The organism is Antarctobacter albus (assembly GCF_900101505.1).
Classification (GTDB): Bacteria; Pseudomonadota; Alphaproteobacteria; order Rhodobacterales; family Rhodobacteraceae; genus Antarctobacter; species Antarctobacter albus.
Genome location: NZ_FMZI01000007.1, coordinates 113,436 through 228,035 on the forward strand (window position 1 = coordinate 113,436; position 114,600 = coordinate 228,035).

The following is a 114,600-nucleotide window of genomic DNA, read 5'->3' on the forward strand; positions in this document are numbered from 1 at the left end:
GAGAGCCTGCGCGCGATCAAACCCGCAGGCGCCTTGCTGGCGCCGCTTGGGCGGGCCTCGGACAAGGCGGCTGTCGAGAGGTTCTGCAAGGCCGTGCCTTCGGTTCTTTTTGACAGTCATATCAGTGGGATGGGTGAGGCGTTTGTGGGGCATGACAACATCCAGGCCACCAAGCTGATCTGCGAATACCTCTGTCGCACGGGCCAACCCCCGGCGTTTTTCGAAATGCGCACGCCGACCAACCCGAACGCCTATCGCCGCCGCAACGCCTATTGCGAAGCGATGGAGCGCATGGGCCACCCCGTTCACCTGTTGCAGGCCGAAGGGGGCGGCTGGGACTTCGAGAAGATCGGGCTGGAAGGCGGCACGAAAGTCATCGAGGAGCACAGCCTGCCGACCGACACGATCCTGTGTTCGAACGACCGCCTGGCCATCGGTTTCCTGGCGGCAGCCTATCAGAAAGGGCTGCGAGTCGGGCTGGGCGCCGGCGCCGCCCTGCGGGTTGCCGGGCATGACGACCACCCGTTCTCGCGCTATACCTGCCCGCCGCTGACCACGGTTTCGCAGGACTACACTGCAATCGCAGAACGCAGTGTCGAGCGCCTGTTCAGCCTTGTCGAAAGCGGGGAACGTGCTGAAAACCGCGATGAAATCTTTTTCGAAGGAAAATTGGTGATGCGGCAGTCAGCCTAGAATTTTCTGCGTCGCGGCAATTTTAAATTTTACCCCCGTAAAGTTTTTGATTGACTCGCCTGGAGGTCTTGCGCAGTCTCTGACCGTGCAACGAGCACTCCAAGGGAGGAAATTGGATGACTTTGAAAGGCGCATTCTTTGCGGCTTCTGCACTTGTATCGGTGAGTGCGAGCGCGCTTTCCGCCGAGGTCCTGACCATCGCCACGGTGAACAACGGCGACATGATCCGGATGCAGAAGCTGACCGACGACTTTACCGCCAAGACCGGCCACGAGGTGAACTGGGTCACGCTGGAGGAGAACGTGCTGCGGCAGCGCGTGACCACCGACATCACCACCAAGGGCGGTGCCTTCGACATCATGACCATCGGCATGTACGAAACGCCGATCTGGGCCGCCAACGGCTGGCTGGTGCCGCTGGACGACCTGTCGGCGGACTACGACGCCGACGACATCCTGCCAGCGATGCGCGGCGGCCTGAGCCATGACGGCACGCTTTATGCGGCGCCGTTCTACGGCGAAAGCTCGATGATCATGTACCGGACAGACCTGTTCGAGGCCGCAGGGCTGGAAATGCCCGAGGCGCCGACCTGGGATTTCGTCGCCGACGCGGCCCGGAAGATCACCGACAGGGAAAACGAGATCTACGGTATCTGCCTGCGCGGCAAGGCCGGCTGGGGCGAGAACATGGCCTTCCTGACGGCCACCGCCAACTCCTTTGGTGCGCGTTGGTTCGACGAGAACTGGACCCCGCAGTTCGACAGTGCCGCCTGGGAAGAGACGCTGACCTTCTACCTGGACCTGATGAATGACGCGGGCCCTCCGGGCGCCTCGACCAACGGGTTCAACGAGAACCTGTCGCTGTTCCAGCAGGGCAAGTGCGGCATGTGGATCGACGCCACCGTGGCGGCCTCTTTCGTGACCAACCCCGACGATTCCACCGTGGCCGACAAGGTCGGTTTCGCGCTGGCGCCGGACACCGGCAAGGGCAAGCGCGGCAACTGGCTCTGGGCCTGGGCGCTGGGCATCCCGGCGGGCACCCAGAAAGAGGACGCCGCCAAGGAGTTCATCGAGTGGGCGACCTCGAAGGCCTATATCGAGTTGGTCGCGGCGAACGAGGGCTGGGCCAACGTGCCGCCGGGTGCGCGCACCTCGCTCTACCAGAACGAGACCTACCTGTCCGAGGCGCCTTTTGCCGAAATGACGCTGAAGTCGATCAACTCGGCTGACCCGCTGAACCCGACCGTGGACCCGGTTCCCTATGTCGGCGTGCAGTTCGTGGCGATCCCGGAATTCGCGGGCTTTGCCACCGATGTGGGCCAGGAATTCTCGGCCGCGCTGGCCGGGCAGCAGACCGCGCAGCAGGCCCTTGCCAAGGCGCAGGCGCTGGTCGTCGACGCAATGGAAGCCGCAGGATACTGAGGCCTCCTCCCAGGCCGGAGGGCGGGGGCAACCGCCCTCCGGTTCCTGAATTTCCAACAGACATGAACACGGCGGCCCCGCAGCCGCCAAGGGAGGAGACGCGTCATGGCGACCCAGCATTCGCGATCCGCAGCCCGTCTTATGATGGCCCCCGCGGTTTTCCTGCTTCTGGTCTGGATGCTTGTTCCGCTGTCCATGACCCTCTGGTTTTCCTTCCGCAAGTACCTGCCGCTGCGCGGCGGGGACCTGGGGTGGGCAGGCTTCGACAACTACGTCCGTTTCGTGACCTCCAGTGCCTTCTGGCCCAGCGTGATGACGACGTTGCTGATCGTCGGCGGCGTGCTGGTCGTGACGGTGGTTCTGGGCGTGCTGCTGGCGATCCTCCTGGATCAGCCGATGTGGGGGCAGGGGGTGGTGCGCATCCTTGTCATCGCGCCCTTCTTCGTGATGCCCACCGTGTCGGCGCTGGTCTGGAAGAACATGTTCATGGACCCGGTGAACGGCCTCTTCGCGCATCTATGGAAGTTCTTCGGGGCCGAGCCGATTTCCTGGCTGTCAGAGGCGTCGATGCAGTCGCTGATCATGATCGTCAGCTGGCAATGGCTGCCCTTTGCGACGTTGATCCTTCTGACGGCGATCCAGTCGCTGGACAGCGAACAACTGGAAGCCGCCGAGATGGACGGCGCCCCGCCGCTGGCACGTTTCTTCCACATCATCCTGCCGCACCTGAGCCGGGCCATCACCGTGGTGATCCTGATCCAGACGATCTTCCTGCTGTCGATCTTTGCCGAGATCTTCGTCACCACCCAGGGTTCGTTCGGGACCAAGACGCTGACCTACCTGATCTTCCAGCGCGTGCTGGAAAGCCAGAACGTCGGACTGGGGTCCGCGGGCGGGGTCTATGCGATCATCCTGGCCAATATCGTCGCGCTGTTCCTGATGCGCATCGTCGGGAAGAACCTCGATGCCTGACCTTCATCTCCGCCGCGCCCCGGGCTTGACCCGGGGCCCCATCCCAACCGCAGAGGTTCCGGGGCAAGCCCGGAACGGGAGGCTCTGAACATGGCACGCGCCGTCACGACACAACGCAAGGCGATCAACACCACGCTGGCCTGGGCCGTCGGTCTGCTGATCTTCTTTCCGATCCTCTGGACCATCCTGACCAGCTTCAAGACAGAGGCCCAGGCCATCAGCGATCCGCCGGTCTTCCTGTTCTTCGACTGGACGCTGGAAAACTACGCGGTGGTGCAGGAACGGTCGGACTACATGCGCTTCCTGTGGAACTCGGTGATCATCGCCGGTGGGTCCACGATCCTCGGCACGATCATCGCCATTCCCGCCGCCTGGTCGATGGCCTTCGTACCGTCGCGCCGGACCAAGGACATCCTGCTGTGGATGCTGTCCACCAAGATGCTGCCCGCGGTCGGCGTGCTGTACCCGATCTACCTGCTCTTCATCAAGCTGGGCTGGCTGGACTCGCGGATCGGGCTGGTCATCGTGCTGATGCTCATCAACCTGCCGATCATCGTCTGGATGCTTTACACCTACTTCCGCGAAATTCCCGGAGAAATCCTGGAAGCGGCGCGGATGGACGGCGCCAGCCTGCGTGAGGAAATCCTCTACGTGCTGACCCCGATGGCGGTGCCGGGCATCGCCTCGACCATCCTGCTCAACATCATCCTGGCGTGGAACGAGGCCTTCTGGACGCTCAATCTGACCGCCGCCAAGGCGGCCCCGCTGACCGCGTTCATCGCCAGCTATTCCAGCCCCGAAGGGCTGTTCTACGCGAAACTTTCGGCGGCGTCGGTCATGGCCATCGCGCCGATCCTGATCATGGGCTGGTTCAGCCAGAAACAACTCGTCCGCGGCCTGACCTTCGGCGCGGTGAAATAAGGGGGAGAGACCCGTGGGACGTATTCAACTCAAGCAGGTCAAGAAGTCCTTTGGCGACGTGACCGTGATCCCGCCCTTGGACCTGACCATCGAGGACGGAGAGTTCACCGTCTTCGTCGGCCCCTCGGGCTGCGGCAAGTCCACATTGCTGCGGCTGATCGCAGGGCTGGAGGACACCACCGACGGCGTGATCGAGATCGACGGCAAGGATGCCACAGCGCTGCCGCCGGCCAAGCGCAGCCTGGCGATGGTGTTCCAGTCCTATGCGCTCTACCCTCACATGTCGGTGCGCAAGAACATTGCCTTCCCGATGAAGATGGCGGGCATGGACAAGGCCGAGCAGGAGCGCCGCATCGCCTCTGCCGCGAAAGCCCTGAACCTGACCGACTACCTGGACCGCCGTCCGGGCCAGCTGTCCGGCGGCCAGCGCCAGCGTGTCGCCATCGGGCGGGCCATCGTGCGGGAACCGGCGGCCTTCCTCTTCGACGAGCCGCTGTCCAACCTCGACGCTGCCCTGCGCGTGGGGATGCGGATGGAAATCAGCGAACTGCACAAGAAGCTGGACACGACGATGATCTACGTCACCCACGACCAGGTCGAGGCGATGACGATGGCCGACAAGATCGTGGTCCTGCAGGCGGGCGTGATCGAGCAGGTGGGCAGCCCTCTGGAGCTGTACCGCAGCCCCCGCAACAAGTTCGTCGCTGGTTTCATCGGCTCACCCAAGATGAATTTCATCGAAGGCCCCGAGGCGGCCAAGCACGACGCGCAGACCATCGGCATCCGTCCCGAACATATCGAGGTCTCGACCTCCGAGGGGTTGTGGCAGGGCAAGGTTGGCGTGGCCGAACACCTGGGGTCCGACACTTTCATCCATGTCCACGGCGTACCGGGCTGTGACCCGATGACCGTCCGCGTGGGGGGTGAAATCCCGGTGCATCACGGCGACACGGTCTTTCTGAACCCGAACCTGGATCACCTGCACCGCTTTGATGCCGAGGGGCTGCGCATCCAATGACACGGCTGACGGGAAAGGTGGCGCTGGTCACCGGCGGCGCGCGCGGCATAGGCCGCGCGATCTGCCAGGCCTATGCGCGCGAGGGGGCGCGGGTCGCCGTGGCCGACCTGATGGCAGACGAGGCCCGCGATTGTGCCGCGACGCTGGCCGACACTGGCATGGCGCTGGGCATGGACGTGACTGACCCTGCCTCCATCGCCAAGGGGGTTGCACAGGTCGAGGCCGAATGGGGCGGGATCGACGTGCTGGTGAACAACGCCGGTATCTTCAACATGGCCTCGATCGACCGGATCACCCCAGAGGACTATCGCCGCCAGTTCGCCGTCAATGTCGGCGGCACGCTCTTTGCGATTCAGGCCGTTGTGCCGGGGATGAAGGCACGCGGTGGCGGGGCGATCATCAACTTTTCCTCGCAGGCCGGACGCCGCGGAGAGCCGAACATCGCCGTCTACTGTGCCACCAAGGCGGCGGTGATCTCGGTCACGCAGTCGCTGGCGCTGGAACTGGCCGGGAGCGGCATCCGGGTCAACGCCATCGCGCCCGGCGTCATCGACACCCCCATGTGGGAGGTCGTCGACGGGCTGTTCGCCGAATACGAGAACAAGCCCAGGGGCCAGAAGAAACGCGAAGTGGGCGAGGCGGTGCCGCTGGGCCATATGGGCACACCCGAAGAGGTGGCCGACCCCTGCGTCTTCCTGGCCTCAGACGAGGCCCGCTACATCACCGCGCAATGCCTGAATGTCGATGGCGGGAACTGGATGAGCTGATGACCGGGAGCCTTGTCAAACTGAGCAATGCGGCACTGGTGGACTTGCCTGGGGGCGTGTCCGCGCCCACCTACGACCGTGACGCGCTGACGCCCGGGATCGTGCATATCGGTCTGGGCAACTTTCACCGGGCGCACCAGGCCTGGTATCTGCACCGGTTGATGCAACAGGGCCTGGCGCAAGACTGGGCCATCGTAGGGGCGGGTGTCCGCCCCTACGATGAGGCGCAGCGGTTGAAGATGGCAGAGCAGGATTACCTGACCACGCTGATCGAACTGGACCCCAAGGGGACATCGGCCGAGGTGGTCGGCTCGATGATCGACTATGTGCCCATCGTCGAGGGCAACGGCCCCCTGATCGAGCGCATGGCCGATCCGGCGATCCGGATTGTCGCGCTGACCGTTACCGAAGGCGGGTACTACCTGGATCCGGCGACAAAGGCCTTTGATCCTGCGCACCCCGACATGCGCTATGACGCCGCCAACCTGGATGCGCCGCGCACCGCCTTTGGCGCCATGATTGCCGCATTGAGGCGCCGTCGCGACAGCGGCGCCGGTCCGTTCACTTGCCAGAGCTGCGACAATCTCCCCGGCAACGGGACCAAGCTGGAGGAGGTCATCCTGGGCCTTGCCCGCCTCGCGGATCCGGCGCTGGCCGACTGGATCGCAGCGGAATGCAGCTTTCCCAACTCGATGGTGGATTGCATCGTCCCGGCGACCGGCCCGCGCGAACTGGCGCTGGTGCGGGATTTCGGCATCGACGACGCCGTGCCCGTCACCCATGAGAATTTCCGCCAATGGGTGATCGAGGATCGCTTTTGCGCCGGGCGCCCGCCCTGGGAAGAGGTGGGGGCGACCATTTCGGACGATGTGCACGCCTATGAGGCGATGAAACTGCGCATCCTGAACGGTGGCCACCAGGTGATTGCCGATCCGGCCGAGATCCTGGGGATCGAGACGATCCACGACACGATGGCCCACCCGCTGATCCGGGGCCTGTTCCGCAAGGTAGCGTTGGAGGAAATGGCGCCGCATGTGCATCCGGTTCCGGGAATGACGCCAGAGGCCTATGTCGACCTGATCGATACGCGGTTTTCCAACCCGAAGATCGCCGACACCGTGCGCCGCGTGGCCTTTGATGGCTCGTCGCGTCATACCGGCGCGGTCCTGCCGGTGATCCGCGACGCGGTGGCGGCAGGAACACCGCTGGCCGGGCTGGCCCTGTCGCAGGCGCTTTGGGCCAGGATGTGTGCCGGCACCCGCGAGGACGGGTCGGAGATCGTGCCCAACGATCCGGTTTGGGGCGACCTGGTGCAGGCGGCGCGCGCCGCGAAAGACAGGCCGCAGGCCTGGCTGGACCAGCGACAGTTCTATGGCGCGCTGGCAGATGACGCGGGTTTCGCGGCGGCTTTTGCCGAGGCACTGGCCCGGGTCTGGGCCGAAGGAACAGAGGCAGCGATCCGCGCCTACCTGGACTGATGGCGCAGTGTAGTTCTTGATTTTTGAATTGAAATCAAGGTGGTAAGGCGAGGTTTGGTGATGCCTCATCTCATGAGACCTGGTGCCTGTGCGCCGGGTTTCCTCGTTTTCGGCACCTTTGTCCTACCCCTTGCTTCAACAACATTTCGGGTTTCAGACAAATTATAGGCAAGCAAGAAGAGGGTTTTAGCCTTCTGTTCATCCGCAGCGGTGAGGTTGGCGGCGCACCTGAAGCGGTGGCGCAGACCGATACCAAGGCCTGCATCCGTCAGAACGACGTCAGCAAAGCCGATCGCGGCAAATGAAACCGGCGCCAAAATGCGCTTTCGAACAGCAAGGGCAAGAATATGTCTAGCATCCTGACGAACAATGGCGCGATGGTCGCGCTGCAAACCCTCAAATCCATCAACTCCAACCTTCTGGACACGCAGTCGGAAATCTCGACGGGCAAGCGTGTCGCGACCTCCAAGGACAACTCGGCTGTCTGGGCCATCTCCAAGGTGATGGAAGCGGACGTAAAGGGCTTCAAGGGGATTTCCGACAGCCTCAACCTGGGCCAGTCCACCGTCGCCGTCGCACGCCAGGCGGCGGAAACGACGACTGAACTGCTGACCGAGATCAAGGCCCGCATCGTCGCCGCGCAAGAGGAAAACGTCGACCGCGACAAGATCCAGGCGGACATCGACGCCCTGCGCAACCAGATCGTCGGCGTCGTCGGCGCGGCGCAGTTCAACGGTCTGAACCTGCTGTCGAACACGGACACCACCGCAGGCACCGGGTCGGTCAACATCCTGGCCTCGCTGGATCGGTCGGGCACCGGCGTGACCGCATCGGACATCACGGTGCAGAAACAGGACCTTGGGCTTGGCGCGGCCTCGATCGACGTGGCCTCGGCCGCGGCAACTGCGGCGGCCTCTGACGTTCTGTCGGGTGCGGCCAACACCTCTGCCGTTGCCCTGACCGGCAACGCGACACAGCCGACCACCGCCGCGGTCGTCGGTCAGACCGCGGGTGCGGGCACTGCGACCGTGGCCGCCGGAACCGGCTTCTCGATCGAAATCACGGGCGGCGCGGCGGGTCTGGCGACGTTCAACACCACGGCCACCGCCGGCGCGCAGGAAATCACCTATGTCGCCCGTGACGGCGATACCGAGGCGGATGTCACGGCCGGACTTGTCGCAGCTTTCAACAAGTATGTGGCAGACAATTCCGACATCACCGATGGCCTCGGCATCGCGGCTGCGGTGAACGCCACAAACGCGAACCAGATCGACTTTACCGGTGCCAACAACGCTGGCGACAACTTCTCGGTCCAGGTCCGCAGCTATGACCTGGGCGACGCGACCATCGGTGGCCGTCTCGAGGCCTTGGCGGATATCGACGTGACAACGCAGGAAGGCGCCGATGCCGCCCTGCTGGAGGTCGAGACACTGATCCAGATCGCCATCGACTCGGCATCGGCCTTTGGTTCGGCCCAGGGCCGGATCGAGACCCAGGCGGATTTCGTCTCGCAGCTGACCGATGCGCTGAAATCCGGCATCGGTGCGCTGGTCGATGCCGACATGGAAGAGGCTTCGGCCCGCCTGCAGGCGCTCCAGGTCCAGCAACAGCTGGGTGTCCAGGCGCTGTCGATTGCCAACCAGGCGCCGCAGTCGCTGCTGTCGCTGTTCCAGGGCTGACCCGCCCCTGAGGCCCTTGGGGGCCGCAAAGGCCTTGCTCTCGAAGGGGCGGCGCATCTGCGCCGCCCCTTTGCCGTTTTCGGATGAGCGCAAAAGGTTGCCCAATTTTTGGGCATCATGCCGGGTTGGCGGGCATCCGGGGGCGCCCGCGCTTGCCCTGCGCCGCGCCAGTGGTGAAAAGACCTCATGTCGGATCGGATCACCATCGTCGTCGTCGAGGAAGACCGCGAGCGCGCGATCTCGATCGTCGATGCGCTGCGCGCCTCGGGCCCTTATGACGTGCATGTCATAGGCAATGCGTCCAGCCTGGCGCGCCGGATCGGCGCTCTGGCCCCCGATGTCGTGCTGATCGACATCGACAACCCGACCCGTGACATGCTTGAGGAACTGACGTTGGCCTCCGGCCCGCTGGAACGTCCTGTTGCCATGTTCGTCTCGGGAGCCGCAAGCGGTCTGGCGCGAGAGGCGGTCGAGGCGGGCCTGTCGGCCTATGTCGTCGACGGGATGCAGCCGGATCGGCTCAAACCTGTTCTCGACGCCGCCATCGCCCGGTTCCAGATGATGCGCCAGATGCGCCGGGAACTGGCCGAGACCCGCCGTGCGCTGGAGGAACGCAAGGTTATCGACCGCGCAAAGGGGCTGCTGATGAAGGCCCGCGGCATCGAAGAGGAAGAGGCCTATGCCCTGTTGCGCAAGGCCGCGATGGACCAGGGGCGCCGCGTGGCCGACGTGGCCGAGGCTCTGGTCACGGCATCGGGGCTCTTGTCATGAAGATGGTCAGGCTGCCCACGGCATTTGTGCCGCTGGTTGACGCGGCACCACTGATCGTGGCCGAGGAGATGGGGTTTGCCCGCGAAGAAGGAATCGCGCTGGATCTGATCGCGGCGCCCTCGTGGTCGTCGGTGCGCGACATGCTGGCCTTTGGCCGCGTGGATGCGGCGCAGTTGCTGTCCCCTGTGCCCGTCGCGATGGCTCTGGGGCTGGGCGGGGTGACACAGCCGGTGTCGGCGGTCTCTGTCCTGTCGGTCAATGGCAACGTGATCGGCGTCAGCCGCGCGCTGGAGGATCGGTTGCGCGCCTCGGGGTACGGGTTCGATTTCCATGATGCGGCAGGCGCGGCCCGCGCCCTTGTCGCCGTTGCGGATCGGCCGCTTGTCTTCGGCGTGCCTTTCCCCTTCTCCATGCACGTCGAACTGCTGCACTACTGGCTGGAGTCCTCCGGCCTCGCCGAAAAGGGGTTTGAGGTGCGCACCGTGCCGCCGCCGCTCATGGTGCGCGCCCTCGCCGAGGGGGACGTGGATGCCTTTTGCGTGGGCGAGCCCTGGGGGTCGGCTGCGGTCGAGGCCGGGGCCGGGGCGCTCTTGCTGCCGGGCAAGGCGGTCTGGTCCTTTGCGCCGGAAAAGGTGCTGGCCGTGCGCACCGACTGGGCCGAGACAGAACCTCACCTGCTGGGCAAGCTGATGCGCGCGGTCTGGCGGGCGGGGCGCTGGCTGGATGCGCCGGGGCACCGCACCTCGGCGGCAGAGATCCTGGCTCAGAAACCCTATCTCGACCTGCCGTCCGAGGTGGTCGATCGCGCCCTTTCCGGGCGGCTGACGATTTCGAGCCATGCCGAACAGCGCCTTGTCGATGGTTTCGTCGCCTTCCACGAAGGGGCTGCGAATTTTCCCTGGCGCAGCCAAGCCAAGTGGATCGCGCATCGGCTTGCCGGGCGCCTGGGGCTGGACGAGGCCCAGGCGCGCGCGCGGGCGGCAGAGGTCTTTCGCAGCGATATCTACCGCGCACAGATGGCTTCCACGGGGGCCGATCTGCCCGGTGCGTCCGAGAAACTCGAAGGCGCGATTCGCGAGGAAACCGCCGTCGCTTCGCGGAAAGGTGGTCTGATGCTGCCGCCAGATGCGTTCTTTGATGGGCGCGTTTTTGACCCTGACCGCATATGATGCACAATTATGCGGCAGTGCAGCGTGCCAGTTCGGGTGATTTCCGAATCTGGCGCCGCAGTGCAGCAGAAAAACGTTGCCGCGCCCCGGATCGCTGACGCAGGATAAACCCATCGACGTGCAATGGCGTACGTCGCGCGAAATACCTCCCATAGACCGGGATCATCCGAGCAACGCCGCTCACTCTTTGTCTGTCACCGGACAAAGCGTGTTTGCGGCATTTTGTCTTGCCCGGCGTTTCGTGAAGGACCCGGGCCCCTGGAAAAGGAACCGACCTCATGAAGTCTTTCCTCCTCGGCCTCGCGGCCACCACCGCCCTTGTCAGCCCCGCGCTGGCGCAGATGCTCGAGCTTGAAAAGGACGAGCTGACCTTCGGCTTCATAAAGCTGACCGACATGGCGCCGCTCGCCGTGGCCTATGAACAGGGCTATTTCCTCGACGAGGGTCTTTTCGTCACGCTGGAGGCGCAGGCCAACTGGAAGGTGCTGCTGGACGGCGTGATCGGCGGGCAACTGGATGGCGCGCACATGCTGGCCGGTCAGCCGTTGGCGGCGACCATCGGCTTCGGCACCGAGGCGCATATCATCACCCCGTTCTCGATGGACCTGAACGGAAACGGCATCACCGTCTCGAACGAGATCTGGGACCAGATGAAGCCGAACATTCCCCACGAGGACGGCAAGCCCGTCCACCCGATTTCCGCCGAGGCGCTGGCGCCGGTGGTCGAAAAGTACAAGGCTGAAGGCAAGCCCTTCAACATGGGCATGGTCTTCCCGGTTTCGACACACAACTACGAGCTGCGCTACTGGCTGGCTGCGGGCGGCCTGCACCCTGGCTACTACAGCCCCGAAAACATCACCGGCCAGATCGGCGCTGACGTCCTGCTGTCAGTGACGCCGCCACCGCAGATGCCTGCCACGTTGGAGGCCGGCACAATCTACGGCTACTGCGTCGGTGAGCCGTGGAACCAGCAGGCGGTGTTCAAGGGCATCGGCGTGCCGGTCATCACCGACTACGAGCTGTGGAAGAACAACCCCGAAAAGGTATTCGGCATCACCGCCGAGTTCGCCGAGGAATACCCCAACACCACGCTGGCCGTGACCAAGGCGCTGATCCGTGCCGCCATGTGGCTGGACGAGAACGACAACGCCAACCGTCCCGACGCGGTCGAGATCCTGTCGCGGCCCGAATACGTCGGCGCCGATTATGACGTGATCGCCAACTCGATGACCGGCACCTTCGAATACGAGAAGGGCGACAAGCGCGACGTTCCGGACTTCAACGTCTTTTTCCGCTACAACGCCACCTATCCTTTCTACTCGGACGCGGTCTGGTACCTGACCCAGATGCGCCGCTGGGGTCAGATCGCCGAAGCGAAGCCGGACAGCTGGTACGACGAGGTCGCGCGGTCGGTCTATCGTCCGGACATCTACCTGGAAGCCGCGCGCATTCTGGTCGACGAGGGGCTGGCGAACGAGGCGGATTTCCCTTGGGACAGCGATGGTTACAAGGCGCCGACCCCGGCCGCCGACATCATCGACGGCATCCCCTACGACGGCCGCACGCCCAATGCCTATCTCGACAGCCTGCCCATCGGTCTGAAGGACGGCCAGACCGTCGTCGGAACCGAGGTCAAGGGCTGACGCCCGGGCTTCGGACCTAGCCCGGGGCGCGTCTTTCACTCCCTGTTACGCGCGCTCCGGGCGCAGACCCCCACTCCCTCCCTCCGATCGAGGACCGCAAGACATGACCACCGTCGACCCGAATTTCTCCGACAGCGCCGCCAGAGAGGCCCGGCGCGCCCGCCTCTTCACCCGCATCAACGCCGCCGACAAATGGTTCCAGGTGCTGGGGCTGAGCTGGGTCACGCCCGCGCTCAAGGCTGCCGCAGGCGACAACCCCAGGGCGCAGATGAAGGACCTTTGGCGCCTTCTGGGGGTCCCCTTGCTGGCCATAGCCGGGTTCCTGCTGCTCTGGGGCACACTGGCGCCGCAGGTACAGACCTCGCTGGGCGCCGTGCCCGGCCCGGCGGCGGTCTGGGAGGAGGCCGTGAACCTGCACGCCGATGCCGGGGCCAAGGCCGCCAAGCGCGAAAAGTTCGAGGCCATGGTGGCCAAGCGCAACCAGAAGTTCATCGACGCGGGCCAACCGGAAAAGGTCAAGGACATCGCCTATACCGGCGCGCCCAGCTACTACGAACAGATCTGGACCTCGATCAAGACGGTCTTCTTCGGCTTTTTCGTCGGCACGGTCGTGGCCATTCCGCTGGGCATCATGGCGGGGCTTTCGCCCACCGCAAATGCCGCGCTGAACCCGCTGATCCAGATCTTCAAACCGGTCTCTCCGCTGGCTTGGCTGCCCATCGTCACGATGATCGTCTCGGCGGTCTACGTCACCAATGACGGGCTCTTTGCCAAATCCTTCCTGATCTCGGCGATTACCGTCACACTCTGTTCGATCTGGCCGACGATCATCAACACCGCGCTGGGCGTGGCCTCGATCGACAAGGACCTGGTGAACGTCTCCAAGGTCCTGAAGATGAACACATACACCAAGGTTACCAAGCTGGTGCTGCCCTCGGCGCTGCCGCTGATCTTCACCGGACTGCGGCTAAGCCTCGGCGTCGGCTGGATGGTCCTGATCGCGGCAGAGATGCTGGCGCAGAACCCCGGCCTGGGCAAATTCGTCTGGGACGAGTTCCAGAACGGCTCCAGCCAGTCGCTGGCCAAGATCATGGTCGCCGTCTTCACCATCGGCATCATCGGCTTCCTGCTGGATCGCGTGATGTTCGCGCTGCAGTCCCTCTTCACCTTCTCGAACCAGCGGTGAACGACATGGCAGTGATCGATTTCAACAATGTCTCCAAGAGTTTCGGCGAGGGCACCCATGTCACGCCGGTGCTCAAGGACATCGACCTCAAGGTGCAGGACGGCGAGTTCCTGGTGATCCTGGGCTTTTCCGGCACCGGCAAGACCACGCTCATCAACCTGATGGCCGGGCTGGAAATGCCCACGCAGGGCAGCGTTTCCTTTCAGGGCAAACCCATCAAGGGACCGGGCCGTGAACGCGGGGTGATCTTTCAGAACTACTCGCTGATGCCCTGGCTGACGGTCGAAGGCAATGTACGGCTGGCGGTGGACACGGTTTTCCCGGGAATGCCGCGTGCCGAAAAGGCCGCCAAGGTTGCCCACTACGTCCAGATGGTCGGCCTCAGCCATGCCGCCACGCGCCGCCCGGCGGAATTGTCGGGGGGCATGCGTCAGCGGGTGAACGTGGCCCGCGCGCTGGCCATGTCGCCCGAGGTGCTGTTGCTGGACGAGCCGCTGTCGGCGCTCGACGCGCTGACCCGGGCCAACCTCGCCGAGGAGATCGAGAAGATCTGGGAGGCGGACAAGAAGACCTGCGTGCTGATTACCAATGACGTGGATGAGGCGATCCTGCTGGCCGACCGCATCATCGCGCTGAACCCGGATGGCACGCTGAGCGAAGAGTTCAAGGTCGACATCGCCCGCCCGCGTGACCGCTCTGCCATGAACCACGACGAAGGGTTCAAGGCACTGCGCGCGCAGGTGACGCAATACCTGATGGACGTGGGCATCGAAGCGAAATCCGAAGGCAGCAAGGTGCTGCCGGACGTGACCCCGATCCACGGCGTGCCGCAGGCGGTCAAGGACGCGCAGCAGGGGCTGATCGACGAACGCTTCCTCGATTTCAGCCAATTGCACAAGGTCTACGCCACACCCAAGGGCCCGCTGACCGTGGTCGAGGATTTCAACCTGAAAATGGACCGGGGCGAGTTCATCTCGCTGATCGGCCATTCCGGGTGCGGCAAGTCCACTGTGCTGACGATGGCCGCCGGTCTGAACGAGATTTCCAAGGGCACGATCAAGCTGGACGGGCGCCATGTCGAGGGCGCCGACCCGGAGCGGGCCGTTGTCTTCCAGTCGCCCTCACTGTTTCCCTGGCTGACGGCGCGCGAAAACTGCGCCGTGGGCGTGGACAAGGTCTATCCCAAGGCCAGCCGCGCCGAACGTCAGGACGTGGTGGAATACTACCTTGAACGGGTCGGCCTGGCCGATGCGATGGACAAATCGGCCAGCGAGCTTTCGAACGGCATGAAACAGCGGGTCGGCATCGCGCGGGCCTTTGCGCTCTCGCCCAAGCTGCTGCTGCTGGATGAACCTTTCGGGATGCTCGACAGCCTGACGCGCTGGGAGTTGCAGGAAGTGCTGATGGAGGTCTGGGACCGGACCAAGGTCACCGCGATCTGCGTCACCCATGACGTCGACGAGGCGATCCTGCTGGCCGACCGGGTGGTGATGATGACCAACGGGCCGCAGGCCACGATCGGCAAGATCGTCGACGTCGACCTGCCGCGACCGCGTACCCGCAAGGCGCTGCTGGAACACCCCGACTACTACGATTACCGCGCCCAGGTGCTCGATTTCCTCGAGGAATACGAACACGGCGCCAAACCCAAGCCCAAGGCCCAAGCGCCGCGGGCCATCGCGGCGGAGTAATCCCCATGAAACAGAAACTTGTCGTCATCGGCGCTGGCATGGCCTCTGGCCGAGTGCTGGAACACCTGCGAGAGCAGGCCCCGGACCAATATGACATCACGCTGTTCAACGCCGAACCGCGTGGCAACTACAACCGCATCATGCTCTCGCCCGTGCTGTCCGGCGAAAAGACCTACGAGGAAATCGTCACCCATGACGACGACTGGTATGCGCAGAACGAGATCACTTGCCGCTTTGGCGAGCATGTGGTGGGCATTGACCGCGACAGCAGGACGGTCACGGGCCAGAACGGCGCGGTCAGCTATGACAAGCTGCTGATCGCCACGGGCTCAGCCCCCTTCATCATCCCGGTGCCGGGCAAGGATCTGCCCGGCGTGATCGCCTATCGCGACCTCGACGATACCAACGCGATGGTCGAGGCCTCGGCCAAGGGCGGCAAGGCCGTGGTGATCGGCGGCGGCCTCCTGGGGCTGGAGGCGGCGGCCGGGCTGGCCCTGCGCGGCATGCAGGTCACCGTGTTGCACCTGATGGGCCACCTGATGGAACGCCAGCTGGACGAGGCAGCGGGCTACCTGCTGAAAAAAGACCTGGAGGACCGCGGCATCACGGTGATGACCAAGGCCGCGACCAAGGCGATCCTGGGTGAGGATCGCGTCGAGGCCGTGCTGCTGGAGGACGGCACCGTACTGGACGCCGATCTTGTGGTCATGGCCGTGGGCATCCGCCCGGAAACCCGGCTGGCCACCGATGCCCATCTGGAGGTGGCGCGGGGGATCGAGGTCAACGCACAGATGATGACCTCGGACCCGGACGTGCTGGCCGTGGGCGAATGTGTCGAACTTGACGGGCAGTTGTTTGGCCTCGTCGCGCCGCTTTATGACCAGGCCAAGGTGGTCGCGGCAACCCTGATCGGGGAAGAGGCGGCCTTCGTGCCCAAGGAGCTTTCGACCAAGTTGAAGGTCACGGGCTGCGACCTCTTCAGCGCAGGCGACTTCGCCGAGGGGGAGGGGCGTGAGGACGTGATCTTCCGTGACCCGTCGCGCGGCGTCTACAAGCGGCTGGTGATCGAGGGCGACAGGCTGGTCGGCGCGGTGATGTACGGCGACACCGCCGACAGCAACTGGTTCTTCGGCCTGATCAAGGACGGCACCGACATCTCGGACATGCGCGAGACGCTGATCTTTGGCCCCGCCTATCAGGGAGGCGGTCAAGCGGACCCTCTCTCAGCCGTTGCAGCCTTGCCGCCTGAGGCAGAGATCTGCGGGTGCAACGGCATATGCAAGGGTCAGATCGTCCAGGCCATCGAAGGTGGTGCCACCGATCTCGGCGCGGTCAAGGCCACGACCAAGGCCAGCGCCTCCTGCGGGACCTGTACCGGGCTGGTGGAACAACTGTTGCAGGTGACGCTTGGCGACGGGTTCGAGATGCCCACGGCCCAGCCGGTCTGCGGCTGTACCGATCTCAGCCATGAGGACGTGCGTCGCCTGATCAAGAGCCAGGAGCTGAAATCGCAAGAGGCCGTCTGGCAAGAACTGGGTTGGAAGACGGTCAACGGTTGTCACACCTGCCGCCCGGCGGTGAACTTCTACCTGCTGGCGGACTGGCCGCTGGACTATACAGACGACCCGCAAAGCCGCTTCGTCAACGAGCGCAACCACGCAAACATCCAGAAGGACGGCACCTATAGCGTGATGCCGCGCATGTGGGGTGGCATGACCACGCCGCAGGAACTGGTGGCCATCGCCCAGGCGGCCGAGAAATACGGCGCCACGGTCAAGGTGACAGGTGGCCAGCGGATCGACCTGCTGGGCGTGCGCAAGGAAGACCTGCCCGCGATTTGGGCCGATCTGAACAGGGCCGGCATGGTCTCGGGTCACGCCTATACCAAGGGGCTGCGCACGGTGAAGACTTGCGTCGGTTCGGATTGGTGCCGTTTCGGCACGCAGGATTCCACCGGCCTGGGCATCAAGCTGGAAAAGCGGCTTTGGGGGTCCTGGACACCGCACAAGGTCAAGCTGGGTGTTTCGGGCTGTCCGCGCAACTGCGCCGAGGCCACCTGCAAGGACATCGGCATCGTCTGTGTCGACTCTGGCTACCAGATCGGGGTTGGCGGCGCCGCGGGCATGGACGTCAAGGAGGTCGAACGCCTCGTGGACGTCGCCACCGAGGAAGAGGCGATCGAATGGACCGTCGCCTTTGTCCAGCTTTACCGCGAGAACGGCAAGTATCTCGACCGGGCTTACAAATGGCTCGCCAAGGTCGGGCTGGACTGGGTGCAGGAGGTGCTGACCGACCCTGCGGAACGCGCGGCGCTGGTTGACCGTTTCGACCTCTCGCAAAGCGTCTACCAGACCGATCCCTGGGCCGAACGGGCCCGCCCGGACGTGGCGCAAGGCTTTCAGCCGCTGGCCGATTTCACACTGGAGGCAGCAGAATGAACTGGACCGACATTGGTGCCGTCACGGATGTTCCCCTGCGCGGTGCGCGCCTGGTGAAGACCCAGGCGGGTTGCATCGCGGTGTTCCGCACTGCCGAGGACGAGGTCTTTGCCGCCTCGAACGCCTGCCCGCACAAGCAGGGGCCATTGTCCGAGGGCATCGTGCACGGGCAGAAAGTCACCTGTCCCCTGCATAACTGGGTGTTCGACCTGAACACAGGCGAGGCGCAGGGGGCCGACGAGGGGCGCATCGCGGTCTACCCCGTGCGGATCGAGGCGGGGCGCATCCTGCTGGAGATCAGCGCGCTCCAGAACCGGAGCGCGGCGTGATGGCGGGGGCAGGGCGGAAAACTGTCCGGTCCACCTGCCCCTATTGCGGGGTGGGCTGCGGCGTCTTGCTGACCCCGCAGCCGGACGGAGGTCTGGACGTGCGCGGCGACCCGGACCACCCGGCCAATTTCGGGCGCCTGTGTTCCAAGGGCTCTGCGCTGGGCGAGACGGTCGGGACGGGCCACCGCCTTCTGACGCCGCGGATTGGCGGGCGGGAGGTCAGCTGGGACAGCGCCCTCGACACGGTGGCCGAACGCTTTGCCTCCACCATTGCCGAACACGGGCCGGACAGCGTTGCCTTCTACGTCTCCGGGCAATTGCTGACCGAGGACTACTACGTGGCCAACAAGCTGATGAAAGGTTTCATCGGTTCGGCCAACATCGACACGAACTCTCGTCTTTGCATGGCCTCGACAGTGGCGGGGCACAAGCGCGCCTTCGGCACAGATACGGTCCCCGGCACCTACGAGGACATCGAGGACGCGGACCTGGTGGTCCTTGTCGGCTCGAACCTGGCCTGGTGTCATCCGGTCCTGTACCAGCGTGTTCTTGCGGCGCGAAAGGCGCGCGGCACGCGGATTATCGTCGTGGACCCGCGCCGCACCGCCAGTTGCGACGGCGCCGACATGCACCTGGCGCTGGAGCCGGGATCGGACGTCGCCCTGTTCAACCGGCTCTTGGCGGAAATCGACGCGCGTGGCGCGGTCGACGCGGATTTCCTGGGCAACACCACGGGATTTGACGCCGCGCTGGAACAGGCCCGCGCCGAGGATGGCGCCGCCACCGGCCTGAGCGATGCGCAGATCGCCGCCTTTTGCCATCAGTGGATTGGCACCGAAAAGACCGTCACCATCTTCAGCCAGGGCGTGAACCAGTCCAGCTCTGGCTCGGATAAGGTCAACGCGATCCTCAACTGTCACCTCGCCACGGGCCGCATCGGCAAGCCCGGCTGCGGGCCTCTGTCGGTCACCGGCCAGCCCAACGCGATGGGCGGGCGCGAGGTCGGGGGGCTGGCGAACATGCTGGCTTGTCACCTCGACCTCGAAAAAGCCGATCACCGCGCCGCTGTGCGGGATTTCTGGGCGGCGCCCACTGTTCCCGATGCACCCGGTCTCAAGGCCGTCGACATGTTCAACGCCGTGGGCGAGGGGCGCATCAAGGCGCTCTGGATCATCCACACCAATCCCGCGGTGTCCATGCCCGATGCCGACCGTGTGCGCGACGCCATCACGGGGTGCGATTTCACAGTCGTCAGCGACATCACCGCCGAGACCGATACCGCGCGGCTGGCCGATGTGCTGCTTCCCGCCAGCGCCTGGGCGGAAAAGGACGGCACCGTTACCAATTCCGACCGCACGATCAGCCGCCAGCGCGCAGCCTTGCCAGCGCTCGGGAGCGCACGCCCCGACTGGGAAATCCTCGCCGAGGTTGGCCGTCGCATGGGCTGGCAGGGAGCCTTCGACTACCAGTCCCCGGCAGAGATCTTTCGCGAATACGCCGCACTTTCGGGCATCGCAGGGTCCTTTGGCCGCGATTTCGATATTTCTGGCCTTGTGGGCGAGGACTACGACGCGTTGCAGCCCACCCGCTGGCCGGTCAGTGCAAGGAGCGAAGGCGGGCGTTTCTTTTCCGATGGCCGGTTCTTTCATGCCGACCAGAAGGCCCGCCTGGTCCCGGTGTCATGGCGTCCGCCGGTCGCGAAGACCGCCCCGCGCTACCCGTTCCGCCTCAACACTGGGCGCACACGCGACCAGTGGCACACTATGACGCGGACGGCGCTTTCGGCACGGCTCTCGGCGCATCTGGCAGAGCCCTTCCTGGAAATCCATCCCGCCGATGCCTTCGCCAAGGGCATCGGGTCGGCCGACCTTGTTCGGGTCGACAGCCCGCAGGGCAGTGCCATCCTGCGCGCTCGCATCACCGATGCCGTTCGTCCCGGGCAGGTCTTTGCGCCTATGCACTGGACCGGCGAGACCGCACCCTCGGCGCGGATCGACGCGCTGGTGGCGGCGGTGACCGACCCCGTCTCGGGCCAGCCGGAAAGCAAGGCCAGCGTGGTCAATGTCACGCGGCTCAACGCGGCATGGTACGGTTTCGCGGTGTCCGCCCGGCCGATGACGCCAAAGGCCGCCTATTGGGCGCGCAGCGTCACCCGTTCGGGCCAGCGTGCCGAGCTTGCCGGGCTGGACACGCCGCAGGATTGGGAGGCCGAAGCGCGCGCGCTGTTCGATCTGCCGACAGCCGAACTGACCTCGGTCACGGGGCCGGGGCTGGGGAATGCACGTCTGGCCTTTCGGGAAAACGGGCAACTGGTCGCGGCTCTGTTCGTGTCGCCCACGCCCATCGCCGTGATGCGCGACTACCTGGCCACGCTGCCGGATCAGCCGGACCAGAGCCTGCTCTCGGGCCGGTCGCCCGCCGATGTTCCGGACCCGGGGCCGATCCTCTGTTCCTGTTTCGGGGTTGGCGTAAACACGATCCTGAGCGCCATCGAGGCCGACGGGTTGCTGAGCGTCGAGGCCATCGGCGTGGCCTTGCAAGCGGGCACGAACTGCGGCTCCTGCCGGCCGGAACTGGCCGACCTCCTCGCCTCCGTCCAGCAGAAGGAGGCCGCGGAATGAGCCTGGCCGCCCATGTGCGCACGCTGGGCCGTGGCCCGGGCCGGGCGCGTTCCCTGACAAGGGACGAGGCCGCCGAGGCCATGTCGCTGATGCTGGAAGGCGCCGCGCCCGAGGCGGTCGGTGCGCTTTTGATGCTGCTGAGGATGAAGGGCGAGACGTCCGAGGAAATCGCAGGGTTCGCCCGCGCTGCGCAGGCCCCGCTGGCCGACTGGCCCTGCGCCGATCTGGACTGGCCGTGTTACGCCGCCGGTCGCAGCCGTGGTCTGCCCTGGTTTCTCCTGGCCGCAAGACTGGTCGCGGCCAGCGGCCAGCGTGTTCTCTTGCACGGCTGGAACGGGCCGGATCAGGCGATCCGCGACGGGCTTGTTGCCTTGGGTATCCCGCAGGTCCGCAGCCCGGCGCAGGCCGCCCGGGCGCTGAAGGCGGGCAACATCGCCTATGTGCCGCTGGAAGACGCGCATCCCGCGCTGTTCCAGCTGCTCGACCTGCGCCGGACCCTTGGCCTGCGCTCCTGCATCAACACGGTTTGCCGGATGCTGAACCCGGGTCGCGCATCCGCCAGCGTGCAAGGGGTCTTTCATCCCTCTTACCGGCTGTTGCAGGCCGACGCGGCGCAGCGCCTGGGCTGGCGCAACCTGACCGTCATAAAGGGCGGCGGGGGCGAATTCGAACGCCATCCGGGCATGGAGATCGCCGGTTTCGGCCTGCGAGAAGGCGCAGCATGGCAAGGCAGTTTTCCGGCCCTGACAGGGGATCACCGCCGCCTGTCGGATCTGACCCTGTCCGCCGAGGCGCTCACCGTGCTTTGGGACAGTGACGAGGGCCCCGAGTTCGCCCGCCAGATCGTCCTTGGCACCGCCGAGCTGGCCTTTGCCACGCTGGACCTGGCCCCCGACCTCTCTGCGCTGTGGCAGGCGCGCCCCGTTCTGCAGACCGCCTGACAGGAGACCCGCCATGAAAAGCTTTCCCATGTTCATCCGTACAACGGGCCGGTGCGTCACCATCGTCGGCGGCGGCGAGCAGGCGGCGCAGAAGGCGCGGCTGATCCTCAAGACCGACGCCCAGATCTTTCTGGTCGCGCCTGAACTTGAACCGGAATTGCAGGCGCTGGTTGCCAAGGGCCGCGCCCGTCACCAGCATCGCCTGACCCCCGAGGTGTTCGCGGATGCCGCGATGGGTTTCATCGCCACGGGTTGCCCGGCGCTTGACGCCTCGGCTCATGCGCTGGCCAGGGCCATGCGCTGCCCGGTCAACGTGGTTGACCGCCCCGACCTTTGCGACCTGACCACGCCCGCGCTGGTCGATCGCGATCCGGTCGTCATCGCCATCGGCAGCGAAGGCACCGCCCCGGTCCTGACCCGTGAGATCAAGACCCGCCTCGAAGAAATGCTGTCCCCCTCATTGGGAGGGCTGGCGGCCCTGGCCGGGCGGCTGCGCCCGATGGTCAATGCCCGGGTGCCGCGCAGCCAACGCCGCGCCTTCTGGGCCTGGGTCTTCAAGGGGGCGCCCCGCGCGACATGGGCCCGGGGCGGCGAACGCGAGGCCGCGCAGGCCATCAAGTCCGCCATAGCATCGGGCGGCGCACCCAATGAGGCGGGGCACGGCCATGTCGCCCTTGTCGGCGCCGGGCCGGGGGCGCGTGACCTGCTGACGTTGCGTGCGGTGGAACGGCTGCAAGAGGCCGACGTGATCTTTTACGACCGGCTGGTCGACCCCGAGGTGCTGGAACTGGCGCGGCGCGACGCGGAACGGGTGTTTGTCGGAAAACACGTCGGCGCGCATAGCTGGCCGCAGGATCGCATCAATGCTGTGATCCTGGCCGCCGCGCGTCAGGGCAAGCGGGTGGTGCGGCTGAAATCCGGTGATCCCGGGGTCTTTGGCCGCGCGGGCGAGGAAATCGCCGTATTGCGCGCCGCAGGTATTGCGGTGGAGCTGGTTCCGGGCATCACGGCGGCCTCTGCCGCGGCGGCCGCACTGGGCGAGCCTCTGACTGAACGGGGCATTTCGGACACGCTGATCCTGACCACGGGCATGTCGCGCGAAGGCGCCGCGCTGCCGGACAGCACGCGGCACGCGGCGCCGGGAACCACCTCGGCCTTTTACATGTCGGTGCGGCAGGCGGCCCGCATCCGCGATGACCTGATGGCGCGCGGGATGCCGCCTCAGGCCCCTGTGCGCGTCGCGATCGAGGTATCCAAACCCGGCGAGCACCTATTGACTTGCCCCCTGGTCTCGCTGGAAGAAAGTCTGCAGGAGGTCGGATGCAAGGGATGTGCGGTGATCCTTGTCACCTGGCCCGAGGCGGCGGTGCCTGCCGTTCCGGCGGCAGAGACATGTGCTGCCTGACCCTGTATCAGTCCCGGCGTTCCAGCCCGGAACGGCACTCTGCGATCACTTCCAGCACCCGTTCCGTGCGGCCCAGGTCCTCGGCAAGGGCCAGCGCCAGCTTGGCCAGAAAGACCTCGCCCTGGTCCGGTCCAACGTCGTCGATTGCCACAGCCATCGCCTCGTAGACGCGTTCCAGCTCTGCCTGGGTCATGCGGTTTCCTCCTCGCTGATCGCCATGCGGCCCAAGGCCCCGGCTAGTTTCTTCGCCGTGGCGCCGTGCCAGCGCGCCGCGACATGCAGATCGGGGCGCACCAGGTATGCGCTTCCCTGCACGGCGCCATAGGCCCGGGCCACCGGGCCATCGGCCGGCAGGCGCAGGACAGACAGGCCCGGCGGCACGTCTAAACCCGGGTCGCCGAAGGCCAGCAGGGTCAGGCCCTTGCCCAGCCGCTCGCTCAGGAAACCATCCTCCAGCGCCACGTCCCGGATCATCGCGCCCGGGATCGGCCCGGCGTCAAAGCCCGGATCGTCCGGCGTGGTTGCCGGGCTGTCGGCATAGGTATGCGGCGTCATCTGGCGCGGATTGGCAAGGTGCCCGGCGCTCTCTCGGCTCAGCGCCAGTGACAGCGCCGCATCCCGCATCACCCGCCAGCCATGCGTGGGCGGTGTCATGAACCGCGTGCTCTTGGTGGCATTGGCAAAGACATCCAGCGTCGCCCCGCGCCGCTCGGGCGTGTAGCTGTCCAGCAGGCTCTCACCGGCGGCCCGGTTCAGGACAGCGGCCAGTTTCCAGCCGATGTTGTGCCCGTCCGCGATGCCGTTGTTCAACCCGCGCACGCCGAAGATCGGCACGATATGAGCACTGTCCCCGGCAAAGAACACGTGGCCCTGCCGGTAGTCGTCCAAAAGCAGGGTGTTGGCGGAATAAACGCTCCACCACTCAAGGTCGTAGCCGCCATCGTGGCCGATCTCGGCCAGCACCCCTTCGACCGAGGCGCGCACGTTCTCTTCGCGCATGGCCTCCTCGTTGGTCTCGTCCTCGCGCAACTGGTAGTCGATGCGCCAGATGTTATCGGGCTGGCGGTGGATCAGCACCGTGCCGCCCGGCCGGCAGGCCGGATCGAACAGCGCACGGCGGATGGTGGGATAGTCATGCGCCATCTTCACGTCGGCGATGACGTAGCGGCCCTCGTAGTTCTCTCCCTTCAGGCGCAGCCTGCACATTCCGCGCATCGCGCTGCGCGCGCCGTCGGCGGCGATCACCCAGCGCGCGGGCAGGGCATAGCTGCCGTTCGGATCCTCGACCGTCAGCACCGCGCCCTCCGGGACCTGTTCCAGCCCCGTCACCCGGCTTTGCCAGCGTGTCTCGATCAGGGGGGAGGCGGCGACCGCCTTCCACAGGAAGGACTCGATGTATTGCTGTTGAAGGTTGTACATCGGGCGGAACTTTTCGTCCGCGCTGTCAGGCATGTCGAATTCCAGGATCTGTCGCCCGCGATAGAAGGACCGCCCCTTCGTCCAGCCAAGCGATTTTTCCAGGAAGGGCGCCGCGATGCCCAACTGGTCAAGGATGTGATAGCTGGACCGCGAGATGCAGATGGCCCGGCTGCCGTCGTTGAAGGTGTCCTTGGCGTCCAGCAGGACGCTGCGCACCCCGTGCTGGGCCAGCGTCAGCGCGGCGATCATGCCGACCGGCCCGGCCCCAACCACGGCGACCGGTGCCCGTGGCTCGACCTCCGGTCGCGCCGGCGGGTCGAAATGCGGGTAGTCGAAGTAAAGCGAATCCAGCTCGCCGCGTCCACTGGGGCGCATGTCCCGTCCTCCTCGTCTTGTCCTGTGGGATGTGTACCAGAGCGCGCCGGTGGATTATGTCCTGCAAAATGAAGGACAAGCCGACACCGGGGATGGATGACCTGCTGGCCGGGATCGACACCTGCCTTGCGCTGGCCGGGCGGGATGCCTGGGCAGATGCCTTTGTCCCCAGCGTGGCCGCCACGGGGGCGGCGCAGGTCATGGTGTTTTCCTACCGTGCGGACAGCGCCGCCTGCCTGCTGTCGCGCAACTTTCGCAGCGCGGCCCTGGGGCCGCGCCTGGCCGAGGACTATCTTGGAGGGTGGTTTCGGCAGGATCCGCTGTTTCATCGTGCTCTGGCATTGGAAACCGGCACGCTGGAGGTGGTCGAAAGTGGGGCCGTCATCGGCGGGATGACCGGCGAGTATCGCGCGCGGTTCTATGACCGTCCGGGACTGGATGGAAAGACGGCCGTTCTGGTGCGTGGGCCTGCGCTATGCCTTGCGGTGAACTTCTATTGGCCAGAGGCCGGGGATGGCGGAGCAGAGACAGCCATACGCGTCCTGGCGAGGCTTGCACTCTTGCATTTCGAGGCCCGCGCCGAATGCGGCTATCCCGCCCCGCTGGCCGTCCTGTCCGAGCGCGAGCGGGACGTCTGCCTTGGTATCCTGTCGGGAAAGAAGGCCGAGGTAATCGCCGGGGAGCTTGGCGTCGCCGTGTCGACCATCGCGACCTATCGGACCAGGGCCTATGAGAAACTGGGCATCTCTTCGCGCGGGTCGCTGTTCGCGCTGTGTCGGGCCTGAACGCAAAAAGGGGAGCGCGGCGCGCTCCCCTTTCGGATCGACGGACCCGGTGTCTCACTTCTTCAGGTTGGTCCAGATCTGGTCGTAGACCTCTTGCGTTTGCTGGTCGCAAACCTCGATGAACACGCCCTTGCCGGCGTCGGCCGGCGGATTGGACTCCGGTTGTTTGGCCAGTTCCGGGTCCAGGAAAGGCCCCACGCCATCGACACCGGCGACGTAGCGCGCATAGTTGGTCACCGCGGCGATGTTCTCGGGCTCCAGCAGGAAATCCATGAACTTCAATGCGTTCTCACGGTTGGGCGCATCCTTGAGCAGCACCACGTTGTCCATCCAGACGATGTAGCCCTGTTTCGGGAAGGCGTATTCGATGTTCGCGCCTTCCTGCCGGGCCTTGGCGGCGAAGCCGTCGTAGATCTGCCCGACAGAGGCATCGCCCGAGACCAGCACCTCTTTGGCGGTGTCCGAGTTGAACGAGGCCCAGTGCTGTTTTGCCTCCTGCAGCATGGCGTTCAGCGCCTTGAGCTGTTCGCGGTCGGTGGAACACTGCGGGATGCCCATGTGCAGCGCGGCCATCGCCATGACCTCGCCCTGGCTGTCCAGCATGTTGATCTTGCCCGAAAGCGCGGCGGGCGGGTTGAACAGGATGTCGGTGCTGTCGATGGGGCCATCGAAATCGTCCCGGTTCACGGCAAAGCTGGTCGAACCCCACTGGTAGGGGATCGAATGCGCGCGGCCCGGATCAAAGGAGGGATCGGCCCATTCCGGCTGGATGTTGCCCTTGTTGGCCAGCTCCCCCTCTTCGATGGTGTCCAGCAGGCCCTCACCGGCCATGATCTGCACCATGTAGTCGCCGGGAACGGCCACGTCATAAGTGCCGATGGCGCCCGCCTTGAGCGAGGCCAGCAGCGCCTCGTTGCTGTCGTAGGTGTCCATGACCACCTCGACGTCGTGTTCTTCTGCGAACTTGTCCAGCAGGTCCTGCGGGATGTATTCGAACCAGTGATAGATGACGAGCTTGCCCTCGGCCGAGGCCATGCCTGCGGTCAGGGCCAGTGCGGCGGCTGTGGTGACGAGTTTTTTCATGTGTTTTCCCCTCTGTTGGATCAGGTCTTCCGGTCCTTGCGGCTGATCAGCCATGATAGTGTCACCATGACCACCGAGACGCCAAGCAGCATCGTGGAAATGGCCATGATGTTGGGCTTGATGCCCTGTTTGACCGCGCCGAAGATCGCCGTCGGCAGGGTTTCGACGCCCGCGCCCTTGACGAAATTGGTGATGATGAAATCGTCCAGCGAGACGATGAAGGCCAGGATGAAGCCCGAGACGATGCCCGGCGCCATCAGCGGCAGCAGCACGCGGGTAAAGGCCTGTCGCCTGGTGGCGTAAAGATCCATCGCGGCCTGTTCATAAGTCGCCTCGATCCCCTGCATCCGGGCCGAGATCGGCAGGTAGGCAAAGGGGATGCAGAAGGCGATATGCGCCAGGAGGATCGTCAGCAACCCGCGGTCGAAACCGATGGCGTTGAAAAAGATCAGCGTGGCGACGGCGGTTACGATCTCAGGCACCATCAGCGGCAGGGAGATCAGGCCGAAGGACAGGGTGCGCAGCCGGAACTTGCCGCCGCGCAGGATGGCGGTGGCCGAAAGCGTGGCGATGGTGGTGGCGACCGTGGCGGCGATCAGCGCGATGACGAAACTGTTGCGCGCCGCAGATTTGAACTTGGCGCTTTCCGGGCCGGTGAAGACATCGGCGTACCAGCGCAGCGACAGCCCTTCCCAGTTGGTGATCGAAGGAGAGGCATTGAAGCTGTAGACCATGACCACGATGAGCGGGGAATAGAGGATCACCAGGCAAAGGAGCGTGATCGCGCGAAAGCCGGGGTAGACACGCAGGTCGTATTTTCCCTTTGCCATGATCAGCCCTCCGCCTTGGCTTGCTGGCGGGCAAAGATCAGCAGGATGATCAGAACCATCGTCAGCAGGATCATCGAGGCCGCCGCGCCGAAAGGCCAGTTGCCCGCGTTGCCCTTGAACTGTTCCTCGATCAGAGAGCCGATCATGAAGTTCCTTGCCCCGCCCAGCAGGTCGGGCGCCAGGAAGGACCCCAGCGAGGGCACGAAGACCAGGATGCAGCCCGCCACGATCCCCGGTTTGACCGAGGGCAGGAGGATACGGCGCAGCACCGTCCAGCGCGGGGCGTAGAGGTCCGAGGCCGCCTCGGAGAGAGCGAAGTTGTAGCGCTCGACAGCGGCATAGATCGGCAGCACCATGAAGGGCAGGTAGGAGTAGAACAGGCCCAGTTGCACCGCGAAGTTGGTGTTCACGATGGCCAGCGGTTCGCTCAGCAGCCCGGTGCCGGTCAGGAAATCGTTGAGCGGCCCCTCGTCGCGCAAAAGGAACTTCATCGAGACAGTGCGGATCAGCAGGTTGACCCAGTAGGGGATCGTCACGAGGAAAACCCAGAGCGTGCGCTGGCGTGGGGGGCGCGTGGCGATGAAATAGGCGGTCGGGAACCCGATCGCGAGGCTCAGCAGGGTCGCCGCCCCTGCCTGCCAGATCGAGCGCCAGAAGATCTGGATATAGGTCCATTCGATGGAACAGGGTTCATCCCCGAACAGGCCGCGATTGCAGAAGAACTGGTCATAGGCGCCCAGGCTGAATTCCCAGATCACGCCGCCGCGGAATTCCTTGGTCAGGAAGGAATAGACCAGCATGATCGCCACCGGGGCCAGCACCAGGATGCCCAGCGTCACCCAGGCCGGCAGCAGCAGCCATGTGCGCGCCTCTGCATAGGTGTCGCTGGTCGAGGATCCGCCCGTTGCCGCACCGCCCGCCATCAGTCCACCAGGAGGCGCGCGGCCCCCCGCTCCATGTTGACGAAAACCTCTGTGCCGGGCTCGAAGACGCGGGACGTGCCCCGGCTGGAGTTGGAGGCGCGCACCCGGAACTCGGGCCCGTCGTCGAGGTCGAGGATGGTCGAGATGTCGGTGCCGATGAAGATGTTTTCCCGCACGCGGGCCTTCAGGCTTTCGCTTTCGGTGGGGGCGGACGACAGGAACAGCCGTTCGGGGCGCAGCGACATGTGCACCCTGGCGCCCGCGCCGATCCCGTCCACGGCATCGCAGGTCAGCCGGTGGCCGCCGCCCAGGTGACAGGCCGCGCGGCCCGCGTCGATCTGGTCCACCGTGACTTCCAGCAGGTTGGTCTCGCCGATGAAATCCGCCACGAACATGTTGCGGGGGCGTTCATAGATCTCGCGCGCATCGCCCAATTGCTGCACCTCGCCCGCCGACATGACGGCGACGCGGTCGGACATGGTCAGCGCCTCTTCCTGGTCGTGGGTGACAAAGATGAAGGTGATTCCGGTTTCCTTTTGCAGGTGCTTCAGCTCGATCTGCATGGCCTTGCGCAGCTTGAGGTCCAGCGCGCTCAGCGGTTCGTCCAGCAGCAGCACCTTGGGCCGTGGCGCCAGCGCGCGGGCCAGGGCGACGCGCTGTTGCTGGCCGCCGGACAGCTGCGATGGCTTGCGGGCCGAGAATTGCGACAGCTGCACCATTTCCAGAACCTCGCCGGCGCGCTTGCGGGCCTCTGACTTGCTCTTGCCCAGCATCTCCAGCCCGAAGCCCACGTTGTCGAGAACGGTCATGTGGGGGAACAGCGCGTAGTTCTGGAACACGGTGTTGATCGGGCGCTTGTGCGGCGGCAGGCCCTCGATCTCTTCGCCGAAAAGAAAGATGCCGCCTTCGGTCACGTCCTCGAACCCGGCGATCATCCGCAGAAGCGTGGTCTTGCCACAGCCCGAGGGGCCGAGCAGCGTAAAGAATTCATTGTCCGAAATCGTCAGTGACACCTGTTTGAGTGCCGTGAAGGTGCCGTAACGCTTGACGGCGTTTCGCACCTCGATCGCGTCGTTTGTCTTTCTGGTCACGCCTGTCCCGCCCAAGTGTCCGTTTCCCTGCGGCAGAGCATAGGGATATGCACCCGGATGCCAGAAGAAACGACTGCCTCAGCGCGCCTTAGCTTCAGCCTAATCGGCCAGGAAACAGCGGATTTTGCGTTGTTTTCCCAAGGTGTCGAGGGGGGCGCCCAAAAGATGGGCGCACCCGGGTAAAATCCGGGCGAACTGTAAATTCGAGGATCAGCGCAGCTCGTCCAGCAGCGCGTCCATCATCGAGTCGCAGGCCGTCAGCTGGCCGCGTTCCAGGTATTCGTCGGGCTTGTGCCCCTGGCCTTCCATGCTGCCCGGTCCGCAGACAACGGTGGGGATGCCCAGAGCGTCGAAGAACCCCGCCTCGGTACCAAAGGCGACCTTGGTCAGGTCCTGCGTCCGGGCAAGCCGTTGGGTCAGCCGCGTGACCTCGGCGTCCGGTGCGGTGTCGAGGCCGGGATAGCCCGTGACCTCTTGCAGGTCGATGGCGGTGCCGTGCCGTTCTGTGATCTGGGAGGCCAGCGCCCTGATCCGCGCCACGAGGTCCGCTGGCGCATCGGCGGCGAGGTGGCGGAACTCGAACAGCAGCTCGGCCCGGTCGGGCACGATGTTGAGCACGGTGCCGCCCTTGAGCACACCGGCATGAACGGTGCTGTAGGGCACGGCATAATCTGCGTCCCGCGCGCCGTGCCGGGCCAGATCGTCCTGCAGCCCGCGCAGGCCGGTGACAAGGTCCGCCGCAAGGTGCAGCGCGTTGGTGAACCGTGGCGCCAGCGCGGAATGCCCGGCCTCGCCGTGGCAGATGGCACGCAGCCCCTGCTTGCCCTTGTGGCCCACGGCCACCTGCATCTCTGTGGGTTCGCCCACGATGCAGGCGCGAGGCAGGCCGATGGCTGGTTCCAGCGCGTCGATCATCCGGGCGATCCCGACACAGCCCACCTCTTCGTCATAGGAAATGGCCAGTTTCAGGGGTTCGCGCAGCGGGGCTTGCGATGCCCGGTCCGCCGCCGCCAGCATCGAGGCCAGGAATCCTTTCATGTCGGTGGTGCCGCGCCCGAACAGCCTGTCGCCCTCGCTCGTCAGCCTGAACGGGTCGCGCGTCCACTCCTGCCCCTCGACCGGCACGACATCGGTATGCGCCGACAGCATCACACCGGCGCCCTCAGGCCCGATGCTGGCATAGAGCCCGGCCTTCGGCTCGGACGTGTCCGCCACGCGGGTCACGGCAAAGCCGCGCGACTTCAGGAAGTCCTCGACATAGGCGATCAGATCCAGATTGGACCGGGTGCTGACCGTGTCGAATGAAATGAGCCGGTCGAGGATCTCCAGCGTCTGCGTCATCGGGTGAGCGTCTCCAGGATTGCCAGTACCTCGTCCGCGCGGGTGGCCGGGTTCACGATGCAGAGGCGAAAGACCATCTCGCCCCATGCAATCATCTCTGCCTCGTCCATGTTCTGCGGGCGGAAGAGGATCGCTGTCAACTGCGGGTCAAGCAGCAGGTCGAGCCCCGGCATGGCGTCTATGCCTTTGGCGATGTCCTCTGCGACCTGCCGGGTGGTGGCGATGGCCTTGGCGTAGGCCTCGGTCCTGCGCACCGCCAGAGAGTACCAGAGCGGCAGGCTCCGTGCCCGCCGGGTCAGGTGCAGTGCGTAATCGGACGGGTTCCAGTGGGTCTTGTCCGCCGTGTCGAGGTAGACTGCCTGTTGCCCATGCGCCGCCGCGCCGTGGCCGGCGTCACGATAGAGCAGCGCGCAGTTGTCGTAGGGAGCAAAGAGCCACTTGTGCGGATCGACAATCAGGCTGTCTGCCCGATCGATCCCGTCGAAGGCGGGCCGCATCGCGGGATCGGCCAGGGCCGCGCCGCCATAGGCACCGTCGACATGCAGCCAGAGGCCATGTTCCTGTGCAAGGTCTGCCAGCCCGGCGATGTCGTCCACCGCGCCGCAGTTGGGCGCGCCGCCATTGGCGACGATGGCAAAGACCGCCTCGGAGAGATGCGGGATGGCGTCCTGCGCGGTCATGCGCCCGGTTTCGTCCGCCTCGACCGCAACATTCATGACCCGGGCGACCGCCTGGATCGAGCTGTGCGCCTCGGAGGAACAGAGGATGGCGCCGCGCCCCTCACCGGGGCGGTTGCGCCGGTGCCATTCGCGCGCGGCGTGCAGAGCCGAAAGGTTGCCCAGCGTGCCGCCCGCGACAAAGACGCCGCCCGCGCTGGCCGGCCAGCCGGCAAGGTCCGCGATCCAGCGCAGCGTCTGGTTTCCGCGTGGATGGCGCCCGCATCGCCGTCCCAGTTGCCGGCAAAGATTCCCGCCGCGCCAAGCGCCGCGTCGAAACTCAGCGCCGCGCGGCTGGGGGCCGAGGCGACGAAGGACAGGCTGGTCGGGTGACCGAAAGGCCGGATCGACGGCACGATAGTGTCCGAGAACAGGCCGATCGCCTGTTCCGCGCCGATGCCGTCGGCGGTGATTGATCCGCCCGGCACGGGCTCCAGCGCGGCAAAAGCCTGCGCCGTGTTTCGGGTCCGGCCCCTCGGCAATGCGCCGTTCGGTCCAGTCGAGGATCGCGCGGGTCGCCTCGGGCGCGAAGGGAACGGGGTCGTCGCTCACTCTGCTGCCAACTCCGTGATTTCGCGGCGGAAGGGCAGAGCGTCGCCGATGTCTTCTCCGTCCAGTTCGCGCGCATAGCGGTGTCCCGCGTAGGTTGCCCAGGCGATGGGGCCGGGCGCCTCGGCGTCCCCGATGATCCGGACCGTTTTGATGCCCGCATCCGCCCAATCGGTCTCGCGCGCCTTGAGGTCCGCATAGACCTGATTGTTTTCCAGTTTCGAGGCCACGACAACCACCGCGTCACAGCCCAGTTCTGAGGTGCGGTCGGTGTAAGTGCAGTTGGTCACGACATGGCCCTTGCCGATCCGGGTGACGCCCCGGTTCAGCACGATCTCGACCCCCATTTCGGCCAGCCGCTTGTGGATCGTGTGCTGTTCCAGCGTGTTGACCGTCCAGTCCGACAGATAGGCCGAAGGCGTGACGATGGTCACCTCGCAACCCTCCTGCCGCAGCAGTTCACCCAACACGCCGCCCATGTAATAGTGGTCGTCATCGTAGATCACGACATGGCCCGAGGGGCGCTTGCCATCCATGATGTCATCGGGCGTGTAGATCGACATGCTGTCGTCCATCGGCATCGGCACCACATGCTGGCGGCTGACCCCGTCACGGCGCCACTTGGCGCCGGTGGCCAGGCACACGTGTTCAAAGCCGAATTCGAGGATGCTCTCGGCGTCCAGCGCGCTGTCGAAATAGGTCTGCACGTTGGGTTTCTGGCTGATCTGGTATTCGCGGTAGTCCGCCACCCGCCCCCAGGCCGACAGGCCCGGCAGCAACCTCTCGCGCGCCACGCGCCCGCCCAGGGCGGTGCCCGCCTCGGCCAGCGCCACGTCATAGCCGCGTTCGGCCAGTGCGCGCGTCGCCTCCAGCCCGGCGGGGCCGGAGCCGACCACAAGCACCGACTGGCTGGCCCCCTTGGCGTTCATCCGTTCCGGGTGCCAGCCCTTGCGCCATTCCTCCATGAAGGTCGGGTTCTGGGTGCAGCGGCTGATCGACATGGTCATGTCGCCGGTGATGCAGATGTTGCAGCCGATGCATTCGCGGATGTCGTCGATCCGCCCTTCCTCGACCTTCTTCGGCAGGAAGGGATCGGCAATCGAGGGCCGCGCACACCCGATGGCGTCCAGCGTGCCCTGCCGGATCATCCGCGCCATGACGTCCGGAGAGGTGAACCGCCCGACCCCAACCACCGGTTTCGACGACAACTCGCGGATGCCCTTGACCAGCGCCTCTTGCGCGGCCTCCTCCTTGAACCGGCTTGGGCCGGAACAATCCTCCCAGGTGCCGTGCGCGAGGTCCCACAGGTCCGGCAGGTCCTTGTTCATCTCGACGAAGTCGCGCACCTCGGCATTGGAAAAACCCAGGTCGCCGATGGTTTCGTCCAGCGAGACCCGCAGCGTGATCCCCATGGTGTCGCCCACCGCCTCGCGCATGTCCGCGATCACCTCGCGCGCAAAGCGCGAGCGGTTTTCCAGCGAGCCGCCGTATTCGTCGTCGCGCATGTTGGTGGCGCGGCTGAGGAAGTGCTGAAAGATGCCGAACCCATGCGCGCCGTACAGGCAGATCAGGTCGAACCCGGCCGCCTTGGACCGCTTGGCCGCGTTAACGAACCAGCGGCGCAGGTCCTTGATTTCACCCTTGGACAGGGCGCGCGCCTGTACCGGGTCATTGGTAAAGGTCCGGATCGGCCCCGGCGACACCGCCAAGGGCACCTCCTTGGTATAAAGGTTCGGCCCGTTGATCCCGGAATAGGCCAGCTGGATACCGGCCAGCGCGCCGTGTTCCTTCATCTTGCCTGCCATCTTCGCCAGCATCGGGATGTCCTTGTCCTCCCACAGGCGCAGCTCGATGAAGGGCGTGATTTCCGAGGTGTGGTGCATCTCGCATTGTTCGGTGAACACCACGCCCCAGCCGCCCTCGGACTTGATCCCGCGCATGGCGGCGGCGGCGGAGGGGTCGCGATAGCCGCCCCCGTTGCAATGCGGCACCTGGTAGAACCGGTTTTTCGCGGTCACCGGCCCGATGGCCAGCGGTTCGAAAAGAATGTCGTAACGGGGGTCGCGCAAGGTCTGCTCCATCATCTGTCGGGCGCAGGATACCCATCGGGCAAGGGCCCGAAAGTCCGCCCTGCGAAAGCGTTGCTTAGGAAGGCGCTAAGCCGGGACGATGGGTTCGCCGCCGATGCGGGCCAGCTTGCCCGCGCGCACCAGGTCACTGCCGTATTCGATGAAGGCCCGCACCGCGTTCGACCGGTCCGCGTCCTGCGCCGTGAGGAACCCCATGCGCAGGGGCCGGACGGCGCCCGTGATCGGTACGCAGCGCACCGGGTTGCCGTCCGGCGCGCTGTCGCTCAGCGGGCGGACATTGGCGATGGAGTAGCCGAAATCATTGGCGACAAGGCTGCGCATCACCGCCATGTCGCGGGTGCGTTCGGCGATCACCGGCTTGCCGCCGACGGCGTCGAAGAAGGACAGGAAGTAATCGGCGCTCAGCGGCAGGTCCAGCAGGACCATCGGGTGATCCTTGAGTTCCTCTATCGACACGGCGTCGCGCCCCGCCAACGGGTGCCCGGTGCCCATCAGCGCGATGGGTGGCAGGCGGACGAGGCCGGTAAACTGGAGGTCGGCGGGCACGTCCAGATCATAGGTCAGCGCCAGGTCGATCTCGGATCGGCGCAGGGCGCTGAACAGCTCGACCTGGTTCAATTCAACCTGCCGCAGGCGTACCTCGGGGTACTGCGCCTCGAACCCGCGCCTGAGTCCCGGCAGGACCAGTTGGGCAAAGGTCAGAAGGCAGCCGACCGACAAGGGTCCGCGCACCTTTCCCGCGATGTCCCCGGCGATGTCGTTCATCGCTGCCGCCTCGCGCAGCACCAGCCGCGCCTGTTCCATCATCTGCCGCCCGCCCTGCGTAAGCGACAGGCCCTGCGCGTGTTGGCGTACGAAAAGTGGCAGGCCGAATTCCTGTTCCAGCTGGGCAATGGCGGCGGAAATCGACGGCGAAGAGACGTTGATCCGCTCAGAGGCGCGCGCGATGCTGCCCGCCTCGCCCACGGCGACGAAATATTCCAGTTGCCGGAGGGTGTAGCGCAGCATTCCGCGTCCTTGAACAGTTGGCCTGTTCAAGCTTTGTCCAAGCGTCTCGGGGTTGCAAGCGCGCTGCGCGCGGCTCATTCGTCCCCGGGGACCCCGTAGGAGGGCGCCTCGCGCGGGTCCAGCGCGCGCTGGACGTAGGCGTCCAGTTGCGGCTTGTAGACCTCCCAGGCGGTCGCCACCGCCTCTATCGGACAATCCTCGGTCCAGTCGCAGCGCAGGTCGGCAACGGGCCAGGGCACCTTGTCCACCAGCATCATGCCCGCCGAATGCACCGGTCCGGCCTCGCCGCCCGCCGCCAGGCCTGCGCGCATCGCGGCAATCAGCCTGTCACCCAGGTGGCCCTGGGCCGTCTCGAACCCGGCGACGATGGCCGCCGGCACGCCGTCGTTGTCCAGCAGGTTCCCGCCAGAGGCCACGTCACGCCCCTGCGCCTGCGTCCATATCCCCAGCGAGTTCGGCCCCGAATGGATCGCCGTGCCACCGGAAGAATCCACCGCCAGCACCTGCCGGTACTCGATGAACTTGCCGCGCTTCTGCACCTCGGCCAGGGCCTCTGCCGCGCTCATGCCGCCCGCCATCAGGTCCAGCGCCAGCGGCCCCAGCGTCGGATCGGTCACGTTCTGCGAAGCCACGGCGCCGACGCCGGCCCGAGCATAGGAACAGCGTGCCGCCACCGCCGGGGAAGACGACGAAATCGCCACCCCGAACATGCCCGTGTCGGCGCATCTTGCGACAAGTGAAAAGGTCATTCCCGCCCCCTGTGTTTCTTCTTGGTGAAAATACCCAACTCTTCGGACTCAATCGGGAATGACGGCGGTGGCGTCGATCTCGACCAGCCACTCGGGCCGCGCCAGCGCCTGCACGACAAGACCGGTGCAGACCGGGTGGACGCCCTTGATGTATTCCCCCATGACCCGGTAGATCGCCTCGCGGTGGCGCACGTCGGTGATATAGACAACCAGCTTGACCACATGGCCCATCTCGCCCCCGGCTTCCTCGACAAGCTGGCGGATGTTCTGCATCACCTTGTGGGTCTGCTCTGCCGGATCGTGGCTGTCGATGTTCTTGGCCGTGTCCAGATCCTGCGGGCACTGACCGCGCATCCAGACCGTGCTGCCGCCACGCGTGACGACCGCCTGGCACAGGTCGTTGTCCAGGCTCTGTTCCGGGTATGTGTCGCGCGTGTTGAACGTGCGGATGCGCTTGTGCGCCATGTCGGTCTCCTGTCGATGCATCGCGGCGAACATCCCCTTGCGCAGGGTCCGGCGGAAAGAACCGATAGCCTCATCGTCGCTTAGGGCACCCCTAACCGCGCTTAGCCTGACCCCAAGCAAGGCTTCACGAAAACCGTGTTTCGGTGGGGACAGGCCCGGCCCTAGGGTGCCCGGCAATGATGGATCGGAGGACCGCGGGAATGGAAAGCACGGATACGGTTGTCGTTGGCGGCGGTCAGGCCGGCATCGCGATGAGCGAGCACCTGGGCAAGCTGGGCGTGCCCCATATCGTGCTGGAGCGTGATCGCATCGCCGAACGCTGGCGCACCGGGCGCTGGGACTCGCTGGTGGCCAATGGTCCGGCCTGGCATGACCGTTTCCCGAACATGGAGTTCGCCTGCGACGGCGATGCCTTCCCGGACAAGGAAAGCGTGGCCGATTATTTCGTCGCCTATGCCAAGAAGATCGGCGCGCCGCTACGTACCGGCGTCGAGGTGACCTCCGTCACCCCGCTGGACGGACGACCCGGGTTCCGGGTCGAGACCTCGCAAGGTGTGATCGAGGCGCGGCATGTCGTGGCGGCCACCGGCCCGTTCCAGCGCCCCGCCATCCCGCCGATCCTTCCCGAGGATGCCGGACCGATGCAGATGCACTCCAACGCCTATCGCAATCCCGACCAGCTGCCGGAAGGCGCGGTGCTGGTCGTTGGCGGCGGGTCCTCCGGTGTGCAGATCGCCGAGGAGCTGATGAAGGCGGGGCGCCGCGTCTATCTTTCTATGGGACCGCACGACCGTCCGCCGCGCCGCTATCGTGGGCGCGACAACGTCTGGTGGCTGGGTGTATTGGGCAAGTGGAACGCGGATTCACCCGGCCCGGGGACCGAGCATGTCACCATCGCGGTCAGTGGCGCCGAGGGTGGCAAGACCGTGGATTTCCGCAAGCTGGCGGAACAGGGCATGACCCTGCTGGGCATGACCGCGGGCTATGAGAACGGCAAGCTGCGGTTTGCGCCGGATCTGAAAGAGAACCTCGACAAGGGCGACGCCAATTACCTTTCGGTCCTGGACGAGGCGGATGCCTATATCGCCCGTCATGGACTGGATCTGCCGGAAGAACCGGAGGCCCGCATCATCCCGGACGACCCCGCCTGCGTGCGTGACCCGATCCTTGAGCTGGACCTGGCCGAGGCCGGGATCGGCACGGTGCTCTGGGCGACGGGCTATGCCTTCGACTTCGGCTGGATCAAGGCCGATACCTTCGATGATCGCGGCCGTCCGATCCACCAGCGCGGCGTGTCCGAGGAGCCGGGGCTCTATTTCGTCGGGTTGCCCTGGCAGACGCGGCGCGGGTCCTCCTTTATCTGGGGTGTCTGGCACGATGCCAAGTTCATCGCCGACCAGATCGACATCCAGCGCGGCTACATGGCATATCAGGGCAATGCCCGCCGCGTGACAGAGGATGCCTGACCTGACGCCCATGAAACTGGCCCTGTACCAGGGGGCGCCCACCGATGGCGACATCGAGGGCGCCTTTGACCGCATCGAACGTGCCCTGACTGCGGCCAGCGCGATGGGGGCGCGCATGGCTGTCTTCCCCGAACTGTTCCTGCCCGGCTACAACCGCTCCGACCTGCATTCCGCCCTGTCACAGGAACAGGACGGTGACTGGGAACGCCGCCTTGCCGATCTGTGCCGGGTGGCGGGGGTCGGGCTGACCCTGGGCTGGGCTGAACGCGATGGCGATACGGTCTTCAACGCCGCCAGCTGTTTCGACCCTACCGGCGCGAAACTGGCACATTACCGCAAGGTGCAATTGTTCGGTCCGATGGAGGCGGCGAGTTTCGCGCCGGGCGAGGCCTATTGCACATTCGACCTGGGCGGTTTCCGGGCCGCACTGCTGATCTGTTACGACGTGGAGTTTGCCCATCACGTCACGGCGCTGTCCCGGCGCGGTGTCGACCTGTTGCTGGTTCCGACGGCAAACCCGGCGGGGTTCGAGAATGTCGCCGACGTGCTGGTGCCCGCGCGCGCCTTTGAGAACGCGATGACGGTGGTCTATGCGAATTACCACGGCAGCGAGGCAGGCCTGGAATTTGGCGGTCACTCTGCCATCGTCGGGCCGGACGGCAATGTGCTGGCGCGGGCCGGGGCGGGCGAGGCGCTGTTGATCGCCGATCTTGGGCATCGTGACAGGCTGGATTCCGGTTTTCTCAGCACCCAGAACCGGGATCGGCGCGAGATCGAGTAGGCAGGGGTCTTATTCGCCGTCGCTGACCGCCGCCCAATCCAGTCCGAACCGCGCAAGGTACTTGCGCAGCCGGTCCGCATCATTGGTCGAGGTGCGTTTTGCCCGTGAGGCGGCGAAGAGGCTGCGCCCTGCTGCGCTGAGGCTGGCAGAGTTGCGGCAACAGCGGATCACCTCGGCCAGTTGCACCAGGTCGAAACGGTCGATCTCGGCGGCGGCCTCGCCCAGAATCTCCCGGACAAGCCTTGCATCGCCATCGGCCTCGGCGCTGCGCCAGTCGGCCTGCAGGGTTGCGATCTCATCCTCGACCATCGCCAGTGTGATCCGCCCGCGCGGGGCCAGCACGCACAAGCGCCGGATCGACCCGCCGAAATCGCGGAAATTGCCGGGCCAGGGCGTGCCCGGATCGGAGGCAAACCTCAGGTAACGGTCGCGGGCATCGGTGTTGAAGCCCACGCGGTTGCCCAGGTCCTTTTCCGCCCGGTCCAATTCAAAGCGCAGGTTGGGCTCGATGTCCTCTCGCCGCTCACGCAGGGCGGGCAGGCGGAAACTCCACATGTTCAGGCGCGCCAGCAGGTCGGAACGGAACAGCCCCTCAGCCGTTAAAGCGCGCAGGTCACGGTTCGCGCCCGCGATGACCTGGAACCGGCTTGTCACTTCGCTATCGGACCCCAGCGGATAAAATCGCCCGCTTTCGATGGCGTGCAACAGGATCGACTGCTCCTTGAGGCCCAGTTCGTCCACCTCGTCGAGGAACAGCACCCCTCCGTCCGCCTCGCGCAAGAGCCCGCTGCGTTCGGTCCCTGCCTGCCCGGTAAAGCTGCGTCGCTGGCCGAACAGCGTGGCCCGCGCATCCTGGCCGCGCAGCGTGGCGCAGTTTACATGGACCAGCCGGCCCTTGAGCCGACGCCTGTCCAGTTTCAGCGAATAGATACGCTCGGCCAGCTGCGTCTTGCCGGTGCCGGTCTCCCCCAGCAGCAGGATCGGCTCATTGGAATTGCTGGCCACCAGTTCGATCCGGTCGATCAGCGCGTTGTAGGCGGGGTTCGAGGTCGCGATCCCGCCTTTCAACTGGTCACTGTATTCGCGGGACAGCTGATCGAACCGCTGTTGCAGCGCGTTGTAGCGGCTCAGGTCGAGGTCGATGAGGTCGAACTTGGCCTTGTCCTCTTCCCGGCCTGGTGGGCCGGTCTGGATCAGCCGGGCGGGGATGTGGCGGCTTTCGGTCAGCAGGAACCAGCAGATCTGCGCCACATGCGTGCCTGTGGTCAGGTGAACGTGATACCTCTCGCGGTCCTCGTCGAATCCGTAGCCGCGGGCAAAGTCGAAGAGCTTGCCGTAGACCTCCTGGAAATCCCAGGGGTCGGAGAGGTCGAGGTTGCGCAGCATGACCTCTGTCTGCGGATTGGTTTCCTGCACCTCCTGCCGGACGATGTCGGCAAGGTCCCTGAACCGCATGTCATAGAGGATTTCGAGCCGGTCGACGGGGAAGCCGTCATGCGTGACCAGACTCACCGTGGGCTTCCAGCGCCGCCTGCGCCCCATGTCGAGCTGCGTTCCGAGGAATCCGAGGACGACGTTGCGCAAGTGGTTATCCGGATAGATAGGTTAGTATCTGTCTGTATCGTAACGAGGTGGGAGGATTCCGGCAATACCCAGATTAGCCCTTTGAATTCAGCGCCTTGACTGAATTTTCATTTTTCCTCGGGCGACCGCCTTGCTCATGGCAAAACATCCTCACCAACAACGAAGGAACAGAGCAATGGCAAACAAATCCGTGTTTGCATCGATCCGGGGCCGGTTGCTGCCCAAGGCAACCACCGTGAACGCCGAAGGCGCGCCGGCCTACGCCTATTCCGATGCACATGCCCTGGCGCAGATGGCGGCCACAGGCACATTCGGTGGCCTGTTCTACCAGTCCGCCCAGGATGAACTGACCCGTGTGGTTGCGCTTGCCGAAAAGGTCGAACCGGCCTTCCTGGCGCAGACGGCGATCTATGCCCGCCAGTCGGGCTACATGAAGGACATGCCAGCGGTGCTTCTGGCGGTGCTGGCGCGGCGCGATCCGGCGCTCTTCCGGGCGGTCTTTGGCCGCGTGGTGGATCACGGCAAGATGCTGCGGACCTTCGTGCAGATCGTGCGGTCGGGCCAGACCGGGCGCAAGTCGCTGGGTTCGGCGCCCAAGGCGATGGTGCAGCACTGGCTGAACACGGCCTCGGACCGGGCCATCCTGAACGCCAATATCGGCAATGATCCGTCGCTGAAGGACGTGATCAGGATGGTGCACCCGAAGCCGGAGACGGCAGAGCGCGAGGCGCTGTTCGCCTGGATCGTCGGGCGTCCCTGCGACGTGTCGAAACTGCCGGAGGCTGTGCAGGACTGGATGACCTTCAACGAAGGGGCCGACGGGGACTTGCCCGACGTGCCGTTCCAGATGCTGACGCAACTGCCGCTGACCGCGGACCACTGGGCGCAGATCGCGCGCAAGGGCTCGTGGCAGATGGTGCGCCAGAACCTGAACACCTTCCTGCGCAAGGGCGTCTTCGCCGATGCGCGGATGGTGGAACAGGTCGCAGCAAAGCTTCGAGACCCCAAGGCGGTCTCGAAGGCGCGGGCCTTTCCGTACCAGATGATGGTTGCGGCCAAGCACGCGAGCGACGAGATGCCCCGCGAGATCGTGGATGCCTTGCATGACGCGATGGAGTTGGCGGTGCGCAACGTGCCGAAGGTCTCTGGCGAGGTCGTGGTCTGCCCGGACGTCTCGGCGTCGATGACATGGCCGGTGACCGGCTACCGCAAGGGCGCAAGCTCGGCGGTGCGTCACGTGGACGTGGCCGCATTGGTTGCGGCGTCGTTCATGCGGGTGAACCGCAAGTGCCAGGTTCTGCCATTCGAGGTGACGGTGCGCAACGCACGCCTGAACCCGCGCGACACGATCCTGACCAACGCGGATCGCCTGTCGGCCCTGGCCGGGGGCGGGACCAACTGTTCGGCACCGCTGCGGCAGCTCAACGAGCGTCGTCGCGCACCGGACCTTGTGGTCTTCGTGTCCGACAACCAGTCCTGGGTGGATGCCTGGGGCGGGCGCCAGTCGACGGCGATGATGCACGAGTGGGCGGCGCTGAAACGGCGCAACCCGCAGGCCAAGCTGGTCTGCATCGACATCGCGCCCTACGGCACGACGCAGGCGCAGACTCGTGAGGACGTGCTGAACATCGGCGGGTTCTCGGACGCGGTCTTTGACCGGATCGCGGATTTCGCGAAGGGCCGGCAAGGGTCCGAGCACTGGGTGCAGGAGATCGAGAAGATCGAGCTCTGAGCATCTGACACCAAAGGGTCAGGCGGAATGCCGACGGGACTACATTTTCAGGACATGTACCTGTCTCGTCATTTTCTTGTCCGCCTGACCCATCGGAACATGGACGGAAAGGATTCAATCCCGGCGAATGCCGGCGGAACTACAGCGCTGTTAACGCCCTGGTTGCGGGTTCGAATCCCGTCGCGGCCGCCACACACCATTCACGGGCAGGGTTTTCCCGCCTGTCGGATCGGTGTCCCAACGGGGACTATGGCCGCGTAGCTCAACGGAAGAGCAGGTCATGTTTCGCCACCCCTTTGTCGCCGGGACAAATTACCAGGGATTAGCTCAGTTTGGCAGAGTGCCGCACCCGGACTGCGGAAGCCGAAGGTTCGAGTCCTTCATCCCTGACCATTTCATCCGGGAGGAATGCCTGCGGGGTTACTTGTCTTTCACACACGCCACACCTCGCAACTCCTTGTCCTCCCGGCCAAATTCGAAAGGAAATCCCCGGCGAATGCCGAAGGAACTACATGCCTCCAACCAGACCGGGTCACCAGGCGGTTCGATTCCGCCTTTGGCAATCGCCCAGACGGCAAACGCGCGTCACGCGCGGGGCGGGTCCCGGACATGTTTCTTCACCCTTGTCGCCGGGGGCCATTTCAGGAGATGTTTTCATGACGATGTCGGATGAAGCCACGTTTGACCCGGTCACCGGGCACCACCTCAAGGACTGGGGCCACCGCCCTGGCAAGCATTTCCCCGTTCTGCTGGAAAAGGCGAACGCGATGCGTGCCGAGGGTTACGGCCTTGTGCGCATCCGCCAGGAATTGGATGGAATGGCCCCGCCAGAGCCGGACACGCTGGCGCTGCGCGCGCCCGGCGAATTGGCCTTTTCCGAGAACATCGAGATTTCGCATCCCGACGAGCAGGAGAACGTCGCCAAGGTCCGTGCCACCATGCGCGAACTGATGCGCACGCCCACGATCGAGGCGGGGGCGATCATGCCCGACGCCTGCCCGGCAGGACCGGAAGGGACGATCCCGGTCGGGGGCGTGGCGGCTGCAAGAAACGCGATTCATCCCGGGATGCATTCGGCCGACATCTGTTGTTCGGTCATGATCTCGGACATGGGGATGGCCGATCCCGGGGCGGTGCTGGATGCCGCGCAGTCGGTCACGCATTTCGGACCCGGCGGGCGCCCGCAGGGCAAACGCTATAGCCTGCCAGTCGATCTGCTGGACGAGATTCGCTACAACTCCTTCCTCTGCACGCAGAAGATCCTGGGAATGGCGCAGGCGCACCTGGGGACGCAGGGGGATGGCAATCATTTCCTGTTCGTCGGACGCTCACGCAGGACCGGGCGCACGGCGATGGTCACGCACCACGGCTCTCGCGGTCCGGGGGCGGTGCTCTACAAGGAGGGGATGATCGCGGCGGAACGTTTTCGCCGAGAGCTGTCGCCCGAAACGCTGAAGCAGAACGCCTGGATTCCGGCGGACAGCGAAGAGGGGCAGGACTACTGGGACGCCCTGCAGATCATCCGCCAGTGGACCAAGACCAACCACGCGATGATCCACGACGCGACGGCGGCGGTTGCCGGGGCCGAGGTGGGCGACCGTTTCTGGAACGAGCACAACTTCGTCTTCAAGCGTGGCGATCTCTACTTTCACGGCAAGGGCGCGACCCCGGCCTGGAAGGACTATGCCGATGACGCCAGCGGGTTGACGCTGATCCCGCTGAACATGGCGCAGCCGGTCCTGGTGACGCGCGGGTTGGATGCGGCAAGCGGGCTGGGGTTCAGCCCGCATGGGGCCGGGCGCAACTTTTCCCGTTCCGAGCACCGCCGCCGCATGGGATCGGTCACGCCCGACCAGATGCTGAAGGCCGAGACAGAGGGGCTGGACATCCGGTTTCACGCCGGGGCGGTGGATGCCTCGGAACTGCCGTCCAGCTACAAGGATGCGGACAGCGTCGTGGCGCAGATCAAGTCCTACGGGCTGGCCGAAATCGAGGATTACATCGACCCTTACGGCTGCATCATGGCGGGCGACGTGCCACCGTTCTGGGCCAAGAAAAAGAAGGGTGCCCGGCGCGGTGCCTGACGGGTCCCGAAGGCGGGCCGGCGCGATCAGCCCGGCCCGCTGACAATCCTGCTCATCCGGGGCAATCCGTCCCATTTTCAAGTTTTTCGGAATAGAGTTGTCGGCAACCGCTTGCTGGCCCGGCGCCGGGCGTCAGGCTAGGTTCGGGGGAACCCCAATGTCCCAGAGGCCAATATGACCGCAAGCTACTATGCACAGATGGGGGGGCATCCTCCTCAAGAGCAGATCATGACGGACCGCGCCGTGTTCACCGACGCCTACGCGGTGATCCCCAAGGGCACGATGCGCGACATCGTCACCAGCTTCCTGCCCTTCTGGGAGGACACGCGCCTGTGGGTGCTGTCGCGTCCGCTGAGCGGCTTTGCCGAGACCTTTTCCCAGTACATCATGGAAGTCGCGCCCGGCGGCGGGTCTGACAGGCCGGAAACCGATCCCGGCGCCGAGGCCGTGATTTTCGTTGTCGAGGGCACCGGAACGCTGACCATCGACGGGACGGCCCATGTGCTGGAACCCGGGAGCTTTGCCTTCCTGCCGCCCGCGACCGACTGGACCCTTCGGAACACCGGCGACGCGCTGCTGAAATTCCACTGGATCCGCAAGGCCTACGAGGCGGTCGAGGGACTGCCCGCGCCCGAGGCCTTCGTGACCAATGAAAAGGATATCACGCCCGCCGCCATGCCGGGCACGGACGGCAAATGGGCGACCACGCGGTTCGTCGATCAGACCGACCTGCGCCATGACATGCATGTGACCGTCGTGACGTTTGAACCCGGCGGCGTGATCCCCTTTGCCGAGACCCACGTGATGGAACACGGGCTCTACGTTCTCGAAGGCAAGGCGGTCTACCGGCTGAACACGGATTGGGTCGAGGTCGAGGCCGGGGATTACATGTGGCTGCGCGCCTTCTGCCCGCAGGCCTGCTATGCGGGTGGGCCGGGACGTTTCCGCTACTTGCTCTACAAGGACGTGAACCGGCATATGCCGTTGCGGCTGACGGCCCGCGGCTGACTGGCGCCAAAGCAGGCCATCAAAAAGGCCGGTTTGTTTTCCAAAAGTGCGCAAGCAGATGCGTTGCGTCACCGGCCCCCTGGCACGGCGGGCGTGAACTGATAGTGGTCAAGCGCCTTCGCGGAAAACAGCGAGGGCGCTTTCGTTTCAAGTGTCGGCTGTGCGGGGCTTTGCTGCCGTCCGCCTAGGTGTTCAGACTGTCCAGAACCTCCCGGCTGAACCGATCCAGCGTTTCACCATCGTCCGATTGCGCGACCCAGGCGCGGTCCAGCTCCAGTGTACCAGTCGGGACAAGTCTCTCCGCGATTTCGGTCGGAGTGGTGTCGTCGGTACGACCACTGGCCCAATCATGGAAGGCTGTAGAATATCGCACGGCCGCTCCGCTGGACGAGAGGTCGAATGTGCCCCCTTCCGCAAAGAATGTCAGCCCATCCCCCATCTCTTCCCCGATCAGGACGAGCCGTTCTCCCAGGCGGTGCTTCAGGATGGCGGTGAAGACGATGGCGGCGGAGAAGGTGAATTTGTCGATGAGCAAACCGACCCGCCGGCCTTCCGCACCCTCAGAGATCGCGTCGATCAAAGGCATGGTCTGAAGAAAGTCGCCCCCTGTATTTCCGCGAACGTCAATGATCAGGGGCGTGCCCGGGCGCGATCTTACCAGGTCTGCCGCCTCGGAAACCGCTTCCGGAAGTGCGGTTTCGCCGGGGTCGAAGAAGCTCGGAAGGACCAATAGTACCCCGGGTTGGCCAAAGTCTTTCGTCTTCAGAAAGGATTTGGGCGTCCAGGATGCGTCGGCTTTTCCGTGTTCACCGCGAGGATAGAGCGTGGAGCCGGGCACCAAATTTGCAGGACTCAGAAGTAGTTCGCTGAGCTCCCCCGTCCGGCTTCGTACCCGGTATTCGATTGCGTCGCCGGCCGAAAGAACGCCCAGGTGCCGCAATGCACTTGGCCATGCAAACAGGATTGGCCCGATGACGCGTTTTCGTTGCGGCGTCCCCGCCAGAAGTTTCTCTGCGGCAACCTCGATTTCGCCTGCGGGAACACCATTGATGGATATCAAATCGCCCCCAATCGCATCAGAGAAACCCGACGCGGCGTCGAGCAGGCGCACAGTGGTGCCGATGGTTGCGAACCTTAGAGGGAGAACCAAGATGGCATCGTTTGGGATCAGGCGCGTGTGACCGTTCCCCGGCAAAGCCAGAAGGCGCATCAGGGAAAGCAGGAACGCATCCTTCGAGTTCGCGAGTGCACTTTGCCGGGCTTCGTTGATGTGAAATTCCAACTCCTCGCGTCCGACCAGTCGGAAGCTGGGGTCGGCCGGAAGGACCGAGGTCACTATCTGCTCTAGGTCTTGGATCATCGTCATACGTCACTGTGTAGTCATGTGTGCCGCATTGTCCAAGATGGCCTCGGAACAGACGTTGCGGGGGCTGACAATATATCCGGTCGGGAGCTTTTGGTTGCCGTGGAGACCCCTTCGCATGGGGAGTGCAACGGCAACCGGGAGATGATGCAAAAAGGCCCGCTGGACACCAGCGGGCCTTGGTCGTTTCTCGTGGAGTAAATCAACTCTGCTTGAGCGATCCGTCCCCGTGGCCGGCCATTCCGCCCGAGACTTCTTCGGTGGACTCATCGGCGAGTTCGTGCGGCAGGACCAGGTTCAGCACGATGGCGATCAGGGCCGCGGGCAGGATGCCAGAGGTTGCCAGCACCTTGACCGTTCCGGGCAGGTACTGCAGCGCGTCGGGTTCAAGCTGCAGGCCCAGGCCCAGCGACAGGGCAATGGCAAAGATCACCATGTTGCGGCGGTTCCAGTGCACGTCCGACAGCATCGAGACACCCGCCGCGACCACCATGCCGAACATCACGATCACGCCGCCGCCCAGTACCTCGATCGGGACCGAGGAGATGATGGCGCCGATCTTGGGCACCAGGCCGCAGAGGATCAGGAAAAAGGCGCCGATGGTGACGACGGTCCGGCTCATGACGCCGGTCATGGCGATCAGGCCGACGTTCTGGCTGAAAGACGTGTTGGGCAGGGCACCGAACAGGCCCGAGATCGCCGTGCCGATCCCGTCGGCAAAGGTCGCGCCCTGGATTTCCTTGTCCGTCGCCTCGCGTCCCGCGCCGCCCTTGGTTATACCGGACACGTCGCCTACGGTTTCCACTGCCGAGACGAAGGACATCAGGCAGAAGCCGACAACCGCCGCGACAGAGAACTCAAGGCCGAAATGCAGCGGGTTCGGCAGTGCGAAAGGCGCGGCGCGGCCGACGTTGCCCAGGTTCACCTGACCCAGCGCGAAGGCCAGCGCATAGCCCACGAGCAGGCCCACCAGTACGGCCGAAACCGACAGCATGCCACGGGCAAAGAACTTCAGCCCCAGCGTCACGAAAATCACCGTGCCCGCCATCAGCCAGTTGATGCCCGATCCGTATTCGGGCGTGCCGATGGCCGGAACGCCGCCCGCCGCGTACTGAACCCCGACCTTGACCAGCGCCAGACCGATCATGGTCACCACCAGTCCGGTGACCAGAGGCGGAAGGGCAAAGCGGATCTTGCCGATGAAAAGGCCCAGCGTTGCGTGAAACAACCCGCCGACCAGAATACCGCCCATCAGCACGGCGATGGCATCCACGCCCTTGCCCGCGACGAGCGGGATCATGATCGGGATAAAGGCAAAACTCGTGCCCTGCACGATCGGCAGCCGCGCCCCGATGGGGCCAAGTCCGATGGATTGGAACAGCGTCGCGATGCCGGCAAAGAACATCGACATCTGGATCATGTAGATCATTTGCGGAAAGTCGGGCGAATTCGAGCCAAAGCCAAAGCCCGCCGCGCCGCAGACGATGATGGCCGGGGTCACGTTCGAAACGAACATGGCCAGGACGTGCTGGATCCCCAGTGGCACCGCCTTGGCGATGGGCGGTGTGTAATTCGGGTCGCGGAGCTGCTCCGGTGTCCCGATGGATGTATCGGCCATGTTCTTTCCTCCAATGAATACGGGTGCCGGCTCCTCCTCCGACTGCCCATTCAGGTTTTGATTTCGTAAGGCGCCTCGAACCAGTGTTCTTCCAGGTTCGGACCCTCTCCGATCCGGTCCACCACCGCGAAAAGACCGGGCGCCACCAGCGGCGTCAGGACGCCGTGCCAGGTTCCGCGGTGAAAGTTGACGGCCTGCCCGGGGGCGCTCAGGAAGGCGCGCGGGGTGCCCGGTTTGCCGCCTTCGTCCCCGGCGACGACAACCAGGAAGCCGTCCATGCTCATGGGAATGAAGCATTGGCTGCCGTCGGGATGCCGTTCGACCATGTCCAGTTTCAGGGGCAGGTTGCGCGGCTCTGCCTTGAACAGGCTGACGCCCGCGCGCGCGTCGGCAAAGTCCAGCCGCGCGCGGTCGTGGTAGCGGCCGCAAAGTCCCTGGTTGATGAGCTTGTCTGCCTCGCCCGCCGTGTCGAGCACGTCGCCGAAACCGGCAAAGGCCTCGCGGGTCAGGGGCTCTGCGACGATGCTGCGGCTCATGCGGCGAACTTCTCTTCCAGGCGCAGCTCGGCGATGCGCTCCACCTGGCGACAGGCCTCTGCGAATTCGGTCTCGCGGTCGTTGGCGACCCGGCGTTTGAAGGCCTCCATGATCGTGGCCTTGGTGTTGTCGCGGACCGCGATGATGAAGGGAAAGCCGAACTTGTCCGTGTAGGCGGTGTTCAACTCGGTAAAGGTGGCGCGTTCCTCGTCGGTCAGCGCATCAAGCCCGACAGAGGCCTGTTCTGCCGTCGATTCCGCCGTCAGCCGCTTGGCCTCGGCCAGCTTGCCGGCAAGGTCGGGGTGCGCGGTGAGCACGCCAAGACGCTTGTCCTCGTCCGCGGCGCGGAACACGCGTGCCAGCGCCGAATGCATGCCCGTGGCGGTGTCATGGGTCGGACCCAGTTCCAGCGCAAAGGCGCCCTCGGCAATCCAAGGGCTGTGCTCGAAGATGCCACCGTATTCCGCCACAAAGCTGTCGCGGTCCATCTCGGAGGGGCGTTGTCGGGTCATCGGCGGGTGCTCCTTTGTCCAGTGTTCAGCGATCTGCAGGCGCGTGGCGAACCAGACATCCTCGTGGGATTGCATGTACGCCAGCGCGCGTTTCAGCGCGGCCATCCGGCTGGGCCGGCCGACCAGGCGGCAATGCAGGCCGATCGACATCATCTTGGGGGCGCCCTCTGAGCCCTCGGCGTAGAGAATGTCGAAGGAATCCTTCAGCATCGCCTCGAACGGGTCGCCGTGTGTGAACCCGGCCTGGATCGCAAAGCGCATGTCGTTGCAATCCATAGTGTAGGGCACGATCAGCTGGTCGCGGCCATTCGCCCGGTGCCAATAGGGCAGGTCATCTGCGTAACTGTCTGAAATATAGGCGAACTGACCCTCATCTGCGGCCAGATCGACCGTGTTCATGGAGCAGCGTCCGGTGTACCAGCCGCGCGGCGGTGTGCCGGTGACCTCGGTGTGCAGCGCGATCGCATCGCGAATCTGCGCGCGTTCCTCTGCCTCGGTCATGTCCTTGTGTTCGATCCACTTCAGCCCGTGGCTGGCGATTTCCCAACCGGCGGCTTTCATGGCCTTGACCTGTTCCGGGGCCCGCGCCAGTGCCGTGGCGACGCCGTAGACGGTCACCGGCAGGTCGCGCAGGGCGCGGTGCACCCGCCAGAACCCGGCGCGCGCGCCGTATTCGTAGATCGATTCCATGTTCCAGTGGCGCTGTCCCGGCCAGGGCTGGGCGCCGGTGATCTCGGAGAGGAAGGCCTCGGAGGCGGCATCGCCATGCAGGGTGCAGTTCTCGCCGCCTTCCTCGTAGTTCAGAACGATCTGGACGGCGATCCTTGCGCCGCCGGGCCAGTTTGCGGCGGGTGGCGTCGCGCCATAGCCGGTCATGTCTCTTGGATAACGTGTCACGTCTGCCCTCATCGAATTTGGGCATTTATAAACCAGAATAATCGGGGAGTTTTTCAAAAAGCGTTTGAAGGTGCCTTTAGCCCCGCAGGTTTTGCACCGGGGCGCGAACCCGCCCTATAAGACGTCAAGCAAGGGAGTTTGCAGCAATGGCCGGATACCTGACCACCCATGTTCTCGACACTGCGCGCGGGTGCCCCGCAGAGGGCATCACGATCGCCCTTTACCAGGTATCGGGAAACTCGCACCGCAAGATCGCCGAGACCGTAACCAATGACGACGGCCGCACCGATGCGCCCATTCTTCCGGCCGAGCAATTCGAGACTGGTACCTACGAGCTCGTTTTCTTTGCGGGCGATTACCTGCGCCGCACCGGACAGGCGAATGAAGAGATCCTGTTTCTGGATCAAGTTCCGATCCGCTTCGGCATGTCGGATCCCGACGCCCATTATCATGTCCCACTGCTGCTGTCGCCTTTCGGCATGAGCACCTATCGCGGCAGCTGAACCCGCTTTTCGGCGTCGCGGACGACGGCGCCGATGCGATCTATCACGAATTCCATGAACATCCGGGTCTTGGGGTCCTGCCTGCGCCGATGGGTGAACAGGCAGGCCATCTGGATGGGCTCCGGCGGCGTCTGCGTCGCGACGGGAACCAGCCGGCCCGCTTCGAGGTGGTCTGCGACCTCGAAGATCGGTTTGAGCGCGATTCCATGCCCGCCCAGGGCCCAGTCGGTCAGAACGTCCCCGTCATCGGATTCGTAGCGGCCCGTGATCGGGAATTTCCGCACACCCTCCGGGGTCTTCAACCGCCATTGGAATTCCGTCGCGCCGGGAAAGCGCAGGTTCAGGCACTCGTGTCCCTTTTCCAGGATCTCGTCGCCGGTCATCGGTGTCCCGCGCGCCTCGAGGTAGGACGGCGCGGCGCAAAGCACCCTTTCGACATCTGAAATCTTGCGGATGCGCAGGTTGCTGTCCTCTGGCTGACCAAGAAAGAACGCCAGGTCCAGCCCCTCGGTCGTCAGGTCGACCTTGCGGTCGGTCAGGCGCAGCCGCACATTGACCTCCGGGTAGGTCTCCAGGAAATCCGGCACCTGCGGCGCGATCAACCGCCGCCCGACGCCCAGAGGCGCTGCCACGAACAGCGATCCCTTGGGATTCTCGGTGATGCTGACCACCTGCGCCTCGGCATTCTCGACCGATTCCAGGATCTCGCAGGCGCCGCTGTAGAAGGCCCGGCCATGTTCGGTGGGGGTCAGGCTGCGCGTGGTGCGCTGGAACAGCCGCACGCTGAGGTGTTCCTCAAGCTGGGAGATTCGCGAAGAGGTGACCGCAGGCGAAATCCGCAGGTCCCGACCCGCTGCCGACATGCTGCCAAGTTCATAGACACGCACAAAAGTTCGGATATTGTCGAGATAGGACATTGTTCTGCAATTTTTGATGCTGCTTGGTATTGAGCAGCGATACCAGAACAATTCTCATCCGCATAGTGTGCCGTGGATTCGACCCTTTAGGAGGCTTGCAATGTACGATCTGGCCATCATGTGGGATTGGGCGGCCTTTGCCGTCCGCTGGCTGCATGTCATCACCGCAATCGCCTGGATTGGCTCATCGTTCTACTTCATCGCGCTGGACCTGGGCCTGCGGAAGGTGCCGCATCTGCCGGTAGGCGCGCATGGCGAGGAATGGCAGGTCCACGGCGGCGGTTTCTATCACATCCAGAAATACCTGGTCGCACCGGAACAGATGCCGGACCACCTGACCTGGTTCAAATGGGAAAGCTATGCCACCTGGCTGTCGGGCGCGGGTCTCTTGATGATCGTCTACTGGGTCGGCGGAGAGCTGTTCCTGCTGGATCCGACCAAGGCGGAATTGTCGCTGTGGCAGGGCATCCTGATCTCGGCCGCGACGATCGGTGTGGGCTGGCTGCTGTACGACTTCCTCTGCAAGTCGAAGCTGGGTGACTATCCGACCGCGATGATGCTGGTGCTGTTTGTCATCATCGTGGTGATGAGCTGGGGTCTCAACCAGGTGTTCACGGGCCGCGCCGCCCTGCTGCACCTGGGTGCCTTCACGGCAACGATCATGACGGCCAACGTGTTCTTCATCATCATGCCGAACCAGCGCGTCGTGGTGAAGGACCTGCAAGAGGGCCGGACCCCCGATCCCAAGTATGGCAAGATCGCCAAGCTGCGCTCGACACACAACAACTACCTGACCCTGCCGGTCATCTTCCTGATGCTGTCGAACCACTACCCGCTGGCCTTCGGCACCGACTACGCCTGGATCATCGCCAGTCTCGTGTTCCTGATGGGGGTGACGATCCGGCACTACTTCAACTCGATGCACGCCCGCAAAGGCCAGCCGAACTGGACCTGGGCCGTCACGGTGATCCTCTTCATCGTTATCGCCTGGCTGTCGACCGCGCCGATGCTGGACACCTACGACGAGGCAGAGGCACGCCCGCTGTCGCCCTACGAACAGCAATTCGCCTCGGCCGAGGGGTTCTCGGATGCCTATGACGTGGTGCTGGGCAACTGCTCGATGTGCCATTCGCGCGAACCCGTCTGGGAGGGTGTGCTCTGGCCGCCCAAGGGCGTGGTGCTGGAGACGGAGTCCGACGTGGCCCGCCATGCCAAGCAGATCTTCCTTCAGTCCGGGGTGAGTCACGCGATGCCGCCGCCCAACGCGATCTCGACGATGGATGCGGAAAGCCGGGCCACCATCATTGCATGGTATCGCGACGCGACGCGCTAAGGCGCAAGGAATGACGGCAACACCCCGGGCAGGACCTCCTGCCCGGGGTGTTGCCGTTCATGTGGCGGGGATAAGCGCCAGGTCCTTGAGCGGTACGCCCGTGTCGGCCAGGTCCTTGAGCGGTACGCCCGTGTCGGCCACGGCCTTGGGCAGGGGGGACTTGCCACTCTCGATCAGGCGTTTGCCGGTCATGTAGGCGCGCGGGTCGTTCATCGCGTCCACGGCCAGCAGTTCGGGGCCGCGATAGTACCAGTGACTTTGCGTACCCGGCTTGTCCCCGGGGCGCGTGACGACCCGGTCATAGCCGGTGTTCAACCCGGCGATCTGCAGCTTGGTCGCGTATTGATCCGACCAGAACCAGGGTTTGGCGACGTAAGGGTGCGGCTGTCCCAGCATCGCGGCGGCGACGGCCTCGGCCTGGTCGATGGCATTGGGCACGCTTTCCAGCCGGATGCGGCGGTCCTTCCAGGGGAAGGAACAGCAATCCCCGGCGGCATAGATGCCCTCGGCGCTGGTGCGGCCCATAACATCCACCGCGATCCCTTTGTCGATGGTCAGACCCGCCGCCTCGGCCAGAGCCGTGGCGGGGCGCACGCCGATGCCGCAAATGACGAAATCGACCTCCAGCGTGCTGCCGTTGGACAGCCTGGCGGACAGGGTGTCCCCGCATTGGTTCAGGCCGTCCAGCCCGCAGCCTTCGCGGATATCGACGCCATGCGCGGCATGCAGGGCCTTGATCCAGGTGGCGGTTTCGGCGCAGGCCACGCGCGCAAGGATACGCGGCGCCATTTCCACAAGCGTCACCTGCACGCCCTGCTGCGCCGCGACCGCCGCTGCCTCCAGGCCGACGTAGCCACCGCCGACGATTAGTGCGCGGCGCCCGGCGCGGAATTCATGCGCTGCGGCATCGGCGTCGGCCAGGCTGCGCATGGTGTAGACGCCGGGCAGGTCGCCGCCAATGGCACCGGGCAGGCGCATCGGGTCGGCGCCGGTGGTCAGGGCGATCCTGTCGGCGGTGATCTCGCGGCCATCTGCCAGGCGCAGGCGCCGGGTCTTGGCGTCCAGTGACGCCACTCTGGTATCGGTGAAAAGGTCGATCTCCTGCTCGGCGTAGAAACTCTCGGGCCGCAGAAAGAGCCGGTCGAGTGCCATCTCGCCCAGCATGTATTTCTTGGACAGGGGCGGGCGCTGGTAGGGCGCGACGGGTTCGGCGCCGAACAGCGACAGCCGCCCGTCATAGCCAAGCGCGCGAAGCTTCGCGGCCAGCGCCGCGCCTGCCTGGCCGGCGCCGATGATGGCGATATGGGTCATTGGGGAAGGTCCTGTTGGCGGCGGCGGGCACGGCAAGGCGCGCCCGCCAGCAGGGTCAGTACATCTTGTAGGGCAGGAACTTGCCGTCGAGGATGACCTTCACGCGGTCGCCCTTGGGGTCCTCGGTGCGCGAAATGTCCATCGTGAAGTCGATGGCCGACATGATCCCGTCACCGAATTCCTCTTCGATCAGCGCCTTCATCGTGGTGCCATAGACGGCCACGACCTCGTACAGGCGATAGATCAGCGGGTCGGCGGGGACCTGCGTCGGGATCGAGCCACGGTAGGGCACCATCATCAAGAGCGCCATTTCCTCGTCGGAAAAGTTCAACCCCAGCGCGTTGCCGGCCTTTTCGACCTGCTCCCTGGTCATGGACAGCTGGCCCATAAGCGCGGCGGTCACCCATTCCTTGGACTGGCCGACCTCCTTGGCCACGTCGGCCCATTTCACGCCGGTGAATGTCTTGTGCGCGATGATCTTCTCGGTCAGTTCGGCGCGGGTTGTCATGGTTTCAGTCTCCGTTCTTGTCAGGGGTTGGAAAAACCGGGTCAGGCGGGGAAGGGCAGGCCTTCCTCGATCGGCAGGGCGGGATCGCGGGACCATTCGTTCCAGGACCCGAAGTACAGCGCGACATCCTTCACCCCGGCCTCCTTGAGGGCCAGGAAGGTGTTCGAGGCGCGCGCGCCCTTGAAGCAGTAGAGCTTGACCGGCGTGTCCGGGGTGATCCCCACGGTGGCGCATTCGGCCAGCACCTCGTCACGGGATTTCATCATCGGGCCGTCGGCGCCCGGCTTCATCATGCGGTACCATTCGATCCAGACGGCGCCGGGGATGCGGCCCTTGCGCGGGCAGAAGTCGACGCCGTAGGGCGAAGAGGATGTGCCGATCCATTCGTCGATGTCGCGCACGTCGAGGATCACGGAATCGTCCTCCGCCAGGGCGGCCTTCATGTCGTCGAGATCCATCATGATCCCGGCGGCGGACTCGTCGATTTCGAACCCGCCAGGTGTGGGCGCGACGGTTTCGGTCGAGACGGGCAGGCCGGCGGCGTCCCAGGCGGCATAGCCGCCGTGCAGGACCTTGATCCTGGGGTATCCCAGGTAGGACAGCAGGAAGAACCCGCGGCAGGACTGGCCGAAGCCAGTGTTCATCGAGGCCTCGTAGATGACCGCGGTCTTTGTCCCGTCCAGCCCGGCGGCGCCGAATTCGGCCGCGAACTTGTCGCGCAGCGTGGCCATGCCCTCGGCGTCCGATGTGGCGAGGTAGGTAAAGATGTCGTGCATGTTCACCGCGCCTTCGATGTGGCCCGCGGCAAAGCTTTCGGGGTCGCGGGTGTCGATCAGGACGATGTTGCCGCCCGTCATGAGGGTCTGCAGTTCGGCAGGTGAGATCAGTGCGCTTTCCATGAGATCAGTCCTTTCCAGTTGGCAAAGTGAGTGGGTGCGGCGGCCTGCATCGGGTCGCCGTCGTTCATGGGTCGTCAGCTTGGGTGCGGATCAGGTGTCGAGTGAGGCCAGCATCTTGCGCAGATGTTTGGTGGCCGGTGTCACGATGGCCACGAAATAGGCCTCGCGGAGGCGGCGCTGCGCCTCACCGCCGGAGACATAGCCGCGTGCACCGCTGTGCAGCATGGCGTAATGCGCAGCCTCGACCGCCAGTTCGCCGCCGGTCAGGCGTGCCTGCAACACGCGTTTCCAGAAGGCGTCCGAGAGGTCATAGGGGGTCTTGCAAAGCTCCAGAACCTCGGTGACCAGCGCGTCGTATTCGGCCTCCAGATCGTCCGCACCTTTTTCGAGATACTGGTTCACATGGCCCAGCGGCCCTTCCATCTTGCGGATCAGTTCAATCGAGCTGCGGATCATGCCCGCGGCCATCCCGCATTGCAGCAGGACGAAGCCGCCGCGTATGCGCTTGATGAATGCGGGTGCGGGGTCGCCGATCACCTGTTCGTCGGGGATGAACACGTCGCGGAACATCACCTGGCAGGTGGCGGTCCCGCCCATCGCGACGAAATCGTGGTCCAGCTTCAGCTTCACGCCCTTGGCCTCGTCGGCGTGGGCGATGGCCATGACGGTCTTGTCCTCGCCTTCGACCGAGAACATCACGCCGAACCAGCCATCGGCCGAGAGGTTCGACACCCAGGGCAGCACGCCCTTGACGCGGTAGCCGCCCTCGACACGGACCGCCTTGAGCTTGAGCTTTTCGATCTCGGCGATTGCCTTCATCGGGTTCGACATCCCGGTGCCGCCGAGGATCTCGCCTGTGGCGACCCTGGGAAGGATGTTTTCCTTCAGCCAGGCATTTTCGGATGAGGAGATGTACCACCCCAGCGCGTCCTGGCACCAGATGCAGAACCCGGTTGAGAGGCAGATCTCCGAGGCCCGCGCCATCGCCAGCACCGAGGGGCCCAGGTCGCAGGGTGCGTCGGGCCCGGCAAGGTGGGTGCCATAGGCGCCGGTGCCGCCCATCGCGCGCATGATCGCTTCGGGATAGGTCTTTTCATCGTCGATCGTGCGGACCATCGAGGTGAGGTCGCTGGCGGCGATCTGGTCCACCGCGTTCAGGTCGACGGTCGTAACGGGAGTCGCGATATTCATGGCGGGCTGTCCTTGAAACTGTGGCAATAGGGGCAGGCCCGTCCCGGCCGCGCGTCGCGCGGCGCGCATCCGGGACAGGCGGTGGATCACATGGTTTCGGCGACCATGTTGACCGGGCGCGAGAAGGTGTTGAACACCGGCGACCACTGGATCACGTGCTGGACCAGGGCGTCGATTTCCTCCTGCGGGCAGTCGGCCTCCATGTCGACCTTGATGCGAACGTCGGTGAACCCCACCGGCTTTTCGCTGGTGTCACCGGTGCCCCAGACGGCGGTGATGTTCAGATCACCTTCCAGTTGCAGTTCAAGTTTCTGCACGGTGATGCCACGGGCAACAGCATTGGCATGCAGGCCGACGGCGACACAGGATCCAAGCGCGGCCAGCGAGGCCTCAGAGGGGTTGGGCGCGGTGTCGTCGCCCAGAAGAGCCGGCGGTTCGTCCACGATGTAGGGTTCGAGGTCACGGATATAGTTGGCGTGGCGGAACTTGCCTTCGGCCACTGTTTTGCAGGTCAGTGTCTTGACGGCCTGGGGGTTTTCCTTGCCCTTGGCGATCAGCCCGTCGAGGCCGGTCTTGTCGATGGGGGCCAGGCAGCCTGTCAGGACGGTTGCGGGTTCAGACATGGGGTCTCTCCTCTGGTTGTCTGTCTTGGGGTCAGTGCGCGGTGTCGCGCACCCAGTTGAATTTCTTGATCGCCAGCATGCACAGCCAGTCGAGCGCGAAGCCGATGACGCCGATCACCACGACGACGGCGGCCAGCCGCGAGTAGTCCAGCGTGTCGCGGGCATCGTTGATCGCGTAGCCAAGCCCCGAGGTGACGCCGAGGTATTCCGCCGGCACCAACACCACCCAGGCGACGCCCAAGGCCAGCCGCAGGCCGGTCAGGATGTCGACGGCGATGGCGGGCAGGATCACCACGAACAGCATGTGGAACGGGTTGGCGCCGAGGTTGCGCGCCACCTTGAGCCAGCTGGGGTCGATCCGGCGCACGCCCGCGGCGGTCGAGAACAGGATCGGCCAGATCGCCGCCACCGCGATCAGGAAGACGATGGCGCCGTCCCAGGTGTCGTAGGCCATGACCGCAATGGGCATCCAGGACAGCGGAGAGATCATCCGCAGGAACTGGAACGGGACGTTGGTGATCTCGCGCAGGAAGGGGATGCGCCCGATAGCGATGCCCACGGGCACGCCGATGGCGGCCGCGATCCCCATGCCATAGCCCACGCGATAGAGCGAGGGCCCCGACATCTGCCAGACTTCGCCCGAGGTGACGATGTCCTGCAATGCGGCCAGTGTGGGTGCCGGGGCGAAATCGGCAAAGGCGAACATGTCGGGATCGTTTGCTACCGCCAGGCCGCCGAGCCACCACAGCAGCATCAGCGCAGCGATGCCCAGGGCCGCATTTGCGATGCCCCGCAGCCGGCCCAGCCGGGGCAGGCGGAAACCGCCTGCCGGGGTGTCGGGGATCGCGGTCACAGCTTCAGGACCTCGTCCCGGTTGAACGGGTCGCCCGCGTTGACCGAGGGATCGTTCTGCCATTCCGGGTACTTGTCCAGCGCGGCCTTGACGAATTCGTAGTTCACGAGGTCGTCGGCGACATGCTGCGGGTCCAGATCGGCCAGGAAGGTCGCGTCACCGGAAACGACGGTCTTGTTCATCTCCTCGACGATCAGCTTGGTCGCCGAAGGATAGGGCCAGGGCTGAAAGTCGATGCGGCCGTTCTGCCAGTCGGCGACGTGCTTGTTGGCGCCGATAGTGGTGTAATCCTCGTCGTCGTAATGGGTCATGGCGCGGGTCACGACCGGCGCGGGCGCGGGCAGGTAGCCCCAGCCGTCCTTGGACAGCAGGCCCGCGACTTCGGCCTTGTTCTGGCTGGAATAGATCGCGCCCCGGACCACGGCGTTCATCACCTTCTGGGTCCACTCGCGTTTCTTTTCGGTCACCTCCTCGTGCATGCAGACGACGCAGCAGGGATGGTTCTTCCAGATGTCGCCGGTAAAGCGCAGCATCCGCGCGCCGGCCTTCAGCTCTCCCAGCGCATTGAACGGCTCGGCCACGATGTAGGCGTCGATCTTGCGCGCGGCCAGCGCCGGCGGCATCTCTGGCGGCGGCAGGACCTGCAGGTTGCACTCATTGGCGGCCAGCGGTTCGCCCTGGGCCTTGATGACCGGGGTCACACCCGACTGACGCAGCGCGTATTGCAGCACGACGTTGTGCATCGAATACCAGAAGGGCACCGCCACCTGCTTGCCGCCAAGCTGGCTGAAATCGGTGATGTCCGTATGCCGCCCCACCACCAGGCCAGAGCCGTTGGTATGCGCCCAGGACATGATCTTGACCGGGAAATTGTTGTTGTAGCGCATCCAGACCGGGATCGGCTTGAGGAAGTGCACCAGGTTGAACTTGTTGGCGGCAAAGCCTTCGATCAGGGGCGACCAGCCGCGGATCAGCGTCGGCTTTTCGCTCTCCAGCCCTTCGTCCTCGAAATAGCCCATGCCGTGTGCCACCAGCAGTGCGGTGGCATCGGTGATCGGCAGGTAACCGATGCGCACGACCTCGTCCTCCTGCGCGTAGGACATGTTGGGCATCCCACCCAGCATCGTGGCCAGCGAGGCAAACAGCCCGCCCTTGGCCAGCATGTCCAGCGTTTGGCGCCGGCTGAAGTCGGAGGCGAAGTATTCTTCGTCGTCCCAGGTGTCTTTGGTCATGATCTCAGGTCCTCTCTGGCGGATCTTCGGTCTGTGTCAGGTCAGCGGGGTGGTCGCGTCGCCGTGGGCGACATCGGTGTAAAGCTGCATCATCCGGGCCTGTTCGCGCTGGAACGCCTCCGAGCCCGTGCTGCGCGCCGCGTCCTCCAGCGGTATGGCGACGTCATGGGCAACGCGGCCCGGGTTGGCGTCCAGCACCAGCACGCGGTCGGCCATCAGCACGGCCTCGGACACGTCATGCGTGACCAGCACCATCGTGATGCCCAGCGTCCTGGCGATGTCTCGGACGTCGCGTTGCAGGCTGCGCCGGGTAAAGGCGTCGAGCGCCGAAAACGGTTCGTCCAGCAGCAGCATCTGGGGGCTGGTGGCCAGGCTGCGGGCCAGGGCCACGCGCTGCTGTTGTCCGCCGGACAGGTCCTGCACGTTGCGGCCGGCAAAGCTGGCCAGGTCGACGAGTTCCAGCACGTCGGGGACGCGGGTGGCGATCTCGCGGCTGCGCCGGGCGAATTTCAGTCCCAGGGCGGCGTTCTGCGCGACCGTCATCCAGGGATAGAGCGACGGGGCCTGGAACATCATCACCCATCGGGGGCTGGGGCCGCGCACCTCGTTTCCGTTGATGGCGACCTCGCCCGTGCTGGGGTGCGACAGGCCCGCCAGCATGTGCAGCAGGGTCGACTTTCCGCATCCGGACCGGCCCAGCAGTGCCACGACCTCGCCTTGGCGGATTTCGAAATCGAGGTCCTGTAATACGGGGCCATCGGCGCGCCTGTAGGTATGCGACAGGCCACGGACGGCGACATGGGCGCCACGCACGGGTTTGACCGCAGGTGCCTTGGGCTTTTTGGTGGCGCCGCTCTCCGTCTTGAACCGTGTCACAACCATCGCTTTCTCATTTTCAAGTTTCGAACGAACCGTTCTGTCTGATTTCAGCAGCGCCCGGGCTGAACGGTCAACGCTGCGCAGCGGAAAAACACCGAGATATTCAGATGGGTGAATTTTTGGACGGAAATTCAGGTAGACTGCCCGTATTCGGGCTAAGGCAATTTTAAATTGGATAAAAACGCGGAATTTTTGAGCGGATCGTACGAGTGATGAGGCTGTCGAGGCGGTTTCTCAGGAGCGTTCCTACGGGAATCACCCAGTTGCCGAGAAAAGAACCTCTCTTGCAACGTCAGTGTAGAATCGGACTGATCTGTCTTGTTTTTTGCCTCTGGATGCGGGACACCAATATAGGGCCTGCCCGCGCGACAGGCGTAGGCCACAATGGAAAGGTGCCGCAATGGATGATGGTCTGAACGAGGTCTGCCTGGATGACGGCGGCGGCTGGAGTTTTGCGTCGATGCCGGCAAGGAACGCGCGGGACCGTATCATGAGCGCGGCCTCGCATCTTTTCTGCAACCACGGTTTCGCCGCCACGGGGATCGACGCGATCCTGGATCGGGCGGGCACGGCCAAGGCGACGCTCTATCATCACTTCCGGTCCAAGGAAGAGCTGATCTCGGCGGTGTTGCAGGCCGAGGGCGACACCTGGCGCGACTGGTTCTTCGGGCGGCTGTCCCAGGTCGAAGGACCCGCGCGCAACCGTGTGCTTGCCGTCTTCGACGTGCTGGAGGACTGGTTTGCCGATCCCGGTTTCTATGGCTGCCCGTTCATTAACGCCGTGGCCGAATTCGACACCGGCAACGATGCGGTGCGCCAGGCGGCGGAACGGCACAAGGATCACCTGCTGACCTGGCTCAAGGCCCAGATGATGGAGATGAAGGTTTCGGACGTTGTCGAGACCACGCGCAGCATCGCGATCCTGATCGACGGCGCGATCGTTGCAGCCCAGCATTCCGGTGACCCCAGCTTTGCCCGCACCGCACGGCGGCTGGCGGAATGCCACCTGGATACGGTTCTGGGCCGGGCGGGCTGAAGCCTTTGGCGTGAAGCGGCGGATTTCCCTGCTTGCGGCGCCTTGCCCTTTGGTGCGCGGACTGCATAACATTGCAGCTGAGACGATTGCCGGGGCCGCCCGGCCTTCGCCCATTTGGTGAATTCCAACTGGCGGCGAACCGAATGGGTGCTTAGACCTTGTAATTGACAGCCATGAACGGTGGGCGCGAAAACGGCGCGACCCCCGGCATACCCGCGACGGTCATGCGTAGCGCCGCGGCAACCGACAAAGGGAGGTGACCTTGCGATATCACACACCAACGACATTCGAGGATGCCGCGCAACTGGCCGCACAGGCCAAGGGGCTGACACGGTTCCTGGCCGGGGGCACTGACGTGTTGGTCCAGATGCGGGCCGGCATGGTGCAGCCCGATGACCTGATCGACCTCAAGAAGATCGCGGGCGTTGCCGAGATCACGGCCACGGACGATGGCGGCTGGCGTATCGGCGTGGCGGTTCCCGGCATCGCGCTGGGGGCGCATGAGGGGCTGTGCGCCGACTGGCCCGGCGTGGTCGAGGGGATGGAGCTTGTCGGCTCGACCCAGATCCAGGGCCGCGCGACGCTGACGGGCAACCTCTGCAATGGCTCTCCGGCGGCGGATTCGGTGCCGGGGCTGGTTGCCGCGGGCGCTTCGGTCGAAATCACCGGACCGGATGGCACGCGCAACGTGCCGGTTGAAGAGATCCCCGTCAGCCCCGGCAAGACCGCGCTCAAGGCCGGCGAGCTTATCTCGGCGATCCTGCTGCCGCCGCGTGGCCAGAACGCGGGCGACGCCTACCTTCGGTTCATCCCGCGCACGGAAATGGACATCGCCGTGGTCGGCAGCGCGGTCAGCCTGCGGCTGGATGGCGACACCGTGACCGAGGCCCGCGTGGCGCTGGGCGCTGTTGCTCCCACGGTCAAGCTGGTGCCCGAGGCGGCAGAGGCCATCATCGGCACTACATTGGACGAGGCCGCGCTGGAGGCGCTGGCCAAGGCGGCCAGCGCGGCCTGTTCGCCCATCGACGACAAACGCGGCACGGTCGCCTTCCGGACGGAAGTGGCCGGCGTGCTGACGAAACGGGCGGCGTTGATCGCCAAGGCCCGGGCAAAAGGAGACACCGCATGAGCAAGGTCCATGTCACCACGAGCGTGAACGGAGACGAGGTCGAATTCCTGGCCGATCCGCGCGAAACGCTGTTGGATTGCCTGCGCGATCACATCGGCCTGACCGGGTCGAAAGAAGGCTGCGGCACCGGCGACTGCGGCGCCTGTTCGGTCACGCTGGACGGCACGCTGGTCTGTTCCTGCCTGGTCCTGGGCGTCGAGGCCGACGGCAAGCGCGTCGAGACGATCGAGGGCATGGCGGATGGGGCCGAGCTGCACCCGCTGCAGCGCAAGTTCATCGAACACGCGGCCCTGCAATGCGGCTTCTGTACGCCTGGCATCCTGGTCGCGGCCAAGAAGTTGCTGGAAACCAACCCGAACCCGACAGAGGAAGAGATCCGTTATTGGCTGGCGGGTAACCTCTGCCGCTGCACCGGGTATGACAAGATCATCCGCGCCGTCATGGATGCGGCGGCGGAACTGCGGCAGGAGGCTGCGTGATGGCTAAGGACGAGTTCAAGGAATTCAAGCTGGTCGGCACGCGTCCCGATCGCCCCGACGGGCTGGACAAGGTCACGGGCCGCGCGCGTTACGGCGCCGATATCTCGGCGCCGGGGATGCTTTGGGCGGCGGTGCTGCGCAGCCCGCACGCCCATGCGCGTATCGTCAGGATCGACACGTCGAAGGCCGAGGCGCTGACCGGCGTCAAGGCGGTGATCACGCGGGCCGATTTCCCCACCGGACTGACCGGAGAGGACTGGAACCTGCAGGAAAACACGATGGCGGGCGAGCGCGCGCTTTATGACGGCCATGCCGTCGCCGCCGTCGCCGCCACGTCCAAGCTGCGGGCCGAAGAGGCCGTGCGCCTGATCGAGGTCGAGTACGAGGTCCTGCCCCATGTTATCGACGTGGACGACGCGATCAAGCCCGACGCGCCGGTGATCCGCGAAGGAGCCGCCGATGCCACCGTGCCCGAGGGCATGCCGCCCAACGTCGTGCGGTACATGGAATTCGGTCGCGGCGACGTCGAGGCGGGCTTTGCCGAGGCAGATCTGGTCATGGAAAAGACCTACAAGACCGAGGCCACGCACCAGGGCTATATCGAACCGCATGCCTGCATGGGCCAACTGGGCGCGGACGGCAAAGGCGAGATGTGGGTTTGCACGCAGGGCCAGTGGTTCATCCGCAAGATGTGTACCGCCGTTCTGGGGCTGGAAACCTCGCAACTGCGCGTGACCCCGTCCGAAATCGGCGGCGGCTTTGGCGGCAAGACCACCATCTTCATGGAACCGCTGTCGCTGGCGCTGTCGAAAAAGGCGGGCGGCAAGCCGGTCAAGCTGGTCATGAGCCGGTCGGACGTGCTGCGCGCCACGGGCCCGACCGCCTCGGCCTCGATGGACGTCAAGATCGGCATGAAGAAGGACGGCACGATCACTGGCGCCCGGGCAGAGTTCCGTATGCAGGGCGGCGCCTTCCCCGGCTCGCCTGTCGACATGGCGTTGTACTGCTGCTTTGCCCCCTACAAGCTGAAGAACGTCGAACACGTCGGCTATGACGTGCTGGCCAATCGCCCGAAATGCGCCGCCTACCGCGCGCCGGGCTCGCCGATGGGGGCCTTCGCGGTCGAAAGCCTGCTGGACGAAATGTGCCGCGAACTGGGTGTCGATCCTCTGGACATGCGCCTGAAAAACGCGGTGCGCGAAGGTGATACCGCCAGCTACGGGCCGAAATACGGGTCCATCGGTCTGGTCGAGACGCTGGAGGCCACCAAGGCGCACCCGAACCTGTCGATCCCGCTGGGACCGAACCAGGGGCGCGGAATCGCCGCCGGGTACTGGTTCAACCACAATGGTGAGACCTCGGTCAGCCTTGCGATTTCCGAGGACGGGACCGCGCAGGTGTCGGTCGGCACGCCGGACATCGGCGGCAGCCGCGCCTCGATCGCGCTGATGACGGCGGAAACGCTGGGCATCCCCTACGAGGATGTGCGCGTCAACGTTGTGGAAACCGGTGCTTTGGGTGTGAACGAGCCGACCCACGGCAGCCGCGCGACCTTTGCCAGCGGCAAGGCCGCGGTGGTCGCGGCGGGCCACGCCATCACCGAGATGTGCAGGCGCGCGGCGAACGAATGGGGCATCGACCCCGAGGCCGTGGAATGGGTCGACGGTGCGGCGCAGCCGGCGGGCGACAACGCGGGAAAATTCCCGCCCATGACCATCGCCGAGATCGCCGGCAAGATGGGATCGACCGGCGGGCCGATCTCGGGCCACCATGAATCCGTTCCTGACGGGGTCGGCGCCTCTTTCGGCTGTCACGTCGTCGATGTCGAGGTCGACCCGGAAACCGGCCGCACCACGATCCTGCGCTACCTGGTGGTGCAGGACGCAGGTCGCGCCATCCACCCCGCCTATGTCGAAGGACAGTACCAGGGCGGGGCCGCGCAGGGCATCGGCTGGGCGCTGAACGAGGCCTACATCTATGGCGAGGACGGGCGTCTGCAGAACTCTGTCTTCCTGGACTACCGTGTGCCGGTGGCCTCGGACCTGCCGATGATCGACACGGTCATCGTCGAGGTGCCGAACCCGGGCCATCCCTACGGCGTGCGTGGCGTGGGCGAAACCGGCATCACGCCGCCGCTGCCCGCCATCGCCAACGCGATCCAGGAAGCGACCGGCGCGCGCCTGTGCGAACTGCCGATGTCGCCGCCCAAGGTGCTGGCGGCGATCAAGGCAAAGGGGGGCTGATGGTTGCCATCAACCTCTGGTCCAGCCTGACGCGCTTTACCGAGGGCGCCCGCGTGGTCGAGGTAGAGGCCGAGACGGTCGGCGGAGCGCTGGATGGGCTGGTTGCCGCCCATCCAGGACTTGGCCCGATCATCGAGGCCGGCGTTTCGGTCGTGGTCGACGGTGAGATCGCGCCGAACCGCCACACCAAGGTGCCCCAGGGGGCCGAGGTGGTCCTGATGCAGCGGCTCAAGGGCGGCTGATTCAAACTGCCGGGAAAAAGCCCCCGCCGGAGCGATCCGGCGGGGGCGTTTCGTTTGATGATGGAGACCGAGGCATGAACCCTGCTGAATGGCTGAGCCGCACGGCAACCCGCTGGCCTGGCCGTTCGGCGCTGTTCAAGGGGATGACCTGCGACGCGGATTACGGAACCTTTGCGGCCCGGGCCGCGGGCATCGGGGCGGCTCTTGCCGCGCGCGGAATTGGCCGGGGGGATCAGGTCGCGCTCTTCATGGCGAACCGGACCGAGTACCTTGAGGCGCTCTATGGCACTTGGTGGGCCGGAGCGGCGGCTGTGCCCATCAACGGCAAGCTGCACCCGCGCGAGGCGGCCTGGATCATCGAGGATGCGGAGGTGGCGCTGGTCTTTGCGGACGATAAAGGCGCCAGTGCGCTGGGGGATCTGACCTCCGGGCCACTGATCTCGACCGAGGGAGACGCCTTTCGCGAGATGCGCGAAACGGTTTCCTCTGGTGGTCCTGCATCCCTGGCCCAGGGCGACATGGCCTGGCTGTTCTACACGTCCGGCACAACCGGTCGTCCCAAGGGCGTGATGATTTCCTGCGGCAACATCATCGCCATGACGATGAGCTATTTCGCGGATGTGGACGAGGTACAGGCTGAGGACGCGATCCTCTATGCTGCCCCGATGAGCCACGGTGCAGGGCTGTACAACTTCATGCATGTGCTGCGTGGCGCGCGCCATGTGGTGCCGGACAGCGGCGGGTTCGACGCCGCGGAGATCCTGCGAATCGCACCGGATATTGGCCCGGTTTCCATGTTCGCCGCCCCCACGATGGTGCGGCGGCTTGTGGACGTGGCCAAGGCGGCAGGCCAGACAGGCGAGGGGTTGCGCACCGTGGTCTATGCCGGGGGGCCGATGTACGAGGCGGATATTCTGGAGGCAGTCCAGCAAATGGGGCCGCGTTTCGTGCAGATCTACGGGCAGGGCGAATGCCCGATGGGGATCACCGCCCTGCCGCGCGCGGACGTGGCCGACCGGGACACGCCGGGCTGGCGCGAACGGCTGAACTCTGTCGGGCGGGCGCAAAGCCTCGTCGAGGTCGCGATCCTCGACAGCGAGGGCGCGGACCTGCCCGTGGGCGAGGTGGGGGAAATCGCGGTGCGTGGCGCCACCGTCATGCCCGGCTATTGGCGCAACTCTCAGGCCACAGCCAAGACGCTGCGCGACGGCTGGCTCTGGACCGGCGACATGGGGCGCATGGATGGCGAAGGTTACGTCACCCTGCACGACAGGTCCAAGGACATGATCATCTCTGGCGGGTCGAACATCTACCCGCGCGAGGTCGAGGAGGTGCTGCTGTCGCATCCCCTGGTCAACGAGGTTGCGGTCGTGGGCCAGCAGGATCCGGAATGGGGAGAGGTCGTGGTGGCCTTTGTCGTCTGTCAACCTGGACATGCCCTGGATGCGGTGGAGCTGGACGCGCTCTGTCTCGATCGGATCGCGCGGTTCAAACGGCCCAAAACCTACCACTTTGCCGAGGAGTTGCCCAAGAACAACTATGGCAAGGTCCTCAAGACCGAGCTTCGGGAAAGGCTTGCAAACAAGGAAGGGTGAGATGGGGTCAACCTCCCTGTCCGCCGGGGTCGATGCCACGACGGGGAAGGAGGCGGGAGGCAGGCCGGCCCAAAGCCCGCAGGCGATTGGATGGACAGATCGCCGCGACCGCACAGGGTTCATAGGATTGAAACAAAATCGTCATGTCGGTGAAGCACGGACGGCCTAGGCGCTGTCGAAACGCGAACAACAAGCTGGCAACGCGGTGTCCGACCGAACGATTTTCATTTCCGACGTGCATCTTGGCACCCGGGGCTGCCGGGCCGGGCTGCTTGTCGAATTCCTGAACAGGCACGAGGCCGAAACGCTTTACCTCGTTGGCGACATCTTTGACGGCTGGCGGCTGCAGCGCGGCTGGCATTGGCCGGAAGCACACAATGACGTGGTGCAGGCGGTGCTGGAAAAGGCGCACAAGGGCACCCGCGTCGTTTTCATCCCCGGCAACCATGACGAGGTCATGCGCAATTACTTCGGCGTCCATTTCGGCGGCATCGAGGTCAAGAACCAGGACGATTTCCGCGCCGCCGACGGCAAGCGATACCTGGTCACGCATGGCGACGAATTCGACGCGGTGGTGATGAACGCCAAGTGGCTGGCCCACCTGGGTGACCGCGCCTACGCGCTGCTGATCTGGCTGAACCCCAGGATCAACCGGGTGCGCCGCCTGTGGTCCCGCCGCTACTGGTCGCTGTCGAAATGGAGCAAGCAGCAGGTCAAGCAGGCGGTCAACTACATCTGCAAGTTCGAAGAGGTGCTGGCCCAGGACGCCCGCCAAAAGGGCTTTGACGGGGTGATCTGCGGCCACATCCACCACGCGGCGATCCGAGACGTCGGCGAGATCCGCTACATCAACACCGGAGACTGGGTCGAGAGCTGCACCGCGATCATCGAGAACCACGAAGGCGAGATGCGGCTGATCGACTGGGAAGCCCGGAACAACCGTCAGCACATGCTGAAACAGCGCGCCAAGCGGCGCGCCCGCAGCAGCCAGAAGAAACAGAGCAGACAGGAAGCATGATGAGCGACACGACCAGCGACTTGATCGGCGAAGCGGTCTACCAGAACAGGTCCTTCTCCTTCGCTTCCCTGTCCGACCGGGTCTTTGCGCGGCTGTTCCGGGGGTTGGTCTATCCGCAGATCTGGGAAGACCCGGTTTGCGACATGACCGCCTTGGGCCTTGGTCGCGAGGATCACGTTGTCTGCATCGCCTCGGGCGGCTGCAACATGATGAGCTATCTGACCGCGCGCCCGGCCTCGGTCACGGCGGTGGACCTGTCGCCCTGGCATGTCGAATTGAATCGGCTGAAACTGGAGGCCGCGCAGCGCCTGCCGGATCATGCCAGTTTCTACGCGCTGTTCGGGCGTGCTGACCAAGCGGAAAACGTGGCACTTTTGGACCGTTACGTGCTGCCCTACCTGGACCCTCAAGCGCGGGTCTTCTGGAACGGGCGCGAGCGCTTTCGCCGACGAAAGTCCATGTTCGCGCGCGGGTTTTACCGTTTCGGCGTTCTGGGCACCTTTCTGGGGGCCGTGCACCTCGTGGCGCGGATCGGCGGCGTGGATTTCACCCGGCTCCTGAGCGCCCGGACGCTGGAGGACCAGCGCGCCTTTTTCGAAGATGAGATCAAGCCGCTCTATCGTTCGCGCCTTGTCCGGTTTGCCGCGCGCCGCCGGGCCTCGCTGTTCGGGCTGGGCATTCCCCCGGCGCAATACGACAAGCTGGCCGCCGATGCCGATGGCGATATCGTCAAGGTGCTGGAGGAACGCACGCGCAAGCTGTTCTGCGACTTCCCGATCGGCGAGAACTACTTTGCCTGGCAGGCCGCAAACCGGGCCTACAAGGAGGATGGCACCGGACCGGTGCCGCCCTACCTCGAAAAATGGAACTTCGAGGCGCTGCGCGCCGCGGCCGGCCGCGCGACGGTGCTGAACCGTTCGATCACCGATGTGCTGGCAGAGGCCCCGGCAGCGTCGAAATCGGTCTATGTCCTGCTGGACGCGCAGGACTGGATGACGGACGACCAGCTGGCCGCGCTGTGGCGCGAGATCACCCGGACGGCCATGCCAGGCGCGCGGGTCCTGTTCCGCACCGGCGGGGGGCCGGATATCCTGCCCGGACGCGTTTCCGCAGAGCTGCTGGATCAGTGGACCTACGATGCACCGGCGTCCGAGCGCGCCTTTGCCGAGGACCGCTCGGCGATTTACGGCGGTGTCCATCTCTATCGCCGGAAGGGCTGAGCCGATGAGCGATGTGGCAGATCACGGGCGGTTGATGGACGATGTCTATCGCTACCAGCGCCTCTTTTACGACATCACCCGCAAGTACTACCTGCTGGGGCGCGACCATCTGATCAAAAACATGGCGGTGCACCCCGGCGACCGGGTGTTGGAAGTGGCCTGTGGCACCGGGCGCAACCTGGCTGCGATCCGCAAGCGGCATCCCCGCGCGCTGCTCTTCGGGCTGGATATCTCGGACCAGATGTTGATTTCCGCCCGCCGCAAGCTGGACGGCGCGGCGCGCCTGGCGCAGGCGGATGCCTGTTCCTTCGATCCCGAGGCGCTGTTCGGCGAGGCGCAGTTCGATCACATCGTGTTTTCCTACAGCCTGTCGATGATCCCCGACTGGCAGCGGGCGCTGGACGAGGCCAAGCGCCACTTGGCTCCGGGCGGCTCCCTGCATGTCGTGGATTTCGGCGACCAGGCGCGCCTGCCGGGGTGGTTCAAAGGCGCCTTGCGCGCCTGGCTGGCCCGGTTCCACGTCACGCCCCGCGATACGCTAGGCGCGGCTTTGTATGAGATGGCGGGGGGCGCGGCAGCCCTGAGCGGGCAAGACCTGTACCGGGGCTACGCGGTCTACGGTCGTCTGACGCGCCAGCCGGAGGGTTAGAGCGCCCCGGCCTTCCAGATCACTGCGGTCATCAACAGGACAGAGGACAGCGCGCAGGCTATGGTCCGCACCGTGTTCCAGAAGGTCCACCGGGGCAGGTAGGTCCCGGTCCAGTAGTCCCGCACTGTCGCGGTCGCCGGTTCCATTGCGGCCAGCCGCTCGTTCATCGGCACATTGCGGATCACGGTGACACCGAAGCACCCGGCGAGGTAGACCAGCCCCGCCAGCAGGATCAGCCTGTCGGCAGGGGTCTCCAGGTTCATAGCGGCAAATCCCGACAGCAGCAGCGACACCGGGGCCATGCCCATGAAGAGGATCATGAAGACCCAGCGGAACACTTCTCGGTTGATGACCTGCATCGCCTCGACACCGCCACTGCCGCTGGTCCGCGCAAGTGACCGCATGATGAAATCGGAGAAGGCCAGGAAAACGCCGGCCAGGAGAGCATAGGCAAGAATGGCGCCCTGCAGGAGCGCAAGAAAGATCGTCGTCATGTCGGGAGTCCTTTTGTCATGCGGATGCCGGGGCAGGACGGCTTGCACCGTCCCGCGCGTTGGTTGTCAGGCCGCGGGGGCGTGGCTGCTGTTGCCTTGCGGCGCAGGGGGGCGGGACCCGCGGCGAAAGGCCAGAAGGCAAAGCGCGGCGATCCCGACCTCGAAGGCCAGCGCACCCAGGATGCTGCCGGAGGGCATTCCATCTACGAGCACCCCGACCAGCCGGCCCGCGGGAAAGGCGATGTAGACGGTCAGCGCCGCTGCCAGCGCGACCTGGCGCATGGTGCGGTTCACCATTCCCCACAGCATCAGGCCGCCCAGCACGGCCAGCCCGGCCCCGGGTGCACGCAGCTCGCTCAGCAGGCTGGCGTCATCTGCCAGGCTGATGCCGTAACTGGCGTAGAACTGGTGCGGAACGGCAAGGATGCAGAGGCCGATCACCAGTGCCGTAATGCCCGCGAGCCCGAGCGTGATCTTCTGAAAGAGCGAAAGTGTCATGTCTGGTCCTTTCCTGAAACAGGGGCGGTCAGGCCGCGAGCGGCCATTTGCCGGCCTGGGCTGCCGCGCGCGCAAAGTCGGCGAAGTCGCGGGGCGCCCGGCCAAGGGCACGCTGCACACCGTCCCCGAGGTTGGCGTTGCGTCCGTCCAGGGTTTCCCGCGCGATGGCGGTAAAGACGTCGGCGACGAAATCGCCCCCGGCGCTGGCCACGTTGGCGTGGAACTCCTCGAAGGAAATCGGCAGGTATTGGATCGGGCGGCCGATGGCGGTGGACAATTCCCCGGCCATCTCGGCAAAGCTCATCAGGCGGGGGCCTGTCACCTCGTACAACTCGCCTTCGTGGCCGCCCTCGGTCAGTGCGGCGACCACGACGTCGGCGATGTCGTCCACGTCGATGATCGGTTCCACCACGTCTCCGCCGGGCATCGGCAGGACACCGGCCAGCACCGGATCGCGCAGGTAGCCTTCGCTGAAGTTCTGCGCGAACCAGGCGGCGCGCACGATGGTGAAATCCGGACCGGCATTGCGCACGACCTCTTCACCGAGGCGGGCGTGATGTTCCCCCCGGCCCGACAGCAGGACCAGGTGGCCCACACCGGCGGCGCGGGCGGTGCGGCACAACGCGTCCAGCTTTTCGACGGCGCCGGGAAAGGCGAGGTCGGGGAAATAGGTGATGTAGGCGGCGCGGACACCGGACAGGGCCGCCGCCCAGGTTTCGGGCGCCTCCCAGTCGAAGGGGATCGGGGCATTGCGCGACCCTAGGCGCACGGCATGTCCAAGCGCCTGCAGTTTGCTTGCAACGCGCGAACCTGTCTTTCCGTTGGCGCCGATGACGAGAATGGGGTGCATGGTCTGTCTCCTTGTCTGAACATGATGACAGAGGGATAGACCGTTGGCAGGCGCCGGGTATTGACCGCCATCGCCAGCGTTTTGACAGTTGTTGCCAATGCTGGATCAGCCCGTGCCGTGCACCTTGCGGTAGCTGGCAGGGGTCCGCCCGACCCAACGTTTGAACGCGCGGGTAAAGGAACTCTGCTCGGAAAAGCCGGTCAGGAAGGCGACCTCTGCCAGCGAATACCTCTCGTCGCGCAGTAGCCCTTCGGCCAGTTCGCGACGGGTCTCGGCGGTCAGGGTCTGAAAGCTCAGCCCCTGTTCGGACAGCCGCCGGTGAAAGCTGCGCGCGCTGAGGCCAAGGCCCCGGGCGATATCGGCCATTTTTGGCAGGCCCTCGCTGAGTGCACGGGCGATGGCGGCCTTGGACCGCGTCTCCAGCGTATCCTCCCCGGCAATCTCGGACAGCTCCTCGTCCAGATGCGAGATCAGGAAGCGCGTGATCCCCTCATCCCCCAGGATGTTCGGCTGTCTGGCCGCCTCGTGGGAAATCAGCAGCGCGTCCATGTCATTGCCGAAATGGACGGGGCATCCGAACCAGCTTTCGTGGTGGGACAGGGTACGCGGCGGTGGATGTTGAAACCGCGCCTCGAGCGGCGCAAAGGGCACCGGGCTGACCTGCCGGGCAATCGACACCGCGCTGGCCAGCGACGTCTCGTTCGAGAGCCTGAGACCAAGCCGCCGCGCCCCGGCCCGTTGCAGGACCAGCAGGACGCCACGCGGATCGGGCCGCAATTCGTATTCCACCACGCTGGTCCAGACCCGCGCATAGCGTTCAATCCGCGCCAGCGATCCCATCAGGTCGGGGGCGGCCTTCCAGGCCAGGCCAAGCGCCCCGTATTCGTCACAGCGCATGGAGGCGCCGACCTTCAGCGGCAGGTCGGTCGGGTCGACCGTCTCGGCGATGCGTTCCAGCATGTCGTAATAGACGGTCACGGGCACCATGATCTTGGGGTCCCAGGGGGCGTCGGGGTCCAGGCCCAGCCCGCGCAGCAGGTTTGGGCCGTCGACCACTGGTCCGACCGCCGCGATCACCTTGCGCGGGAAAAGCGATGTCACGTACCCCATGACGCGCAGACTACCCCTTGTCCGGCATCGCGGTCCAATCCTTGCCGTCCCTCTGGCGCACAAGGGGCATCCGCCCGTGCAGCCGTGCCACGCCATGCCGGGCATTCTGGAAATTGGCATGAAAACCCATTTCATCCTGATTTTTCAGCACGCGTCGATTCAAATTCACGCCCCGAGCGGCCGAAAATGCTCGGGAAGTCCGCAAAAGCGGCCTTGGCAAATCATGCCCTTAGCGGGGACCAAAAGATGGAGATAGATTTGCCGGTCGCTGTCATTACCGGCGTGTTGGATTTGAGTTTCCAGGGTGAATCATGAGCGACGGCATTCTTGAAGTCATTGTCGAGACGGGAACCAAGGTCTGGGCCGGGAACGTGGTCGACGACGCCATCGGAGCCTCCATGACGGACGCGGCAAAATCGGAACTGTCCGACATCCTTGGCGATGCCCTCGGTGAGCCGCTCGAAGAAATCGCCGAAATCATCGACGAAAAATTGCCCATCGGAGAGAGCGATCTGTTCGAGGCGGCAGGCGAAGCCTTTTCCAAGACGCTTGAGGTCGTCGATTTCGTCAACGACGTGCGTGCGATCGCGGACAATTCGCAGCTGAACGCGGCTCAGAAAGAAGCGGTGATCCTGTTCAAGATCATCGAGCAGTTTACGCCCTGGATGACCGGCTCTCTGACTGAGCTTGCCGAAAGGATGTTCGAAACCCTCAACGAGGGGCAGGTCCTTCTGGACGCGTTGATCGACCAATACCCGGAACATCTTTCACGCGGACCCGACGGTGGCATCCTGCTGGAGCTTCCGGGGCAGCCTCCGGTTCCGATCGAGGACTTCGCCGACCCCCATGCTCCGCCCGCCGTGCCCGAGGACCTCACCGGACCGGCCGATCCTGACAACCCGTCCGCCCGGACGCCGCTCAGCTCTCCTCCGGCGGCTATCCTGGGGCCGGCGGGATCGACCAACGGCGCCCCGCTGCAGACCTGTCCGCTGATCCTGGACCTTGACGGTGACGGGATCGCGGTCACGGCGCTGGGTCCTACGGCGGCGACCGGGTCCAACCTCTATCTCGACCTCGACAGCGACGGTTTCGCCGAGCGTACGGCCTGGATTCTGCCCGAGGGTCAGACAAACAACACAGGCACCGGCGGGGATGACGCCTTTCTGGTTCGGGACGTGAACGGCAACGGCATCATCGACGACGAGACAGAGATGTTCTGCATCACGGAGGTGTATGAAACGGGCTTTGACAACCTCGCGGCGCTGGACAGCAACGGAGATGGCCGGGTCAATGCCCGCGACGCCGCCTTTTCCGAATTGCAGCTGTGGATCGACTCGAATGGCGACGGGGTCAGCGATGCCGACGAATTGCATACGCTGGACGACTACGACATTTTGGCGATTTCCGTGGTCATGACGGGTCTGCCGGCACGATCACCGACCTTTGGTTCCTGAACGACGATCTGAATACGATCAATCGCGGTGACTACCTGCTTGACGCACGCGTCCTGGCCTTGCCGATCTTGCGCGGATTTGGCGACCTGACAGACCTGCATGTCGCGATGAGCCTGGACGAGGCGTTGCTGGATCTGGTGGCCGCGTTCAAGGTGAACTGGTCCTGGGAGGTGCTCGGAGACCCTGCGGCCCTTGATGCGCTGGCCGAAGAGATCGTCCAGCGCTGGGCCGGGGTGCAGGACGTGGCAGCCGGGTCGCGCGGGCCGCACATCGACGCGCGTGTTCTGGAAACGATGGAAATGCTCAGCGGCAACCTCTTTGGTGTGACCGCCGGGTTGGAGGTCCGCGACCCCGAAGGCTATTGGCAGGCCGATGCGGTCGAGGCAGCCTATGAACAGTTTCTGAACCTTGTGAAGGTGCAGCTGATCCTGCAGGTCGGCGGCCAGTTCCTGTTCGGAGCCTCGGCGGGCCTCTATGAATTCGGCACCGCCACTCTGACCCGCCAAGGCATAGATCAGGCGATGGTTTCGGAATTGGCCAACATTGCCGCCACGCTTGCCGATCCCAATGGCTTCTGGATGGAAGTGGCGCGCATCATCGCATTTGCCGGTCCCGGAGACGGACTTGTCCCCGAACAGACTGCCTGGCTGGCCAGCGCTGTCAGCGCAACTACCACCGGCGTGACATGGCAGGGGTTTGTCCACGCGGTGAAGACCCAGCTTGCCGCGGTCAACTTGCTGGGCACCGATCAGCATGACGCTCAGTTCGGTGGGCCCGGGCATGGTTTCCTGACCGGCCTCGGCGGTCCCGATTGTCAAAGCGGGGGCGGCGGGCGGGATGCCCTGCACGGTGGGGCGGGGGATGATGAACAATACGGCGGCGCCGGGGTCGACTTCCTGCACGGCAACGAGGGGGACGATACCCTTATGGGCGAGGGCGGCAACGATGAGCTGTACCGAGGCGAGGACAACGACACTTACATCTGGAACCCTGGGGACGGGGCCGACCTGATCGACGAGACCGGCGGCACGGACGCGATCCGCTTTGGTCCGGGCATCGCGCCGGGGGATCTGAGTTTCAACCTCGACGGCTACAGCCTCAACGTGCATGTGGGTGGCGAGACATTGACCCTGAGCGGCCAGTTCGACATGGCCGGGTCGGTCGTAGAGCGGGCGGAGGTCGCGAATGGCAGCCACCTGTCGCTGCTGGGACCGTTCGCCATCCAGGGCACGCCGGGGCTGGATTACCTGCAGGGCTTTGCAGGTCTGACCCGCATCCTGAGTGGATTGGAGGGAGACGACGAGCTTTATGGCTCTGACGTCAACGACCTGCTGGACGGCGGACCGGGCGGCGACGCCCTATGACGCCCTGTACGGAGAGCGGGGCCGCGACACGGCGGTCTATGCCGACGCGCCGGGCGGGTTGATCGCGGATCTGGCCAATTCCACGCACGACACCGGCGAGGCGCGCGACGACAGCAACCTGTCGATCGAAAACCTCTTTGGCTGTGCCTTTGGTGACGTGTTGCGGGGGGATGAAGGGGACAACCTGCTGCAGGGGCTGGGGGGGATGATACCCTGATCGGCCGCGGCTGCGATGACACGCTGCTGGGCGGTGCGGGGGATGACGCGTTGCGTGGCGATGCCGGAGCGGATGTGCTGCGCGGCGACGCGGGGCAGGACCGGCGGACCCGGGGCAGATCACCTTACGGGTGGCGCGGATGCCGATACCTTTGCCTTCGCCTCGGTGGCCGAAACCGGCATCGGTGCGCAACGCGACCAGATCCTGGACTTTGAACAGGGACTTGACGTGATCAACCTAGCGGCACTGGTGCCGTCGAGTTTCACGTTCTGCGGAACCAGCTCGTTTTCCGCGGCGCGGGGCCCTGAACTGCGCCTGTTCGAAACGCCCAGCGGCTCGGCCATCGTGCAGTTGGACCGCGATGGCGATGGCACCATAGACGAAGAGATCCGGGTGGCCGCCGTAACCGGGCTGACGGCCGGGGATTTTGTCCTCTAGGAGGGTGCTGGACCCTGGCACCGGGTTGCGGTTCTGCCCGTCCCGGTCGTAAGGATCGACCTGCAAAGCGGGCGCCGGTGCCCGCCGACAGGGGCGGGACATCCCGGCAAGACCGGGTTCCCGACGCAGCGAGGTGCAGGCGAATGACGACGGGCATCGAGGTCAGTGGTATCGGCAAGGACTATGCCGGGAAACCGGCCGTCGCCGAGGTTTCATTCACGGTGGCCGACCGTGAGCTCTTTGTCATCGTTGGGGAATCCGGCTGCGGCAAGAGCACGCTGTTGCGCCTGATCGCGGGGCTTGAAACCCCGGATCGCGGCGAGATCCTGCTGCACGGCGACAGGGTGGCAGGTCAGGGCACGATGGTCCCGCCGGAACAGCGCGGCACGGGGTTCGTCTTTCAGTCCTACGCGCTCTGGCCGCACATGACAGTACGGGACAACGTGGCCTTTCCGCTGGAAGCTGGCGGCATGTCGCGCAAGCAGGCGGCGCGCTCTGTCGAGGCGCATCTTGAAACCGTCTCCTTGCAGGACATGGCAGGGCGCAAACCCGAGGCGCTGTCCGGCGGCCAGCGTCAGCGCGTGGCCCTTGCGCGCTGCCTGGCAGGCGGGGCGCGGACAATCCTCATGGACGAACCGCTGGCCAATCTCGATCCGCACCTGCGCGGATCGATGGAGCGGGAACTGCTGCATTTTCACCGCTCGTCCGGGGCGACCACGCTGTATATCACCCATGACCAGCGCGAAGCGATGGCCCTGGCAGACCGCATGGCGGTGATGAAAGGCGGGCGGTTTCTGCAGGTGGGAACGCCACAGGAGATTTACGAACGGCCCGGATCCGTCGAGGTGGCGGAATTCATCGGTCATGGCAGCGTCGTGGAGGTTTTCTATCGCGACGGTATGGCCGAGCTTGCGGGCTGCCGATTTGACGTCACCACCGCACCCGGACAGCCGGAAGGACCGGCGCAGGCGCTGGTGCGCCCGGAGGCCATTGTGGTCGGCGATGAAGGGCAATTGACTGGTTCGGTGCGCAGTGTCCTCTATCGCGGCGGGATCTGGGAGGCTGTGGTGGCCCTTGATGCCGGGGCCGGTCTGACGGTGGCTCATGACGCGCCGATGCGGGTCGGGGACAGGTTGGCCCTGCGGATCAAGCGGGCCTGGGTCTTGCCGGGATGAAGGCGCCCGAAGACTGGTTTCCAGCCGATGCGCCCCGGCTTGCCCATATCCGTCAAGTCATGCGCGTGGCCCAGGTGGTCGAGGCGCGGCAGGATTTCGGCGGGCGGCTGGTCATCGCGGCGGCCTATCACGACATCGGCTATGCCAGGGCTTTTGCCGAAACGGGATTTCACCCGGTCGACGGGGCCATCCTGGCCCGGGCCGACGGCTGCGATGCCGAGGTTGTGGACGCGGTGCTGCATCACTCCGGGGCCCGTGGTCTTTGCCTGCGGACACGGACCGATCTTGCCGGACACTACGGGCCGGCCTGCCGCATGATGGACACCTCTCTCAGCCGGGCGCTGACCTTTTGCGACAATCGCTCTGGCCCGAACGGAGAAGCCCTGACCCTGGCCGAGCGGATCGCGGACATACGCCAAAGGCACGCGGGCAACCCCGCGCTCTTAGAGACAACCGCAGACTACCTGCCCCTGTTCGAACGGATCGACGCCGAGTTTGCGCCACTCCTGTCCTGAGGCGGGTTACATCCGCCAGGGCACCACGCCGCGCGGCGCCTGTCGCCCCAGCCGGTCCAGCGCGGCCATCAGAAGGACCGTGGCCACCACCGTCACGCTGGCCATCGCGGCGGCAAGGGTGGTGTAACCGCCATCTTCGTAGTTGTAGATCGTCGTTCCGATGGTCTCGTTCCCGCTGGACCACAGCAGGGCGGACACGGTGACCTCGTTGTAGGCGGTCAGGAACACGAGGATCGCGCCCGACGCCGCCGCCGGGGCGATCAGCGGCAGGAAAATCCGCCGCATTCGTAGCCCATAGCACGCGCCCGAGATCCGGGCGGCCTCGTCCAAAGCCGGGTCCAACTGCACGAAGGCGGCGCTGACGGGCTTCAGCGCGATGGAAAAGAATGCGCAGAGATAGGCGATCAGGATGATCCCCAGCGTGTTGTAGAGCGAGACGTTGAACAGCGGCAGGGGTTTGAGAAAGGCGAGGATGAAGGCGATCGAGATCACGAGGCCCGGAATGGCATAGGTCATCTCGCTCAGTGTCGCGATGCCCAGGCCGGTGCTGCGCACGGCGCGCCGGGGTGAGGACATGAAATGCGCGACAAGGATGCTGCCCAGGGCGATGATCCCCGCAGCCGTGGCGGCGGTCAGGGAAGAGTTCAGAAAGGCGCGCGCGGTGACGGATTGCCGGAACAGGATCTCGGCAAAATTGTCCAGCGTGATCGTGTCCGCGTTCAGGGGCAACCCATAGGTGCGCACCAGCGCCGTCGCCACCAGCGCCGCGATGGGCAGGACCAGCGTGCCCAGCACCAGCAGAGCCAGCCCGGTCTCGGTCCAGCCGCGCATTCGCCCCAGGCGGATGTGCAGGGGCGGCTGCGGGGGGCCGATCAGCGTGCTGCGGGCGTTCCGCAACAACAACATCTGCACCAGGATCACCGCCACCGCCAAGAGCGCCAGGATCGAGGCGATCACCGCCACGTCGGTCAGCACAGAGGGGCCGAAGCTGGCCAGCCGCTGCCAGATCAGCACGGGCAGGGTGATGTAGCGCGCGGGGATGCCCAGCAGCGCCTGGATCCCGAAATTCCCCAAGGCCGAGACGAAGGCCAGCGCATAGCCGGCGATCAGCGTCGGCGCCAGCAGTGGCAGGATAATGCGCCGGAGCAACCTGCCGCCGCCGGCCCCGGCGATCCGCGCGGCATCGCTCATTTCGCGTGGCAGGGCGCGGAGAGCGGCAAGCACAACAAGAAAGACCAGCGGCGTGTGCTGGACGCCCAGCAGAAAGATCAGCCCGCCGGGAGAGTACAGGGGGTGCGTGGTGCCCAGTTCCGGGGCGATCCCCAGACTGCGCAGGATCGGAGAGGATGGCCCCATCGCCTGGATCCAGGCAATCGCCGTCACATGCGGCGGGATCATCATCGGGATCAGCAGAAGGAAGGTGAAGACACCCTTCCAGCGAATGTCGGTCAACCCGATGGCCAGCGCGATCCCCGTGCCCGCGACCAGCGAGATAAGCGAGGAGAAAAAGGCGCTTTCCAGCGAATGCGTGAAGGCGCGCCAGACCGAGCGCGAGGACAGCGCATCCGACAGCGGCGCCAGCGAAAAGACGTCGTCCTGTGTCACGCCGACACGCGCCAGCAGGCCCAGCGGAAAGACCAGCAGGGCCAGCGCGAAAAAGATGACAGCGGCAAGGGTCAGGCCCTCGCCGCTGCGCAGGAAGTTCAACAGCCGCAAGAGGTCAGCCGCCGAAGATCTCGGTGAACTTCATCTTGTTGGCCTGGTCGTTCGCCAGCGCCTTGGCGGGGTCGAAATCCAGCAGCTTGATGTCGTTCAGCGCCGGGAACCCCTCGGGCGGGGTGATGGCGGGATGCGCGGGCAGGTATCCCATGTCGGCGGCCAGTTGCTGGCCCTCTTCCGAGATCAGGAAGTCGACAAAGGCCTTGGCGGCGTCCGGGTTCTGCGCAGTCGACAGGATGGCGACCGGCTCTGTCACGGCAGAGACACCTTCCTCTGGGAAGACGAACTCGACCGGGGCGCCGTCCAGCTTGTTGCGGATCGGCAGGAAGTCGACCACGAACCCATAGAGTTTCTCGCCGCCCGCGACGGCCTTGTAGGTGCCACCGTTGCCGCCTTCGGGGATGGCGCCTTGCGCGGCCAGGCCCTCGTAGAAATCCCAGCCCAGGTCGGGATGCGCGGTGATGGCGGCCATGTGGATGGTCGCCGCGCCCGAGGTCAGCGGCGAGGGCATCGCCAGCTTGTCCTTTGCGGCCTCTTTCAGCAGGTCGGCATAGGAGGTCGGGACCATCTCGGCGCCGGTGTTGTAGACGATGCCGGTGGTGATCAGCTTGGTCGAGAAATAGTGCCCTTCAGCATCCATCAGGGATGGGTCATAGGCGCTGGTGTCGGCCTCGGGGTAAGCCATCAGGCGACCTTCGGCCTCCAGCCCTTCCATCGTGACCATGTCGGCGATCAGCAGCACGTCCGGCTGCGGGGCGCCGGCGGCGAATTCGGCGCGCAGCTTGGCCATGACCTTGGTGGTGCCGTCGCGGATCCATTCGACCTCGACCTCCGGGTACTTGGCCTGGAAGGCGTCGACCGTTTGCTGGGCATCGGCATTGGGCTGAGAGGTATACAGCACCAGCTTGCCCGACACCTCGGCCATCGCCGAAGTCGAAAGCAGCGCGACAGCAAGCGCGGAAAGGGCGAAACGCATGAGGGTCTCCATGATTTGGTTACATCGGCGACGGGCTATCAGAGCAATGTGACAGTCTTTCAACGGTCGGATCGGTGCTACAGCGCATCCGACCAGGCGGCCAGCAAAAGGGCGGCGGAGGCCGCCCCGGGGTCCACGTGACCGACGGACCGCTGGCCCAGTTTCTGCGACCGGCCCTTGCCGCTTTGCATCTGTGCGGTGGCATCGGCGCCACGCCGGGCGGCGTCGCGCGCGCGGATCAGCGCGTCCTGCAGCGTGGCGCCCTCGCGGGCCGCGACGCCAGCGGCCTCAGCGGCGGGCATCCAGGCGTCCAGCATGGTCTTGTCGCCGGGCCGTGCACCGCCGCGTCCCGCGATGCCCTGCGCCATGCCATCCAGCCAGGCGGCCAGCGCGCGGGTGTCCAGGGCCCAACGGTCGGACACGGCCCGCCCGGCCGCGCCGAACCCCGAGGCATAGAGCGGCCCGGCAGAGGCGCCGACGGCAGAGAGAAAGCTATCGGCGATCACCCTGCAGAGATCGGTGATCGTCATGTCCCGGTCTGCCGCGTCCATCGCGGTCATCACGGCCTTCCAGCCGATTTCCATTGTCACGCCGTGGTCGCCATCGCCGATTTCGCCGTCGAGCGCGCAAAGCCTGTCCACGGCGCCAAAGATCGCCTCGGCCCCGGCCTGCATCATGGTGCGAAACTCTGCCGGGGTGACTTCGCCATCGGTGCGCAGGTCGGTGCGGTCGCCAGAGTGCGCCACTGGGGCAACCCTGTCCCTATGTCTGCGCGGGCGGGCGGTGCGGGTGACATCGGGTTTGCCGACGCGCAGCGCGGGCGTCTCGCAGGGATGGTCCAGCCATGCCTGCAGGTCCGCATCCAGCCTCATCAGGGTGATCGAGGCGCCCTCCATGTCCAGCGAGGTGCAGTATTCGCCGACCCAGCTGTGGTGGATCGTGATCCGCCGGTCTTCCAGCAATTGCGCGACACGCCAGTGCAGCAGGTAAAGCTCCAGCAGGCTGGTCGAGCCCAACCCGTTGACCAGAACGGCCACCCGGTCGCCCGCCGTGCAGGCCAGTTCCTCGAGGATCGGCGGCAGCAGGCGGTCCACGACCGCGTCTGCGCCCTCGGCAGGGCCGCGTTCGATGCCGGGCTCGCCGTGGATGCCCATGCCGATTTCCATCTCGCCCACGGGCAGGTCGAAATTCGGACGCCCGGTCTGGGGCAGGATGCAGGCAGAGAGCGCCACGCCCATTGTTCGGGTTGCCGCGTTTGCGCGTGCGGCAGCCTGTTCGACCTCGTCGAGGCTCAGGCCCAGATCCGCAGCCGCCCCCGCCACCTTGAAGACAAAGAAATCCCCGGCGATCCCGCGCCGTTCGCTGGCCCGTTCGGGCGGGGCCGAGGCGATGTCATCGGTTACGAGGAAAGAGCGCGCGGTGATCCCCTGTTCGGCCAGCCCCTCTTCGGCCATGCCGAAATTCATCACGTCCCCGGTGTAGTTACCGTAAAGAAACAGCACCCCCGTGCCGCCGTCGGCGGCAAATCCCGCGTCCATGATCTGCGCGGGCGAGGGCGAGGCAAAGATGTTCCCAAGCGGCGCCGCATCGGCCAGCCCCTTGCCGACATAGCCCGCAAAGGCGGGTTCGTGACCCGAGCCGCCGCCAATGACGATGCCGACCTTGCCGTCGCGCGGGCCGTTCAACGCGACGATGGCCCGGCCGGTCTCCCCCTCGACGCAGATCAGGTCGGGATGGGCTGAGACCATGCCGGCCACGAGATCCTCGATCAGGGTGTCGGGATCGTTGATCAGCTTGCGGTGCTTCTGCGACATGATGCGGCCTCCCTTTCGGCGCAGGCTAGCGCAAGTCGAGGTGAACGCCATGCCTTTCGGACAGGAGTTTCGCCAGCTCCGCCAGTTCCCGCTGCTCCCGATCCGGGCCCCAACCTAACGCCCCGCCCGCGATCCGCGCGACAGCGCGGCACAGGGCAGGCGTCAGGCGCCCGCTGATGGCCAGTGACGTGCGGCGCAGCAGGATGTCGGACAGGTGTTGGACCGCCTCGTGCCCGGCGATCCAGTCGATCTCGCGGTCGGTGTGGTCCGGCGCGTCGGGCAGGGGGGTGGCATCATGGCCCTCATGCGCGGCGATGTTGCGCGCGGTGGTCCCGTAGCGGTCCAGCAGGACGGCCACGCGGTCCGGCGCAACGGCGGTCTCAGCCGCGACGTCTTTGATCCACGCCTGCCGCGCCTCGGCTGTTCGGGGCATGTCCCGTCCACCGCCGATGGGCATCTCGTCGGTCTTCTGCTGGCGGGACATGCCAAGCTCGGCCAGCACCCGGTCGCTGACCTCTGCCGAAAAGGCGCGGAAGGTGGTCCATTTGCCGCCGACCAGGGACATGACAGGAAAGGCGCGCTGCGGCGTCGCCGGGTCCAGCGGGGCGGAATGGTCGCGGCTGATGAGCCCGGGCGCCACGCCCTCGGAGTTGGGCAAAGGGCGAATGCCCGCGTAGGCATAGACGATCTGGTCGTGATCAAAGTGCAGTCCGGGCAGCAGATCGCGCAGGCTCTGGATGAAATAGGCGGTCTCGGCCTCGGTGCAGATCACGGCATCGGGGTCTTTCGCCGGGATGTCGGTGGACCCGACCAGCGCCTTGCCGTGAAAGGGAAAGACCAGCAGGATGCGTCCGTCGTCCCCTTCGAAATAGATCATCCGCCCGTCCAGCTGGTCCAGCAACTCGGGGTGATCCAGCAGGATATGCGATCCCTTGGTTCCCCCGATCAGCCGGGTGTCCAGTCCCAGCACTGCATTCACTTTGTCGATCCAGGGGCCGGCGGCATTGACCACGAAACGCGGGCGGATGACACGGCGCTGGCCCTGCGGCCCGCGCAGCGACACGGTGCCGTCCTGTTGTCCCTCGACCGTGGTCCAGTTCAGCGCCTCTGACGCGGGTGACAGGGCGACCCCGTCAGAGGTCAGCTCCATCACCAGCCGTTCCGGAGCGGTCACGGTGGCGTCGTAATAGGTGCCGACGGCGACGATCCGGGGCGTCAGGGCCGGGATCTGGGCCAGGGCGCGCGCCCGGCCCAACATGCCGTGCCTGGGCATCTGGCGCGCCTTCGCGCCGTAGAAATCGTAGATCGCCAGTCCTGCCTTGATCAGCAGCGCCCCACGGCTGCGCGGCGCCGTCTTCGAGCCGAAGAAAGTCCGCAGCGCGGCCCAGACACCCTTTGTCCAGGACTGGATCGGGATCACGGTGGGCAGGGGGTGGACCAGGTGCGCCGCGTTCCTTAGCAGCAGGTTCCGTTCATAGGTGGATTCCGCGACAAGGCGGAATTCCCCGGTTTCGAGGTATTTCAGTCCGCCGTGGATCAGGCGTGACGGTGCCGCGCTGGTGCCCGACCCGAAATCACCCTTGTCGACGATCATGCATTTCAGCCCCTGCGCGCAGAGATCGCGGAACACGCCGGCGCCGTTCACCCCGGCGCCGATGACCAGCACGTCAAGGTCTTCTGCGGCAGGCTCAGTCATTGGCGGTGCCCCGGGCGAGGGTTTCGAGGCTGTTCAGGCGATCCCAGGCCGCGCCCATGCCTTCGGCGATCTCGTGGTAGATGGCGTAGCGCCGGGCGTAATGCGCGGCTCGTTCTGGCGTCGGCAGATAGGTGGTTTCCAGCGCGGCGAGATCGCGCGGATCGGCGTTCCAGCCCGCAAAGGCGCCCACCGCGGCCCCGGCACACAGCGCGGCGCCCCAGGCGGCGGCCTCGTCCGTGTCGGTGACTGTGACGGGCATGTCCAGCACATCGGCAAAAAGTTGTGCCACCGACGGATTGCGTGAGGCCCCGCCGGTCAGCCGGGCCTCGCTGCCGCCGAAACTGCCGCGCAGCGCATCGACGTGATCGCGGTGGTTGAAGGCCACCCCCTCCAGCAGCGCGGCCAGCAAGTCGCCGCGTTCGTGCCAACCCCGCAGACCCAGGAAACCCGCGCTGGGCGCCGCGCCCATAGGAGAACCGAAGAGATAGGGATGATAGAGGATCGAGGAGGGGCGGCTCAGCGCCGCGTCGATTTCGGGGCGTAGAAAGGCGTGGATGTCCTGGCCCTCGGCCCGTGCCTGCGCCCGCTCCACGGCGCAGAAGGTGTCGAGGAACCAGTCATAATTCGTGGTCGACGCGGGCGAGATGGACATGTTGTTCCACTGGCCCGCGTCGATGGCATTGCGGCAGAACCAGCGGGCATCCACGATTGGCCGGGTCGAGACGCTTTCGTTGATCGAATAGGTGCCGGCGACGATCCCCACGACACCGGGCCGATGCGCGCCGATCCCCAACGCCGAGGCGGTCACGTCATGCAGCCCCGCCGCGACGGGCGTTCCCGGGCGCAGGCCGGTCACCTCCGCGGCCGCCTGCGTGACCTCTCCGACCACGCTGGCGGAATGGTCGGCGCGGGGCAGGGCGCCCTGCACATCGCCAAGGCCGAACAGCTCCAGCGCCTCTTGTGACCAGGTTTGCGACTGCACGTCGGTGAAAGAGGTGCTGGCCTCGGTGTGATCGGTGCCGATGCGCCCGCTGAGGCAGAAGCACAGCCAATCCTTGCAGGCAAGAACATGGCCGATTTGCGCGAAACGGTCCGGCTCATGGCGCTGCACCCAGCCAAGCAGCGCGGAATGGGCCGAGACATGCGGCACCTGCCCGGTCAGGGCCAGCGCGCGCTTGTCGGTCCCATTGGTCTGCCAGTCCTCGACGATCTGGAAGGCGCGACTGTCCAGCGACAGGATGCCCGTCCCCAGCGGCTTGCCTACCTTGTCCAGCAGGTAGATCCCGTCGCCATGCGCGGTGGCGGCCACGGCGACGATACGCGCCGGGTCGGTCCCGCTGGTTTCCAGCACGTCCCGGATGGCCGAGGCAGTCTGCCGCCAGAGATCGGTCATGTCCCGCTCGACCCGGCGGGGCGCGGGTTTGAGCTGTGTCACGTTGCGACGCGCGACAGCCAGCTGTGTCCCCTTCAGGTCGAAGATCACCGCCTTTGTCACGGTCAGACCGCTGTCGATGGCCAGGATCCGGTCCATGTCATGCCTCTCGGGATTGTCCGAAAAAAGGTCGGAGCCCGGGGGAGGAAGGCCGGGCTCCGGAGGTGGCGTGAATGACGTGCGCCTGCAGGCGCGCCGCCTTCAGCCCTTGTTGTACTTCGCGTCGACCTCGTTGATCGCGTTCACGTTCCCGGCCGAGCGGCCCTCGGGATCGAAGGAGGTCGAGAGGAAGGCATCGGCGATGTCCTTGGCCAGTTCCGCCCCGATCACGCGCGCGCCCATCGTGATGATCTGCGCGTTGTTCGAGGTCGAGGCCTTGCCCGCCGAATAGGTGTCATGGCACTGGGCCGCGCGGATGCCGGGGATCTTGTTGGCCGACATGGCAACGCCGATGCCGGTGCCGCAGATCAGGATCGCGCGGTCATAGTCCCCGGCCATGACGGCACTGGCCACGCGGTCCGAGAGATTGGCATAGAAGGGGTCCGGCCCTTCGCTGGTGCGCGAGATTTCCGACACCTCGTGCTTGTCCTTGAGGTGGTCGGCGAGGACCTTTGCCAGTTCTTCGCCTGCGCTGTCGCCTGCAACTGCAATTTTCATGGGATCGTGTCCTTTCGTTCAGATGGCGGTGGAGCACTTGGCAAGGATGTCGAGGTAGCCCTCGACCTTCCAGGCAGAGCGCCCGATGAAAAGCCCGTCGATATGCGGGCACTGGATGAGTTCCTCGCAATTGCCGGGGTTGACCGAGCCGCCGTAGAGGCAGGGCACGCGGCGTCCCAGCACCTCTTCGGCAACTGCGATGATCTCACCCTGCCGGTCGTCGGCATAGTCCGAGGTGGCGGGAATGCCGTTCTCGCCAATCGCCCATACCGGTTCATAGGCCAAAAGGATCGGCGCGGATTTCTGGGTGTCGTCCAGCTTGCCCAAGGCGCCGCGCACCTGCGCCGCCAGCACCTCTTGCGCGCGGTCGGCCTCGCGTTCGGCCAGGGTCTCGCCGATGCAGATCAGCGGGATCAGCCCGTGGCGCACGGCGGCCTCGGTCTTGAGGCCGACGGTCTCGTCGGTCTCGCCGAAATGTTCGCGCCGTTCGGAATGGCCCAGCTCGACGATATCCAGCCCGCAATCGGTGAGCATGAGCGGAGAGACTTCACCCGTCCAGGCGCCCTCGTCGGCCCAGTGCATGTTCTGCGCGCCGACCTTGACCGAACTGTCCGCGAGGATCTGCTTGACCTCGCGCACGGCGGTGAAGGGCGGGATCACGAACCGCTGGATGCGCGGATCGCGGTCAGCGTCGGCCCCTGCGAGGGCAGTGGCAAAGGCCCGCGCCTCTGCCAGCGTCTTGTTCATCTTCCAGCTGGTTCCGATCCAGAACTGTGGGTGTGTCATGCCTCGGCCTCTTGGGGGTCTGCGATTGTCAGGGTCAGCCCGGCCTCGTCCAGGGCCGCGCGGGCCTCGGGGGCGGGGGGCTGGTCGGTGATGATGTGGTCGAATTCGGACAGGGCGGCCAGACGGTGCAGGGCGGCGTTGCCAAATCGGCTGTGGTTGACCAGGAGCACACGGCACGCCCCTTGCCGCATCATTGCCTGCTTGGACCGGACCACGGTTTCGTCCATGTGAAACACCTCCAGCCCCGACACGGCGGGAGCGGAGATATAGGCAACGTCGGCGCGCAGATGCGCCAGCGCATCCTCTGTCACCTTGCCGAGATAGGCGTTGAACTTGGCGGAATAGACGCCGCCCAGGGCGATCAGTGTGATCCCTGCCTCCGCCTTCAGGGCATCCATGACCGCCGCGTTGTTGGTGATCACGGTCAACGGTCGGCAGGCGGCAAGCCGCTGGCCCAGGATCGCGGCCATCGAACCATCGTTGATCATGACCGTCATGCCCGGTTCGACAAGGCGCAGCGCGGCTCGGGCCATCGCCATCTTGGCCGTCGTGCCCTGCCGTTCGCGAAAGCGGAAATCGCTTTCGAACTGGGTGCCGGAGCGGATCGTGGCGCCGCCACGGATTTTCCGCAGCAGACCCGCGCCTTCGAGGTCGTCGAGGTCGCGGTGAATGGTCATCCGGGACACGGCAAACCGATCGGCGAGCGCGTCGAGCTCGACCTCTCCATCCGTGACCAGCAGGTCCATGATCGCTTGTTGTCTGTCGTCTCTCTTCACCCCGGTTCCTCCTGAAACGTAACATCTCACATCACACAAATATCGTCAATTGTGTTATTTTGGGATTAATTATTGTGATTTTCCGCGGGATCCCGTAACACCGGGTCAACGCAGGAGGACATGATGCCCAAAGATTCGATGCCGCAGGCGATTGCCGCCAAAGCCGCGCTGGACCCCGGGGGCTTTGCCCTGGCGAACTGTATACGTGCCCTTTCGATCGATGCGGTCGAGGCGGCGAAATCGGGCCATCCCGGTGCGCCGATGGGCATGGCCGATGCGGCCACCGCGCTGTTTCGCGATCACCTGAAATTCGACGCTTCGGCCCCCGACTGGCCGGATCGCGACCGGGTGGTCTTGTCCAACGGCCATGCGTCGATGCTGCTGTACTCGCTTCTGCACCTGACCGGCTATGCCGACATGACCATCGAGGAACTGCGCAACTTCCGCCAGCTTGGCGCCCGCACCGCGGGGCATCCGGAATACGGCCATGCCAAGGGGATCGAGACCACGACCGGGCCGCTGGGTCAGGGCATTGCCAATGCCGTCGGCATGGCGATGGCCGAACGCGCCTTGGGCGCCGAGTTCGGTGCCGACCTTGTCGATCACCACACTTATGTATTCCTCGGTGACGGCTGTTTGCAGGAGGGCATCGGCCAGGAGGCGATCTCGCTGGCCGGTCACCTGGGTCTGGGCAAGCTGATCGTGCTCTACGACGACAACCAGATCACCATCGACGGGCCGACCTCGGTGTCCTTTTCCGAGGATGTGCCGGGGCGCCTTCGGGCCTGTGGCTGGCATGTGTTGGAATGTGACGGTCATGATGTTCCGGCGGTGTCTGCCGCCATCGCAGAGGCCAAGAGGGAAACAGGCAAGCCGACGCTGATCGCCATGAAAACGACGATCGGCTTTGGCGCACCTTCCAAGGCGGGCACAGCCTCGGCGCACGGGTCGCCGCTGGGCGCCGAAGAGGCCGCCGCCGCCAAGGCGGCGCTGGGCTGGGAGGCTGCCCCCTTCGAGGTGCCCGCCGATCTCGCCGCCGAATGGCGGGCCATCGGGGCGCGTGGCGGGGCCGTCCGCAAGGACTGGGAAGCCCGGCTTGCCGCCTCCTCCGACCGCGCGGAGTTCACTCGCCGTATCGCGCGCGAGCTGCCCGGCGGATATGACGCGGCGGTGGCGCAGGCGCGCGCGGCGCTCTTCGCGGAGCCGCAAAAGATCGCCACCCGCAAGGCCAGCCAGGTCGCGCTGGAGGCGCTCGCCCCCGCGCTGCCAGAGCTGATCGGCGGGTCGGCCGACCTCACCGGCTCCAACCTCACCCGGGTTCCGGCGGTGGACAGTCAGTTCTCACGCCAGGAGCCGGGGCGCTACGTCGGCTACGGCGTGCGTGAATTTGGTATGGCGGCGGCCATGAACGGGATGAACACCCACGGCGGGGTGATCCCCTACGGCGGCACCTTCCTTGTCTTTTCGGACTATGCCCGCAACGCGATCCGCCTGTCCGCGCTGATGGGCGTCGGCACGATCTATGTCATGACTCATGACAGCATCGGCCTGGGCGAGGACGGCCCGACGCACCAGCCGGTGGAACATCTTACCTCGCTGCGCGCGATCCCGAACCTCTACACCTTCCGACCCGCCGACGCGGTCGAGACGCTGGAATGCTGGGATATCGCCATCCGGTCGCGCGGGACCCCGTCGCTGCTGGCGCTCAGCCGCCAGGGTGTGCCGCAGCTGCGGCTGGAAGCCGGGGACGAAAACCTGAGCGCGAAGGGCGCCTATGTCCTGCGCAGTTACGGTGAGGGGCGCGACCTGACCCTGTTGGCCACGGGCACCGAAGTCAGCCTTGCGGTCGAGGCTGCCGAGACGTTGGCGGAACGGGGTTTGGGCGTTGCCGTCGTCTCGATGCCGTCGTGGGAGTTGTTCGAGGCGCAACCGGCAGAGTACCGCGCCGAGGTTCTGGGCTCTGCGCCCCGTATCGCCGTCGAGGCGGCCAGCACCTACGGTTGGGCACGCTATGTCGCCTCCGAGGAGGACGTGATCGGGATGCGGGGCTTTGGCGCCTCCGGCCCGGCAGAGGACCTTTACCGCAGCTTCGGCATCACGCGCGAGGCCATCGTCGCCAAGGCAGATGCTCTGCTGAACGGGCAGGCGTAAGCCCATGCAGGCGCCCCTGAAACTGGACGGCGACACGGCCGTCACCGCCCCCACCCTGGCCGCGCATCTGGCGGGTTGGGCGGGCGAAGACCCCGCGCGCCGCGCGCTGGCGGCACTTCTGATCCGTCTCGCGGAGGCCAGCCTGCCGCTGGCCGCGCGGCTGGCACAGGGACACCTGACCGGCGACCCGACACATGTGATCGGCACCAACGATTCCGGCGACAAGCAGAAGGCGCTGGACATGGGCGCGCATGACCATTTCATCCGGGTCCTGCGCGACATGTCGGTGGCACGGGTCCTGTCCGAAGAGGCCGAGGAGGTCGAGACGATCGACCCGGACGGAGCATTCGACCTGGCGATGGATCCGATCGACGGGTCCGGCAGCATCGGCATCGGCGCACCGCTGGGGGCACTCTTCGCGATCTTCCCGGCAGGTGACGGTTTCCTGCGCAAGGGGCGAGAGATGATCGCCGCCTGCTACGTGTCCTTCGGGCATTCGGTCGACTTCGGTTTCAGCACCGGCGCAGGCGTCGACATCGCCACGCTGGACCCGGTGACAGGGGTCTTTCACGTCGACACCACGGCCGTCACGATCAAGCCGGAGACCTCGACCGTGGCCTTCAACGCCTCGAACCGGCGACGCTGGCCCGAAGTGTTGCAACGCTACACAGAGGACCTGCTGCACGGGGCCGAGGGACCGCGCGGGCGCGATTTCAACATGCGCTGGATCGCCGCCGCCGTGGGGGATCTGCACCGCATCCTGCGCCGGGGCGGGCTGTTCATGTACCCCGGCGATACGCGCCCGGGCTACGAGGACGGTTTTCTGCGGCTCGCCTACGAGGCCTTCCCGATTGCCTACCTGATCGAACAGGCGGGCGGCACGGCGACCGATGGACAGACTGCCATTCTGGACCTGTCGCCCGCCCACCTGCATGACCGCGTGCCGCTGATCTTTGGCAGCCGCGACGAGGTCGCGACGCTCTGCGACTACCTTTCCCCTTCCGACTGACTGGAGCCCGAGATGCCCCGTATCACCCTACGCCAGCTGCTCGATCACGCGGCAGAGAACGGCTATGCCGTGCCTGCCTTCAACATGTCCAACATGGAACAGGGGTTGGCGATCATGGCCGCGGCCAATGAAACCGGGTCGCCGGTCATCCTGCAGGCCAGCCGCGGTGCGCGCAGCTATGCCAATGACACGGTGCTGGCCAATCTGATTGACGCGCTGGTGGAAATCTACCCGCATATCCCGGTCTGCATGCACCTGGATCACGGCAACAACCTTGCCACCTGCGTCACCGCCATCCAGCACGGGTTCACCTCTGTCATGATGGATGGTTCGCTGAAGGAAGACGGCACCACGCCCGCCGATTACGCCTATAACGTGGGGATCACCCGCGCCGTGGTCGAGATGGCCCATGCTGCCGGCGTGTCGGTCGAGGGAGAGCTGGGCGTGCTCGGATCTCTGGAAACCGGGCAGGGCGACCAGGAGGACGGGCACGGTGCGATGGGCACCCTGTCGCATGACCAGTTGCTGACCGACCCCGAAGAGGCAGAGCGTTTCGTGGCCGACACCGGCGTCGATGCACTGGCGGTGGCGATGGGCACCAGTCACGGCGCCTACAAGTTCACCCGCCAACCGGATGGGGACGTGCTGGCGATGGACGTGATCGAGGCGATCCACCAGCGCCTGCCCAACACCCACCTGGTCATGCATGGATCCTCCTCGGTGCCCGAGGAGCTGCGCCTGCTGATCAACGAGTACGGCGGCGAGATCAAGCCGACCTGGGGCGTGCCGCTGGAGGAGATCCGGCGCGGCATCCGCCACGGCGTGCGCAAGGTCAACATCGACACCGACCTGCGGCTGGCGGCCACGGCGGCGATCCGCAAGACCCTGATGAGCGCGCCCGCCGAGTTCGACCCCCGCAAGTACCTGAAACCGGCCATGGACGGCATGAAGGCGCAATGCGTCGAGAAATTCGAGGCCTTCGGAACCGCCGGCCAGGCCGAGCGCATCCGCACGCGTTCGCTGGCCGACATGGCCCTGGCCTATTGATCCCCCGAAAGGAGACCGAGCTATGAAATTCTTTGTGGACACTGCCAACATCGACGACATCAAGGAGCTGAACGACTACGGACTGCTGGATGGCGTGACGACGAACCCCTCGCTGATCGCCAAGTCCGGGCGCGACTTCAAGGAGGTCATCGCGGAAATCTGCAAGGTCGTGGCAGGGCCGGTTTCGGCCGAGGTCGCGGCGATGGATTTCGACGGGATGGTCGCCGAGGGCGAGCACCTGGCGAAGATCGCCGACAACGTGGTCATCAAGCTGCCGCTGACGCTGGACGGGCTGAAGGCCTGCCGCCATTTCACGTCCAAGGGCATCAAGACGAATGTCACGCTCTGCTTCGCGGCCAACCAGGCGTTGCTGGCGGCCAAGGCGGGCGCGACCTATATCTCGCCCTTCGTCGGGCGGCTGGATGACCTGAACATCGATGGGATGGAACTGATCCACGAGATCCGCACCATCTTTGACAACTACGGATTCAAGACGGAAATCCTGGCGGCCTCGATCCGCTCGGCCAACCACGTCAAGGAGGCCGCCATCGCGGGCGCCGACGTGGCGACGATCCCGCCGGGCGTCATCAAGGGGCTGGCGGCTCATGCGCTGACCGACAAGGGGCTGGACCAGTTCGCAAAGGACTGGGCCGCGACCGGACAATCGATCCTGTGAGCCATTTGGCGGGTCCGGCGCTGTCGCGGCGGGCCTGCCTATTCCTCCATCAGGGTCTTGGCGGTACGTTCATCGGTGATGAGGCCCGACAATCGCCCGCTTTTCAGGATGGCCCGGATCGCGGCAACCTTTTCGGGTCCGCCTGCCAGGGCGATGATCCGGTCGTCACGGGTTTCATCCAGCGAGACCGCCAGCGTCCGCGAGGTCAGCGGCGTTTCCAGCGCCTTGCCCTCGGGGTCGAAGAAATGGCCCAGCATCTCGCCCACGCCGCCCGCCTCGGAAATCGCCTCGATCTCGGAGGGTTCGATCATGCCGGAGGTGACAAGCTGGGTTTCCGCCTCGACCGTGCCGACGCCGACGATCTTGAGCGGTGCCGTCTCGGCAAGCTGAAAGACCTCGGCCACGCCGCGCTGCGCCAGCAGAACCTCGCGGTCCTCGGTGGTGTTGGCGAAGAAGGGGACCGGCATGACGTATGCCCGCGCGCCGGTCTTTTCGGCCAACAGATGCATCACGTCATGCGGGTTGGCCGCAAAGTTCCGGGTCAGCCCACCCAGGAGAGAGACGAAGCTCAACCCGTTGGTGTGGAAACGGGGCATGGCGCGCACCGCCTCGGCCAGGGTGCGACCGTGGCCGATGCCGATGGTCAGTTCCTCGCCGCTTTCCAGCCAGCGGCGCAGTCGCGATGCGCCGGCGATCCCCAGCGTGCGCAGGGGCAGGCCCTCTTCGTCCAGGTCCGGGGCGACCTCGCAGGTGTCCAGCCCGTAGCGCAGGCATAGCGCCTGTTCCAGTTCGATACACTCGATGATCTCGCCTTCGATGCTGACCTTGACAGCGCCCTCGGCCACCGCGCGGGCGATCAGGCGATGCGCCTTGACCGATTGGACACCCAGCCGCTTGGCGACCTCTGCCTGCCGCAGGCCGCCGACGTAGTGCAGCCACGCGGCGCGGATCGACAAGGAATGCTCGGCATCGCCCGACATCCGATCTTTTGCCATCTCCTGTCCTCCACACTCCGGCGCCTAGCGCGCCCGCTCCATGATCCCGGTCAGCGCCTCGGCGTCCAGGGGGACGGGGTTGGCTTTCATCGACGAAGAGCTGGCCGCCATCCGGGCGGCCTCGGCCCTATGGTCCCCGTTCACACCCTGCGCGTCCAGTCCAGGCAGACCGGCTTGCCGCGACCAATCGGCCAGCGCCGCAAAGGCCCGCGCGGGGTCTGTATCCAGAACCCGGCCCAGGTCATCGCGCATGTCGGCAAGGCGACGGGCGGTGTCGCCTGTCGCCCGAGCCGCGTTTTCCTCAAGCACATGAGGCAGCAGGATGCCGCAGATCGCCCCATGCGCCGCGCCGGACAGGCCGCCCAGCGGACCGGCAAGGCCGTGCACGGCCCCCAATCCCGCATTGGCCAGGGCAAGACCGCCGCACAGGCTGGTCCATGCGATCTGGTCGCGCGCGTCGGGGTCCTCTTGCCTCATCAGTGTCATCAATGCCGCCAGCCCCGAGGCAATCGCGGGGCGGCATAGCGCATCGGTCATCGGGTTGGCGCGGGTGCAGACATAGGGTTCGATCACCTGCGTCACCGCATCCAGCCCCGAGGCCAGCGTCACGCCGCGCGGGCAGTTGTCTGTCAGCGAAGGGTCGACAATCGCCATCCAGGGCAACATGCGCGCGTCCCGCAGGCTGACCTTGCGTTGTGCCTCCGGCACGGCAATCACCGCGTTGCGGGTGACTTCGGCACCGGTGCCGGCGGTGGTCGGAATGGCGGCAAAGGGCAGGGGGGCGGCGTTCAGCGGCAGGCCCTTGCCGACCACCTCCAGGTGATCCAGCAGGGGGCGCGTGGCGGGGACCAGGGCCGCGATGGCCTTGCCCGCGTCAATTACGGCGCCGCCGCCAAGGGCTATGACCACCTGCGCCGCGCTGGCGCGGGCGGCTGTCACGCCCGCCTCGATCATCGCAAGGTCGGGTTCTGCCGCGACGCTGAGACGGTCGACGGAGCAGCCTTCAGCCTCCAGCGCGGCCGACAGCCAGTCGGCCCGCGCCGGGGTGCCGCCCTGGACCAGCAGCACGCGCTGCCCCCGGGCGGCCAGGTCGGGCACTGCCCGCCCGGCCTCGCCCCGGCCAAAGCGGATTTGCGTGGCCGTGGCAAAGGAGAAGGCAGGCAGGGACATGGTTCAGACCTCCAGCTTGGCAATCATCAGGACCGCATCCGCCGCTTCCGCGCCCTTCTTGACGAAATGGTCGCGGTAAAAGCCGACATGTTCCTCGGTCGGCTGGAAGTGATGCGGTGTCAGCGAGACCGAGAAGGTCGGGACGCCGGTTTCCAGTTGCGCCGTCATCAGCCCGTCAACAACCGCCTGGGCGACGAAGTCATGGCGGTATATCCCGCCATCGACCACAAGCGCGGCGCAGACCACGGCGTCATACTTGCCGCTCTGCCCCAGCTTCTTGGCCAAGAGCGGCATCTCGAAGGCGCCGGGCACGTCAAAGGGCGTGACCGTGGCGGGCGCCCCGGCCTCTCCGATACGTTGTTCGAACCCGACCAGCGCATTGTCGACGATATCGGCGTGCCAACGGGCCTTGATGAAGGCGATTTTCAGTGTTTCAGACATGGAACCATCCTTTGCGTTTCACAAATGGTCCCAAGGCGATGCCATCCGCGCAGGCCGGATGGCCCGTCGGCTGGTTCTCTTCCATCCGGACTATTACCGTCGGCCCCGGAATTTCACCGGTGTCTGCTGGACCCTTCCGGATTTCCCCGAAAGGCGCTCGCGGGCTGTCACCGCCGGTGGGGAATTGCACCCCGCCCTGAGAACGCGGCAAGGTTTGGCGGCATGCGGCGGAAAAGGCAAGCATCTTTGCGACAGGTTCGCGATATCGGCGACCCCGGTCAGACATTCAGGTCGTTCACCCCACTGTCGATATGCGGCGCCCAAAAAGCCACGCTTTCGGCGATCTGGGGGATCACCTGGCGGTCGTTCGGCTCGCGCTCCTTGAAGGACAGTTCAAGGCAGATCTCATTGTCGACGGCGCCGCCCTCGGCAAAGGCCTTGAGCAGCGGATCGGGCTGAATCGCGCCCTTGGCGTTGAACTCGGCGGTAAAGGGGCGGTGCCCGGACTTGTCCATCATCGACTGCTTGATGTGAATGATCGGGCTGACCTTCGGCACCGCGCGGGCCCAGGCGTATGGATCGGTGTCATCCGGGTTGGGCGAGGTCACGTCGCCGTGGTCGATATCGGCCATCATCCACATCGGGACGGCCATGTTTGCGGCGGTCAGGCGGTCCTGCAGCTTGATGCATTCGGCGATGGTTTCGCCGAATTCGCGGCCAACGCTCATGGGCTCCCAGAAGACATAGTCGAGCCCGGCGCCCTGGGCGTGTTCGGCGACCTCGGCCCAGCAGTCGATGGCGATCTGCAAAAGGTCCTCGCGCCGGGCGGGGTCGTCGTAGTCCCGATAGGTGAAGATCGCGAATTGCGTGCCGACGGAGGTGCCGCCAAGGTCGCCGATGATATCGGCGAAGGTCTTGAACCAGTCGACGTAATAGCGCCGCACGTCGCGGTCGGGATGGCCAAAGTGGTTGAGCCGCCCGTAAGGCCCGGTCATCCCGCTGGTCACGCGGGCGCCGGTGCGCGTCAGCGCCGCGCCCATCTGCCGGGTCAGACGCCGGATCACGGGGGCGGGCCAGCTGGGGTTGATGAACTCATGCGTCAGCTGGATGTCCCTGATCCGGATGTCGCGCGCGATGGCGTCGATCAGGTCGTCCGGTTCGGCAAAACGGTTCACCAGCGGGTTGGTGTTCAGTGAAAGCGTCAGCGCCATGTCACGCGGCCTCCTGCCGGGCATCGAACCAGGCGGCAAAGGCGGCCTGCTCGGCCTCGGTCAGGTGCAGGCGGTGCTTTGTTCTCCGCCACAGGATGTCCTCGGCGGTCTGCGCCCATTCGTGGTTCACCAGATAGGTTACCTCGGCCTCATAAAGCTGGCCGCCAAAGTGCTGCCCCAACCCCTCCAGCGAGGTCGCATCGCCAGCGATCTGGCGCACCCGGCTGCCGTAGCAGCGCCCGTAGTGGCGGCGCAACTCGCGCGGCATCCAGGGATACTCCTGCTTCATCGTGTTGCGGAACTGTTCGTAGTCGGCGTTTTTCAGGTCGCCGCCGGGCAGGGGGGCATTTTCGGTCCAGTCCCCGCCCATCCTGGGAAAGAACTTTTCGATCTTGTGCATCCCGCGCTCTGCCAGCTCGCGGAAGGTGGTGATCTTGCCGCCAAAGATGTTCAGGAGCGGCGCGCCGCCGGTTTCGTCCACGTCAAAGACGTAGTCGCGTGTCACCGCAGAGGGGTTGCCCTGCCCGTCATCGAACAGGGGTCGCACGCCGGAAAAGGTGGTTTCCACGTCTTCGCGTGTCAGCTCTTCCTTAAAGTAGCGGTTCACGGCGTCGATCAGGTATTGCACCTCGCTCTCGTCGGCGGTCACGTCCTCTGCCCGGCCGTCATAGGCGATGTCGGTGGTGCCGATCAGGGCCTTGTCGCGCTCGTAGGGGTTGATGAAGATCACCCGCTTGTCGTGGTTCTGGACCAGGTAGGCGTTCTCACCCTTCCAGAACTTGGGCACGATGATGTGGCTGCCCTTGACCAGCCGGACGTTGCGTGCGCTGTTCGAACCGGCCACCCGGGTCACCACGTCCGTCACCCAGGGGCCGGCGGCGTTGACCAGCAGCTTGGCCTCGAATTCCCGCGTCTCGCCGGTGACGGAGTTTTTCGTCGTCACCCGCCATGCGCCGTTTTCGCGTCGCGCCGAGATGCAGGGCGAGCGGGTCAGGACCTCGGCCCCGCGTTCCGCCGCGTCGACCGCGTTCAGCACCACGAGCCGCGCATCATCGACCCAGCAGTCCGAGTATTCGAAGCCGCGTGTATAGGTGTCCTTGATTGCCGCGCCCTCGGGGTCGCGGCGCAGGTCCAGCGTTCGGGTGCCCGGCAGTTTCTTGCGCCCGCCCAAGTGATCGTACAGAAACAGGCCCAGCCGCACCAACCAGGCAGGCCGGTCCTGGGGGCTGTGCGGCAGGACAAAGCGCATCGGCCAGATGATGTGCGGCGCGTTCTTCATCAGCACTTCGCGTTCGATCAGCGCCTCGCGCACCAGCCGGAACTCGTAGTATTCAAGGTAGCGCAATCCGCCGTGGACCAGTTTGCCGGACCGGGACGATGTGCCCTCGGCCAGGTCGTCCTTTTCGCAGAGCACGACGCTCAGGCCCCGGCCGGCGGCGTCGCGGGCAATGCCCGCGCCGTTGATGCCGCCGCCGATCACGAAGAGGTCGACCTTGGAAATATCTGTCATCTCTCAAGCTCCTTCAGCCGCACGCGCCGCGGCCAGCCCGTCCCATACGGGGGCAAGGCCGTCGTGTGCCTGGCGATAGGTGGTGAACAGGGTGTCGTAGACGGGCACGAGGCCCGGATCGGGCGCCTCGGACCCGCCCAGCAGGGGCGTTGTCCATTGCGCGATACAGGCGTCCATGTCGGCATAGGCGCCGATCGCCACGGCGGCCATCATGGCGCAGCCCGCGGCACCGGCCTCTTCGCGCGAGGAGACGCGGACGGGGGTGTTCAGCGAGGCGGCGAGGACGCGGCGCAGGGCGCCGGAACGTGCCGCGCCGCCGGTCAGCCGCAGTTCGCTGGGCATCTCGCCCATCGCGGCATAGCAATCCCGCGCCGCCATCCCGAGGCCTTCGACCACGGCGCGGATCACGTCCGGGAACCTGTGCGCGGCGTTCAGTCCGACCAGGCTCGCCCGCGCATCGGCATTGACGAAGGGGCCGCGCTCTCCGGCCTCGGAGATATAGGGGTGATAGACCAGGGCGCCGGGGCGCGACCTGTCCATCCAGCCGTCGATCCGGCCGACAAGATCGGCATGAGACGGCGCTTCGCCGAATTCGCCGATCAACTCTTCGGCCAGGGCCAGGGCCCAGTCGATGTTCAGCGTCGCGGCCATGTTGGTCTGTACCTGGGTCACCATGTCCGGCGCCGGAAGGCAGATCACATAGCCTGTGCCCTCGGCGTTCAGATGCACCTGGTCCGATGTCACGGCGCGCATGTGTACGCCGGTCGACCCGACCGTGGAGCAGGCCGCGCCTGCGTCGCCCGTGTGCACGCCTGCACCAAGAGCGGTCATGACCATGTCGACATACCCCAGCGAAACCGGCGTCCCCGCCAGCAGCCCGGTGGCCTCTGCCGCCTCTGGTGTCAGGGGACGGGTTTCCTGCGCGCCGTCGATGATCTCCGGCAGGAGATGGCGGTGCGCCTGTAGCCCGAGAGCGGAAATCACGGTGTCGCTGTAGCGCCGGTTGCGGAAGTCCCCGAAGGTAAAGCTTGCCTCTGAAGGGTCGGTCGCGCGCACGCCGGTCAGGTTCAGAAACAGCCAGTCCTTGCAGTGCAGGGCGACCTCGGCCTGGTCCAGAAGCTCCGGGCAGGTCGCGGCCATATGGGCAAGCTGGCTGCCCTGCTGGCAGGTGTTCAGCCCGGTTCCCGTTGCCTCGAACCGCGCGCGTTCGCCTGCGCCCGCAGACAGTCGCCGGACCGTGGGCGCCGCCCGCGCGTCAAGCCAGAGCCAGGCGTCGCTGACCGCCGCATTGCCCTTGCCTGCCAGCCAGGTGCCGTCACCCTGGCCCGTCAGGGCGAGCGCGGCGGTCCGCTGGGCGAGCGCGGGTATCTTTTCTGCCAGTCCGCGCAGGGCTCTGGCGCAATCGGCCCATGTCTGCGGCAGGGACTGGGTGGCAGAGCCATCCGCACCCATCACGTACCTGTTGCGGACCGATGACGCGGCCATCTGGCGTCCCGAAAGATCGAAGGCGACGGCCTTGATCACGGAGGTGCCCGCATCGACGCCGATGATCACGTCAGACGAATCGGGCATCACCGCTTCCCTTTTCCTTGTGGGTCACCTCGGCCTCCCCCTTGTGACGCTTGTATTTTCCCGCCCTCGGGGCAGGTCCGCGCGACGCGTGTTCAGGGCGGTCTTTGGCCTGTCCGCACTGCGTCCGGTTGCATTTGGTGTAACACAAAGAATCTCGACGTAGTGATTTTTTTTGCAGACAACGTAATTTTTTTCACTTATGGTTGGCGCAAACGGTCGCAGTGGCACCACGGCGGCGAATCGTCGACCCATCCAGGGAATTGAGGGGTTCCGGGCACGGCGAAAGGGGAGGAATAAAGCAACTTCAGTTGGTTGCCATTCCCGCGACAGACAGGTTCCTGCCGATTGGCAGGAAGAAACGGAACAGCCTGGTCCGCCGGGCAGAATCGCAAGAGGGGGCACGCCCGACATGGCAACCACCGGCACAGTATCTGCCAGCGCCAGCAAGGCTACGCGCAGGAATGTAATCACCGCTATCGCGGGGGTTGTGTTGCTGGGCGCGATCGCGCTCGACACAAAGGTCGTGGCCATCGGCGGCGACGAGGACCTGCGGCAGCAGGCCTTTGACCCTGACCGCTTTGGTGTCGGCGAGTTCCCCCGCATCCGCGACTTCGTCACGGGCCGCGCCCCCGAGGCAGCGGACCTGGCCCGCGAACTGGCCGAGGACAAGTCGGCGGCAACCGCAGCTTACGGCACGATGGCGGGGGCCTTTCCGGTGATGACGGTGAAATTCACCGGCACCGTGGGCGAGGGAAAGTCCGGCATCTTCAACATCGACGTGCCGGACATGCCGGAGGGAACGCGGATCCGCGTTCAGACCGGGCCGGCAATCAACGGGACCGAGTTGCGCGATATCGTCGGTGACATCGAGTTCGGCGCCTTCAAGAACCAGATCGAGTACCAGGACGCGGGCGCGGGCATCAACCGGGCGATGTCTGCCGACGTGCTGACCGATCTCGACCGCGACAACCTGCAGGGCAAGACCATCTCCGTGACCGGCGCCTTTACCATGATCAACCCGAAGAACTGGCTGGTCACGCCCGTCGCGCTCGAGGTGCAGTGATGAAGGTGCCCGTGCATGACGAAACGCCGACCGCCGCGCCGGACAAGGTCGAGGTGGTTCTGGCCGCGCGCGACGTGACCAAGAGCTTTGGCGCGGTTCACGCGCTGAAGGGGGTGAACTTCGACGTCCACCGCGGCCAGGTGACGACGCTCTTTGGCGAAAACGGCGCTGGCAAGTCCACGCTGATGAAGATCCTGTCCGGCGTGCACATGCCCACGACGGGTGAATTGATCCTGGACGGTGCACCGGTCGAAATCCGCTCGACCGTCGAGGCGCGCGAACTGGGGATTTCCATCATCCACCAGGAACTGTCTCTCGCGCCCAACATGAACGTGCGCGACAACATCTTTCTGGGGCGCGAGATCATGGGGCCGCGCGGCGTGAACTTCGCCGAGGAAGAGCGCCAGTGCCGCCTCCTGATGGAAGAGCTGGAAGAGGACATCGATCCCCTGACCCCGGTCGAGGACCTGCGCCTGGGCCAACAGCAGATCGTCGAGATCGCGCGTGCGCTGTCGGTCAATTCCCGCATCCTCATCATGGACGAACCGACCTCGGCCCTTTCGGCGGCCGAAGTCGACGTGCTCTTCAAGGTGATCCATGACCTCAAGGCGCGCGGCGTCTCGATCGTCTACATCTCGCACCACCTCGAAGAGGCGCTGACCATCACCGACCATGCGGTCGTGCTGCGTGACGGGGTGATGACGGCCTATGCCCCCCGTGCGGAAATCGACCTGGAATGGATCGTCCGCAACATGGTGGGCGAGAACTTTGACCTCGGCTCGCCGCCGACGGGATACGAATTTGGCGAAACCGCCCTGTCGATCGAGGCGCTCAGCGTGCCCGCGCCGGGCGGCTCCGGCTATTCGGTCGTGGATCGCCTGTCGCTGAACGTGCGGCAGGGCGAGATCGTCTGCATCTACGGGCTGATGGGCGCCGGGCGCACCGAGTTGATGGAATGTGTCGCGGGCCGCCTGCCGGCCTCGGGCGGCACCATCCGGCTGCACGGGCGCGACCTGGCCGGGATGACCATTGCGCAGCGGATCGAGGCGGGCCTTGTCCTGACGCCCGAAGACCGCCAGCGCGACGGGCTGGTCCAGACCATGACCGTGGGACAGAACCTGTCGCTGGCTTCGATCGGGGCCTTTACCCGGCGCCTGCTGACGTCGAAGGCGGATGAGCAGGAAATCATCGAACGTTCGATCCGTGAGGTGACGATCAAGACCGACGGCGGCGGCGCTGCCATTGGCTCGCTGTCCGGTGGGAACCAGCAGAAGGTCGTGATCGGCAAGATGCTGGCCACCAAGCCGTCGGTCGTGCTGCTGGACGAACCCAGCCGCGGCATCGACATCGGCGCCAAGGCAGAGGTGTTCCGCCTGCTGTCCGAGGGCGCGAAAGAGGGCCTCGCCGTGGTCTATTCGACTTCCGAGGTCAGCGAATGTCTGTCCATCGCGCATCGCATCATCGTCATGCACAAGGGCAAGATCTCGGCCACCTTCGGGCCGGACGCCACCAAGGAACAGATCATGGCCGCCTCGGGCGAGGTGGATCTGCAGCAAAGCCTGACCGCGGCCTTTGGCCTGGATCATTGCGAGGTTGTCACCGACCTGCACCAGGAAGACCTGGCGCTTGGCCCGCTTGGCGCGGCGGGGGGCCGTTTCCTGACCTCGGTCATCGCCGACGGCCAGGCGAATGTCATCGGGGTTGGGCACGGGCGGACCCTGCTGGCCTGCGTCGAGAATCTGGCGCCGCAATCGGCACCGAACCTGAAAGTCGTGTCGCTGATGGGGGCGTTGACCACCGGGGCGGATGTGAACCCGCACGCGGTTGTCACACGCCTGGCCGACAAGACAGGGGCCGAGGCGGCCTCGATGCCCGTGCCTTTCATCGCCAATTCCACCGCCGACCGCGACGTGCTGCTGGGCCAGAAGGCCGCGCAGCAGGCGGCGGAGCTGGCCGGTCAAGCGGATCTGATGATCGTGGGCATCGGCACCACTGGGGCGCAGGCAGAGCTGGTCACGACGGGCATGATCGAGCAGGCGGAAATGGCCGGTATCGCCGAGGCCGGCGGCGTCGGGGAGATGCTGGGTCATTTCTTCGACAAGCGGGGCAAACCCGTGGGCCGCGAGATCACCGACCGCATCCTGACCCAGCCGCTGGAGCGGCTGAAAGGCCGTCGCATCGTCGCCGTGGCCGGGGGCGAAATCAAGACACAGGCGATCAAGGCCGTGCTCGAAAGCGGCCTGCTCAGCGGATTGATCATCGACGAACACACAGCCCGGGCAATTGTCGACATGGACAAGCCCGACACGGCGCAGCACTGAACTGGAGATCGCGGAAATGACCGATGTCACCACCAACAAGAAGCAGGGGTCAGGCGGGCTGATCGCCTCGATTTTTGGCGAGAATGCCAACCTCGTTCAGATCCTGCTGGAAGGCCGTGCCTTCTTTGCCCTGATCGCGATCATCATCATCTTCTCGATCCTGTCGCCGAACTATGCGACCGTGTCGAACTTTCTCATCATGGCCAATCATGTCGCCATTTTCGGGCTGTTGTCCGTCGGCATGATGCTGGTGATCCTGAACGGCGGGATCGACCTGTCGGTCGGCTCTGTCCTGGGCCTGACCGGGGTCTTCGCGGGCTTCCTGATGCAGGGGGTCGAGCTGGAGTCGGCCGGGGTGATCCTGTATCCGCCGGTCTGGGCCGTCGTGGTCCTGACGCTGGGGCTGGGCGCCTTCGTCGGCGCGGTCAACGGCGTGCTGGTTGCCTATTTCCGCGTGCCGGCCTTCGTGGCGACGCTGGGATCGCTCTACGTGGCGCGCGGTGTCGCGCTGCTGATGACCAACGGCCTGACCTTCAACAACCTGTCCGGCAACCAGAGCCTGGGCAACACCGGCTTTGACTGGCTTGGCTTCAACCGTATCGGCGGTGTTCCGATCGGGGTCATCATCCTGGCCGTGGTCGCGATTGCCGCCGGTCTGCTGCTGTCGCGCACTGCCTTTGGCCGCTGGCTCTATTCCTCGGGCGGGAACGAACGCGCCGCCGAACTGTCGGGCGTGCCGGTCAAGAAGGTGCAGATCACCGTCTACGTCCTGTCGGGCATGTGCGCGGCCATCGCGGGCCTCGTCCTCAGCTCGCAGTTGACCTCTGCCGGACCCACGGCGGGCACCACCTACGAACTGACGGCCATCGCTGCGGTCGTGGTGGGCGGCGCGAGCCTGATGGGCGGACGCGGCACCGTGCGCGGCACGCTGCTGGGCGCCTTCGTCATCGGCTTCCTGTCGGACGGCCTCGTGATCATCGGCGTCTCGTCCTACTGGCAGACCGTTTTCACCGGCGCGGTCATCGTCCTCGCCGTGATGCTCAACTCGATCCAATACGGGGGCAAGGCCAAGAAAGGCTAGGCCCGCCCCCACCCAAGTTTCGCGGTTTCCCGGGCAAGAGGAGGCCCGACGCGAAGTCCTGCCGGACCCCGGCAATCACCAACCCAAGGGAGAGAATTCTCATGATCAAGTTCACCAAACGCGCCCTGCTGGCCGCCGCCGCTTCGCTGCCCCTGATGGCAGGCTCGGCCTGGGCCGAGGGCCTGATCTCCATCATCGTGACAGACCCGGCCAACCCCTACTGGTTCACCGAGGGCCAAGTCGCCAAGGCAACCGCAGAAGAGCTGGGTTACGAAGCCACCGTTGCCGCGCACAAGGGCGACACCAACGTGGAATCCAACCTGATCGACGCGGCCATCACCAATGGCGCCAAGGCGATCATCCTTGACCCTGCCAACGCGGACGGGTCCGTCGGCGTGGTGCGCAAGGCGACCGAGGCCGGCATCCCGGTCTTCCTCGTGAACGCCGAGATCAACGAATCCGGCATCGCCATCGCGCAGCTGGTGTCGAATAACGCCCAGGGTGCAGCGCTGGGCGCCGTTGCCTGGCAAGAACTGGTCGGCGACGAGGCCAAATATGTCGAGTTTTTCGGCAACCCGGCCGACAACAACGCTGCCACCCGTTCGAACGGGTACAACACCGTGCTGAGCCAGTATCCGGACCTCGAGAAGGTCGCGCAGGAAGTGGCCAACTGGGACCGGACCCAAGGCTATACCAAGATGCAGTCGATCATCCAGGCCAACCCGGTCATCGATGCCGTCATCTCGGGCAACGACGAAATGGCGCTGGGTGCGATCGTCGCGCTGAAGGAGGCCGGCAAGCTTGAAGGCACCATCGTCGGCGGTTTCGACGGCTCGCCCGACGCGGTCGAGGCCGTGCGCGCAGGCGAGATGGCCTATACCGTGCTGCAGCCGGTTGCCGTCTTCTCGCGTGAGGCCGTGATCCAGGCGGACTACTACATCAAGAACGGCGAACCGAAAGTGGCCCAGGAAAAGCAGCTGTTCGACTGCGCCCTGATCACCCCTGACAACGTCGACAAGTACACTGCGCCCTTCACTCTGTCCGAGTGATCCCGGCACGGATGTTGCAAAGCAGGGCGCGCCTTCGGGCGCGCCCTTTCCTTTGCGGGGTTGCTAAACCGGGGACGCAGGGAGAGTCTGGCAGCAGATGCCCGGCGCGGCGGTCGGGTGCGTACTGGGGGCTGCGGCCGTGTCACACTACCTTCGCTCACTCCGGCCGGTTCAGCTGCGCCTCATCAGCGCGATTGCCGGTCACGGGAAACTGCGGCTCGCGGCGGATGTCTGCGGGATGACCACGCCGGCCGCGTCGCGGATGCTGGCCGACATGGAAGAGAACATCGGCTCTGCCCTGTTCGAACGGACGCCCAAGGGGATGCGCGCGACGCCCGAGGGAACGGTTCTGGTGACCCATGCGCGCAAGCTGGTGCATGACATCGACCGGATGTCGCAGGATTTCTCTGCTCATCTGGGCGGCATGGGCGGGTCGGTGCGTGTGGGGGCCGTGACCGGCGGGGCGCTGGCCGCGATGATCCCTGCGATCCTCGACCTCAAGTCCCTGGCGCCGGGGATCGACGTATCGCTGGATGTCTCGTCGTCGTCGCAGTTGATGTGGGGGCTCGAACGCGGCGATTACGATTTCACGCTGAGCCGGGTCGGCCCGCACGACTATTCGCGGGATTTCGACATCCAGCCCGCCCGAGACGAGGAGGTCCTGCTGATGGTGCGGCGGGGGCACCCAATGGCCGAGGCGGGCCGGGTGTCGCTGGCTGACCTGTCAGACCAACTCTGGACGATGCAGGACCGTGGGGCGCCGATCCGGCACGCGCTTGAAATCGCCTTTCACGAGGAAGGCACGGACCTGCCCGACAATCTGATCAAGACTGCCTCCGTGGTGGCCATCATGGCCCTGCTGCGCGATTCCGACGTCATCGCGGTGGTCACGCAGGAGGTTGCCGACCTGCTGCTGTCGCCGCCCTATTGCGCCGATCTGGTCCTTCTGGACACGATCCGGCCCATCCCGATCGAACCCTACCACATCCTCTGTCCACGGGATCGCCTGATGTCGGCGGCGGCCCGACGGCTGCTTGGGCTTGTCGAAAAGCGGCTGGGCAAGGGGCAATCGGATCCGAACTGTATTACCAATTCTGTCAACGCGATAGACCGAGATGTAAATTGAATGTAAACGCGCGGCGACCCTACTGTGCCCCCAACACGACATTCGCACCTGGGAGGGGACATGAAGGGCCGCGCTTCGATACATCGGGATTTCAGCATCGCGCAGATCGATGACCGTCTATATTCGGCGTTCATCGAACACATGGGGCGGGCCATCTACAGCGGCATCTACGAGCCTGATCATCCCACCGCAAACGCTGACGGGTTCCGCAATGACGTGCTGGACCTGGTGCGCAATCTCAAGATCCCGGCGATCCGATATCCGGGTGGCAATTTCGTCTCGGCATATAAATGGGAAGACGGCGTTGGCCCGAAAGAGGATCGTCCTGTCCGGCTGGACCTGGCCTGGCGGTCCAAGGAAACCAACCAGGTGGGCATCAACGAATTTGCCCGCTGGGCCAAGGATGCCGAGATCGAGATGATGCTGGCGGTGAACCTCGGCACCCGCGGGATCGAGGAGGCGCGCAACTTCGTCGAATACTGCAACCACCCCTCGGGCACCTACTGGAGCGATCTGCGCCGCAGTCACGGCGTCGAAGACCCCTATGGCGTCAACATGTGGTGTCTCGGCAACGAGATGGACGGCCCCTGGCAGATCGGCCACATGGAGGCCAAGGAATACGGGCGCCTTGCCGACGAAACCTCTAAGGCGGTCAAGGCCTTCGGCAAGGGGATCGAGACGGTGGTTTGCGGCTCGTCCAACGACCAGATGCCGACCTACCCGGACTGGGAACGGCAGGTGCTGGAAGAGTGCTATGAGAATGTCGACTACATCTCCCTGCACAAGTATTTCGGCAACAACAGCCGCAACAGCCTGAACTACTTTGCCAAGGTCGAGGAGACAGGGCGCTATATTCAGTCGATCGCCGGGGTGATCGACTATGTGAAGGCCAAGAAACGGGCCAAGAACGACATCTATATCTGCTTTGACGAGTGGAACGTCTGGTATCACAACCGCGAAGAGGACTCGAAGAATTGGCATTCCTGGGACTGGCCCGAGGCGCCGGCGCTGCTGGAAGAGGACTACAACCTCGAGGACGCGATCTTTGTCGGCGGGTTGCTCAACGAGTTCATCCGCCGGTCCGACCGGGTCAAGATCGCCTGTATCGCGCAGCTGGTGAACGTCATCGCCCCGATCCGCACCGAACGCGGCGGCAAGGCCTGGGCGACTTCGATCTACTATCCCTACCAGTTCGCAAGCCTCTATGGCCGCGGTACCGCGCTTAACGTCGCGGTGGACTGCCCACGCTATGACGAGGCGGTGGCGCAAGACGTGAATTACCTGGACGTGGCCGCGGTGCTGGCGCCGGACGGCAAGTCGATCACGGTGTTCGCCATCAACCGCAGCCCGGACGAGGCGATGGAGCTTGACCTGGCGTTGCATGGTTTTGACAGCCTCAAGCTGATCGACCATCAGGTGATGGGCGGGGACAGCAGCCTGGCCCGCGTGGCCAACACCTGTGCCGAACCGAACAAGGTAACCCCGCGCAAGGGCGACAGGCTGGCCGTGGGCGAGGGTGCGCTTAAGGGCGAATTGCCGGCCTTTTCCTACAGCATGATCCGGCTTTCGGTCGGCTGAGGCGGAGATGCCCGGCCAAGGTGAAACGAAAGAAGGGGGAGGCACGATGAAGGACGCGGGCGTTCATCTGAGAGGGATCAAGAAGAGCTTTGGCGCCATCGACGTGATCCGTGGGGTCGACATGGACATCCAGCGCGGGCAATTCGCGGTCTTCGTCGGCCCGTCCGGATGTGGCAAGTCCACGCTCCTGCGGATGATTGCCGGACTGGAAGATACGAGCGATGGCCAGATCGCCATCGGCGACCGCGACGTGACGCACGAGGATCCGGCGGATCGCGGCGTGGCGATGGTCTTTCAGTCCTACGCGCTGTACCCGCACCTGTCCGTCTATGAAAACATGGCGTTCAGCCTGCGCCTGGCCAAGCGGCCAAAGGCCGAGGTGGACGAAAAGGTGCGCGAGGCCGCCGGTATCCTGCAACTGGTGGAGCACTTGGACAAGAAACCCGCGCAACTCTCTGGCGGGCAGCGTCAGCGGGTGGCCATCGGGCGGGCCATCGTGCGCGCGCCGGAGGTGTTCCTGTTCGACGAACCCCTGTCCAACCTGGACGCCGAGCTGCGGGTGCAGATGCGGCTGGAACTGGCGCGGCTGCACAAGGCGCTGGGCGCCACGATGATCTACGTCACGCATGACCAGGTCGAGGCGATGACGCTGGCCGACACGATCTTTGTGCTGCAGGGCGGCTACGTCCAGCAAAGCGGCGCGCCGCTGGATCTGTACGACGATCCGTCAAACCGCTTCGTCGCGGGCTTTATCGGGTCGCCGTCGATGAATTTCCTTGATGCGACGGTGTCCGGGCACGGGGACAACGGCGTGACAGCCACGCTGACCGGCCAGCCGGACATCAGCTTTGACATCCCCCTGGTGGACAAACCCGCGCACGGCGCACGGATCGCGCTGGGGATGCGCCCCGAGCATCTTCAGGTGACAGAGGGACAGGGCCTGCGGGTCACGGTGGACGTGGCCGAGGAACTGGGCGGCGTGTCCTACCAGCACGGCACGCTGGACGGCGGCGAGCCGGTGATCTTTCAACAGACCGGCGCCCGGCACGGGATGCACGGAACGATACAGACGGTGACGCCCGACCCCGGGCGCATCTTCGTCTTCGACGCTGAAGGCGACCGCATTCGATAAGGCAATGACAGTCAGGAGGAGGACTGAAATGACTATGAAGTTTGGCAAGCTGGCCGCGGCAACCGCGGTGGCGCTGGGACTCTCCGGTCCGGCCTGGGCCCAGGTCGAAGTCGAGTGGTGGGACTTTCTGGCTGGCGGTGACGGCGTGCGCATGAAGGCGCTCATCGACCAGTTCAACGAGGAACACCCTGAAATCCAGATCAGCGGGACGACGCTGGAGTGGGGCCTGCCCTTCTACACAAAGGTGCGCACTGCGGTTGCGGTTGGACAGGGTCCCGACATCATGACCTATCACCTGTCGCGCCTGCCGCTGGCGTTGGAAGAGGACGTGCTGTCGCCGATCAGCGATGCAGATCTTGAGGCTGCGGGCCTGTCGAAAGGGGATTTCTTCGAGGCGTCGATCACCGCCGCCTCGACCGATGACGGGCAGTTGATGGCCGTGCCTTTCGACATTCACGCCGTCGTTGTGCACTACAACCGGACGGCGCTGGACGGGACCAAGTGGCTGGACGCGGACGGCAACCTGACCGGCATTTCCTCCATCGCGGAGATGACCGAGCTGCTGACCTGGGCCAAGGGGGAAGGTTTCTCAGACCCGCTGAGCTTTCAGTCCGAAGGCGGAGGCGGCACCTGGCGGATGTTCTACACGCTCCTGCGCCAGCAGGGCGGTGAGATGCTGACCGACGGTGAGGTCCTGGTCGGCGACAACATGGACAAGGCCGTGACAGCGATCCAGACCCTGGCCGACTGGCGCGCCGAGGGACTGATTCCCGAGCAGGCCGCCTACGAGGCCTCGGTGGCGCTTTTCTCGGGCGGCAAATCGGTGCTGCACATCAATGGCGTCTGGGAAGTGCCGACGTTCAAGGACTCGACCGACGACGGCTCACTGGGCTTTGAATGGTTTGCCAATGAAGTGCCTCAGATGATGGACATGCCCGCCACCTGGGCGGATTCCCACGCCTTTGCGATCCCCAATGACCCGGACATGACCGACGAAAAGCGCGAGGCTGTCCTGACAGTGATCGGCTGGATGCAGGAACATTCGCTGGCCTGGGCCGGTGCGGGCCATATCCCCGCCTACAAACCCACGGTCGAAAGCGATGATTATGCGGCGCTGCAGCCCAATGCGACCTATGCCTCGCTGGCGGACAACGCGGCCTTTGATCCGCGTTCGAAAATCGCGGGCGTGGCCTCGCCGGTCTACGATGCCGTGGACAACCTGATCGCCCCGGCGGTGCACGGGTTCCTCAGCGCCGAGGATGCGGCCGAGCAGATGAAAGCGCAGCTGCAAGCGCTGCTGGACTGACGTCGATTTCCCCGGGCCTGCGCGGCAGGCCCAGGGCCACATAGGTGAGCGGAAAGGGAGGCCCTCATGTCGATACCGAAGCGCCGACGCCGCGAGTTGCGGGCGTCATTCCTGATGACCGCGCCATTCCTGTTCATCTTCATTGTCTTTTTCCTCTACCCCACCTTCAGTGTGATTGCGCTCAGCTTTACCGATGCGCCGTTGATCGGAGAGGGGCAGTGGATCGGCCTGGACAACTACGCCAAGCTGCTGAACGACCGGCTGTTCTATACCTCGCTCTGGAACAACCTCTATTTCGTGCTGCTGACAGTTATCCCCACAACGGTGATCGCCCTGCTGATCGCCCTTGCCGTGAGCAGGCTGAAGGGGCGGATGCAGGCGCTGGTGCTGACCCTCTTTTTCCTGCCCTATGTCCTGCCCGTCTCTGTCGTGACCATGATCTGGGCCTGGATGCTGGATTTCCAGTTCGGCATCCTGCAACCGCTGATCGCCGCCATAACGGGCAAGCCTGTGCCGGTGTTCAAGAACCCCTACTGGGTGATGCCCATGATTGCGGTGGTCACGATCTGGTGGACCAACGGGTTCAACGTGCTGCTGCTGATCGCCGGTCTGCGCAATATCCCGCCCGACCTCTACGAGGCGGCGGCCCTGGACGGGGCAACGCCCTGGCAGCGGTTCTGGCGGGTGACCTGGCCGCTGCTCTGGCCGATCACCGCGCTGGTCCTGACACTGCAACTGATCCTGCAACTCAAGCTTTTTGACCAGGTGTACCTGCTGTCGAACGGTGGTCCCTTCAACCAGTCCTACGTCGTCCTGATGCAGATGTACCGAGAGGCGTTCCAGCTGAACAACGGGGGCTATGCCTCGGCCATCGCGATGGTGCTGTTCCTCTTCATCGTGATCGTCTCGGTCCTGCAATTCCAGCTCTTGCGCATCGGAGGCCGCAAATGACCGTCAAACGCGCCAGGGATCTTGCCTTTTCCGGCATCGTGCTGATTGCCGCCGCAATCTGGATCTTTCCGCTCTACTGGGCGCTGACCACGTCCCTTCGCAGCGAAAACCGTATCGTGTCGGATGCCGGTGTGATCATCGACGAGCTGAACTTTTCCGCTTATCTTTCCGTGCTCTCCAACTCGAAACTGCCGATGTGGTATTTCAACTCGGTCGGAACCTCGCTTATCATCACCGTCATCGTACTGGTGACCGGGATGATGTGTGCCTACGCGCTGTCGCAACTGCGCTTTCCCGGGTGCAAGTTGCTGTACCTCGTGGTTGTGGCCAGCTTCATGGTGCCGGTTCCGGCGCTCTACGTCGCGCAATTCGTGCTGATGAGCGACCTGAACCTGGTCAACACCTGGTGGGGGATCATCCTGCCGCAGCTGATCGTTCCGGTGGTCGTGATCGTCTACAAGCAGTTCTTTGACGCCATCCCGCGCGAGATGCGCGAGGCTGTGCTGCTGGATGGGGGCGGAGAGTTCACGCTGCTGTTCAAGCTCTACCTGCCGCTCAACTGGGGCATCACGGCGGCGCTGGCTATCATCACTTTCATCTCGGCCTGGAACAACTTTTTCTGGCCCTTCCTGATCGCCACCAGCGAGAACATGATGACGATCCCCGTCGGCATCACGCAGGTCAACGACAGTTTCGGTGTCGCCTACGCCCGGATGATGGCCCTGGCCCTGCTGGCGGCGGCGCCGGTCATCATCGGCTACCTGGTCTTCCAGAAACGCGTGACCGAAGCGGTGATGATCTCGGCCGGGGTCAAGGGCTAGGCCAGACGGGATCGGGCCGCAGGCATGTCCCGCGGCCCGCCCTGTTTGCAAAAGTACCGGGATCAGAGATCGCCGATCGGGGTCTCGATGATTTCGGGCCACTTGGCAAAGGCGCCGGAGATCACGGTTTCCCGGTCTTCTAGGTACTTGTCGAAGATCGCCTTGTTCACGAAGAGATACAGCTTGCCGTCGACGATGTCGGCATAGCGCACGTCGCCGTCCAGCTTCTTGCCGACATAGACGCCGAAGGCGCAGAACCCGCCGAACTGAGGCAGCATCGCCGCCGGATCGGCGTCGAAGGCGGCCTTGGTCTCGGCATTGGCAAAGTAGTAGTCGACGCCGTCGTGTTCCGAGGTGTATTCCGCGTCACCGATTTCCGGTGCGTCGGCCTTGAACATCGACACCGGGTCAAAGCCGTGCATGCCCAGAGGGTTGCCCGTCAGGGTCAGCCCGTTGGACACGTTGTATTCGTCGGCGGCAAAGGCGGCCGATGCCAGCGCGATCAGCGATGCGGAGACGGCGGCAGCAAAGGTCAGTTTGGTCATGGTCTTGATCCTTGTTTTCAGGGAGTTTTCAGGGGGGAGTGCTGCGCCGCTTACGCGCCGCGAGCGATGCGGGTCACAGCGTCGTCTGTCCACCAGACGCCGTTGGCGACCATTCGGAAATTGATGATGGCGGCGAGGTATCCGTCGCCCTCGGGCACCTTGGCCCCGGCGGTGGCGTCCCGCACCACGGCGACCTCGTAGCCCAGCTCCAGCAGCTCGTAGAGATGCGCCTGGGTGCAGAGGTTGGCCGACATGCCGGCCAGGATGATCTTGTCGATGCCCCGCTTGCGCAGTTGCAGGTTCAGGTCGTTCTGCGCCGGGCCGTAGACCTTGTGGGGCGAACAGACGATGGTTTCACCGTCCTCGATGTATGTCTTGTACTGCGGCATCCAGTCGGCGCCGGAGCCTTCGAACCCGTCCAGAGAAAGCGCGTCGGGACGGTCGAACATGCCGATGGCGTGCATGGTTTTTTCCAGCGTGCCCTCGAACTGCCACTTGTGGTCATGCGGATAGTAGTAGTGGGGCGAGATGAAGACGGGCATGCCCGCGGCCTTGGCGGCGGCAAAGAGGCGCTCGATATTGTCGACGGTGCCCTGTTCGGTCACGCTTTCGCCCACGACGCCCCAGGTCACGCCGTCCTCGGACAGGAAGTCGATCTGCGGGTCGGTCACCACCAGCGCGGTCCGGCCGGGCGTGATTTCCATGTCGATTTGCGGCAGGCCGGGGTCTGCCGGATCGGCATAAAGCGCGCGCGCCTCCGGGGTGGCGGCATGGGCCGCCGAGCCGGCAATGGCAGCGGCCCCGGTGGCGGCGGCACCGGCCAAAAGGCGGCGGCGCGCGGTGTCCACCTGTTCAGGCGTGACGTTGCAGCCGCAGGTGTCGTGGTCGTCGTGTTTCATGGTCTCTCTCCTTCAGGTCAGAGCGGGGTGGGGACAGCGCAATTGCGCTGCCAGGGCCGCGAAAGTGGGTGCGCCGCATGGCGGTGCCGGTCGCGGCGCTTGGCGTGCCGCGTTGGTCTTTTTGTCTTTCGCTGTCCTTGGGGACCGGGGTGCCAGCTAGGGCCGCCCGGGAATGGGGTCAGTCCACTGCGGGCGGCAGGATGCAGGTACAGACCGGCAGGGGCGTCAGGGCCTGCGGTCCGGGCAGCGGGGCGAGGTCGGGGAGATCCTCGGGCAGGATGCGCGCGGCGCGCCAGTCGGCCTCGTCGGTTTCTCGAGGGAGGCGGGCCATGAGTTGCGGACTGCCGAGGGCATGGCCTTCGGCTGTGCCGCTGGCATAGGCCGGGGCGGACATCATGATGAGCGTGGCCAGGACGCCGGTGGCCAGGGCGCCGGCCACCGCCGCGATCAACAGCGAGGCCATCTCGCGCAGGCCGCGTATCCAGGGCGATCCTTGCGACGCGTGTGCGACGGTCGTGCGGCGATAGCTTGGTGTGTCGGATCCCGGGCGGGCCGGGGCGCAGGTCAGTTCCATGTCTTGGGCCTTTCGTGTTCGCGTTGCCCGGGGCGCTGGCCCCGATTGTCCGTGATGAGGAGCAGCGCCTCATCCTTTTGATGAAAAGAGATTAAACCGCCACGGCCCCGACCGTATCGGCCCCGCCTGCCAGCCTTTGGGCACTCCCTGCCATGACGGCGCCCTGGGGCAGGCGCGGCACGTCGCAAGCGCGATTGCGATACTGCGCCGGGGCCTGCCCGACCCAACGTTTGAAGGCGCGGCCAAAGGCGCTTTGCTCGGCGAAGCCGGTGAGAAAGGCGACCTCGGCAATGCTGCATTCGCTGTGTTCCAGCAGGTCGCGTGCAAGTTTGATCTGTACCTCGCGAACCACGTCGCGGTAGGTGGTGCCTTCGTCCGAGAGGCGGCGAAAGA

103 protein-coding genes, 1 tRNA gene, 1 pseudogene and 1 riboswitch (2 of these 106 running past the window's edge) are annotated in these 114,600 nt (G+C 65.2%); of the genes and pseudogenes, 57 read left to right on the forward strand and 48 right to left on the reverse strand.

The features are described 5' to 3' along the window. From BLQ71_RS13570 to cysG, 18 genes are all read left to right on the forward strand, one after another. Positions 1-693, forward strand: partial view of a LacI family DNA-binding transcriptional regulator gene (locus tag BLQ71_RS13570; protein ID WP_043137231.1) — the 3' portion only. It extends 339 nt beyond the left edge of the window; the window shows 693 of its 1,032 coding nt (coding positions 340-1,032); the start codon falls outside the window, past its left edge; it ends in the stop codon at positions 691-693. Between the two features lie 116 nt (positions 694-809). After that, complete coding sequence (locus tag BLQ71_RS13575; RefSeq protein ID WP_074622096.1) at positions 810-2,114, forward strand: ABC transporter substrate-binding protein; 1,305 nt, start codon at positions 810-812, stop codon at positions 2,112-2,114. Positions 2,115-2,219: 105 nt separating this feature from the next. After that, positions 2,220-3,086, forward strand: coding sequence for a carbohydrate ABC transporter permease (locus BLQ71_RS13580; protein WP_043137227.1), 867 nt, complete (start codon positions 2,220-2,222; stop codon positions 3,084-3,086). A 90-nt stretch (positions 3,087-3,176) separates the two neighbouring features. After that, positions 3,177-4,007: a carbohydrate ABC transporter permease gene (locus BLQ71_RS13585; protein ID WP_043137225.1), complete on the forward strand. Its 831-nt coding sequence runs from the start codon at positions 3,177-3,179 to the stop codon at positions 4,005-4,007. Positions 4,008-4,020: 13 nt separating this feature from the next. Beyond that, positions 4,021-5,025 (forward strand): ABC transporter ATP-binding protein, encoded by a 1,005-nt coding sequence (locus BLQ71_RS13590; protein WP_069210896.1) that lies wholly within the window; start codon positions 4,021-4,023, stop codon positions 5,023-5,025. Continuing rightward, positions 5,022-5,792, forward strand: coding sequence for an L-iditol 2-dehydrogenase (locus tag BLQ71_RS13595; protein WP_074622097.1), 771 nt, complete (start codon positions 5,022-5,024; stop codon positions 5,790-5,792). Before BLQ71_RS13590 ends, BLQ71_RS13595 begins: the two co-directional genes overlap by 4 nt. Continuing rightward, positions 5,792-7,270 carry a mannitol dehydrogenase family protein gene (locus tag BLQ71_RS13600; RefSeq protein ID WP_074622098.1) on the forward strand — a complete coding sequence of 493 codons (1,479 nt, stop codon included), beginning with the start codon at positions 5,792-5,794 and terminating at the stop codon, positions 7,268-7,270. The genes BLQ71_RS13595 and BLQ71_RS13600 overlap by 1 nt, the downstream gene beginning before the upstream one ends. 347 nt (positions 7,271-7,617) lie before the next feature. Then, positions 7,618-8,949, forward strand: coding sequence for a flagellin N-terminal helical domain-containing protein (locus tag BLQ71_RS13605; RefSeq protein WP_074622099.1), 1,332 nt, complete (start codon positions 7,618-7,620; stop codon positions 8,947-8,949). A gap of 186 nt (positions 8,950-9,135) precedes the next feature. Then, a complete protein-coding gene (locus BLQ71_RS13610) occupies positions 9,136-9,720 on the forward strand; it encodes an ANTAR domain-containing response regulator (protein WP_043137215.1) in 585 nt (194 codons plus the stop codon). Beyond that, positions 9,717-10,889, forward strand: coding sequence for an ABC transporter substrate-binding protein (locus BLQ71_RS13615; protein WP_074622100.1), 1,173 nt, complete (start codon positions 9,717-9,719; stop codon positions 10,887-10,889). Before BLQ71_RS13610 ends, BLQ71_RS13615 begins: the two co-directional genes overlap by 4 nt. A 278-nt stretch (positions 10,890-11,167) precedes the next feature. Next, positions 11,168-12,532 carry a CmpA/NrtA family ABC transporter substrate-binding protein gene (locus BLQ71_RS13620; RefSeq protein WP_074622101.1) on the forward strand — a complete coding sequence of 455 codons (1,365 nt, stop codon included), beginning with the start codon at positions 11,168-11,170 and terminating at the stop codon, positions 12,530-12,532. Positions 12,533-12,635: 103 nt separating this feature from the next. Then, positions 12,636-13,718 carry an ABC transporter permease gene (locus BLQ71_RS13625; RefSeq protein WP_074622102.1) on the forward strand — a complete coding sequence of 361 codons (1,083 nt, stop codon included), beginning with the start codon at positions 12,636-12,638 and terminating at the stop codon, positions 13,716-13,718. A 5-nt stretch (positions 13,719-13,723) separates the two neighbouring features. Then, positions 13,724-15,409, forward strand: a complete 1,686-nt coding sequence (locus BLQ71_RS13630) for an ABC transporter ATP-binding protein (RefSeq protein ID WP_074622103.1) — start codon at positions 13,724-13,726, stop codon at positions 15,407-15,409. Positions 15,410-15,414: 5 nt separating this feature from the next. Continuing rightward, positions 15,415-17,847, forward strand: coding sequence for a nitrite reductase large subunit NirB (gene nirB, locus BLQ71_RS13635; RefSeq protein WP_074622104.1), 2,433 nt, complete (start codon positions 15,415-15,417; stop codon positions 17,845-17,847). Continuing rightward, positions 17,844-18,176, forward strand: coding sequence for a nitrite reductase small subunit NirD (gene nirD / locus BLQ71_RS13640; RefSeq protein WP_043137201.1), 333 nt, complete (start codon positions 17,844-17,846; stop codon positions 18,174-18,176). The genes nirB and nirD overlap by 4 nt, the downstream gene beginning before the upstream one ends. Then, entirely contained in the window at positions 18,176-20,797 is a 2,622-nt protein-coding gene (locus tag BLQ71_RS13645; RefSeq protein ID WP_074622105.1) for a nitrate reductase, read from the forward strand. The genes nirD and BLQ71_RS13645 overlap by 1 nt, the downstream gene beginning before the upstream one ends. Further along, positions 20,794-21,738: a glycosyl transferase family protein gene (locus tag BLQ71_RS13650; protein WP_074622106.1), complete on the forward strand. Its 945-nt coding sequence runs from the start codon at positions 20,794-20,796 to the stop codon at positions 21,736-21,738. The genes BLQ71_RS13645 and BLQ71_RS13650 overlap by 4 nt, the downstream gene beginning before the upstream one ends. 13 nt (positions 21,739-21,751) lie before the next feature. Beyond that, positions 21,752-23,143 (forward strand): siroheme synthase CysG, encoded by a 1,392-nt coding sequence (gene cysG, locus BLQ71_RS13655; protein WP_074622107.1) that lies wholly within the window; start codon positions 21,752-21,754, stop codon positions 23,141-23,143. A gap of 7 nt (positions 23,144-23,150) precedes the next feature. Here the strand turns inward: cysG and BLQ71_RS13660 are convergent, their stop codons facing one another. Both BLQ71_RS13660 and BLQ71_RS13665 read right to left on the reverse strand, forming a co-directional pair. Next, positions 23,151-23,336 carry a hypothetical protein gene (locus tag BLQ71_RS13660; protein WP_043137189.1) on the reverse strand — a complete coding sequence of 62 codons (186 nt, stop codon included), beginning with the start codon at positions 23,334-23,336 and terminating at the stop codon, positions 23,151-23,153. Next, positions 23,333-24,937: an FAD-dependent monooxygenase gene (locus BLQ71_RS13665; RefSeq protein ID WP_074622108.1), complete on the reverse strand. Its 1,605-nt coding sequence runs from the start codon at positions 24,935-24,937 to the stop codon at positions 23,333-23,335. The genes BLQ71_RS13660 and BLQ71_RS13665 overlap by 4 nt, the downstream gene beginning before the upstream one ends. Before the next feature lie 68 nt (positions 24,938-25,005). Here BLQ71_RS13665 and BLQ71_RS13670 point away from each other — a divergent pair, with 68 nt between their 5' ends. After that, on the forward strand, positions 25,006-25,722 hold the full coding sequence (locus BLQ71_RS13670) for a response regulator transcription factor (RefSeq protein ID WP_157923292.1): 717 nt from the start codon (positions 25,006-25,008) through the stop codon (positions 25,720-25,722). A gap of 54 nt (positions 25,723-25,776) precedes the next feature. On the opposite strand, the gene BLQ71_RS13675 is transcribed toward BLQ71_RS13670, so the two are convergent. From BLQ71_RS13675 to BLQ71_RS13720, 10 genes are all read right to left on the reverse strand, one after another. Beyond that, complete coding sequence (locus tag BLQ71_RS13675; protein ID WP_074622110.1) at positions 25,777-26,805, reverse strand: extracellular solute-binding protein; 1,029 nt, start codon at positions 26,803-26,805, stop codon at positions 25,777-25,779. Between the two features lie 20 nt (positions 26,806-26,825). Further along, positions 26,826-27,635: an ABC transporter permease gene (locus BLQ71_RS13680; RefSeq protein ID WP_074622111.1), complete on the reverse strand. Its 810-nt coding sequence runs from the start codon at positions 27,633-27,635 to the stop codon at positions 26,826-26,828. Between the two features lie 2 nt (positions 27,636-27,637). After that, a complete protein-coding gene (locus BLQ71_RS13685; RefSeq protein WP_043137178.1) occupies positions 27,638-28,558 on the reverse strand; it encodes an ABC transporter permease in 921 nt (306 codons plus the stop codon). Continuing rightward, positions 28,558-29,649, reverse strand: a complete 1,092-nt coding sequence (locus tag BLQ71_RS13690; protein ID WP_069211009.1) for an ABC transporter ATP-binding protein — start codon at positions 29,647-29,649, stop codon at positions 28,558-28,560. Before BLQ71_RS13690 ends, BLQ71_RS13685 begins: the two co-directional genes overlap by 1 nt. Before the next feature lie 210 nt (positions 29,650-29,859). Beyond that, positions 29,860-30,990, reverse strand: a complete 1,131-nt coding sequence (gene argE / locus BLQ71_RS13695) for an acetylornithine deacetylase (protein ID WP_074622112.1) — start codon at positions 30,988-30,990, stop codon at positions 29,860-29,862. Then, positions 30,987-32,258 (reverse strand): pyridoxal phosphate-dependent decarboxylase family protein, encoded by a 1,272-nt coding sequence (locus tag BLQ71_RS13700; protein ID WP_198548527.1) that lies wholly within the window; start codon positions 32,256-32,258, stop codon positions 30,987-30,989. The genes argE and BLQ71_RS13700 overlap by 4 nt, the downstream gene beginning before the upstream one ends. Beyond that, the gene (locus tag BLQ71_RS13705; protein WP_074622245.1) at positions 32,255-34,324 is read right to left on the reverse strand and encodes an oxidoreductase; all 2,070 of its coding nucleotides are present in this window, start codon (positions 34,322-34,324) and stop codon (positions 32,255-32,257) included. The genes BLQ71_RS13700 and BLQ71_RS13705 overlap by 4 nt, the downstream gene beginning before the upstream one ends. Positions 34,325-34,411: 87 nt before the next feature. Beyond that, a complete protein-coding gene (locus tag BLQ71_RS13710; protein ID WP_043137175.1) occupies positions 34,412-35,353 on the reverse strand; it encodes a LysR family transcriptional regulator in 942 nt (313 codons plus the stop codon). A gap of 74 nt (positions 35,354-35,427) precedes the next feature. Further along, positions 35,428-36,102: a DUF1028 domain-containing protein gene (locus tag BLQ71_RS13715; protein WP_074622113.1), complete on the reverse strand. Its 675-nt coding sequence runs from the start codon at positions 36,100-36,102 to the stop codon at positions 35,428-35,430. 48 nt (positions 36,103-36,150) lie between these two features. Next, positions 36,151-36,567, reverse strand: coding sequence for a RidA family protein (locus tag BLQ71_RS13720; protein ID WP_043137651.1), 417 nt, complete (start codon positions 36,565-36,567; stop codon positions 36,151-36,153). Between the two features lie 200 nt (positions 36,568-36,767). Between BLQ71_RS13720 and BLQ71_RS13725 the strand changes: the two genes are divergently transcribed. Next, on the forward strand, positions 36,768-38,033 hold the full coding sequence (locus tag BLQ71_RS13725; RefSeq protein ID WP_074622114.1) for a flavin-containing monooxygenase: 1,266 nt from the start codon (positions 36,768-36,770) through the stop codon (positions 38,031-38,033). Beyond that, the gene (locus tag BLQ71_RS13730) at positions 38,026-38,814 is read left to right on the forward strand and encodes a carbon-nitrogen hydrolase family protein (protein WP_229754862.1); all 789 of its coding nucleotides are present in this window, start codon (positions 38,026-38,028) and stop codon (positions 38,812-38,814) included. Before BLQ71_RS13725 ends, BLQ71_RS13730 begins: the two co-directional genes overlap by 8 nt. Before the next feature lie 9 nt (positions 38,815-38,823). On the opposite strand, the gene rtcR is transcribed toward BLQ71_RS13730, so the two are convergent. Beyond that, on the reverse strand, positions 38,824-40,398 hold the full coding sequence (gene rtcR / locus BLQ71_RS13735) for an RNA repair transcriptional activator RtcR (protein WP_074622116.1): 1,575 nt from the start codon (positions 40,396-40,398) through the stop codon (positions 38,824-38,826). Positions 40,399-40,573: 175 nt separating this feature from the next. On the opposite strand from rtcR, the gene BLQ71_RS13740 reads away from it, so the two are divergent. The 4 genes from BLQ71_RS13740 (at position 40,574) to BLQ71_RS13755 (ending at position 45,222) form a co-directional block, all read left to right on the forward strand. Continuing rightward, on the forward strand, positions 40,574-42,130 hold the full coding sequence (locus BLQ71_RS13740) for a TROVE domain-containing protein (protein ID WP_074622117.1): 1,557 nt from the start codon (positions 40,574-40,576) through the stop codon (positions 42,128-42,130). A gap of 316 nt (positions 42,131-42,446) precedes the next feature. Next, positions 42,447-42,523 (forward strand) — tRNA-Pro (locus BLQ71_RS13745). A 263-nt stretch (positions 42,524-42,786) separates the two neighbouring features. Further along, positions 42,787-44,214 carry an RtcB family protein gene (locus BLQ71_RS13750; protein ID WP_229754863.1) on the forward strand — a complete coding sequence of 476 codons (1,428 nt, stop codon included), beginning with the start codon at positions 42,787-42,789 and terminating at the stop codon, positions 44,212-44,214. Between the two features lie 174 nt (positions 44,215-44,388). Continuing rightward, entirely contained in the window at positions 44,389-45,222 is an 834-nt protein-coding gene (locus tag BLQ71_RS13755; RefSeq protein WP_074622118.1) for a bifunctional allantoicase/(S)-ureidoglycine aminohydrolase, read from the forward strand. A 184-nt stretch (positions 45,223-45,406) separates the two neighbouring features. Here BLQ71_RS13755 and BLQ71_RS13760 read toward each other — a convergent pair whose 3' ends face one another. The 4 genes from BLQ71_RS13760 to puuE form a co-directional block, all read right to left on the reverse strand. Beyond that, positions 45,407-46,582 carry a S41 family peptidase gene (locus tag BLQ71_RS13760; protein ID WP_254780714.1) on the reverse strand — a complete coding sequence of 392 codons (1,176 nt, stop codon included), beginning with the start codon at positions 46,580-46,582 and terminating at the stop codon, positions 45,407-45,409. Between the two features lie 205 nt (positions 46,583-46,787). Then, complete coding sequence (locus tag BLQ71_RS13765; RefSeq protein WP_074622120.1) at positions 46,788-48,203, reverse strand: uracil-xanthine permease family protein; 1,416 nt, start codon at positions 48,201-48,203, stop codon at positions 46,788-46,790. 50 nt (positions 48,204-48,253) lie between these two features. Next, positions 48,254-48,739 (reverse strand): ureidoglycolate lyase, encoded by a 486-nt coding sequence (locus BLQ71_RS13770; protein WP_069210920.1) that lies wholly within the window; start codon positions 48,737-48,739, stop codon positions 48,254-48,256. Further along, positions 48,736-50,148, reverse strand: a complete 1,413-nt coding sequence (gene puuE / locus BLQ71_RS13775) for an allantoinase PuuE (RefSeq protein ID WP_074622247.1) — start codon at positions 50,146-50,148, stop codon at positions 48,736-48,738. Before puuE ends, BLQ71_RS13770 begins: the two co-directional genes overlap by 4 nt. Before the next feature lie 146 nt (positions 50,149-50,294). Between puuE and uraH the strand changes: the two genes are divergently transcribed. Continuing rightward, positions 50,295-50,651, forward strand: a complete 357-nt coding sequence (uraH, locus tag BLQ71_RS13780; RefSeq protein ID WP_074622121.1) for a hydroxyisourate hydrolase — start codon at positions 50,295-50,297, stop codon at positions 50,649-50,651. Here the strand turns inward: uraH and BLQ71_RS13785 are convergent. Further along, on the reverse strand, positions 50,636-51,568 hold the full coding sequence (locus BLQ71_RS13785) for a LysR family transcriptional regulator (RefSeq protein WP_074622122.1): 933 nt from the start codon (positions 51,566-51,568) through the stop codon (positions 50,636-50,638). The genes uraH and BLQ71_RS13785 overlap by 16 nt on opposite strands. Before the next feature lie 100 nt (positions 51,569-51,668). On the opposite strand from BLQ71_RS13785, the gene BLQ71_RS13790 reads away from it, so the two are divergent. Next, positions 51,669-52,901 (forward strand): urate hydroxylase PuuD, encoded by a 1,233-nt coding sequence (locus BLQ71_RS13790; RefSeq protein WP_069210922.1) that lies wholly within the window; start codon positions 51,669-51,671, stop codon positions 52,899-52,901. A gap of 57 nt (positions 52,902-52,958) precedes the next feature. Here the strand turns inward: BLQ71_RS13790 and BLQ71_RS13795 are convergent, their stop codons facing one another. The 8 genes from BLQ71_RS13795 to BLQ71_RS13830 form a co-directional block, all read right to left on the reverse strand. Further along, entirely contained in the window at positions 52,959-54,212 is a 1,254-nt protein-coding gene (locus BLQ71_RS13795) for an NAD(P)/FAD-dependent oxidoreductase (RefSeq protein WP_074622123.1), read from the reverse strand. A 55-nt stretch (positions 54,213-54,267) separates the two neighbouring features. Next, a complete protein-coding gene (gene cynS / locus BLQ71_RS13800; RefSeq protein WP_069210924.1) occupies positions 54,268-54,720 on the reverse strand; it encodes a cyanase in 453 nt (150 codons plus the stop codon). A gap of 41 nt (positions 54,721-54,761) precedes the next feature. Next, a complete protein-coding gene (locus tag BLQ71_RS13805) occupies positions 54,762-55,619 on the reverse strand; it encodes a sulfurtransferase (RefSeq protein ID WP_074622124.1) in 858 nt (285 codons plus the stop codon). 90 nt (positions 55,620-55,709) lie between these two features. Next, on the reverse strand, positions 55,710-56,810 hold the full coding sequence (locus BLQ71_RS13810) for an acyl-CoA dehydrogenase family protein (protein WP_074622125.1): 1,101 nt from the start codon (positions 56,808-56,810) through the stop codon (positions 55,710-55,712). 86 nt (positions 56,811-56,896) lie between these two features. Further along, a complete protein-coding gene (locus BLQ71_RS13815; protein ID WP_043137138.1) occupies positions 56,897-57,433 on the reverse strand; it encodes an OsmC family protein in 537 nt (178 codons plus the stop codon). Between the two features lie 31 nt (positions 57,434-57,464). Continuing rightward, positions 57,465-58,286 carry an ABC transporter permease gene (locus tag BLQ71_RS13820; protein ID WP_198548528.1) on the reverse strand — a complete coding sequence of 274 codons (822 nt, stop codon included), beginning with the start codon at positions 58,284-58,286 and terminating at the stop codon, positions 57,465-57,467. Next, the gene (locus BLQ71_RS13825) at positions 58,283-59,518 is read right to left on the reverse strand and encodes an ABC transporter substrate-binding protein (RefSeq protein ID WP_074622126.1); all 1,236 of its coding nucleotides are present in this window, start codon (positions 59,516-59,518) and stop codon (positions 58,283-58,285) included. The genes BLQ71_RS13820 and BLQ71_RS13825 overlap by 4 nt, the downstream gene beginning before the upstream one ends. 36 nt (positions 59,519-59,554) lie before the next feature. Beyond that, the gene (locus BLQ71_RS13830; protein ID WP_074622127.1) at positions 59,555-60,400 is read right to left on the reverse strand and encodes an ABC transporter ATP-binding protein; all 846 of its coding nucleotides are present in this window, start codon (positions 60,398-60,400) and stop codon (positions 59,555-59,557) included. A gap of 397 nt (positions 60,401-60,797) precedes the next feature. Here BLQ71_RS13830 and BLQ71_RS13835 point away from each other — a divergent pair, with 397 nt between their 5' ends. The 9 genes from BLQ71_RS13835 to BLQ71_RS13875 all read left to right on the forward strand — a co-directional run bounded on the left by BLQ71_RS13835 (position 60,798) and on the right by BLQ71_RS13875 (position 70,008). Continuing rightward, on the forward strand, positions 60,798-61,433 hold the full coding sequence (locus BLQ71_RS13835) for a TetR/AcrR family transcriptional regulator (protein ID WP_083242449.1): 636 nt from the start codon (positions 60,798-60,800) through the stop codon (positions 61,431-61,433). Positions 61,434-61,695: 262 nt separating this feature from the next. After that, positions 61,696-62,562, forward strand: a complete 867-nt coding sequence (locus BLQ71_RS13840; protein WP_074622128.1) for an FAD binding domain-containing protein — start codon at positions 61,696-61,698, stop codon at positions 62,560-62,562. Continuing rightward, entirely contained in the window at positions 62,559-63,041 is a 483-nt protein-coding gene (locus BLQ71_RS13845; RefSeq protein ID WP_074622129.1) for a (2Fe-2S)-binding protein, read from the forward strand. Before BLQ71_RS13840 ends, BLQ71_RS13845 begins: the two co-directional genes overlap by 4 nt. Continuing rightward, positions 63,041-65,284 carry a xanthine dehydrogenase family protein molybdopterin-binding subunit gene (locus BLQ71_RS13850; RefSeq protein WP_069210932.1) on the forward strand — a complete coding sequence of 748 codons (2,244 nt, stop codon included), beginning with the start codon at positions 63,041-63,043 and terminating at the stop codon, positions 65,282-65,284. The genes BLQ71_RS13845 and BLQ71_RS13850 overlap by 1 nt, the downstream gene beginning before the upstream one ends. Beyond that, positions 65,284-65,526, forward strand: coding sequence for a MoaD/ThiS family protein (locus BLQ71_RS13855; RefSeq protein ID WP_043137126.1), 243 nt, complete (start codon positions 65,284-65,286; stop codon positions 65,524-65,526). The genes BLQ71_RS13850 and BLQ71_RS13855 overlap by 1 nt, the downstream gene beginning before the upstream one ends. A gap of 74 nt (positions 65,527-65,600) precedes the next feature. Next, entirely contained in the window at positions 65,601-67,121 is a 1,521-nt protein-coding gene (locus tag BLQ71_RS13860; RefSeq protein WP_074622130.1) for an AMP-binding protein, read from the forward strand. Between the two features lie 205 nt (positions 67,122-67,326). Next, positions 67,327-68,139: a UDP-2,3-diacylglucosamine diphosphatase gene (locus BLQ71_RS13865; protein ID WP_074622131.1), complete on the forward strand. Its 813-nt coding sequence runs from the start codon at positions 67,327-67,329 to the stop codon at positions 68,137-68,139. Next, positions 68,139-69,359, forward strand: coding sequence for a BtaA family protein (locus BLQ71_RS13870; protein WP_088702312.1), 1,221 nt, complete (start codon positions 68,139-68,141; stop codon positions 69,357-69,359). Before BLQ71_RS13865 ends, BLQ71_RS13870 begins: the two co-directional genes overlap by 1 nt. A gap of 4 nt (positions 69,360-69,363) precedes the next feature. Then, positions 69,364-70,008 (forward strand): class I SAM-dependent methyltransferase, encoded by a 645-nt coding sequence (locus BLQ71_RS13875; protein WP_074622133.1) that lies wholly within the window; start codon positions 69,364-69,366, stop codon positions 70,006-70,008. On the opposite strand, the gene BLQ71_RS13880 is transcribed toward BLQ71_RS13875, so the two are convergent. The 4 genes from BLQ71_RS13880 to BLQ71_RS13895 all read right to left on the reverse strand — a co-directional run bounded on the left by BLQ71_RS13880 (position 70,005) and on the right by BLQ71_RS13895 (position 72,960). Then, positions 70,005-70,502, reverse strand: coding sequence for an anthrone oxygenase family protein (locus BLQ71_RS13880; protein WP_074622134.1), 498 nt, complete (start codon positions 70,500-70,502; stop codon positions 70,005-70,007). The two genes, BLQ71_RS13875 and BLQ71_RS13880, sit on opposite strands and share 4 nt — an antisense overlap. A 66-nt stretch (positions 70,503-70,568) precedes the next feature. Continuing rightward, positions 70,569-71,000, reverse strand: coding sequence for a DUF4345 domain-containing protein (locus BLQ71_RS13885; RefSeq protein WP_074622135.1), 432 nt, complete (start codon positions 70,998-71,000; stop codon positions 70,569-70,571). 28 nt (positions 71,001-71,028) lie between these two features. Then, the gene (locus BLQ71_RS13890; protein WP_074622136.1) at positions 71,029-71,850 is read right to left on the reverse strand and encodes an NAD(P)H-binding protein; all 822 of its coding nucleotides are present in this window, start codon (positions 71,848-71,850) and stop codon (positions 71,029-71,031) included. 105 nt (positions 71,851-71,955) lie between these two features. Next, positions 71,956-72,960, reverse strand: a complete 1,005-nt coding sequence (locus BLQ71_RS13895) for an AraC family transcriptional regulator (protein ID WP_074622137.1) — start codon at positions 72,958-72,960, stop codon at positions 71,956-71,958. A gap of 311 nt (positions 72,961-73,271) precedes the next feature. Between BLQ71_RS13895 and BLQ71_RS13900 the strand changes: the two genes are divergently transcribed. From BLQ71_RS13900 to BLQ71_RS13925, 7 genes and pseudogenes are all read left to right on the forward strand, one after another. Beyond that, the gene (locus tag BLQ71_RS13900; RefSeq protein ID WP_074622138.1) at positions 73,272-74,414 is read left to right on the forward strand and encodes an SPM autocatalytic domain-containing protein; all 1,143 of its coding nucleotides are present in this window, start codon (positions 73,272-73,274) and stop codon (positions 74,412-74,414) included. Positions 74,415-74,473: 59 nt separating this feature from the next. Next, the gene (locus tag BLQ71_RS13905; protein ID WP_074622139.1) at positions 74,474-75,778 is read left to right on the forward strand and encodes a calcium-binding protein; all 1,305 of its coding nucleotides are present in this window, start codon (positions 74,474-74,476) and stop codon (positions 75,776-75,778) included. Continuing rightward, positions 75,723-75,995, forward strand: coding sequence for a hypothetical protein (locus BLQ71_RS13910; protein ID WP_074622140.1), 273 nt, complete (start codon positions 75,723-75,725; stop codon positions 75,993-75,995). The genes BLQ71_RS13905 and BLQ71_RS13910 overlap by 56 nt, the downstream gene beginning before the upstream one ends. Continuing rightward, positions 75,995-76,057 (forward strand): annotated as a pseudogene (locus BLQ71_RS27065) (hypothetical protein); the annotation flags it as partial. The gene BLQ71_RS13910 and the pseudogene BLQ71_RS27065, both read left to right, overlap by 1 nt. 10 nt (positions 76,058-76,067) lie before the next feature. Further along, positions 76,068-76,433: a M10 family metallopeptidase C-terminal domain-containing protein gene (locus BLQ71_RS27070; protein WP_074622141.1), complete on the forward strand. Its 366-nt coding sequence runs from the start codon at positions 76,068-76,070 to the stop codon at positions 76,431-76,433. A 143-nt stretch (positions 76,434-76,576) separates the two neighbouring features. After that, positions 76,577-77,608 carry an ABC transporter ATP-binding protein gene (locus BLQ71_RS13920; RefSeq protein ID WP_074622142.1) on the forward strand — a complete coding sequence of 344 codons (1,032 nt, stop codon included), beginning with the start codon at positions 76,577-76,579 and terminating at the stop codon, positions 77,606-77,608. After that, on the forward strand, positions 77,605-78,123 hold the full coding sequence (locus BLQ71_RS13925; protein WP_074622143.1) for an HD domain-containing protein: 519 nt from the start codon (positions 77,605-77,607) through the stop codon (positions 78,121-78,123). The genes BLQ71_RS13920 and BLQ71_RS13925 overlap by 4 nt, the downstream gene beginning before the upstream one ends. Positions 78,124-78,129: 6 nt before the next feature. Here BLQ71_RS13925 and BLQ71_RS13930 read toward each other — a convergent pair whose 3' ends face one another. The 8 genes from BLQ71_RS13930 to BLQ71_RS13965 form a co-directional block, all read right to left on the reverse strand. Further along, positions 78,130-79,839, reverse strand: coding sequence for an ABC transporter permease (locus BLQ71_RS13930; RefSeq protein WP_074622144.1), 1,710 nt, complete (start codon positions 79,837-79,839; stop codon positions 78,130-78,132). 4 nt (positions 79,840-79,843) lie between these two features. Next, positions 79,844-80,818, reverse strand: a complete 975-nt coding sequence (locus tag BLQ71_RS13935; protein WP_074622145.1) for an ABC transporter substrate-binding protein — start codon at positions 80,816-80,818, stop codon at positions 79,844-79,846. 77 nt (positions 80,819-80,895) lie between these two features. Then, positions 80,896-82,632 carry a dihydroxyacetone kinase subunit DhaL gene (dhaL, locus tag BLQ71_RS13940; protein WP_074622146.1) on the reverse strand — a complete coding sequence of 579 codons (1,737 nt, stop codon included), beginning with the start codon at positions 82,630-82,632 and terminating at the stop codon, positions 80,896-80,898. Positions 82,633-82,657: 25 nt separating this feature from the next. Further along, positions 82,658-84,328 carry a glycerol-3-phosphate dehydrogenase/oxidase gene (locus BLQ71_RS13945; RefSeq protein WP_074622147.1) on the reverse strand — a complete coding sequence of 557 codons (1,671 nt, stop codon included), beginning with the start codon at positions 84,326-84,328 and terminating at the stop codon, positions 82,658-82,660. Beyond that, positions 84,321-85,859 (reverse strand): FGGY-family carbohydrate kinase, encoded by a 1,539-nt coding sequence (locus BLQ71_RS13950; RefSeq protein ID WP_074622148.1) that lies wholly within the window; start codon positions 85,857-85,859, stop codon positions 84,321-84,323. The genes BLQ71_RS13945 and BLQ71_RS13950 overlap by 8 nt, the downstream gene beginning before the upstream one ends. A gap of 102 nt (positions 85,860-85,961) precedes the next feature. After that, on the reverse strand, positions 85,962-86,417 hold the full coding sequence (gene derI / locus BLQ71_RS13955) for a D-erythrulose-4-phosphate isomerase (protein ID WP_074622149.1): 456 nt from the start codon (positions 86,415-86,417) through the stop codon (positions 85,962-85,964). An 18-nt stretch (positions 86,418-86,435) separates the two neighbouring features. Beyond that, a complete protein-coding gene (locus BLQ71_RS13960; RefSeq protein ID WP_074622150.1) occupies positions 86,436-87,203 on the reverse strand; it encodes a triose-phosphate isomerase in 768 nt (255 codons plus the stop codon). Then, positions 87,200-87,979 carry a DeoR/GlpR family DNA-binding transcription regulator gene (locus BLQ71_RS13965; RefSeq protein ID WP_074622151.1) on the reverse strand — a complete coding sequence of 260 codons (780 nt, stop codon included), beginning with the start codon at positions 87,977-87,979 and terminating at the stop codon, positions 87,200-87,202. Before BLQ71_RS13965 ends, BLQ71_RS13960 begins: the two co-directional genes overlap by 4 nt. Positions 87,980-88,117: 138 nt before the next feature. On the opposite strand from BLQ71_RS13965, the gene tkt reads away from it, so the two are divergent. From tkt to fsa, 4 genes are read left to right on the forward strand one after another with little or no spacing between them, the layout of a single operon-like run. Further along, on the forward strand, positions 88,118-90,130 hold the full coding sequence (gene tkt, locus BLQ71_RS13970; protein ID WP_074622248.1) for a transketolase: 2,013 nt from the start codon (positions 88,118-88,120) through the stop codon (positions 90,128-90,130). Positions 90,131-90,134: 4 nt separating this feature from the next. Then, positions 90,135-91,139 (forward strand): class 1 fructose-bisphosphatase, encoded by a 1,005-nt coding sequence (locus BLQ71_RS13975; RefSeq protein WP_074622152.1) that lies wholly within the window; start codon positions 90,135-90,137, stop codon positions 91,137-91,139. 12 nt (positions 91,140-91,151) lie between these two features. Next, positions 91,152-92,186, forward strand: coding sequence for a class II fructose-bisphosphate aldolase (gene fba / locus BLQ71_RS13980; RefSeq protein ID WP_074622153.1), 1,035 nt, complete (start codon positions 91,152-91,154; stop codon positions 92,184-92,186). Between the two features lie 22 nt (positions 92,187-92,208). After that, entirely contained in the window at positions 92,209-92,862 is a 654-nt protein-coding gene (fsa, locus tag BLQ71_RS13985; protein WP_074622154.1) for a fructose-6-phosphate aldolase, read from the forward strand. 38 nt (positions 92,863-92,900) lie between these two features. Here the strand turns inward: fsa and BLQ71_RS13990 are convergent, their stop codons facing one another. The 6 genes from BLQ71_RS13990 to BLQ71_RS14015 form a co-directional block, all read right to left on the reverse strand. After that, positions 92,901-93,857 (reverse strand): sugar-binding transcriptional regulator, encoded by a 957-nt coding sequence (locus tag BLQ71_RS13990; RefSeq protein ID WP_083342253.1) that lies wholly within the window; start codon positions 93,855-93,857, stop codon positions 92,901-92,903. 24 nt (positions 93,858-93,881) lie between these two features. Beyond that, positions 93,882-95,021, reverse strand: coding sequence for an iron-containing alcohol dehydrogenase (locus BLQ71_RS13995; RefSeq protein WP_373286042.1), 1,140 nt, complete (start codon positions 95,019-95,021; stop codon positions 93,882-93,884). A 9-nt stretch (positions 95,022-95,030) separates the two neighbouring features. Continuing rightward, positions 95,031-95,468: a 6,7-dimethyl-8-ribityllumazine synthase gene (locus tag BLQ71_RS14000; RefSeq protein ID WP_074622157.1), complete on the reverse strand. Its 438-nt coding sequence runs from the start codon at positions 95,466-95,468 to the stop codon at positions 95,031-95,033. A gap of 69 nt (positions 95,469-95,537) precedes the next feature. Continuing rightward, positions 95,538-95,676, reverse strand: a riboswitch (FMN riboswitch). 70 nt (positions 95,677-95,746) lie between these two features. Then, a complete protein-coding gene (locus BLQ71_RS14005; protein WP_074622158.1) occupies positions 95,747-96,679 on the reverse strand; it encodes a sugar phosphate isomerase/epimerase family protein in 933 nt (310 codons plus the stop codon). Between the two features lies 1 nt (position 96,680). Beyond that, positions 96,681-98,189 (reverse strand): glycerol-3-phosphate dehydrogenase, encoded by a 1,509-nt coding sequence (locus tag BLQ71_RS14010; RefSeq protein WP_074622159.1) that lies wholly within the window; start codon positions 98,187-98,189, stop codon positions 96,681-96,683. Between the two features lie 3 nt (positions 98,190-98,192). Beyond that, the gene (locus BLQ71_RS14015) at positions 98,193-99,761 is read right to left on the reverse strand and encodes an FGGY-family carbohydrate kinase (protein WP_074622160.1); all 1,569 of its coding nucleotides are present in this window, start codon (positions 99,759-99,761) and stop codon (positions 98,193-98,195) included. A gap of 487 nt (positions 99,762-100,248) precedes the next feature. Between BLQ71_RS14015 and BLQ71_RS14020 the strand changes: the two genes are divergently transcribed. From BLQ71_RS14020 to BLQ71_RS14065, 10 genes are all read left to right on the forward strand, one after another. Next, entirely contained in the window at positions 100,249-100,824 is a 576-nt protein-coding gene (locus BLQ71_RS14020) for a DUF2291 family protein (RefSeq protein ID WP_229754871.1), read from the forward strand. Next, positions 100,824-103,145 carry a sugar-binding domain-containing protein gene (locus BLQ71_RS14025; RefSeq protein WP_074622162.1) on the forward strand — a complete coding sequence of 774 codons (2,322 nt, stop codon included), beginning with the start codon at positions 100,824-100,826 and terminating at the stop codon, positions 103,143-103,145. Before BLQ71_RS14020 ends, BLQ71_RS14025 begins: the two co-directional genes overlap by 1 nt. 16 nt (positions 103,146-103,161) lie before the next feature. Beyond that, positions 103,162-104,226, forward strand: coding sequence for an ABC transporter permease (locus BLQ71_RS14030; protein ID WP_083342254.1), 1,065 nt, complete (start codon positions 103,162-103,164; stop codon positions 104,224-104,226). A gap of 101 nt (positions 104,227-104,327) precedes the next feature. Next, positions 104,328-105,275 (forward strand): D-ribose ABC transporter substrate-binding protein, encoded by a 948-nt coding sequence (locus BLQ71_RS14035; RefSeq protein WP_043137067.1) that lies wholly within the window; start codon positions 104,328-104,330, stop codon positions 105,273-105,275. A gap of 97 nt (positions 105,276-105,372) precedes the next feature. Next, positions 105,373-106,401, forward strand: a complete 1,029-nt coding sequence (locus BLQ71_RS14040) for a LysR family transcriptional regulator (RefSeq protein WP_074622163.1) — start codon at positions 105,373-105,375, stop codon at positions 106,399-106,401. Positions 106,402-106,461: 60 nt separating this feature from the next. After that, positions 106,462-107,979, forward strand: coding sequence for an arabinosylfuranosidase ArfA (gene arfA, locus BLQ71_RS14045; RefSeq protein ID WP_074622164.1), 1,518 nt, complete (start codon positions 106,462-106,464; stop codon positions 107,977-107,979). A 46-nt stretch (positions 107,980-108,025) separates the two neighbouring features. Beyond that, positions 108,026-109,111 carry an ABC transporter ATP-binding protein gene (locus BLQ71_RS14050; RefSeq protein ID WP_069210964.1) on the forward strand — a complete coding sequence of 362 codons (1,086 nt, stop codon included), beginning with the start codon at positions 108,026-108,028 and terminating at the stop codon, positions 109,109-109,111. A gap of 28 nt (positions 109,112-109,139) precedes the next feature. Beyond that, a complete protein-coding gene (locus BLQ71_RS14055; protein ID WP_088702313.1) occupies positions 109,140-110,417 on the forward strand; it encodes an extracellular solute-binding protein in 1,278 nt (425 codons plus the stop codon). 66 nt (positions 110,418-110,483) lie between these two features. Then, positions 110,484-111,368, forward strand: a complete 885-nt coding sequence (locus BLQ71_RS14060) for a carbohydrate ABC transporter permease (protein WP_043137058.1) — start codon at positions 110,484-110,486, stop codon at positions 111,366-111,368. Beyond that, positions 111,365-112,189, forward strand: a complete 825-nt coding sequence (locus tag BLQ71_RS14065; protein WP_074622166.1) for a carbohydrate ABC transporter permease — start codon at positions 111,365-111,367, stop codon at positions 112,187-112,189. Before BLQ71_RS14060 ends, BLQ71_RS14065 begins: the two co-directional genes overlap by 4 nt. Positions 112,190-112,251: 62 nt before the next feature. Here BLQ71_RS14065 and BLQ71_RS14070 read toward each other — a convergent pair whose 3' ends face one another. The 4 genes from BLQ71_RS14070 to BLQ71_RS14085 form a co-directional block, all read right to left on the reverse strand. Next, positions 112,252-112,734, reverse strand: coding sequence for a YHS domain-containing (seleno)protein (locus BLQ71_RS14070; protein ID WP_074622167.1), 483 nt, complete (start codon positions 112,732-112,734; stop codon positions 112,252-112,254). Positions 112,735-112,784: 50 nt separating this feature from the next. Continuing rightward, on the reverse strand, positions 112,785-113,633 hold the full coding sequence (locus BLQ71_RS14075) for a cysteine hydrolase family protein (RefSeq protein ID WP_083342255.1): 849 nt from the start codon (positions 113,631-113,633) through the stop codon (positions 112,785-112,787). Positions 113,634-113,811: 178 nt separating this feature from the next. Then, entirely contained in the window at positions 113,812-114,207 is a 396-nt protein-coding gene (locus tag BLQ71_RS14080) for a hypothetical protein (RefSeq protein ID WP_074622168.1), read from the reverse strand. 91 nt (positions 114,208-114,298) lie between these two features. Beyond that, a protein-coding gene (locus tag BLQ71_RS14085) for an AraC family transcriptional regulator (RefSeq protein WP_069210969.1) crosses the window boundary here: on the reverse strand, positions 114,299-114,600 show its 3' end. The gene runs 793 nt beyond the window's last position; the window shows 302 of its 1,095 coding nt (coding positions 794-1,095); its start codon lies beyond the right edge, outside the window; its stop codon occupies positions 114,299-114,301.

Excerpts from the sequence above, each read along its gene's own strand:
- nirB (WP_074622104.1), top strand. The coding sequence starts at position 15,415 with ATGAAACAGAAACTTGTCGTCATCGGCGCTGGCATGGCCTCTGGCCGA.
- cynS (WP_069210924.1), bottom strand. The coding sequence starts at position 54,720 with ATGACAACCCGCGCCGAACTGACCGAGAAGATCATCGCGCACAAGACA.
- BLQ71_RS13890 (WP_074622136.1), bottom strand. The coding sequence starts at position 71,850 with ATGCACCCCATTCTCGTCATCGGCGCCAACGGAAAGACAGGTTCGCGC.
- BLQ71_RS13575 (WP_074622096.1), top strand. The coding sequence starts at position 810 with ATGACTTTGAAAGGCGCATTCTTTGCGGCTTCTGCACTTGTATCGGTG.
- BLQ71_RS13600 (WP_074622098.1), top strand. The coding sequence starts at position 5,792 with ATGACCGGGAGCCTTGTCAAACTGAGCAATGCGGCACTGGTGGACTTG.
- arfA (WP_074622164.1), top strand. The coding sequence starts at position 106,462 with ATGAAGGGCCGCGCTTCGATACATCGGGATTTCAGCATCGCGCAGATC.
- BLQ71_RS13835 (WP_083242449.1), top strand. The coding sequence starts at position 60,798 with ATGGATGATGGTCTGAACGAGGTCTGCCTGGATGACGGCGGCGGCTGG.
- BLQ71_RS13660 (WP_043137189.1), bottom strand. The coding sequence starts at position 23,336 with ATGACCCAGGCAGAGCTGGAACGCGTCTACGAGGCGATGGCTGTGGCA.
- BLQ71_RS13685 (WP_043137178.1), bottom strand. The coding sequence starts at position 28,558 with ATGGCGGGCGGTGCGGCAACGGGCGGATCCTCGACCAGCGACACCTAT.
- BLQ71_RS27070 (WP_074622141.1), top strand. The coding sequence starts at position 76,068 with ATGTGCTGCGCGGCGACGCGGGGCAGGACCGGCGGACCCGGGGCAGAT.
- BLQ71_RS13725 (WP_074622114.1), top strand. The coding sequence starts at position 36,768 with ATGGAAAGCACGGATACGGTTGTCGTTGGCGGCGGTCAGGCCGGCATC.
- BLQ71_RS13920 (WP_074622142.1), top strand. The coding sequence starts at position 76,577 with ATGACGACGGGCATCGAGGTCAGTGGTATCGGCAAGGACTATGCCGGG.
- nirD (WP_043137201.1), top strand. The coding sequence starts at position 17,844 with ATGAACTGGACCGACATTGGTGCCGTCACGGATGTTCCCCTGCGCGGT.
- BLQ71_RS13580 (WP_043137227.1), top strand. The coding sequence starts at position 2,220 with ATGGCGACCCAGCATTCGCGATCCGCAGCCCGTCTTATGATGGCCCCC.
- BLQ71_RS13715 (WP_074622113.1), bottom strand. The coding sequence starts at position 36,102 with ATGACCTTTTCACTTGTCGCAAGATGCGCCGACACGGGCATGTTCGGG.
- BLQ71_RS13610 (WP_043137215.1), top strand. The coding sequence starts at position 9,136 with ATGTCGGATCGGATCACCATCGTCGTCGTCGAGGAAGACCGCGAGCGC.
- BLQ71_RS13720 (WP_043137651.1), bottom strand. The coding sequence starts at position 36,567 with ATGGCGCACAAGCGCATCCGCACGTTCAACACGCGCGACACATACCCG.
- BLQ71_RS13770 (WP_069210920.1), bottom strand. The coding sequence starts at position 48,739 with ATGAGCCGCAGCATCGTCGCAGAGCCCCTGACCCGCGAGGCCTTTGCC.
- BLQ71_RS13730 (WP_229754862.1), top strand. The coding sequence starts at position 38,026 with ATGCCTGACCTGACGCCCATGAAACTGGCCCTGTACCAGGGGGCGCCC.
- BLQ71_RS13910 (WP_074622140.1), top strand. The coding sequence starts at position 75,723 with ATGGCTCTGACGTCAACGACCTGCTGGACGGCGGACCGGGCGGCGACG.
- BLQ71_RS14000 (WP_074622157.1), bottom strand. The coding sequence starts at position 95,468 with ATGTCTGAAACACTGAAAATCGCCTTCATCAAGGCCCGTTGGCACGCC.
- BLQ71_RS13900 (WP_074622138.1), top strand. The coding sequence starts at position 73,272 with ATGAGCGACGGCATTCTTGAAGTCATTGTCGAGACGGGAACCAAGGTC.
- fba (WP_074622153.1), top strand. The coding sequence starts at position 91,152 with ATGCCCCGTATCACCCTACGCCAGCTGCTCGATCACGCGGCAGAGAAC.
- BLQ71_RS13830 (WP_074622127.1), bottom strand. The coding sequence starts at position 60,400 with ATGGTTGTGACACGGTTCAAGACGGAGAGCGGCGCCACCAAAAAGCCC.
- BLQ71_RS13860 (WP_074622130.1), top strand. The coding sequence starts at position 65,601 with ATGAACCCTGCTGAATGGCTGAGCCGCACGGCAACCCGCTGGCCTGGC.
- BLQ71_RS13880 (WP_074622134.1), bottom strand. The coding sequence starts at position 70,502 with ATGACGACGATCTTTCTTGCGCTCCTGCAGGGCGCCATTCTTGCCTAT.
- BLQ71_RS14030 (WP_083342254.1), top strand. The coding sequence starts at position 103,162 with ATGACCGATGTCACCACCAACAAGAAGCAGGGGTCAGGCGGGCTGATC.
- BLQ71_RS13990 (WP_083342253.1), bottom strand. The coding sequence starts at position 93,857 with ATGGCAAAAGATCGGATGTCGGGCGATGCCGAGCATTCCTTGTCGATC.
- BLQ71_RS13945 (WP_074622147.1), bottom strand. The coding sequence starts at position 84,328 with ATGACTGAGCCTGCCGCAGAAGACCTTGACGTGCTGGTCATCGGCGCC.
- BLQ71_RS13765 (WP_074622120.1), bottom strand. The coding sequence starts at position 48,203 with ATGGCCGATACATCCATCGGGACACCGGAGCAGCTCCGCGACCCGAAT.
- BLQ71_RS14060 (WP_043137058.1), top strand. The coding sequence starts at position 110,484 with ATGTCGATACCGAAGCGCCGACGCCGCGAGTTGCGGGCGTCATTCCTG.
- BLQ71_RS13810 (WP_074622125.1), bottom strand. The coding sequence starts at position 56,810 with ATGAATATCGCGACTCCCGTTACGACCGTCGACCTGAACGCGGTGGAC.
- BLQ71_RS13885 (WP_074622135.1), bottom strand. The coding sequence starts at position 71,000 with ATGACACTTTCGCTCTTTCAGAAGATCACGCTCGGGCTCGCGGGCATT.
- BLQ71_RS13790 (WP_069210922.1), top strand. The coding sequence starts at position 51,669 with ATGTACGATCTGGCCATCATGTGGGATTGGGCGGCCTTTGCCGTCCGC.
- uraH (WP_074622121.1), top strand. The coding sequence starts at position 50,295 with ATGGCCGGATACCTGACCACCCATGTTCTCGACACTGCGCGCGGGTGC.
- BLQ71_RS14005 (WP_074622158.1), bottom strand. The coding sequence starts at position 96,679 with ATGGCGCTGACGCTTTCACTGAACACCAACCCGCTGGTGAACCGTTTT.
- BLQ71_RS14010 (WP_074622159.1), bottom strand. The coding sequence starts at position 98,189 with ATGACAGATATTTCCAAGGTCGACCTCTTCGTGATCGGCGGCGGCATC.
- BLQ71_RS13595 (WP_074622097.1), top strand. The coding sequence starts at position 5,022 with ATGACACGGCTGACGGGAAAGGTGGCGCTGGTCACCGGCGGCGCGCGC.
- BLQ71_RS13895 (WP_074622137.1), bottom strand. The coding sequence starts at position 72,960 with ATGGGGTACGTGACATCGCTTTTCCCGCGCAAGGTGATCGCGGCGGTC.
- BLQ71_RS13950 (WP_074622148.1), bottom strand. The coding sequence starts at position 85,859 with ATGGACCGGATCCTGGCCATCGACAGCGGTCTGACCGTGACAAAGGCG.
- BLQ71_RS13680 (WP_074622111.1), bottom strand. The coding sequence starts at position 27,635 with ATGGCAAAGGGAAAATACGACCTGCGTGTCTACCCCGGCTTTCGCGCG.
- BLQ71_RS13605 (WP_074622099.1), top strand. The coding sequence starts at position 7,618 with ATGTCTAGCATCCTGACGAACAATGGCGCGATGGTCGCGCTGCAAACC.
- BLQ71_RS13670 (WP_157923292.1), top strand. The coding sequence starts at position 25,006 with ATGAAGGACAAGCCGACACCGGGGATGGATGACCTGCTGGCCGGGATC.
- BLQ71_RS13620 (WP_074622101.1), top strand. The coding sequence starts at position 11,168 with ATGAAGTCTTTCCTCCTCGGCCTCGCGGCCACCACCGCCCTTGTCAGC.
- BLQ71_RS13750 (WP_229754863.1), top strand. The coding sequence starts at position 42,787 with ATGACGATGTCGGATGAAGCCACGTTTGACCCGGTCACCGGGCACCAC.
- BLQ71_RS13795 (WP_074622123.1), bottom strand. The coding sequence starts at position 54,212 with ATGACCCATATCGCCATCATCGGCGCCGGCCAGGCAGGCGCGGCGCTG.
- BLQ71_RS14065 (WP_074622166.1), top strand. The coding sequence starts at position 111,365 with ATGACCGTCAAACGCGCCAGGGATCTTGCCTTTTCCGGCATCGTGCTG.
- BLQ71_RS14025 (WP_074622162.1), top strand. The coding sequence starts at position 100,824 with ATGAAGGTGCCCGTGCATGACGAAACGCCGACCGCCGCGCCGGACAAG.
- BLQ71_RS13935 (WP_074622145.1), bottom strand. The coding sequence starts at position 80,818 with ATGCGTTTCGCCCTTTCCGCGCTTGCTGTCGCGCTGCTTTCGACTTCG.
- BLQ71_RS13805 (WP_074622124.1), bottom strand. The coding sequence starts at position 55,619 with ATGGAAAGCGCACTGATCTCACCTGCCGAACTGCAGACCCTCATGACG.
- BLQ71_RS13875 (WP_074622133.1), top strand. The coding sequence starts at position 69,364 with ATGAGCGATGTGGCAGATCACGGGCGGTTGATGGACGATGTCTATCGC.
- BLQ71_RS13710 (WP_043137175.1), bottom strand. The coding sequence starts at position 35,353 with ATGCTGCGCTACACCCTCCGGCAACTGGAATATTTCGTCGCCGTGGGC.
- BLQ71_RS14075 (WP_083342255.1), bottom strand. The coding sequence starts at position 113,633 with ATGAAACACGACGACCACGACACCTGCGGCTGCAACGTCACGCCTGAA.
- BLQ71_RS14015 (WP_074622160.1), bottom strand. The coding sequence starts at position 99,761 with ATGCCCGATTCGTCTGACGTGATCATCGGCGTCGATGCGGGCACCTCC.
- cysG (WP_074622107.1), top strand. The coding sequence starts at position 21,752 with ATGAAAAGCTTTCCCATGTTCATCCGTACAACGGGCCGGTGCGTCACC.
- BLQ71_RS13645 (WP_074622105.1), top strand. The coding sequence starts at position 18,176 with ATGGCGGGGGCAGGGCGGAAAACTGTCCGGTCCACCTGCCCCTATTGC.
- fsa (WP_074622154.1), top strand. The coding sequence starts at position 92,209 with ATGAAATTCTTTGTGGACACTGCCAACATCGACGACATCAAGGAGCTG.
- BLQ71_RS13755 (WP_074622118.1), top strand. The coding sequence starts at position 44,389 with ATGACCGCAAGCTACTATGCACAGATGGGGGGGCATCCTCCTCAAGAG.
- BLQ71_RS13665 (WP_074622108.1), bottom strand. The coding sequence starts at position 24,937 with ATGCGCCCCAGTGGACGCGGCGAGCTGGATTCGCTTTACTTCGACTAC.
- BLQ71_RS14080 (WP_074622168.1), bottom strand. The coding sequence starts at position 114,207 with ATGGAACTGACCTGCGCCCCGGCCCGCCCGGGATCCGACACACCAAGC.
- BLQ71_RS13845 (WP_074622129.1), top strand. The coding sequence starts at position 62,559 with ATGAGCAAGGTCCATGTCACCACGAGCGTGAACGGAGACGAGGTCGAA.
- BLQ71_RS13960 (WP_074622150.1), bottom strand. The coding sequence starts at position 87,203 with ATGACACACCCACAGTTCTGGATCGGAACCAGCTGGAAGATGAACAAG.
- argE (WP_074622112.1), bottom strand. The coding sequence starts at position 30,990 with ATGACGCAGACGCTGGAGATCCTCGACCGGCTCATTTCATTCGACACG.
- BLQ71_RS13740 (WP_074622117.1), top strand. The coding sequence starts at position 40,574 with ATGGCAAACAAATCCGTGTTTGCATCGATCCGGGGCCGGTTGCTGCCC.
- BLQ71_RS13825 (WP_074622126.1), bottom strand. The coding sequence starts at position 59,518 with ATGACCAAAGACACCTGGGACGACGAAGAATACTTCGCCTCCGACTTC.
- BLQ71_RS14055 (WP_088702313.1), top strand. The coding sequence starts at position 109,140 with ATGACTATGAAGTTTGGCAAGCTGGCCGCGGCAACCGCGGTGGCGCTG.
- BLQ71_RS13870 (WP_088702312.1), top strand. The coding sequence starts at position 68,139 with ATGAGCGACACGACCAGCGACTTGATCGGCGAAGCGGTCTACCAGAAC.
- BLQ71_RS13760 (WP_254780714.1), bottom strand. The coding sequence starts at position 46,582 with ATGATCCAAGACCTAGAGCAGATAGTGACCTCGGTCCTTCCGGCCGAC.
- BLQ71_RS13585 (WP_043137225.1), top strand. The coding sequence starts at position 3,177 with ATGGCACGCGCCGTCACGACACAACGCAAGGCGATCAACACCACGCTG.
- BLQ71_RS14035 (WP_043137067.1), top strand. The coding sequence starts at position 104,328 with ATGATCAAGTTCACCAAACGCGCCCTGCTGGCCGCCGCCGCTTCGCTG.
- BLQ71_RS14070 (WP_074622167.1), bottom strand. The coding sequence starts at position 112,734 with ATGACCAAACTGACCTTTGCTGCCGCCGTCTCCGCATCGCTGATCGCG.
- BLQ71_RS13815 (WP_043137138.1), bottom strand. The coding sequence starts at position 57,433 with ATGTCTGAACCCGCAACCGTCCTGACAGGCTGCCTGGCCCCCATCGAC.
- BLQ71_RS13625 (WP_074622102.1), top strand. The coding sequence starts at position 12,636 with ATGACCACCGTCGACCCGAATTTCTCCGACAGCGCCGCCAGAGAGGCC.
- BLQ71_RS13925 (WP_074622143.1), top strand. The coding sequence starts at position 77,605 with ATGAAGGCGCCCGAAGACTGGTTTCCAGCCGATGCGCCCCGGCTTGCC.
- BLQ71_RS13630 (WP_074622103.1), top strand. The coding sequence starts at position 13,724 with ATGGCAGTGATCGATTTCAACAATGTCTCCAAGAGTTTCGGCGAGGGC.
- BLQ71_RS13615 (WP_074622100.1), top strand. The coding sequence starts at position 9,717 with ATGAAGATGGTCAGGCTGCCCACGGCATTTGTGCCGCTGGTTGACGCG.
- BLQ71_RS13675 (WP_074622110.1), bottom strand. The coding sequence starts at position 26,805 with ATGAAAAAACTCGTCACCACAGCCGCCGCACTGGCCCTGACCGCAGGC.
- BLQ71_RS13785 (WP_074622122.1), bottom strand. The coding sequence starts at position 51,568 with ATGTCCTATCTCGACAATATCCGAACTTTTGTGCGTGTCTATGAACTT.
- BLQ71_RS13975 (WP_074622152.1), top strand. The coding sequence starts at position 90,135 with ATGCAGGCGCCCCTGAAACTGGACGGCGACACGGCCGTCACCGCCCCC.
- BLQ71_RS14040 (WP_074622163.1), top strand. The coding sequence starts at position 105,373 with ATGCCCGGCGCGGCGGTCGGGTGCGTACTGGGGGCTGCGGCCGTGTCA.
- BLQ71_RS13650 (WP_074622106.1), top strand. The coding sequence starts at position 20,794 with ATGAGCCTGGCCGCCCATGTGCGCACGCTGGGCCGTGGCCCGGGCCGG.
- BLQ71_RS13850 (WP_069210932.1), top strand. The coding sequence starts at position 63,041 with ATGGCTAAGGACGAGTTCAAGGAATTCAAGCTGGTCGGCACGCGTCCC.
- dhaL (WP_074622146.1), bottom strand. The coding sequence starts at position 82,632 with ATGTCGCAGAAGCACCGCAAGCTGATCAACGATCCCGACACCCTGATC.
- BLQ71_RS14050 (WP_069210964.1), top strand. The coding sequence starts at position 108,026 with ATGAAGGACGCGGGCGTTCATCTGAGAGGGATCAAGAAGAGCTTTGGC.
- derI (WP_074622149.1), bottom strand. The coding sequence starts at position 86,417 with ATGAAAATTGCAGTTGCAGGCGACAGCGCAGGCGAAGAACTGGCAAAG.
- BLQ71_RS13855 (WP_043137126.1), top strand. The coding sequence starts at position 65,284 with ATGGTTGCCATCAACCTCTGGTCCAGCCTGACGCGCTTTACCGAGGGC.
- tkt (WP_074622248.1), top strand. The coding sequence starts at position 88,118 with ATGCCGCAGGCGATTGCCGCCAAAGCCGCGCTGGACCCCGGGGGCTTT.